This window comes from Pseudaquabacterium inlustre (genome assembly GCF_038066595.1).
In the GTDB taxonomy this organism is placed as follows: domain Bacteria; phylum Pseudomonadota; class Gammaproteobacteria; order Burkholderiales; family Burkholderiaceae_C; genus Pseudaquabacterium; species Pseudaquabacterium inlustre.
Genome location: NZ_JBBUTH010000004.1, coordinates 57,199 through 169,675 on the forward strand (window position 1 = coordinate 57,199; position 112,477 = coordinate 169,675).

94 protein-coding genes, 2 tRNA genes and 1 pseudogene (2 of these 97 running past the window's edge) are annotated in these 112,477 nt (G+C 72.3%); 37 read left to right on the forward strand and 60 right to left on the reverse strand.

What is annotated here, in order from left to right; genetic code table 11:
* From AACH10_RS08380 to AACH10_RS08395, 4 genes are all read left to right on the forward strand, one after another.
* Positions 1-1,022, forward strand: partial view of a TonB-dependent receptor family protein gene (locus AACH10_RS08380; protein ID WP_341409938.1) — the final stretch only. Its footprint begins 1,207 nt before the window's first position; only the last 1,022 of its 2,229 coding nucleotides appear in the window; its start codon lies beyond the left edge, outside the window; the stop codon is at positions 1,020-1,022.
* Positions 1,023-1,084: 62 nt separating this feature from the next.
* Positions 1,085-1,873 carry a quinoprotein dehydrogenase-associated SoxYZ-like carrier gene (locus AACH10_RS08385; protein WP_341409939.1) on the forward strand — a complete coding sequence of 263 codons (789 nt, stop codon included), beginning with the start codon at positions 1,085-1,087 and terminating at the stop codon, positions 1,871-1,873.
* A gap of 11 nt (positions 1,874-1,884) precedes the next feature.
* Complete coding sequence (locus AACH10_RS08390; protein WP_341409940.1) at positions 1,885-2,868, forward strand: quinoprotein relay system zinc metallohydrolase 1; 984 nt, start codon at positions 1,885-1,887, stop codon at positions 2,866-2,868.
* 169 nt (positions 2,869-3,037) lie between these two features.
* Positions 3,038-4,789, forward strand: a complete 1,752-nt coding sequence (locus AACH10_RS08395; RefSeq protein WP_341409942.1) for a PQQ-dependent methanol/ethanol family dehydrogenase — start codon at positions 3,038-3,040, stop codon at positions 4,787-4,789.
* 94 nt (positions 4,790-4,883) lie between these two features.
* On the opposite strand, the gene AACH10_RS08400 is transcribed toward AACH10_RS08395, so the two are convergent.
* From AACH10_RS08400 to AACH10_RS08440, 9 genes are read right to left on the reverse strand one after another with little or no spacing between them, the layout of a single operon-like run.
* Entirely contained in the window at positions 4,884-6,455 is a 1,572-nt protein-coding gene (locus tag AACH10_RS08400; RefSeq protein WP_423228578.1) for a cytochrome D1 domain-containing protein, read from the reverse strand.
* Complete coding sequence (nirJ, locus tag AACH10_RS08405) at positions 6,452-7,699, reverse strand: heme d1 biosynthesis radical SAM protein NirJ (protein ID WP_341409943.1); 1,248 nt, start codon at positions 7,697-7,699, stop codon at positions 6,452-6,454. Before nirJ ends, AACH10_RS08400 begins: the two co-directional genes overlap by 4 nt.
* Before the next feature lie 2 nt (positions 7,700-7,701).
* A complete protein-coding gene (ahbB, locus tag AACH10_RS08410) occupies positions 7,702-8,184 on the reverse strand; it encodes a siroheme decarboxylase subunit beta (RefSeq protein ID WP_341409944.1) in 483 nt (160 codons plus the stop codon).
* Positions 8,171-8,710 (reverse strand): Lrp/AsnC family transcriptional regulator, encoded by a 540-nt coding sequence (locus AACH10_RS08415; protein ID WP_341409945.1) that lies wholly within the window; start codon positions 8,708-8,710, stop codon positions 8,171-8,173. The genes ahbB (AACH10_RS08410) and AACH10_RS08415 overlap by 14 nt, the downstream gene beginning before the upstream one ends.
* The gene (ahbB, locus tag AACH10_RS08420) at positions 8,697-9,758 is read right to left on the reverse strand and encodes a siroheme decarboxylase subunit beta (protein WP_341409946.1); all 1,062 of its coding nucleotides are present in this window, start codon (positions 9,756-9,758) and stop codon (positions 8,697-8,699) included. The genes AACH10_RS08415 and ahbB (AACH10_RS08420) overlap by 14 nt, the downstream gene beginning before the upstream one ends.
* Before the next feature lie 2 nt (positions 9,759-9,760).
* Positions 9,761-11,071 (reverse strand): cytochrome D1 domain-containing protein, encoded by a 1,311-nt coding sequence (locus AACH10_RS08425; RefSeq protein ID WP_341409947.1) that lies wholly within the window; start codon positions 11,069-11,071, stop codon positions 9,761-9,763.
* Positions 11,068-11,427, reverse strand: coding sequence for a c-type cytochrome (locus tag AACH10_RS08430; protein ID WP_341409948.1), 360 nt, complete (start codon positions 11,425-11,427; stop codon positions 11,068-11,070). The genes AACH10_RS08425 and AACH10_RS08430 overlap by 4 nt, the downstream gene beginning before the upstream one ends.
* A 35-nt stretch (positions 11,428-11,462) precedes the next feature.
* Positions 11,463-11,783: a c-type cytochrome gene (locus tag AACH10_RS08435; protein ID WP_341409949.1), complete on the reverse strand. Its 321-nt coding sequence runs from the start codon at positions 11,781-11,783 to the stop codon at positions 11,463-11,465.
* 54 nt (positions 11,784-11,837) lie between these two features.
* Positions 11,838-13,607 (reverse strand): cytochrome D1 domain-containing protein, encoded by a 1,770-nt coding sequence (locus AACH10_RS08440; RefSeq protein ID WP_341409950.1) that lies wholly within the window; start codon positions 13,605-13,607, stop codon positions 11,838-11,840.
* A gap of 156 nt (positions 13,608-13,763) precedes the next feature.
* On the opposite strand from AACH10_RS08440, the gene cobA reads away from it, so the two are divergent.
* Positions 13,764-14,609 carry a uroporphyrinogen-III C-methyltransferase gene (gene cobA / locus AACH10_RS08445; RefSeq protein WP_341409951.1) on the forward strand — a complete coding sequence of 282 codons (846 nt, stop codon included), beginning with the start codon at positions 13,764-13,766 and terminating at the stop codon, positions 14,607-14,609.
* A 15-nt stretch (positions 14,610-14,624) separates the two neighbouring features.
* Here the strand turns inward: cobA and AACH10_RS08450 are convergent, their stop codons facing one another.
* Positions 14,625-17,678 (reverse strand): ATP-binding protein, encoded by a 3,054-nt coding sequence (locus tag AACH10_RS08450; RefSeq protein WP_341409952.1) that lies wholly within the window; start codon positions 17,676-17,678, stop codon positions 14,625-14,627.
* 65 nt (positions 17,679-17,743) lie between these two features.
* Between AACH10_RS08450 and AACH10_RS08455 the strand changes: the two genes are divergently transcribed.
* From AACH10_RS08455 to AACH10_RS08465, 3 genes are read left to right on the forward strand one after another with little or no spacing between them, the layout of a single operon-like run.
* Positions 17,744-18,694 (forward strand): DMT family transporter, encoded by a 951-nt coding sequence (locus AACH10_RS08455; RefSeq protein WP_341409953.1) that lies wholly within the window; start codon positions 17,744-17,746, stop codon positions 18,692-18,694.
* A gap of 20 nt (positions 18,695-18,714) precedes the next feature.
* On the forward strand, positions 18,715-19,503 hold the full coding sequence (locus AACH10_RS08460; RefSeq protein WP_341409954.1) for an SDR family oxidoreductase: 789 nt from the start codon (positions 18,715-18,717) through the stop codon (positions 19,501-19,503).
* Positions 19,504-19,505: 2 nt separating this feature from the next.
* Positions 19,506-20,126 (forward strand): glutathione S-transferase family protein, encoded by a 621-nt coding sequence (locus AACH10_RS08465; RefSeq protein ID WP_341409955.1) that lies wholly within the window; start codon positions 19,506-19,508, stop codon positions 20,124-20,126.
* 12 nt (positions 20,127-20,138) lie between these two features.
* Here AACH10_RS08465 and AACH10_RS08470 read toward each other — a convergent pair whose 3' ends face one another.
* From AACH10_RS08470 to tfpB, 5 genes are all read right to left on the reverse strand, one after another.
* Positions 20,139-21,797: a gamma-glutamyltransferase family protein gene (locus tag AACH10_RS08470; RefSeq protein ID WP_423228579.1), complete on the reverse strand. Its 1,659-nt coding sequence runs from the start codon at positions 21,795-21,797 to the stop codon at positions 20,139-20,141.
* 16 nt (positions 21,798-21,813) lie between these two features.
* Positions 21,814-23,442, reverse strand: coding sequence for an MFS transporter (locus AACH10_RS08475; protein WP_341409956.1), 1,629 nt, complete (start codon positions 23,440-23,442; stop codon positions 21,814-21,816).
* Positions 23,443-23,550: 108 nt separating this feature from the next.
* Positions 23,551-25,062, reverse strand: a complete 1,512-nt coding sequence (locus AACH10_RS08480) for a tripartite tricarboxylate transporter permease (RefSeq protein ID WP_341409957.1) — start codon at positions 25,060-25,062, stop codon at positions 23,551-23,553.
* 11 nt (positions 25,063-25,073) lie between these two features.
* Positions 25,074-25,538, reverse strand: coding sequence for a tripartite tricarboxylate transporter TctB family protein (locus AACH10_RS08485; RefSeq protein WP_341409958.1), 465 nt, complete (start codon positions 25,536-25,538; stop codon positions 25,074-25,076).
* A gap of 116 nt (positions 25,539-25,654) precedes the next feature.
* The gene (gene tfpB, locus AACH10_RS08490; RefSeq protein WP_341409959.1) at positions 25,655-27,487 is read right to left on the reverse strand and encodes a type IV pilus assembly ATPase TfpB; all 1,833 of its coding nucleotides are present in this window, start codon (positions 27,485-27,487) and stop codon (positions 25,655-25,657) included.
* A 97-nt stretch (positions 27,488-27,584) separates the two neighbouring features.
* On the opposite strand from tfpB, the gene AACH10_RS08495 reads away from it, so the two are divergent.
* Positions 27,585-29,240 carry an MFS transporter gene (locus tag AACH10_RS08495; RefSeq protein WP_341409960.1) on the forward strand — a complete coding sequence of 552 codons (1,656 nt, stop codon included), beginning with the start codon at positions 27,585-27,587 and terminating at the stop codon, positions 29,238-29,240.
* Between the two features lie 5 nt (positions 29,241-29,245).
* Here AACH10_RS08495 and AACH10_RS08500 read toward each other — a convergent pair whose 3' ends face one another.
* Genes AACH10_RS08500 through AACH10_RS08510 form a run of 3 tightly spaced genes read right to left on the reverse strand, consistent with a single transcriptional unit; the run spans position 29,246 to position 32,972 of the window.
* The gene (locus tag AACH10_RS08500; protein ID WP_341409961.1) at positions 29,246-30,235 is read right to left on the reverse strand and encodes a Bug family tripartite tricarboxylate transporter substrate binding protein; all 990 of its coding nucleotides are present in this window, start codon (positions 30,233-30,235) and stop codon (positions 29,246-29,248) included.
* Positions 30,236-30,266: 31 nt separating this feature from the next.
* A complete protein-coding gene (locus tag AACH10_RS08505; protein WP_341409962.1) occupies positions 30,267-31,877 on the reverse strand; it encodes an AMP-binding protein in 1,611 nt (536 codons plus the stop codon).
* Positions 31,878-31,928: 51 nt separating this feature from the next.
* Complete coding sequence (locus AACH10_RS08510; RefSeq protein ID WP_341409963.1) at positions 31,929-32,972, reverse strand: NAD(P)H-dependent flavin oxidoreductase; 1,044 nt, start codon at positions 32,970-32,972, stop codon at positions 31,929-31,931.
* Between the two features lie 275 nt (positions 32,973-33,247).
* Here AACH10_RS08510 and AACH10_RS08515 point away from each other — a divergent pair, with 275 nt between their 5' ends.
* Positions 33,248-34,450: an ammonium transporter gene (locus AACH10_RS08515; RefSeq protein ID WP_341409964.1), complete on the forward strand. Its 1,203-nt coding sequence runs from the start codon at positions 33,248-33,250 to the stop codon at positions 34,448-34,450.
* Between the two features lie 10 nt (positions 34,451-34,460).
* On the opposite strand, the gene AACH10_RS08520 is transcribed toward AACH10_RS08515, so the two are convergent.
* From AACH10_RS08520 to AACH10_RS08575, 12 genes are all read right to left on the reverse strand, one after another.
* Positions 34,461-35,732 carry a hypothetical protein gene (locus AACH10_RS08520; RefSeq protein WP_341409965.1) on the reverse strand — a complete coding sequence of 424 codons (1,272 nt, stop codon included), beginning with the start codon at positions 35,730-35,732 and terminating at the stop codon, positions 34,461-34,463.
* A gap of 24 nt (positions 35,733-35,756) precedes the next feature.
* On the reverse strand, positions 35,757-36,476 hold the full coding sequence (locus tag AACH10_RS08525; protein WP_341409966.1) for a nucleotidyltransferase family protein: 720 nt from the start codon (positions 36,474-36,476) through the stop codon (positions 35,757-35,759).
* A 2-nt stretch (positions 36,477-36,478) separates the two neighbouring features.
* Positions 36,479-37,381 (reverse strand): XdhC family protein, encoded by a 903-nt coding sequence (locus tag AACH10_RS08530; RefSeq protein WP_341409967.1) that lies wholly within the window; start codon positions 37,379-37,381, stop codon positions 36,479-36,481.
* 10 nt (positions 37,382-37,391) lie between these two features.
* On the reverse strand, positions 37,392-38,594 hold the full coding sequence (locus AACH10_RS08535) for a VWA domain-containing protein (protein WP_341409968.1): 1,203 nt from the start codon (positions 38,592-38,594) through the stop codon (positions 37,392-37,394).
* A 21-nt stretch (positions 38,595-38,615) separates the two neighbouring features.
* Entirely contained in the window at positions 38,616-39,527 is a 912-nt protein-coding gene (locus AACH10_RS08540; protein ID WP_341409969.1) for an AAA family ATPase, read from the reverse strand.
* Between the two features lie 5 nt (positions 39,528-39,532).
* Positions 39,533-40,321, reverse strand: coding sequence for an SRPBCC family protein (locus AACH10_RS08545; protein WP_341409970.1), 789 nt, complete (start codon positions 40,319-40,321; stop codon positions 39,533-39,535).
* Between the two features lie 4 nt (positions 40,322-40,325).
* Positions 40,326-42,743: an aerobic carbon-monoxide dehydrogenase large subunit gene (locus tag AACH10_RS08550; protein ID WP_341409971.1), complete on the reverse strand. Its 2,418-nt coding sequence runs from the start codon at positions 42,741-42,743 to the stop codon at positions 40,326-40,328.
* A 16-nt stretch (positions 42,744-42,759) separates the two neighbouring features.
* On the reverse strand, positions 42,760-43,263 hold the full coding sequence (locus tag AACH10_RS08555; RefSeq protein ID WP_341409972.1) for a (2Fe-2S)-binding protein: 504 nt from the start codon (positions 43,261-43,263) through the stop codon (positions 42,760-42,762).
* An 18-nt stretch (positions 43,264-43,281) separates the two neighbouring features.
* Positions 43,282-44,145 (reverse strand): FAD binding domain-containing protein, encoded by an 864-nt coding sequence (locus AACH10_RS08560; RefSeq protein ID WP_341409973.1) that lies wholly within the window; start codon positions 44,143-44,145, stop codon positions 43,282-43,284.
* Between the two features lie 191 nt (positions 44,146-44,336).
* Positions 44,337-45,164, reverse strand: coding sequence for a LytTR family transcriptional regulator (locus AACH10_RS08565; RefSeq protein WP_341409974.1), 828 nt, complete (start codon positions 45,162-45,164; stop codon positions 44,337-44,339).
* A gap of 112 nt (positions 45,165-45,276) precedes the next feature.
* On the reverse strand, positions 45,277-47,589 hold the full coding sequence (locus AACH10_RS08570; RefSeq protein ID WP_341409975.1) for a CHASE domain-containing protein: 2,313 nt from the start codon (positions 47,587-47,589) through the stop codon (positions 45,277-45,279).
* A 51-nt stretch (positions 47,590-47,640) separates the two neighbouring features.
* Complete coding sequence (locus AACH10_RS08575) at positions 47,641-48,012, reverse strand: response regulator transcription factor (protein ID WP_341409976.1); 372 nt, start codon at positions 48,010-48,012, stop codon at positions 47,641-47,643.
* Positions 48,013-48,236: 224 nt separating this feature from the next.
* On the opposite strand from AACH10_RS08575, the gene AACH10_RS08580 reads away from it, so the two are divergent.
* Positions 48,237-49,859 (forward strand): methyl-accepting chemotaxis protein, encoded by a 1,623-nt coding sequence (locus AACH10_RS08580; protein WP_341409977.1) that lies wholly within the window; start codon positions 48,237-48,239, stop codon positions 49,857-49,859.
* Between the two features lie 28 nt (positions 49,860-49,887).
* Here AACH10_RS08580 and AACH10_RS08585 read toward each other — a convergent pair whose 3' ends face one another.
* Together AACH10_RS08585 and AACH10_RS08590 are read right to left on the reverse strand one after the other, a co-directional pair.
* Positions 49,888-50,664, reverse strand: a complete 777-nt coding sequence (locus AACH10_RS08585) for a crotonase/enoyl-CoA hydratase family protein (protein WP_341409978.1) — start codon at positions 50,662-50,664, stop codon at positions 49,888-49,890.
* 35 nt (positions 50,665-50,699) lie between these two features.
* Positions 50,700-52,799 carry a sigma-54-dependent Fis family transcriptional regulator gene (locus AACH10_RS08590; RefSeq protein ID WP_341409979.1) on the reverse strand — a complete coding sequence of 700 codons (2,100 nt, stop codon included), beginning with the start codon at positions 52,797-52,799 and terminating at the stop codon, positions 50,700-50,702.
* Positions 52,800-53,114: 315 nt separating this feature from the next.
* Between AACH10_RS08590 and exaC the strand changes: the two genes are divergently transcribed.
* Together exaC and AACH10_RS08600 are read left to right on the forward strand one after the other, a co-directional pair.
* On the forward strand, positions 53,115-54,638 hold the full coding sequence (gene exaC / locus AACH10_RS08595; RefSeq protein WP_341409980.1) for an acetaldehyde dehydrogenase ExaC: 1,524 nt from the start codon (positions 53,115-53,117) through the stop codon (positions 54,636-54,638).
* Positions 54,639-54,710: 72 nt separating this feature from the next.
* Positions 54,711-55,109 (forward strand): DUF779 domain-containing protein, encoded by a 399-nt coding sequence (locus AACH10_RS08600; protein WP_341409981.1) that lies wholly within the window; start codon positions 54,711-54,713, stop codon positions 55,107-55,109.
* On the opposite strand, the gene AACH10_RS08605 is transcribed toward AACH10_RS08600, so the two are convergent.
* On the reverse strand, positions 55,075-55,854 hold the full coding sequence (locus AACH10_RS08605; protein ID WP_341409982.1) for a PEP-CTERM sorting domain-containing protein: 780 nt from the start codon (positions 55,852-55,854) through the stop codon (positions 55,075-55,077). The two genes, AACH10_RS08600 and AACH10_RS08605, sit on opposite strands and share 35 nt — an antisense overlap.
* Before the next feature lie 345 nt (positions 55,855-56,199).
* Between AACH10_RS08605 and fdxA the strand changes: the two genes are divergently transcribed.
* The 4 genes from fdxA to AACH10_RS08625 all read left to right on the forward strand — a co-directional run bounded on the left by fdxA (position 56,200) and on the right by AACH10_RS08625 (position 58,388).
* Positions 56,200-56,556 (forward strand): ferredoxin FdxA, encoded by a 357-nt coding sequence (fdxA, locus tag AACH10_RS08610; protein WP_341409983.1) that lies wholly within the window; start codon positions 56,200-56,202, stop codon positions 56,554-56,556.
* 76 nt (positions 56,557-56,632) lie between these two features.
* Positions 56,633-57,244 (forward strand): pyridoxamine 5'-phosphate oxidase family protein, encoded by a 612-nt coding sequence (locus AACH10_RS08615; protein ID WP_341409984.1) that lies wholly within the window; start codon positions 56,633-56,635, stop codon positions 57,242-57,244.
* A gap of 76 nt (positions 57,245-57,320) precedes the next feature.
* Positions 57,321-57,860, forward strand: a complete 540-nt coding sequence (locus AACH10_RS08620) for a GNAT family N-acetyltransferase (RefSeq protein WP_341409985.1) — start codon at positions 57,321-57,323, stop codon at positions 57,858-57,860.
* Between the two features lie 30 nt (positions 57,861-57,890).
* Complete coding sequence (locus AACH10_RS08625; RefSeq protein ID WP_341409986.1) at positions 57,891-58,388, forward strand: DinB family protein; 498 nt, start codon at positions 57,891-57,893, stop codon at positions 58,386-58,388.
* A 4-nt stretch (positions 58,389-58,392) separates the two neighbouring features.
* Here AACH10_RS08625 and phaZ7 read toward each other — a convergent pair whose 3' ends face one another.
* Positions 58,393-59,502, reverse strand: a complete 1,110-nt coding sequence (phaZ7, locus tag AACH10_RS08630) for an extracellular native short-chain-length polyhydroxyalkanoate depolymerase PhaZ7 (protein WP_341409987.1) — start codon at positions 59,500-59,502, stop codon at positions 58,393-58,395.
* Between the two features lie 150 nt (positions 59,503-59,652).
* Here phaZ7 and AACH10_RS08635 point away from each other — a divergent pair, with 150 nt between their 5' ends.
* Positions 59,653-60,378, forward strand: a complete 726-nt coding sequence (locus tag AACH10_RS08635; protein WP_341409988.1) for a riboflavin synthase subunit alpha — start codon at positions 59,653-59,655, stop codon at positions 60,376-60,378.
* Positions 60,375-60,794 (forward strand): hypothetical protein, encoded by a 420-nt coding sequence (locus tag AACH10_RS08640; protein WP_341409989.1) that lies wholly within the window; start codon positions 60,375-60,377, stop codon positions 60,792-60,794. The genes AACH10_RS08635 and AACH10_RS08640 overlap by 4 nt, the downstream gene beginning before the upstream one ends.
* 38 nt (positions 60,795-60,832) lie before the next feature.
* Here the strand turns inward: AACH10_RS08640 and AACH10_RS08645 are convergent, their stop codons facing one another.
* Both AACH10_RS08645 and AACH10_RS08650 read right to left on the reverse strand, forming a co-directional pair.
* Positions 60,833-62,023 (reverse strand): NAD(P)/FAD-dependent oxidoreductase, encoded by a 1,191-nt coding sequence (locus AACH10_RS08645; protein ID WP_341409990.1) that lies wholly within the window; start codon positions 62,021-62,023, stop codon positions 60,833-60,835.
* A gap of 13 nt (positions 62,024-62,036) precedes the next feature.
* Positions 62,037-62,540 carry a cupin domain-containing protein gene (locus tag AACH10_RS08650; RefSeq protein ID WP_341409991.1) on the reverse strand — a complete coding sequence of 168 codons (504 nt, stop codon included), beginning with the start codon at positions 62,538-62,540 and terminating at the stop codon, positions 62,037-62,039.
* A gap of 121 nt (positions 62,541-62,661) precedes the next feature.
* Here AACH10_RS08650 and AACH10_RS08655 point away from each other — a divergent pair, with 121 nt between their 5' ends.
* On the forward strand, positions 62,662-63,177 hold the full coding sequence (locus tag AACH10_RS08655; protein ID WP_341409992.1) for a hypothetical protein: 516 nt from the start codon (positions 62,662-62,664) through the stop codon (positions 63,175-63,177).
* 52 nt (positions 63,178-63,229) lie between these two features.
* Here the strand turns inward: AACH10_RS08655 and AACH10_RS08660 are convergent, their stop codons facing one another.
* Complete coding sequence (locus AACH10_RS08660) at positions 63,230-64,501, reverse strand: serine hydrolase domain-containing protein (RefSeq protein ID WP_341409993.1); 1,272 nt, start codon at positions 64,499-64,501, stop codon at positions 63,230-63,232.
* A 280-nt stretch (positions 64,502-64,781) separates the two neighbouring features.
* Between AACH10_RS08660 and AACH10_RS08665 the strand changes: the two genes are divergently transcribed.
* Positions 64,782-68,330 carry an ATP-binding protein gene (locus tag AACH10_RS08665; protein WP_341409994.1) on the forward strand — a complete coding sequence of 1,183 codons (3,549 nt, stop codon included), beginning with the start codon at positions 64,782-64,784 and terminating at the stop codon, positions 68,328-68,330.
* Between the two features lie 32 nt (positions 68,331-68,362).
* Here AACH10_RS08665 and AACH10_RS08670 read toward each other — a convergent pair whose 3' ends face one another.
* Positions 68,363-69,172, reverse strand: coding sequence for an enoyl-CoA hydratase/isomerase family protein (locus tag AACH10_RS08670; RefSeq protein ID WP_341409995.1), 810 nt, complete (start codon positions 69,170-69,172; stop codon positions 68,363-68,365).
* A gap of 148 nt (positions 69,173-69,320) precedes the next feature.
* On the opposite strand from AACH10_RS08670, the gene AACH10_RS08675 reads away from it, so the two are divergent.
* The gene (locus AACH10_RS08675; protein ID WP_341409996.1) at positions 69,321-70,598 is read left to right on the forward strand and encodes an MFS transporter; all 1,278 of its coding nucleotides are present in this window, start codon (positions 69,321-69,323) and stop codon (positions 70,596-70,598) included.
* Between the two features lie 4 nt (positions 70,599-70,602).
* Here AACH10_RS08675 and AACH10_RS08680 read toward each other — a convergent pair whose 3' ends face one another.
* Positions 70,603-71,316, reverse strand: a complete 714-nt coding sequence (locus AACH10_RS08680; protein WP_341410436.1) for an SDR family oxidoreductase — start codon at positions 71,314-71,316, stop codon at positions 70,603-70,605.
* Positions 71,317-71,397: 81 nt separating this feature from the next.
* On the reverse strand, positions 71,398-72,021 hold the full coding sequence (locus AACH10_RS08685; protein ID WP_341409997.1) for a TetR/AcrR family transcriptional regulator: 624 nt from the start codon (positions 72,019-72,021) through the stop codon (positions 71,398-71,400).
* Between the two features lie 120 nt (positions 72,022-72,141).
* Between AACH10_RS08685 and AACH10_RS08690 the strand changes: the two genes are divergently transcribed.
* Positions 72,142-72,735, forward strand: a complete 594-nt coding sequence (locus AACH10_RS08690; protein WP_341409998.1) for a 2-hydroxychromene-2-carboxylate isomerase — start codon at positions 72,142-72,144, stop codon at positions 72,733-72,735.
* Here AACH10_RS08690 and grrM read toward each other — a convergent pair.
* The 9 genes from grrM to AACH10_RS08735 all read right to left on the reverse strand — a co-directional run bounded on the left by grrM (position 72,716) and on the right by AACH10_RS08735 (position 90,460).
* A complete protein-coding gene (gene grrM / locus AACH10_RS08695; RefSeq protein ID WP_341409999.1) occupies positions 72,716-73,921 on the reverse strand; it encodes a cyclophane-forming radical SAM/SPASM peptide maturase GrrM/OscB in 1,206 nt (401 codons plus the stop codon). The genes AACH10_RS08690 and grrM overlap by 20 nt on opposite strands.
* Positions 73,918-74,262, reverse strand: coding sequence for a hypothetical protein (locus tag AACH10_RS08700; RefSeq protein ID WP_341410000.1), 345 nt, complete (start codon positions 74,260-74,262; stop codon positions 73,918-73,920). Before AACH10_RS08700 ends, grrM begins: the two co-directional genes overlap by 4 nt.
* 3 nt (positions 74,263-74,265) lie before the next feature.
* Positions 74,266-77,913 carry an nSTAND1 domain-containing NTPase gene (locus AACH10_RS08705; protein ID WP_341410001.1) on the reverse strand — a complete coding sequence of 1,216 codons (3,648 nt, stop codon included), beginning with the start codon at positions 77,911-77,913 and terminating at the stop codon, positions 74,266-74,268.
* A 21-nt stretch (positions 77,914-77,934) separates the two neighbouring features.
* A complete protein-coding gene (locus tag AACH10_RS08710; protein WP_341410002.1) occupies positions 77,935-79,464 on the reverse strand; it encodes a toll/interleukin-1 receptor domain-containing protein in 1,530 nt (509 codons plus the stop codon).
* A gap of 109 nt (positions 79,465-79,573) precedes the next feature.
* On the reverse strand, positions 79,574-83,515 hold the full coding sequence (locus AACH10_RS08715; protein ID WP_341410003.1) for an NACHT and WD repeat domain-containing protein: 3,942 nt from the start codon (positions 83,513-83,515) through the stop codon (positions 79,574-79,576).
* Positions 83,515-84,924: a toll/interleukin-1 receptor domain-containing protein gene (locus AACH10_RS08720; RefSeq protein WP_341410004.1), complete on the reverse strand. Its 1,410-nt coding sequence runs from the start codon at positions 84,922-84,924 to the stop codon at positions 83,515-83,517. Before AACH10_RS08720 ends, AACH10_RS08715 begins: the two co-directional genes overlap by 1 nt.
* 2 nt (positions 84,925-84,926) lie before the next feature.
* Complete coding sequence (locus AACH10_RS08725) at positions 84,927-85,925, reverse strand: DUF4231 domain-containing protein (protein WP_341410005.1); 999 nt, start codon at positions 85,923-85,925, stop codon at positions 84,927-84,929.
* Between the two features lie 222 nt (positions 85,926-86,147).
* The gene (locus tag AACH10_RS08730) at positions 86,148-88,541 is read right to left on the reverse strand and encodes a hypothetical protein (protein WP_341410006.1); all 2,394 of its coding nucleotides are present in this window, start codon (positions 88,539-88,541) and stop codon (positions 86,148-86,150) included.
* 236 nt (positions 88,542-88,777) lie between these two features.
* A complete protein-coding gene (locus AACH10_RS08735) occupies positions 88,778-90,460 on the reverse strand; it encodes an electron transfer flavoprotein-ubiquinone oxidoreductase (RefSeq protein WP_341410007.1) in 1,683 nt (560 codons plus the stop codon).
* A 238-nt stretch (positions 90,461-90,698) separates the two neighbouring features.
* Between AACH10_RS08735 and AACH10_RS08740 the strand changes: the two genes are divergently transcribed.
* Positions 90,699-91,481, forward strand: coding sequence for an SDR family oxidoreductase (locus tag AACH10_RS08740; protein ID WP_341410008.1), 783 nt, complete (start codon positions 90,699-90,701; stop codon positions 91,479-91,481).
* Positions 91,482-91,491: 10 nt separating this feature from the next.
* Entirely contained in the window at positions 91,492-92,193 is a 702-nt protein-coding gene (locus AACH10_RS08745; RefSeq protein ID WP_341410009.1) for a YceH family protein, read from the forward strand.
* 18 nt (positions 92,194-92,211) lie between these two features.
* On the opposite strand, the gene AACH10_RS08750 is transcribed toward AACH10_RS08745, so the two are convergent.
* Genes AACH10_RS08750 through AACH10_RS08760 form a run of 3 tightly spaced genes read right to left on the reverse strand, consistent with a single transcriptional unit; the run spans position 92,212 to position 94,117 of the window.
* Positions 92,212-93,048, reverse strand: a complete 837-nt coding sequence (locus tag AACH10_RS08750) for a beta/gamma crystallin-related protein (RefSeq protein ID WP_341410010.1) — start codon at positions 93,046-93,048, stop codon at positions 92,212-92,214.
* A 47-nt stretch (positions 93,049-93,095) separates the two neighbouring features.
* Positions 93,096-93,650 carry a LuxR C-terminal-related transcriptional regulator gene (locus AACH10_RS08755; RefSeq protein WP_341410437.1) on the reverse strand — a complete coding sequence of 185 codons (555 nt, stop codon included), beginning with the start codon at positions 93,648-93,650 and terminating at the stop codon, positions 93,096-93,098.
* 17 nt (positions 93,651-93,667) lie between these two features.
* Complete coding sequence (locus AACH10_RS08760; protein WP_341410011.1) at positions 93,668-94,117, reverse strand: PaaI family thioesterase; 450 nt, start codon at positions 94,115-94,117, stop codon at positions 93,668-93,670.
* Between the two features lie 158 nt (positions 94,118-94,275).
* Between AACH10_RS08760 and AACH10_RS08765 the strand changes: the two genes are divergently transcribed.
* From AACH10_RS08765 to AACH10_RS08775, 3 genes are all read left to right on the forward strand, one after another.
* Positions 94,276-94,986, forward strand: coding sequence for a CoA transferase subunit A (locus tag AACH10_RS08765; protein ID WP_341410012.1), 711 nt, complete (start codon positions 94,276-94,278; stop codon positions 94,984-94,986).
* 1 nt (position 94,987) lies between these two features.
* Entirely contained in the window at positions 94,988-95,626 is a 639-nt protein-coding gene (locus AACH10_RS08770; RefSeq protein ID WP_341410013.1) for a 3-oxoacid CoA-transferase subunit B, read from the forward strand.
* A 71-nt stretch (positions 95,627-95,697) separates the two neighbouring features.
* Entirely contained in the window at positions 95,698-97,476 is a 1,779-nt protein-coding gene (locus AACH10_RS08775) for a gamma-glutamyltransferase family protein (protein WP_423228580.1), read from the forward strand.
* Here AACH10_RS08775 and AACH10_RS08780 read toward each other — a convergent pair whose 3' ends face one another.
* From AACH10_RS08780 to AACH10_RS08790, 3 genes are all read right to left on the reverse strand, one after another.
* Positions 97,477-97,953: a type II toxin-antitoxin system VapC family toxin gene (locus AACH10_RS08780; RefSeq protein WP_341410015.1), complete on the reverse strand. Its 477-nt coding sequence runs from the start codon at positions 97,951-97,953 to the stop codon at positions 97,477-97,479.
* A 6-nt stretch (positions 97,954-97,959) separates the two neighbouring features.
* Complete coding sequence (locus AACH10_RS08785; protein ID WP_341410016.1) at positions 97,960-98,256, reverse strand: hypothetical protein; 297 nt, start codon at positions 98,254-98,256, stop codon at positions 97,960-97,962.
* An 89-nt stretch (positions 98,257-98,345) separates the two neighbouring features.
* Positions 98,346-99,383 carry a quinone-dependent dihydroorotate dehydrogenase gene (locus tag AACH10_RS08790; protein WP_341410017.1) on the reverse strand — a complete coding sequence of 346 codons (1,038 nt, stop codon included), beginning with the start codon at positions 99,381-99,383 and terminating at the stop codon, positions 98,346-98,348.
* A gap of 74 nt (positions 99,384-99,457) precedes the next feature.
* On the opposite strand from AACH10_RS08790, the gene rpiA reads away from it, so the two are divergent.
* Positions 99,458-100,135 carry a ribose-5-phosphate isomerase RpiA gene (gene rpiA / locus AACH10_RS08795; protein WP_341410018.1) on the forward strand — a complete coding sequence of 226 codons (678 nt, stop codon included), beginning with the start codon at positions 99,458-99,460 and terminating at the stop codon, positions 100,133-100,135.
* 6 nt (positions 100,136-100,141) lie between these two features.
* On the opposite strand, the gene mnmC is transcribed toward rpiA, so the two are convergent.
* From mnmC to earP, 4 genes are all read right to left on the reverse strand, one after another.
* Positions 100,142-102,142: a bifunctional tRNA (5-methylaminomethyl-2-thiouridine)(34)-methyltransferase MnmC2/FAD-dependent 5-carboxymethylaminomethyl-2-thiouridine(34) oxidoreductase MnmC1 gene (gene mnmC / locus AACH10_RS08800; RefSeq protein ID WP_341410019.1), complete on the reverse strand. Its 2,001-nt coding sequence runs from the start codon at positions 102,140-102,142 to the stop codon at positions 100,142-100,144.
* Positions 102,143-102,152: 10 nt separating this feature from the next.
* Complete coding sequence (locus AACH10_RS08805) at positions 102,153-103,157, reverse strand: heme-dependent oxidative N-demethylase subunit alpha family protein (protein ID WP_341410020.1); 1,005 nt, start codon at positions 103,155-103,157, stop codon at positions 102,153-102,155.
* A gap of 100 nt (positions 103,158-103,257) precedes the next feature.
* A complete protein-coding gene (efp, locus tag AACH10_RS08810) occupies positions 103,258-103,812 on the reverse strand; it encodes an elongation factor P (protein ID WP_341410021.1) in 555 nt (184 codons plus the stop codon).
* 92 nt (positions 103,813-103,904) lie between these two features.
* Entirely contained in the window at positions 103,905-105,035 is a 1,131-nt protein-coding gene (gene earP / locus AACH10_RS08815) for an elongation factor P maturation arginine rhamnosyltransferase EarP (RefSeq protein WP_341410022.1), read from the reverse strand.
* 49 nt (positions 105,036-105,084) lie between these two features.
* Here earP and uvrC point away from each other — a divergent pair, with 49 nt between their 5' ends.
* From uvrC to AACH10_RS08855, 8 genes and pseudogenes are all read left to right on the forward strand, one after another.
* The gene (gene uvrC, locus AACH10_RS08820) at positions 105,085-107,109 is read left to right on the forward strand and encodes an excinuclease ABC subunit UvrC (protein WP_341410023.1); all 2,025 of its coding nucleotides are present in this window, start codon (positions 105,085-105,087) and stop codon (positions 107,107-107,109) included.
* The gene (locus AACH10_RS08825; RefSeq protein WP_341410024.1) at positions 107,096-107,668 is read left to right on the forward strand and encodes a hypothetical protein; all 573 of its coding nucleotides are present in this window, start codon (positions 107,096-107,098) and stop codon (positions 107,666-107,668) included. Before uvrC ends, AACH10_RS08825 begins: the two co-directional genes overlap by 14 nt.
* A gap of 26 nt (positions 107,669-107,694) precedes the next feature.
* Positions 107,695-108,261: a CDP-diacylglycerol--glycerol-3-phosphate 3-phosphatidyltransferase gene (gene pgsA / locus AACH10_RS08830; protein ID WP_341410025.1), complete on the forward strand. Its 567-nt coding sequence runs from the start codon at positions 107,695-107,697 to the stop codon at positions 108,259-108,261.
* 41 nt (positions 108,262-108,302) lie between these two features.
* Positions 108,303-109,148, forward strand: coding sequence for a DMT family transporter (locus AACH10_RS08835; RefSeq protein ID WP_341410438.1), 846 nt, complete (start codon positions 108,303-108,305; stop codon positions 109,146-109,148).
* A gap of 144 nt (positions 109,149-109,292) precedes the next feature.
* A pseudogene (locus AACH10_RS08840) lies at positions 109,293-109,616 on the forward strand (HU family DNA-binding protein); the annotation flags it as partial.
* Positions 109,617-109,646: 30 nt separating this feature from the next.
* Positions 109,647-109,722: transfer RNA gene (locus AACH10_RS08845), tRNA-Val, on the forward strand.
* 182 nt (positions 109,723-109,904) lie between these two features.
* Positions 109,905-111,821, forward strand: coding sequence for a SurA N-terminal domain-containing protein (locus AACH10_RS08850; RefSeq protein ID WP_341410026.1), 1,917 nt, complete (start codon positions 109,905-109,907; stop codon positions 111,819-111,821).
* A gap of 28 nt (positions 111,822-111,849) precedes the next feature.
* A tRNA-His gene (locus AACH10_RS08855) sits at positions 111,850-111,925 on the forward strand.
* Between the two features lie 89 nt (positions 111,926-112,014).
* Here the strand turns inward: AACH10_RS08855 and AACH10_RS08860 are convergent.
* A protein-coding gene (locus AACH10_RS08860) for a response regulator transcription factor (RefSeq protein WP_341410027.1) crosses the window boundary here: on the reverse strand, positions 112,015-112,477 show its 3' portion. Its footprint extends 101 nt past the window's final position; 463 of the gene's 564 nt are visible here — the last part of the coding sequence; the start codon falls outside the window, past its right edge; its stop codon occupies positions 112,015-112,017.

Sequence of the window (112,477 nt, forward strand, 5' to 3'; positions counted from 1 at the left end):
GGGCCACCACCACCGAGGGCTTCGTGCAGGCGCAATGGCCGCTGGCCGCCGGCGTCGCGCTCACCGGCGGCCTGCGCGGTGGCCGCGTGGAGTTGAGCACGCACGACCGCTACCAGTCGTGCGCCGACCGCACTCGCGTCGACAGCGTGGCCACCTGCACCAGCCAGACCGGCGTCAACGGCGACGACAGCGGTGCGCTGAGCTACAGCTATGTCAACCCGGCGCTCGGTCTGCGCTGGTCGCTGGCGCCCACCTGGACGGTGTATGCCAGCGCGGCGCGCGGATTCGAGTCGCCCACGCTGACCGAACTGGCCTACCGGCCCGATGGCGCCGGCGGTTTCAACGGCGACCTGAAGGGCCAGCGCAGCCAGCAGCTGGAGCTGGGCACCAAGTGGCGTGGCGGCGGCATCGAGGCCGAGTTCGCGCTGTTCGACGCCCGCACCAGCGACGAGATCGGCGTGTTCACCAACAGCGGCGGGCGCAGCACCTTCCGCAACGTCGGCCGCACCCACCGCAGCGGCGCCGAGCTGTCGGCCGCCTGGCGGCCGGTGAGCGGCCTGCGCCTGCAGGCCACCGTCAGCGTGCTGGACGCCACCTACCTCGACAGCTTCGAGACCTGCACCGCGGCCCCGTGCACGCTGACCTCGGCCACCAACAAGGTGACGGTGAGCGCCGGCAACCGCATCGCCGGCACCCAGCGCGCCAGCGCCTACGCCCAGGCCGCCTGGCGTGCCGGCTGGCTGCCCGGCGAACTGGCGCTGGAGTGGCGCGCCCTGTCGCGCGCGATGGCCAACGACACCAACACCGCGTCGGCCGGTGGCTATGCGCTGGCCAATCTGCGCTGGAGCGGCACGCTGCCGCTGGGCGCGGCCGATGCCATCGAGCTGCTGGCGCGCGTGGACAACGTGTTCGACCGCGTGCACGCCGGCAGCGTGATCGTCAACGATGCCAACCAGCGCTTCTTCGAGACCGGCGTGCCGCGTGCGCTGCTGCTGTCGGCGCGCTGGCAGCACCGCTGGTGAGCGCCGGCGTCCGCCCGCCGGCCTGAACCCCTGAACCTCGGCCCATGCTCCGGAGGCAACCGATGCGACGACGCACCCTGCTCTGGATGGCGGCAGCCGGCTGCGCCGCGGCGCAGGCGGCACCGCCGCCCGACGACGCCTTCGGCGGCGACCCGTTCCGCAGCCACCAGTGGCCCGAGCTGAAGAAGGAGTTCCTCGGTGCCAAGGCGCGCGTGGTGTTCGACGAGCGGGTCAAGGTGCTGGGCCCGGCCTTCGCCGAGGACTCGATGAACGTGCCGATCACGGTCAGCGCGGCGCTGCCGGGTGTGCAGCGCATCGTGGTGCTGGTCGACCGCAACCCGATCCGCAAGGTGCTCGAGCTGCAGCCGCTGAGCGCGCAGCCCACGGTGGGCTTCCGTTTCAAGCTGGAGCAGGCGTCGCCGGTGCGCGCCGCGGCGCTGCTGGCCGATGGCGTGTGGCATGTGGGCGGCACGCTGGTGGACGCGGCCGGTGGCGGCTGCACCGTGCCCGGCGGCACGCGGGCCGATGGCAGCTGGACGCAGACGCTGGGCCAGGTAAGCGGCCGCCTGTTCACCAGCAGCGCGCCGGCCGGTGGCGATGCCGCAGCACGCCTGCGCGTGCGCATCATGCACCCGATGGACACCGGCCTGGTCAATGGCATCCCGGCCTTCTTCGTCAGCCGCCTGACGGTGCGCGATGGCCGCGAGCGCGAGCTGCTGCGCATCCAGACCTTCGAGCCGGTCAGTGAAAACCCCGTGTTCACCTTCGACTTCGCCGAGCGCCCGCCCGGGCCGCTGCGCATCGTGGGCGTGGACAACAACGGCAACCGCATCGACAGCAAGGTGGAGTGATGGCGACGAGGATGCGACGACGCTCCGGCCGCTCGGTGATGCTGGCGCTGGCCGCCGCAGCGCTGCTGGCCACGCCGCCCATCGAGGCCCAGGCACCCGGACCGCAGGTCAACCTGGCCCGGCTGGACTACGGCCTGAAGGCCCGTGCGCTGGCCGAGGGCGTGTGGGTGGTGGAGGGCGCCAACGACGACTTCAGCCCGGCCAACGGCTGCAACGTCATCAACACCGGCTTCATCGCCACCGGCGGCGGCGTGCTGGTCATCAACACCGGGCCCAGCCGGCGCTATGGCGAGCAGCTGCGCGCGCTGATCGAGCGCACGACGCGCGAGCCCATCGTGCAGGTGCTGCACCTGAACCTGCACCCCGACTACTTCCTGGGCAACCAGGCGTTCGCCGACGTGCCGATCACCGCCACCGCCATCACCCGCGCCGGCATGGCGCGCGAGGCCAAGGCCTACGAGGACAACCTCTACCGCCTCTGCGGCGACTGGATGAAGGGCACCGAGGCGCGCCTGCCGACGCAGACCATCGGCCCCGGCCCGCTGCGCATCGGCAAGCGCGAGTTCGAGCTGCGCGAGTGGAAGGGCCACACCGACAGCGACCTGGTGCTGATCGATCGCGCCAGCCATGTGGCCTTCGTCGGCGGCCTGGTGTTCGCCGACCGCGTGCCCACCACGCCGCATGCCGAGCCGCGGGCCTGGCTGGCCTCGCTGGAGCAGTTGGCCACGCTGAAACTGGGCACCGTGGTGCCCAGCCACGGCCCGGTGCATGCCGAGGGCCTGGGGCTCAACCAGACGCGCAGCTACCTGCAATGGCTGGACGGCCAGTTCGGCCGCTGGGCCGAGGCCGGCTGGGACATGAACGAGGTGCTGCGCGGCCCGGTGCCGGTGGCCTTCCGCCAGTGGGCCGCCTGGCCGGCCGAGTACACCCGCAACGTGGCACACCTGTACCCGCGCTATGAGCGCGCCGCGTTGCAGCGGCCGAAGTCGCCATGAGCGAAAAAGGTCGCGCTGTGCGAGCCTGGAGCACTGCGCCTCGGGTAAGCCCTCAAAAAAGCACCTCCAGACCGGGGGTGAAAGATGGCACGCTAGTTGCCGGGAAATCTTCCCGAAGCATCGGGTCTGGTTCCCGGTGTGACACCCCTTCCCTGGAGGAGACCCTCGAATGCGAATCAAACTGTTGAGCTTCCTGGTTGCGGCGGGCTGCGCTGCAATGGCCGGCCAGTCGGCGATGGCCGCCGGCGTCACCGATCAGATGATCGAGAACGACGCCAAGTCCACCGGTGACGTGCTGAGCTGGGGCGTCGGCCCGCAGGGCCAGCGCTACTCGCCGCTGAAGACGGTGAACACGGGCAATGTGAACAAGCTCGTGCCGGTGTGGTCGTTCTCCTTCGGCGGCGAGAAGCAGCGCGGCCAGGAGAGCCAGCCGATCGTGCACGAAGGCAAGATGTACGTCACGGCCTCGTACTCGCGCATCTTCGCGCTGGACGCCAAGACCGGTGCCAAGCTGTGGAAGTACGAGCACCGCCTGCCCGACGGCATCATGCCCTGCTGCGACGTGATCAACCGCGGCGCTGCCATCTATGACAACCTGGTGATCTTCGCCACGCTGGACGCCCAGCTGGTGGCCCTGAACAAGGACACCGGTGACGTCGTCTGGAAGGAGAAGATCGACGACTACGCCGCCGGCTACTCGGCCAGCGCGGCACCGCTGATCGCGGGCGGCCTGCTGCTGACCGGCGTGTCGGGCGGCGAGTTCGGCGTGATCGGCCGCGTCGAGGCGCGCAACCCCAAGACCGGCGCGCTGGTCTGGGTGCGTCCGGTGGTCGAAGGCCACATGGGCAAGAAGTACGACGCCAACGGCAACGCCAGCGACAACGGCGTCTCGGGCACCACCGGCAAGACCTGGCCGGGCGACCTGTGGAAGACCGGCGGCGCGGCCACCTGGCTGGGCGGCACCTACAACCCGAAGACGGGCCTGGCCTACTTCGGCACCGGCAACCCGGCGCCCTGGAACAGCCACCTGCGCAAGGGTGACAACCTGTACAGCTGCTCGACCGTCGCCATCGACGTGAAGACCGGCCAGATCGTGTGGCACTACCAGAACACGCCCAACGACGGCTGGGACTTCGATGGCGTGAACGAGTTCGTCACCTATGACGATGGCGGCCAGGTGCTGGGTGGCAAGGCCGACCGCAACGGCTTCTTCTACGTCAACGACGCCAAGACCGGCAAGCTGGTCAACGCCTTCCCCTTCGTCAAGAAGGTGACCTGGGCCACCGGCATCGACCTGAAGACCGGCCGCCCGAACTTCGTGCCCGAGAACCGCCCCGGTGATCCCACCGCCGGCGCCGATGGCAAGAAGGGCAACACGGTCTTCGCCGCCCCGTCGTTCCTGGGTGGCAAGAACCAGATGCCGATGGCCTACTCGCCCGACACCAAGCTGTTCTACGTGCCGGCCAACGAGTGGGGCATGGAGATCTGGAACGAGCCCATCACCTACAAGAAGGGTGCGGCCTACCTGGGCGCCGGCTTCACGATCAAGACGCTGAACGACGGCCCGATCGGCGCGCTGCGCGCCATCGACCCGAAGAGCGGCAAGATCGTCTGGGAAGCGCCGAACAACGCCCCGCTGTGGGGTGGTGTGCTGACCACCGGCGGCAACCTGGTGTTCTGGGGCACGCCGGAAGGCTACCTGCAGGCCGCCGATGCCAAGACCGGCAAGATCCTCTGGAAGTTCCAGACGGGTTCCGGCGTGGTGGCCCCCCCGATCACCTGGGAAGACAAGGGCGAGCAGTACGTCGCCGTGGCTTCGGGCTGGGGTGGTGCCGTGCCGCTGTGGGGCGGCGACGTGGCCAAGAAGGTCAACTACCTCGAGCAGGGTGGCTCGATGTGGGTGTTCAAGCTCGCGAAGTGAGCGACATCGGCTGGCACCGCCAGCCGATGACCCGAACGAACGAAAGGGGCCGCGAGGCCCCTTTTTTCATGCCCGGCGCCCGGTGTCCGATGGGTCAATGCGAGGTGCCTTCCGAGCGCGTGATCTTGTTGAACACGTTGTACTTGCCCACCGGCTTGCTCATCGGCAGGCGCTTGACCTCCTTGAACGTGGCGGCGTCGTAGACGATCAGCGCGCCGTCCATCTCCCACACGCTGGCCAGGGCGTAGCGGCCGTCCTTGGTGAACTCGATGTGCGCCAGCGTCTTGCCGGGCTCCTTCACCTGGGCCACCACGGCCAGCGTGCGCTTGTCGACGATGCTGAGTGTGTCGCGGGCCTTGGGGCTCATCATCGAATCGGTCCAGGCATAGGGCGTGGCCTCGTGGCTGCGCACGAAGAAGCCGGGGCCCGGCGTGGTCAGGGTGGTCACGCGCTGCCAGGTCTGCATGTCGATGACGTCCAGCGCCCCGTCCTTCAGGTTGGGGCTGAGCAGCAGCGTGCGGCCCTCGCGCTGGAAGGTGATGCCCGAGCCCAGGTGTGGCATGCCGGCAATCGGCAGTTCGGCGATCTTGCGGCGCACGTCCAGGTTCACCACCTGGGCCGAGGGCTTGCCGTCGTCGCGCGGGCGCGTGGCGCCCAGCGCGTGGCGGTAGCCCTGGTCGAAGAAGAAGTCGTCCAGCGGCTCGTCCAGCGGCGTGCGGCGCACGCCCAGGTAGCCCGGCTTGGCAATGGCTTCACCCATCTTGTAGTCGTGCACCAGGCCGTCGTGGATGGGCTCGGCCTTCGGGTCGTAGCTGATCTCCCAGAGTTCCGGGATGTCTTTCAGCGCCACGACGAAGCTGCGGCGCGGCGCCGCGTCGTACACCGCCGAGACGCGCGACGTGGCCTTGCCGTCCAGCGTGGCGGCGGCATAGGTCTTCACCAGGTTCAGCTGTGCATCGAACAGCGCCAGCGTGTGCGGAAAGTAGTTGGCCGCCATCACCCAGCGCCCGTCGCCCGAGACGGCCACGTTGCGCATGTTCAGACCGGCCCGCACCTCGGCCACCACCTGCAGGCTGTATAGGTCGAACTTGGTGATCCAGCCATCGCGCGAGCCGAAGAACACATGACGTCCATCGGGCGTGAACTTGGGGCCACCGTGCAGCGCATAGCGGCTGGCGAAGCGGTGCATCACCGTGAAGCGGTCGCCGTCCAGGATGCTGACATGGTGGTCGCCACCTTCGACCACGACGAACAGGTTCATCGGGTCGGCGGTCCACTGCGGCTGGGCCGGCAGCCTGGCGGGATCGACGCTGGCGATGCGGCTGGCGCGGATGTCGTCCTCGCCCCAGCGCGGCGCCGGCAGCACCGGTGTGCGGATGTAGGCCGACAGCGCGGCGATCTCGTCGGCCGCCAGCGTCGTCTGGAAGCCGGGCATCTGCGTGGCCTGGCGCCCCGCGGTGATGGTCTTCAGGGCCTCGGCCGGGCGCAGGCGCTCCAGGCTCTCGGGCAGCAGGGCCGGGCCCATGCCACCGGTGCGCTGGGTGCCGTGGCAGCTGGCGCAGTGCTGCTGGTACAGCGCGGCGGCATCGGGGGCGGCCTGGGCGTTGGCGGTCAGCAGCGCCGCGGCCGCCAGGGCCAGTGCGCCACGCAAAAATGGGGCGATCACGAGGCCTCCACCACTGGAATCTGCGCCAGCGTCTGCCGCGCGCTGAATGGTGTGGTCACCACGCGCATGTCACCGCCGGCCACGCCGATCTCTTCATCCGTCAGGTAGCAGCCCGGGTCTTCGGCCCAGGGGTTGCCGGTGACCTGCTGCGCCCGCACGCGGGTGTTGCCATTGCAGATGGCCAGATGCCGGCAGCCGGCGCAGCGGCCCTGCACCGGGCGCGGGTGCTGCTTCAGCCCGGCCAGCAGCGGATCGCTCAGGTCCGTCCACAGGGCCGAGAACGGCCGCTCGCGCACATTGCCCAGCGTGTGGTGCCACCACATGGTGTCAGGGTGGACGTTGCCGAGGTTGTCGATGTTGGCCACGTTCACGCCGCTGGCGTTGCCGCCCCAGGCGCGCAGGTGCTCGGCCATCGCGTCGCCGAAGCGCGCATGCAGCGCCGGCAGGTGCGTGGCCACCCATTGCAGCAGGTAGGGGCCGTCGGCATCGTTGTTGCCGGTCACGTAGTCTTCGTCGCGGCCTTCCTGGGCGGCGGCCCAGGCGCGGGCGTAGAGCATGTCCAGCGCGTCGCGTGTGGCCAGGTGCTGGGCGTCCTTGCCGCGGTGGATGTTGCCGCGGCCGGCGTAGTTCAGGTGCGAGAAGTAGAACTTGTCCACCTGCTCGTCGCGCATCAGTTGCAGCAGGGCCGGCAGGTCGTGCGCGTTCAGCGCCGTCATCGTGAAGCGCAGGCCCACCTTCACGCCGCGCGCATGCAGCAGGCGCACGGCGGCCAGGCTGCGGTCGAAGGCGCCGTCCAGCCGGCGGAACTTGTCGTGCGTGTCGCGCAGACCGTCAAGGCTGATGCCCACGTAGTCCAGTCCCAGCGCGGCGATGCGGTCGGCTTCCGCGTCGTCAACCAGCGTGCCGTTGGTCGACAGGCCGACATAGAAGCGCATGGCCTTGGCACGCTCGGCGATGGCGTGGATGTCGGGCCGCATCAGCGGCTCGCCGCCTGAGAGGATCAGCACCGGCACGTGGAAGGCCTTCAGGTCGTCCATCACCGTGAACACCTCGTCGGTGCTCAGTTCTCCTGCGTAGTCGTGGTCGGCCGACAGCGCGTAGCAGTGCTTGCAGGTCAGGTTGCAGCGGCGGATCAGGTTCCAGATCACCACCGGGCCGGGCGGCTTCCTGTGGCTGGCCGCAGGGTAGGCGCCGGTGCGCTCGGCATTGGCCAGATCGCGCATGAACTGCGAGATGCGGAACATGTTCAGTGGTCCTTCAACCGGAGTCCGGTCTTCTTCAAGATCGCGCTGGAGTAGAGGATGTCGTGGCTGCGGCAGGCCGGGCCCAGCAGGCAGTGGATGGCCAGGGCCTGGCGCTCCACCTCGTTGCGGCTGCGGCCATGCACCATGGCGAACAGGTTGTAGGGCCAGTCGGGCCGATGGCGCGGGCGGCGGTAGCAGTGGCTCACGCCGGGCAGGGCGCCGACGCGGTCGCCCAGCTCATCGACCAGGGCGTCGTCCACGTCCCACACGGTCATGCCGTTGGCGGTGTAGCCCAGGCGGTAGTGGTTGGGCACGGCGCCGATGCGGCGGATCAGGCCCTCGTCCAGCATCTGCGACAGGCGCTCGCGCACCTGCTCGCCTGGCACGCCCAGCATGGCGCCCACGGCCTCGTAGGGGCGCGGCACCAGCGGCAGGCCGCCCTGGGTGGCGCCGATCAGCGCGCGGTCGAAGTCAGACAAGGCCATGGGCCAGAGCTCCTGGGTGGGCGCCGGTGTCGCCGGCCGGGGCTGAGGTCAGCGGCAGGCGCAGTTCGACGAAGTACTCGCGTTCCTTGGGGAAGGCCAGCACGGGCAGGCCGGTCTCGGCCTCGATGGCGGCGATCACCGCATCGGCTGCCTGCGTGCTGTCGGTGCCCACGACGAACCACATGTTCAGCGCATGCTCACGGCGGTAGTTGTGGGCGATCTCGTCGTGGGCGTTGACCTGGGCGGCCACTGCGTCGAAGCGGTCCTCGGGCACTGCCATCGCGCACAGCACGAAGCGGCCTCCGGCGCGCTCGATCTGGAACAGCGGGCCGAAGCGGGTGAGCACGCCCTGCGCCAGCAGGCGGCGCAGGCGCTCGATCAGCGCGTCTTCGCCGATGCCCAGGTCCTGCGCCACATCGGCAAAGGGCCGGTCGCTGAGCGGCAGGCCGCCATGCAGGCGCTCGATCAGCAGCAGATCGGCCGGGTCGAGGGCGTCGGCGGTGCCGCGGTGGTCAGATGGGCGCATGGGCGATGTCCTCCAGGGGCAGGTCGGCGGCGACGGCGCCAGGCACCGCCGGCGTGGGCAGGTCGCGGAAGCGCCGCGCACCGGTCTGCTTGAAGCGGCGGCGCGAGAACAGCACGGCCTGCGGCCAGGCGGCCAGGCCGCAGGCCGGCACCACGCGCGCCAGCACCTGCCGCACGGCCTCGCGGTCACGGCCATGCACCATGCAGAACAGGTTGTAGCGCCAGCCGGGCGCACGCTCGCGGCGGTACGCCAGCGTCACACCGGCCTGCTGCGCCAGGGCTTCACCGCAGGCGTCCACGCACTCATCGGGCACGTCGAACACGGTCATGGCATTGGCGCCGAAGCCCAGCTCGTGGTGGCGCACCACAGCGCCGAAGCGACGCAGCGTGCCGCGCGCCAGCCACCCGGCCAGCGTGGCCAGCACGGCCTCGGGCGTGCGGCCCAAAGCCTGGGCCCAGGCGTCGTAGGGGCAGGGCAGCAGCGGCAGGCCTTCCTCGACCAGTGCGGCCAGCGCGCGGTCGCCGTCGCTGACGGCCGCCAGCGCCGGGGCCGAGGCAGCGCGGTGCGCTGCGGGCGCCGCCTGGTCGGGTGCCAGCTTGGCTGTGCGGTGGCGCAGGTCGAAGCCCAGGTCGATGCGGTAGGCGCGGCGCATGCGCAGCGCCACGGCCGGCAGGCCGGTGTCGCGCGCGATCTGCGCCATGGACGCATCCACGGCCTCGGCGTCGCGGCCGGTCATCACGAACCACAGGTTGAAAGCGTGCTCGCGTTCGTAGTTGTGGTTCACGCCCGGATGGGCGGAGACGATGGCGGCCACCGCCTCCAGCCGTTCGGCCGGTACCTGCATGCCGGCCAGCAGCGCGGCGCCGCCGGCACCCTGGCCGAACACGCCGCCGATGCGGCTAAGCTTTCCGTTCGCGTTCATTGCACGATAGGTCGCGATGACCGAGGCCTCGTCACGGCAGGCTGCGGCGGCCACCGTGGCAAAAGGTCGGCGATCCAGCGGAAAGCGCTGCTGCCATGGGTTCAGCAGGGCCAGGGTGTCGTCCATGCTCAGAACCCCATGCGCGCGGCGCGCGCGGTGAAGAAGATGCCACTGGGTGCATCCAGCGCCAGCGTGGCCAGCGGTGCGCGGCGTTGGGTGTCGTAGACCACCACGCGCTGGTCGTCGCGGCAGCTGATCCACACCTGCTCGCCACGCGGCGAGAACTCCAGGTGCAGCACGGCCTTGCCGGGCTCCAGCGTGTCGATGACGCGCTGGCTGGGCGTGTCGATGACCTGCACGCGGTGGTAGTCGGGCACGGCGAAGTTCACCCACACCTGGCGGCCATCGGGCCGCGCGATCACGAACACCGGCTGGCCGGCCACGGGGATGCGGCCCACCTCCTGCCAGGTGCTGGTGTCAACCACCAGCACCTCGTGGCGGCCGATGGCCGGCAGGTAGGCATGGCGGCCGGCCACGGCCCAGCCGCGCAGGTGCGGCATCTTGTACACGGGCAGCGGCTGCTGGCCGCGGCCGTAGCCGTTCAGGATGCGGCGCACGCGGGGCTGCGGCTCCCACAGGTCCACCAGCGCCAGGCCGTCCTCGCCGAACAGGCCGGCGATGTAGTGGCGGCCATCGGGCGTGACCAGCGCGTCGTAGGGCTGGCGACCGATGCCGGGCAGCTGGGTGAGTTGCGGGCGCGTCGGGTCCTGCGACAGGTCGGCGATCCAGATCGCGTCGGCATCGAACAGGCTGAAGGCGAAGCGCCGGCCCGGCAGGTCGACCAGGCCGACGACGCGAGAACGTTTGAGCCCCCCGTCGCCTGCGGCTCCCGCCCCCCCGAGGGTGGACTCGCCCGAGCTTGGGGCGGCCCGGCGCTCGGGCGAGTCCTCCGACCCAGGCCCGTACCAGGCCGGGATGTCGGCCACCAGCGCCAGCGTGCGCGCGTCGAACACCTTCACGCCACCGGGCGTGTAGTTCTGCGCCGCCACCAGCGTGCCATCGGCGCTGATGGCGCCGCCGATGGCATTGCCGGCCTGCATCACCCGCGCCACGATGCGCTGGGTGAGCAGGTTGACCTGGGTGAGGCCGCCATCGCGGCCGAAGACGTAGGCGAAGCGGCCATCGCGCGAGAACACCACCGAGGCGTGCGACAGGTCGCCCAGGCCCGGCACCTCGGCCAGCACGCGGCGCTGCGTGGTGTCCACGATGGCCAGCGTGCCGCGGGCACGCTCGATCACCACGCCCAGGTCGCCGGTGCCGATGGGCTCGGCAGGGCTCGCCACCTTTGGGTCAGGCACCGTGGCGCAGGCGCCCAGGCTGCCCAGCAAGGGGAAGGCAGGCAGCGCAGCGGCCAGCGTGAACAGCGAACGGCGCTTCACCGCGGCGCCTCCTCGGGAAAGCCGGCCACCAGGCGTTGCGCGATCCAGTCGGCCTCGGCCTCGGTGAGCATGGCGCGCCAGCCGGGCATGGGGGTGCCCGGCCGGCCATGGAAGATGGTGCTGGCCAGGAAGACCAGCGGCTTGTCGGCCAGGGCCTCGCGCGTCAGCGCAGGCCCCAGGCCACCGGTCAGGCGCATGCCGTGGCACGAGCCGCAGTCCTGCCGCACCATGCGCACCAGCTGCTGCTGGCGCGGTGCGGCGGGCGCGGCGGCATCGGGTGCCAGGCCCGTGCCCTGCGCGGCCAGCGGGAGGCCCAGGGCCAGAACGGCCGCCGCGCAGGCGTTGGGGTGGGGCATGGCCAGGAACCTGCGCATGACCGGCAAGCGGCGCATCAGGACTTCAGGATGGCCTCGACGGCCGTCTTCAGGTCGGCGTCGCCGATCTTGTCGGCGCCATGCGGCGGCATCGGCACCGGGCCGAACACGCCGGCACCGCCTTTGCGCACCTTCTCGCCCAGTTTGGCCACCACGTCCTGGCCCTTGTACTTGGCGGCGATGTCCTTGAACGACGGGCCGACCAGCTTCTTGTCCTTGGCATGGCAGGCCATGCAGCCGGCCTTGGTGAGCACTTCGTCGGGGTTGGCCCAGGCGTCGGCAGCGGCCAGCGGCAGCGCCACGGCCACCAGCAGGCCCAGCAGGGGACGAACATTCATCGCAGTCTCCTCGGTGCGTGGCGGCGCGTGGACGCGCCGCCGCCGGGTTGGGGATCAGTAGACGTCGTGCTGCGTGTTGTGCACGTTGAAGTGGCCCGTCGGCGTGATCAGGCGCTTGTCCTTGATCACCGCCTTGAGCTTGAGCGTCTTGTCGTCCACGACGACCATGGCGCTCTCCTTGTTCTTGGCGCTCCACACCGCGAACCACACCTCGTCACCGGCCTTGTTGTACTCAGGCTGCACCACGCGCTTGGCACCGTCGTCGGTCAGGCCGGCCCATTCGCCGATCGGCAGCACGGTGTAGCCCTTGGCCAGGTTCTTCACGTCGAACACCGCCACCGACTGCGACAGCTTCGGGTCGGGGTTCAGCGGCGTGTCCACGTACAGGTGCTGGCTCTTCGGGTGGCTCTTGATGAACAGGTTGCCGCCGCCCTGGCCCTTGATCGTCTCCACCACCTTGAAGGCCGAGTCCTTGTGCTTGACCGGGTCGGTGCCGATCAGCGAGATGGTCTCGTCGCCCAGGTGGCCGGTGGCCCACACCGGGCCGAACTTCGGGTGCACGAAGTTGGCGCCGCGTCCCGGGTGCGGGATCTTGCCCACCTCGATCAGCTTGGTGAGCTTGCCTTCCTTCAGGTCGACCGCGGCGATCTTGTTGCTCTGGTTGGCCGCCACCATGAAGTAGCGGCCGGTGGAGTCTACGCCGCCATCGTGCAGGAAGCGCGCGGTGCCGATGGTGGTGACCTTCAGCGCGTCGATGTTGCTGTAGTCCACCAGCAGGGTCTGGCCGGTCTCCTTGACGTTGACCACGAACTCGGGCTTGTAGTGGCTGGCGATGATGCTGGCCACGCGCGGCTCGGGGTGGTATTCCTGCTTGTCGACCGTCATGCCGCGGGTGGCCACGATCTTCAGCGGCTCCAGCGTGTCGCCCTTCATGATCGTGTACTGCGGCGGCCAGTAGCTGCCGGCGATGGCGTACTTGTCCTCGAAGCCCTTGAACTTGCTGGTGTCCACCGAGCGCGCTTCCAGGCCCACGCGGATCTCGGCCACGTTGTCGGGCTTCTCCATCCACAGGTCGATCATGTTGATCTTGGCGTCGCGACCGATCACGAACAGGTAGCGGCCCGAGGCCGACAGTCGGCTGATGTGCACCGCGTAGCCGGTCTTGACGATGTTGATGATCTGCTTGGTGTCGCCGTCGATCAGCGCCACCTCGCCGCTGTCGCGCAGCGTGGTGCTGAAGATGTTGGCGATGTTGTAGTTGTTCATCTTCTTCGTCGGCCGCTTCTCCGGCGGGACGATGACCTTCCAGGTCTTCTTCATGTCGTCCATGCCGAACTCGGGCGGCGTGGGCGCGTCGTGCTGGATGTAGCGGGCCATCAGGTCGACGGTCTTCTCGTCGAAGTCACCACTGGTCAGCCAGTTGGGCATGCCGGCCGGCGAGCCGTAGGCGATGAAGACCTTCAGGTAGTCGCTGCCCTTGGCCTGGGTGATGTCGGGCGTCAGCGGCTTGCCGGTGGCGCCCTTGCGCAGCACGCCGTGGCAGCCCGCGCAGCGCTCGAAATAGATCTGGCGCGCGCGGTCGAACTCGGCCTGCGTCATCGGCGGGGCCTTGGGGTTCGTGCTCTGGTACATCGGCTCGCCGGCCAGCGGCGAGCCACCGGCCTGGTAGTTCATCTCGGCCGGGGTGACGGCCTTCTTGCCGTCGGCGGGCGCGGCCGTCTGGGCCAGGGCGCTCAGGCTGGCCGACAGGGCCAGGGTGGTTGCCAGCACGCAGGCCAGCGGGTTCAGGCGGGGGAGCAGGGTGCGGGAAAGGTGTTGGCTCATGTCCACTCCTTGGGTTGAAACCTCGTCGTGGGGCGCATGGTCTGCGTCTGCCGGCGGCCTGTCCTTGAACTGGTTCAAGGACGCCCGGCGAGCCGCTTCGAACAATGCGCCAACGCAAACACGACGCGGCCGCGGCCGCCGCGAGAGAGGTGCCCCATGAGCGTGATCGGCGAGCCGCTGAAGTTCGACCGGATGCAGGCCCGGCCCGGCAAGGTGACCCTGGTGGGCGCCGGTCCCGGCGATCCGGAACTGCTGACGCTGAAGGCGCTGCGCGCGCTGCAGGCGGCCAGCCTGGTGCTGTACGACGCGCTGGTGGGCGAGGAGGTGCTGGCGCTGATCCCGCCGGGCGCCGACCGCATCGACGTGGGCAAGCGCGCCGGCCACCATTCGCTCAGCCAGACCGCCATCTGCGCGCTGATGCTGCGCCTGGCCGGCAGCGGCCGGCCGCTGCTGCGGCTGAAGGGCGGCGACCCGTACATCTTCGGCCGTGGCGGCGAGGAGGTGCAGGCTCTGGCGAGGGCCGGCATCCCCTTCGAGGTGGTCCCTGGCATCAGTGCGGCCCAGGGGGCGGCCGCCATGGCCGGCATGCCCCTGACCCACCGTGACCATGCCAGCGCCGTGGTGCTGGCCACGGGCCACCTGCGCAGCGAGCGCTGCGGCAGCGATGGCGAGGCTGCCGTCGATCTGGACTGGGACCGGCTGGCCCGTCCGCAGCAGACGGTGGTGATCTACATGGGCATCGGCGCGCTGCCGGTCATCTGCCGCGAACTCGTCGCGCACGGCCTGCCGGCGGACACGCCGGCCGCCACGGTGGAGCGCGCCACGCGGGCCGACCAGCGCACGGTGAGCGGCACGCTGGCCACGCTGCCCGGCCTGGCCCGCGCCCACGCCGTGCAGGCGCCAGCCTTGATCATCGTCGGTGGCGTGGTGTCGCTGCGCGCCGAATTGGCCACCGAGGCGACGCTGGTGAGCGGCCGGCCGGCGTTGCGCCGGGTGGGTTGAGTCGCGACGACGGGGTCAGCCGCCCTTCAGCGCGCCTTCCACCGCCCGCAGCAGCAGGCCGGCGTCGATGGGCTTGGCCAGGAACTGGGCGGCGCCGGCGTCGATGCAGTCGTCGATGCGTTGCGGGCGCGTCTCGGCCGAGACCACGATCACCGGCACGTCGCGCATGCGCGCGTCGGCACGCAGCTGGCGCAGCACCTCGATGCCCGGGCGGTCGGGCAGGTCGAGGTCCAGCAGCACCAGGTCGGCCATCGGCGCCTGCCGCAATCCCTCGGCGGCCGTGCCCACGCACACCAGGCTGACGCCCGGCAGGCGGCCCAGCAGGCCCTGCACCTCGGCCTGGTCGCGCGGGTCGTCCTCGATGTAGAGCACGCTGCCGATGGCCACCTGCGAGGCCAGCGGTGTCATCAGGCTGTTCACCTCGCTGTGCTGGCCGTGGGCCGCGTCGCCCTCGGCGCGCGGCAGGCGCACGCCGAAGACCGAGCCCTCGCCCAGCCGGCTGCTGACCTCCAGCTCGCCGGCCATCAGTTCCAGCAGCTTGCGGCAGATCACCAGGCCGATGCCGGTGCCTTGGTCCTGCAGGCGGCCGGGCGTGGCGCCGCGCTCGCGGCCCAGGCGGTGGAAGGGCGTGAACAGTTCGCCCAGCTTGTCCTCGGGGATGCCCACGCCGGTGTCCTCGACCTCGATGCGCAGCTCGCCCACGCCGGCCGGGCGGGCGCGCAGTTCCACGCGGCCGCCGCGGCGGTTGTACTTGATGGCGTTGGACAGCAGGTTCACCAGCACCTGGCGCAGGCGCATCGGGTCGGCCTGCACCCACTCGGCCTGGGGCGACAGCGACAGGGCCAGTTCCACGCCGGCCTGCTGCGCCGCCGGCTCGACCATGCCCATGGCCTCCTGCGCCAGATCGGGCAGCGACACGGGTTCGAGGTGCAGGCGCAGGCTGCCGGCCTCCATGCGCGACAGGTCGAGCACGTCGTTGATCATGTCCAGCAGGTGCCAGCCGGCCTGGCGGATCTGCGACAGGCCACGCTGGCGGCCACCACCGGTGACCGGGCCACCGTCGCTGCCGGCATCGTCGAGCATCTGCGCGAAGCCCAGGATGGCGTTCAGCGGCGCGCGTAATTCGTGGCTCAGCCGCGCCAGGAAGTCGCTCTTGGTGCGGATGGCGACGGCCGCCTCGTCGCGCTCGCGCTCGGCCTCGCGCAGGCGCAGCACCTGGGTCAGGTCCTGCAGCGCACCCACGGTGGCCACCGGCGCGCCCGTGGCGTCGTTCAGGGTGCGCAGGCTGGCGGCCACCTGCAGCACGCGGCCATCGGCGGTCAGGTAGCGCTGGCGGGTGGCGCCGCCGCCGCCCAGGGCCTCGGCGGTGCCGTCGTCCTCGCTCACGTCGGGCAGGCGGATCTCGGTCAGCGGCCGGTTCAGCAGGGCGTCGGCCTCACAGCCCATCATGCGGCAGAAGGCCGGGTTGACCATCGTCAGCCGGCCCTCGCGGTCGACCAGCGTGACGCCGATGGGCACGCTGTCGAAGATGGCGCGAAAGCGCTGTTCGCTCTCGGCGGCCACGCGCTCGGCGCGGCGGCGCTCTTCCACCTCGGTCTGCAGCGCGGCGGTGCGCTCGCGCACGCGGTCCTCGATGCGGCGCAGCCGGCCGGTCAGCGCCAGCAGCAGCACGGCCAGCATCGCCATGCCGGTCAGCGTGGGCAGGGCCAGCAGCCAGGCCGCGGTGAACAGGCGGTTGTCGGCCGTGGGGGGCTCGATCACCAGCAGGTCCAGCCGCCGGTCGGCCAGTTGCAGGCGGCCGGCCTGGGTGCGCGTGGCGCCTTCGGTGGCGCGGGTGTTGCACGCCTCGGGTCCGGCCAGGCGCTGCAGGCCGCTGGTGGCCTCGGTGCGGCCGTCGTACACGCACAGGCGCAGGTTGGGATCGTCGGCGTCGGGCAGCGCGGGCTCCAGCTGGCGCTGCAGGTCCAGCAGGGCCACGACCACGCGGCGCGGGGCCTTGGCCTCGGCCGGCAGGGCCTGGGCCAGCAGCATCGCCGCGGCACCGGGGGCGGCGGGTTCGGCGTGCGGCGCCTCGTCGGCCAGTGCGCGGCGCGCCAGGCGGACCAGCACCGGCGAACCCTGCAGCGCCTGGGCGGCGGCGGGCTGGGGCGCATGCAGGTGCCCGGGGGCCACCGGTGCGTCGGCGGCGCCGTCGGCGGGCAGTTCCACCCAGCCGGCCGCACGCAGCCCGGGTGAGCGCTGCATCCAGCTGGCGGCCAGCGTGTCGAAACTGGCTGCGGTCAGCTGGCTGCCGCCCACCACCAGAACGCTGCGCAAGGCCAGCACGACATCCAGCGGATCGGCGGCCAGCTGCTGCAGGCGCTGCTGGCGCGAGGCCGCGTCATGGTCGAAGCGCACCTGCAGGCGCGTCTCATCGCGGCGGGCCACCTGGTGGATGCCGGGCAGCATCACCGCCATCAGCAGCAGCAGGGGCATGGCCACCGGCCGGCGGCGCAGGCGCCAGGCCTCCAGCGGGCGCGCCAGCCAGCACAGCAGCACCGGTGCGACGATGACGATGGCGGCCCAGTCGGCCACCCAGCGGCCAGCCGCAGCGGCCGCCACCGGGCGCGAGAACAGGGCCTGGCCGTCACTTGCTGCGGCCAGCGCGGCGGTGGCCAGCGCGCCCAGCGTGGCCGCCGCCGGGGCGGCCACCACGGCGAAGCGGCGCAGGCGCGGTCCGTCGTCGAGCTGCAGCAGGTGGGCATCGGCCGCATGGCGCAGCAGCCAGCCGGTGAGCGCGGTCTGCAGCGCCAGCACCGCAGCCTCGGCGATCAGCACCGGCCAGGCCTGGGCGGCCAGCGCACCGCCCAGCAGCACGCCCAGCAGGCCGGCGGGCACCGTCCAGCGCCCGCGCGACAGGCCGGCGGCCACCATCACGCCCAGCACCAGGCTCAGCGGGGCCAGCGCCGCGGCACCCAGGGGGATGCGTGGCAGCCAGGCTTGCAAGGCGCTGCACAGCAGGGCCAGCAGCACCGTGCGCAAGGCGGCACGACCGGCATGGGCGGAGGCGGGTACGGCGGTGTCGATCATGGTCAGCGGCCGAGTATCACCCAGGCGCCGCGCCGGCCCGGGCGGGCTTTCTACAATGGGCTCCCATGTCGTCCGCACCGCCTCTTGCCCCGGCAGCACCTTCGGCCGCCGGCGCCTCGCGGGCTTGGGTGGGGCCGCTGCTGGCCGTGACCGGAGCCATCGCCTTCTCGGGCAAGGCCATCATCGTGAAGCTGGGCTACCGCCACACGCTGGCGGGCGGCGCCGAGCCGGTGGATGCATTGACGCTGGTGATGCTGCGCATGCTGGTGGCGCTGCCCTTTTTCATGCTGCTGGCCTGGTGGGGCGGGCGGGGCCGGCCGGGGCTGACCCGCCGTGAGCTGGCCGCGGTGGCGGCGCTGGGTTTCTCGGGCTACTACCTGGCCAGCACGCTGGACTTCCTGGGCCTGCAGTACATCAGCGCCAGCCTGGAGCGCTTGATCCTCTACATCACGCCCACGGTGGTGGTGCTGCTGTCGCAATGGCTGTTCGGCCGCCGCGCCACGCGCGGGCAGTGGCTGGCCATGGGCCTGGCCTATGTGGGCCTGCTGCTGGTGTTCGGCCGCGAACTGCATTTCGAGGGACCGCGCGTGGCGCTGGGCGCCGGCCTGGTGCTGGCCAGCACGCTGAGCTATGCGCTGTACATGATCTACAGCGGCGAGTGGGTGCGCCGCATCGGCGCGCAGCGCCTGGCCGGCTGGGCCAGTGCCGTGGCCTGTGCGCTGTGCCTGGCGCAGTTCGTGGCCCTGCGGCCGCTGGCCACGCTGGCGGCGGTGCCGGCGCCGGTGTGGTGGCTGTCGATCGTCAACGGCACGCTGTGCACCGTGGCGCCGGTGCTGATGGTGATGATGGCCATCGAGCGCATCGGCTCGGCGCGGGCCTCGCAACTGGGCATGATCGGTCCCATCGCCACCATCCTGATGGGCGTGGTGTGGCTGGACGAGCCGCTGACCGGCTGGCTGGTGGCCGGCACGCTGTGCGTGCTGGGCAGCGTGGCCTGGCTCGCGCGTCTGAAATAGCTTTCTCTCTGGAGCACAACATGGATCTGGGACTGCAAGGCAAATGGGCGCTGGTGTGCGCCGCCAGCAAGGGGCTGGGCAAGGGCTGTGCGCAGGCCCTGGCGCGCGAGGGCGTGAACCTGGTGGTCACCGCCCGCGGTGCCGAGGCGCTGCAGGCCACGGCGGCCGAACTGCGCACGCTGCACCCGGGCATCACCGTGCACGCGGTGGCCGGCGACATCACCACGCCCGAAGGCCGCGCTGCCGCGCTGGCGGCCTGCCCGCAGGTGGACATCCTGATCAACAACGCCGGCGGCCCGCCGCCGGGCGACTTCCGCGACTGGGAGCGCGAGGCCTGGATCAAGGCGCTGGACGCCAACATGCTGACGCCGATCGAGCTGATCAAGGCCACGGTGGACGCGATGGCCTCGCGCGGCTTCGGCCGCGTGGTCAACATCACCTCGGGCGCGGTGAAGGCGCCGATCGACATCCTGGGCCTGTCGAACGGCGCGCGCAGCGGGCTCACCGGCTTCGTGGCCGGGCTGGCGCGCCAGCCGCGGCTGGCCGGCGCCAACGTCACCATCAACAACCTGCTGCCCGGCGCCTTCGACACCGACCGGCTGCAGACCACCCTGAAGGGCGCGGCGGCGAAGGAGGGTGTGCCGGTGCAGGAGATCGCCGCCCGCCGGGCCCGCGGCGTGCCGGCCGGCCGCTTCGGCACGGCCGAGGAATTCGGCGCCTATTGCGCCTTCATCTGCAGCGCCCATGCCGGCTACCTGACCGGCCAGAACCTGCTGATGGACGGCGGCGCCTACCCCGGTACCTATTGAGCATGTTGCGCGTCCTCGGCCAGCCGGCCTCGATCAATGTGCGCAAGGTGCTGTGGACCTGCGCCGAGATCGGCCTGGCGGTCGAGCGCGAGGACTGGGGCGGCAGCACGCGCTCGCCCCAGACGCCCGGCTTCCTGGCGCTGAACCCCAACGGCATGGTGCCGGTGATCGTGGATGGCGAGCAGGTGCTGTGGGAATCGAACACCATCTGCCGCTACCTGGCCGCGCGGCACGGCCGCACCGATCTGCTGCCGCTCGGGGCCGGTGAGCGCGCCCGCGTGGAGCAGTGGATGGACTGGCAGATCGCCGAGCTGAACCCGGCCTGGTCGCCGGCCTTCGTGCACCTGGTGCGCGGACGCGAGATGCCGGCCGACCGCGTGGCGGCCAGCACCGCGGCCTGGCACCGGCTGATGGCGCTGCTCGACCGCCACCTGGCCGATGGCCGCGCGCACGTTTGTGGCGAGACGTTCACGCTGGCCGACGTGGTGCTGGGCCTGTCGGCCAACCGCTGGCGCGAGACGCCGCTGGCGGACCGGCCGGCGCTGCCCGCGGTGCAGCGCTGGATGGCGCGGCTGGCGCAGCGCGACGGCTGCCGCCAGTTCGGGATCAATGGGCTGGTTTGACGCCGCCGCCGCTCACCAGCCCGCCACCAGGCCGTCGCGCCGCGGATCGCTGGCGGCCACATAGCCCTCGACCGCCGGATCGCCCAGGCGCCAGATGAACTGGCCGGCGCCGAAGTCCTGGTAGCTGTCCTGGATCACTTCGGTGCGGTGGCCCAGGTCGCGCAGGCCCTGCACCACGGCCGGGTCCATCGCGGCCTCCACGTTGATCTCCAGCCCGGCATTGAAGCGCCAGCGCGGCGCGTCGCAGGCGGCCTGCGGGTTCTGGCCGAAGTCGAGCATGCGCACCAGGGTTTGCATGTGGCCCTGCGGCTGCATGTTGGCGCCCATCACGCCGTAGCTCATCACCGGCTGGCCGTCCTTCGTCAGGAAGGCCGGGATGATGGTGTGGAAGGGCCGCTTGCCCGGCGCCACCCCATTGGCGTTGCCGGCCTGCAGGCTGAAGGCATGGCCGCGGTTCTGCAGGTGCACACCGTACTCGGGCACCACCACGCCCGAGCCGAAGCCCATGTAGTTGCTCTGGATGAAGCTGACCATCATGCCGCGCTCGTCGGCCGCGGTCAGGTAGATGGTGCCGCCCTTGACCGGGTTGCCGGCGCCGAAGTCCTGTGCGCGCTTCGGGTCGATCAGCCGGGCGCGCTGGGCCAGGTAGGCCGGGTCCAGCATCTGCTCGGCCGTGACCTCCATGCTCGCGGGCTCGGCCACGTAGCGGTAGACGTCGGCGAAGGCCAGCTTCATGGCCTCGATCTGCAGGTGCTGGGCGGCCAGGCTGTCGGCGCCCAGGCCGGCCAGGTCGAAGTGCTGCAGGATGCCGAGTGCGATCAGCGCCGCGATGCCCTGGCCATTGGGCGGGATCTCGTGCAGGCGGTGGCCGCGGTAGTCCTGGCCGATCGGTGTGACCCATTCGGGCCGGTACGCGGCCAGGTCGGCCACGGTCATCGCACCGCCCTGCGCGGCGGCCTGGCGTGCCAGGGCTTCAGCGATCTCGCCGCCGTAGAAGGCGGCGCCGCGCGTGGCGGCGATGGCCTTCAGCGCCTTGGCGGCACCGGTGAAGCGGAACAGCTCGCCCACCGCCGGGGCGCGGCCGCGCGGCAGAAAGGTCTCGGCAAAGCCCGGCTGCGAGGCCAGGGCCTGCACCTGGGCGGCGGCGGCCCACTTCTCCTGCACCACCACCGGCACGGCATAGCCACGCTCGGCGATCTCGATGGCCGGGGCCATCAGGTCGGCAAACGGCAGCTTGCCGTAGCGCTCGCTCAGGGCCACCCAGGCCGACACGGCGCCCGGCACGGTGACGGCGTCCCAGCCGCGCACCGGCGGGTTCACCGCAGCGTCGCCATGCTTGCGGCGGAAGTACTCGGGCGTCCAGGCCGCCGGTGCACGGCCCGAGGCATTCAGCCCGTGCAGCTGGCCGGTGGCGGGATCCCACAGGATGCAGAAGGCGTCGGAGCCCAGGCCGTTGCTGCAAGGCTCGACGATGGTCATCACGGCGGCGGTGGCCACGGCCGCGTCCACGGCATTGCCGCCCTGGCCCAGGATGCGCAGGCCGGCCTGCGCGGCCAGCGGGTGCGAGGTGGCCACCACGTTGCGGGCGAACACCGGCAGGCGGGTGGAGCGGTAGGGGCTGCGGTAGTCGAAATCGTGGGTCATGGTCCGTGGCTCCGGAACGTGGGTCATGGTGAGGATGTGGGCGTCAGCGCATCGCGCGGTCGGCCAGGTAGCGCTGCACGCGTGGCACCTCGGGGCGCAGGTGGAAGGCCAGGCGCTGCTCGCGCAGGTCGCGGTCGGCGGCGGTGAACCGCTCCTGCCGGCGCAGGTGCTCGGTCCAGCTCTCGTCGACGAAGTATTCCAGGTAGCGGCCCGGCACCGCGGTGTCGCGGAACAGGCCCCAGCTCAGCACGCCCTGGCGGCGGCGCGCGGCGCGGGTGTCCTGCATCACGCGCGCGAAGTCGTCGGCACGCGCGGGGTCGATGAAGTACTCCACGGTCACCATCACCGGGCCCTCGTCATGCTCGATCGGGATCACCGGCGCTTCGGCCACGCCGGCCACGGCGGCCGGCGTGTGGTCCATCTCGGCGCCGCCTTCCACGCTCAGGCGACGGGTGGCCAGCAGGAACAGCGGGCCGGCGATCGCGGCGGCCACCACGGCGGTGTTCACGCTGCTGTGGCTGGCCACCCAGCCCCAGATCATCGAGCCGGCGGCCGATCCGCCCATCAGCGCCATCTGGTAGGTGGACATGCCGCGCGCGCGCACCCAGTCGGGCAGGGCCATCTGCGCGGCCACGCTCAGCGTGTTGGCGGTGGAGATCCAGGCCATGCCCAGCAGCATCATCGCCGGCAGCGCCAGCCACAGGTTGGGCGCGAAGACCACGGCCACCGACAGTGCCGCATGCATCACCGTGCCGGCGCGCACGAAGGCGTCGCGGCCGAAGCGTGCACGCAGCGCCGGAAAGCACAGCGCCGCCACGATGGCGCCGCCGCCCAAGGCGGCCAGCAGCACGGTGAAGGTGGCCGGCCCCGCGCCGGGCAGGCGCAGCGCCACCAGCGGCAGCAGGGCGCTGAGCGAGGCCACCTGCAGGAAGAACGTGAAGATGCGCAGCAGCACGATGCGCATGCGCGGGTTCTGCGCCACATGCTGCACGCCCACGCGCATGGCGCCTACGAAGCGCTCGCCGGGCAGGGCGCTGGTCTGTGGCTGCGATTTCCAGCGCAGGATCAGCCACGAGGCGGCCACGGCCAGCACGGCATTGAGCACGAACACCGCCGCGCCGCCGGCCATCACCGTGAGCAGCGCGCCGGCGATCATCGGCCCGACCACGCGGGCCAGGTTCATCGAGATGCCGTTGAGCGCCAGCGCCGACGGCAGTTCCTGGCGCGTGACCACCGAGGGCACGATGGCCGAGAACACCGGCCAGCGCAGCGCCAGGCCGATGCCGTTGGCGAAGGTGAGCGCCAGCAGCAGCGCCGGCGTCATGCCCCCGAGCAGCGACAGCGTCGCCAGCACCAGGGCCACGGCCGCCACCCACATCTGCGTGGCGGCGTAGTAGCGGCGCCGGTCCAGGATGTCGGCCAGCGCGCCGCTGGGCAGACCCAGCACGAACACCGGCAGCGTGGACGCGGTCTGCACCAGGGCCACCATCACCGGGCTGGTGGTCAGCGAGGTCATCAGCCAGGCGGCCGCGACGTCGTTCATCCACATCGTGAGGTTGGCCGCCGCCCAGGTGAACCACAGGCTGCGGAACACCGGCCCGCCCAGCGGCGCCAGCGCACCGGGCAGTTCACGGCGGGGCGGCGGGCTGGGATCGGGGGCAGAGGTACTCATGGACGAATGTGCGAGGGTAGCCCGGAATGAACAACGGCCCCGCATGCGGGGCCGTTGGAATCAGGTCGTGGGCAGCGATGCCAGGATCAGCACGCTGCGGTCACGTTCTCAATCTTCAACGAAGGCTTCCTCGCGCTTGGCCTTGATCGACGGCAGCATCACCACCACGATCATCAGGAAGGCGGCGATCAGCAGGCCGGCCGACAGCGGGCGCGTGGCGAAGGTGGACCAGTCACCGCGCGACAGCAGCAGCGCGCGGCGCAGGTTCTCTTCCATCATCGGGCCCAGGATGAAGCCCAGCAGCAGCGGCGCCGGCTCGCAACCCAGCTTGTAGAACAGGTAGCCTGCCACCGCGAAGCCGCCGGTCATGAACACGTCGAAGCTGCTGTTGTTCAGCGTGTAGGTGCCGATGCAGCAGAACACCACGATGGCCGGGAACAGGAAGCGGTAGGGCACGGTCAGCAACTTGATCCAGATGCCGATCAGCGGCAGGTTCAGGATCACCAGCATCAGGTTGCCCACCCACATCGAGGCGATCAGGCCCCAGAACAGCTGCGGGTTGCTGGTCATCACCTGCGGGCCGGGCTGGATGCCCTTGATGGTCATCGCGCCCACCATCAGCGCCATCACGGCGTTGGGCGGGATGCCCAGCGTCAGCATCGGGATGAAGCTGGTCTGCGCGCCGGCGTTGTTGGCCGACTCGGGACCGGCCACGCCGCGGATGTTGCCCTTGCCGAACGGCACTTCGTCCTTGCGGCCGCGGGTTTTTTTCTCGACCGTGTAGGCCGCGAACGAGGCCAGCAGCGCACCGCCACCGGGCAGCACGCCCAGCAGCGAGCCCAGCGTGGTGCCGCGCAGCACGGCCGGGAAGGCGTCCTTGAAGTCCTGCGCCGTGGGCCACAGGCCCTTGACGTCCTTGGTGAAGACCTCGCGGTGCTCGGCCGGTTGGCCCAGGTTGGCGATGATTTCACCGAAGCCGAACACGCCCATGGCGATGGCCACGAAGCCGATGCCGTCGGTCAGTTCGGGGATGTCGAAGCTGTAGCGCGGCACGCCCGAGATCACGTCGGTGTTGATCTGGCCCAGCAGCAGGCCCAGCAGGATCATCGCGATGGCCTTGACCAGCGAGCCCGAGGCCAGCACCACGGCGCCGATCAGGCCCAGCACCATCAGGCTGAAGTACTCGGCCGGGCCGAACTTGAAGGCCAGTTCGGTCAGCGGCGGCGCGAAGGCGGCGATGATGATCGTGCCCACGCAGCCGGCGAAGAACGAGCCCAGGCCGGCCGCGGCCAGCGCGGCACCGGCGCGGCCCTTGCGGGCCATCTGGTAGCCGTCGATGGCCGTGACCACCGAGCTGGATTCACCCGGCACGTTGATCAGGATGGCGGTGGTGGAGCCACCGTATTGCGCGCCGTAGTAGATGCCGGCCAGCATGATGAGGGCGGGCGTGGCGTCCAGCGCGTAGATGCTGGGCAGCAGCATCGCGATGGTGGCCACCGGGCCCAGGCCGGGCAGCACGCCGATCAGCGTGCCCAGGATGGCGCCGAAGAAGGCGTAGGCCAGGTTCTGCAGCGTGAAGGCGACGCCGAAGCCCAGCGCCAGATTGTTCAGAAGTTCCATGGTTCAGTGCCTCACGCGCCCAGGAAGGTGGGCCACAGCGGGATGGTGAGGTTCAGGCCCTTGATGAAGATGAGCCAGGAACCGGCGGTCAGGATCACGGCGTTGATGACCGCGTCCTTCCAGTGGAACTCGTCGCCGGCGGTCGACGCCATCAGCACCAGGATCGGCAGCGTGGCGATCATGCCCAGCTTGGGCAGCAGCACGCCGAACACCATGACCGAGGCCACGATGATGACCAGCGGCTTCCAGGCCCAGGCGCCGATCTTGTCGCCGTCTTCGGTTTCCACCGTCAGCGAGCCGAACAGCACCATGGCGCCCAGCACGGCCATCAGCAGGCCCAGGCCGAAGGGAAAGTAACCGGGGCCGGGACGGGCCGACGAGCCGAAGCTGTAGTTCGTGGCGCCCCAGGCAAAGCCCAGGCCCACGGCAATGAACATGAGCCCCGACCAGAAATTCTTCTGGCTCTTGATCTTCACGGATTGGTCTCCTCAGACAGCGGATTAGCTGCGGGAGATTCTAGGCAGCGCCCCCCAGGCCTCCGCTGTGGTTTCCACGTAACGGGGCGGGCGTCGCCTGGGTGACAGTCAGGGTGTCAGTGCTCGTCCCAGCTGGGCGTGGCGCGCAGGATCTCGTCGACCGTGGTCACGCCTTCGGCCACCTTCATCATGCCGGCCATGCGCAGCGGGCGCATGCCGTTCTTCACCGCGCGCCGGCGCAGCGACGCGATGTCGTGCGCCGGGTGGATGGCCTGGCGTGCGGCCTCGTCCACCTCCAGCAGCTCGTACAGGCCCACGCGGCCGCGGTAGCCGGTGTTGCGGCAGGCCTGGCAGCCCACCGGCCTGTAGGGCCGCACCGCGCCGGTCAGGCGCCAGGGTTTGCCCAACTCGTCCAGCGCCTCGCGGGTCAGCGCGTCGTCGCGCTGCTTGCAGGCCGGGCACAGCGTGCGGGCCAGGCGCTGGGCCAGCACGCCGATCACGGTGGCCGAGATCAGGTAGGGCGGCACGCCCAGGTCGGCCAGGCGGGTGATGGCCGAGGCCGCGTCGTTGGTGTGCAGGGTGCTGAACACCAGGTGGCCGGTCAGCGCGGCCTGGATGGCCATCTCGGCGGTGGGCAGGTCGCGGATCTCGCCGACCATGATGATGTCCGGGTCCTGGCGCATCAGCGCGCGCAGGCCGTCGGCAAAGCCCAGGTCGAGGGCGGCCTGCACCTGGGTCTGGTTGAAGGCCGGCTCGATCATTTCGATCGGGTCTTCGACGGTGCACACGTTCACCGTGTCGTTGGCCAGGGCCTTCAGCGTGGAGTACAGCGTGGTGGTCTTGCCGCTGCCGGTGGGGCCGGTGACCAGCACGATGCCGTGCGGCCGCGCAATCAGCCGCTGCCAGCGCTCGGCGTCGTGGCTGGAGAAGCCCAGCTCGGCGATGCCCTTGACCACGGTGTCGGGGTCGAACACGCGCATCACCAGCTTCTCGCCGAAGGCAGTGGGCAGCGTGGACAGGCGCATTTCCACCTCGCCGCCGGGGCCGTCGGGCGTGTCGGGCCGGCGGGTCTTGATGCGGCCGTCCTGCGGGCGGCGGCGCTCCACCACGTCCATGCGGCCCAGCAGCTTGATGCGCGCGGTCATCGCATTCATCACCGGCGTGGGCACCTGGTAGACGGTGTGCAGCACGCCGTCGATGCGGAAGCGGATCGCGCCCATGTCGCGCCGCGGCTCGAGGTGGATGTCGCTGGCGCGCTGGTCGAAGGCGTACTGCCACAGCCAGTCGACCACCTGCACCACGCCCTGGTCGTTGGCGTCGAGCTGCTTGTTGGCCTGGCCCAGCTCCACCAGCTGTTCGAAGCTGGCGGTGGCCGCGGTCTCGCCGGTCTTCTGCGCCTGGCGCACGCTGCGCGCCAAGCTGTAGAACTCGGCCGTGTAGCGGGCGATGTCCTCGGGGTTGGCCAGCACCAGGCGCACGCGGCGCCGGCCGGCCGATTCGATCTCGGCCACCCAGGCGGTGTCGAAGGGCTCACTGGTGGCCACGGTGACGGCATCGGCTGCCACGTTGACCGGCAGCACCTTGCGCATCTCGGCGTACTGCAGGCTCATCACCTCGGCCACGCGGCCCACGTCCACCTTCAGCGGGTCGATGCGCAGGTAGGGCAGCTGGGTGCGGCGCGCCAGCCATTCGGTCAGCGCCTCGGCATCGAGGGCGCGGCCGGCGTGCTGCAGGCCGGCGCCGCCCAGGCGCACCAGCGCGTGCAGGCTGGAGTCGCCGGCGCCAAAGCGCTGTGCCACGCGGTCGGCGTCGGCCGGGCTGATCAGGCCGTCCTCGCGCAGCCACTCCAGCAGTTCGCGCCATTCCAGCCGGTTGCGGCGCGGGCGTGTTGCCGGGGCGGCCGGGGAAGGCGCGGCCGGACTGCGGCTGCGGGGCGGGGCGCTGGTCATGGCGGGCATGTTAGCCGCCGTGCCTGCCGACCAGCCGTTGAAGAACAGGGCTTTACCGCGCCGACACCGGGCGTCCAGCCACTACCATCGCGCACCGATGACCGACAGCACCGCCGCGCCTCACCCGTCCATCTGGCGCACGCTGCGCCACCCGGCCTTCCGCGGCCTGTGGTGGGCCAGCGGGCTGTACTTCATCGCCAATGCCATGCACACCATGGCCGCGGCCTGGATGATGGTGGAGCTGTCAGGCTCATCCTTCCTGGCGGCGCTGGTGCAGACGGCGGTGTTCCTGCCGATGTTCATGCTGGCGCTGCCCTCGGGCGTGCTGGCCGACACCACCGACCGGCAGCGGCTGATCCTGTCGGCGCTGGCGGTACAGGCGCTGGCCGTGCTGCTGCTGGCGGGCCTGCTGCTGGCGGGCTGGGCGGGGCCGGCCAGCATCCTGGCGCTGACCTTCGTGGCCGGCTGCTGCACGGCGGTGCTGTCACCAGCCTGGAACTCGGCGGTGGGCGAGATCCTGCCGCGCGACGAGCTGCCGCAGGCCATCGTGGCCATGAGCATCGCCTACAACGCCGCGCGCGCTCTCGGGCCGACGATTGCCGGCGCCGTGTATGGCCTGGCCAAGGCCTGGGCCGGCGGCGATGACGCGCCCCCGGCGCCCGCCGCGGCCACCGCCGGCCTGGTGGGCGGTGGCGCGGTGATGGCGCTGGCGCTGGCCGGCACCTTGGTGCTGGCCTGGGCCATGCTGCGCTGGCCGCCGCGCCCGCACCCGCCCAGCCGCCTGCCGCCCGAGCGGCTGTGGGGCGGCACGCTGGCCGGGCTGCGCTACTCCTGGCACAGCGAGGTGATCCTGGCCCAGCTGGTGCGCACCGCCGCCTATGGCGCGGCCGGCTCGGCGCTGTGGGCGCTGCTGCCGGCCATCGGCGCGCAACGGCTTGGCCTGGGCGCGGCCGGCTATGGCCTCTTGATGGGCTGCCTGGGCACCGGCGCGGTGGGCGCCGGCCTGGTGCTGGGCCGCGTGCGCCAGCAGTTGGGCATGGAGCGCCTGGTGGCGCTGGCCGGCGTGGTCTTCGCCGCGGCCATGCTGATCGCGGCACTGAGCCGCTGGGCGCTGCCGGTCTACCTGGCCCTGGTGCTGGCGGGTGCGGCCTGGATGAGCGTGATGTCCACCTTCAACACCGCCACGCAGACCAGCGCGCCGGCCTGGGTGCGGGCACGTGCCACAGCCATGCATGTGCTCAGTGCGCTGGGCTCGTTCGCGCTCGGCGCCGCCTTCTGGGGCGCGGTGGCCGGCATGCTGGGCCTGCCGGCGGCGCTGTGCATCGCCGCCGCGCTGATGCTGGCTGGCCTGTTGCTGGCGCGGCGCTTTCCGCTGCGCATTGGCGCGGCCACCGAGGTGACGCAGGCGCCGTTCACCGACCTGCTGGTGGCCGACGAGCCCGACCCCGAGGCCGGCCCGGTGGCGGTGGAGGTGATCTACCGCATCCGCGAGGCCGAGGCCGAGGCCTTTCTGGCCGCGGCGCAGCAACTGCGCGCCCCCCGCCACCGCGACGGCGCCACCTTCTGGCGCCTGTACCGCGACCTGGACGACCGCAGCCGGTACGTGGAGCGCTTCATCGTGCAGCGCTGGGCCGACTACCTGCACCAGCGCGCCCGCGCCACGCTGGCCGACCAGGCGCTGGAGGAAGATCTGCGCCGCTTCCTGGCCGATGGGCAGGAGGTGGAGATGCGCCACTACCTCGCCGAGCGCTGATCAGCTCACTCAGCCTTCGCGCCAGAATCTTTCACCACCTTCGCCCACTTGGCGATCTCGGCGGCCTGGAACCTGGCCAGTTCCTCGGGGCTGGAGATCCAGGGCTCCAGGCCCAGGCCCTTGAGCTTGTCGGCCACCTCGGGCAGCTTGAACACGCGCTGCATCTCGGCGTTGACGCGGGCCACCACGTCCTTGGGCGTGGCGGCGGGCGCGAACATCGCGAACCAGGTGGTGGCCTCGAAGCCGGGCACGCTCTCGGCCACGGTCGGAATTTCGGGCGCGGCGGCCGAGCGCTTGGCGGTGGTGACGGCCAGCGCGCGGATCTTGCCCTCGCGCGCCATCGGCAGCGCCGAGGGCATGTTGTCGAACATCAGCTGGATCTGCCCGCCCACCAAGTCGGGAATGGCGAACTGCCGGCCCTTGTACGGCACATGGGTCATCTGCGTGCCGGTCAGGCTCTTGAACAGCTCGCCCGACACATGCACCGACGAGCCCACGCCCGGCGAGCCGAAGCTGGCGGCGTTGGGGTTGGCCTTGAGCCAGGCGATCAGCTCGGGCACGGTCTTGGCCGGCACGTTGTTGGTGACCACCAGCAGGTTGGGCGCCGAGGCCACATGCGCCACCGGCGCGAAGTCGCGCACCATGTCGTAGGGCATTCTGGCGTACAGCGCGCCGTTGATGGCGTGCGTGCCCACCGTGCCCATCACCAGCGTGTGGCCGTCCGGCGCGGCCTTGGCCACCTTGTCGGCGCCGATGTTGCCGCCGGCGCCGGGCACGTTGTCGATCACCACCGGCTGGCCCAGCTGGGCCTTCTCGGCGAACAGCCGCGCCAGGATGTCGGGCGCGCCGCCGGGCGGGAAGGTGACCACCAGGCGGATCGGCTGCTTTGGCCAGGCGCTGGTCTGCGCGGCGGCGGGCGCGGCCAGACCGGCCATCGAGGCGGCCACGGCGGCCGCCGCGGCCAGCACCTGGCGGCGTGGGAGGGATGGGTTCATGCGGGGCGTGTCTCCGGGGCCGGGCGGTGTTTCAGTTGACGTGCCGCGCCTGCCCGGCCCAGTAGGGCGCGCGCAGCACTTTCTTGTCGATCTTGCCCACGGCGGTGCGCGGCAACTCGGCCACGAAGTCGATCTGTTTGGGCACCTGCACGCTGCCCTTCTTCTGGCGCACCAGCTCGGTCAGCTGGGCGGCCAGCTCGGTGTCGGGCACGGTCACGCCGGGGCGGCGCTGCACCACGGCCGTCACGGCCTCGCCCCACTTGCTGTCGGGCACGCCGATCACCGCCACCATGGCCACCGCCGGGTGGCTGGAGATCACGTCCTCCACGTCGCGCGGGTACACGTTGAAGCCACCCGAGACGATCATGTCCTTCTTGCGGTCGACGATGAAGTAATGGCCTTCGGGCGTGGCACGCGCCATGTCGCCGGTGTGCAACCAGCCATTCCTCAGCGTGGCGGCGCTCAGCTCGGGCTGGTTCAGGTAGTGCTTCATCACCTGCGGGCCGCGCACGCACAACTCGCCCACGTCGCCCGGGGCCACGGCGTTGTCGTGGTCGTCCAGCAGGGCCACGGTGCTGTGCGTGGTGGCGTTGCCGCAGCTGGCAAACAGCTCGGGCCGCTTCGGGTCGTGGTCGGCGCGCTTCAGGAAGGTGATCGGGTAGCCCTCGGTCTGTCCGTACAGCTGCGCGAACTTCGGGCCGATGCGCTCCAGGCCTTCCATCAGCCGGGTGGGCGACATCGGGCTGGCGCCGTAGATCAGCGATTCCAGGCTGCTGAGATCGGTGCGGTCCAGCTCGGGCTGGTCGAGCAGCACGTAGATCATCGTCGGCACCAGCAGCGCCAGGTTGATGCGCTCGCGCTGCACGATGTCCAGCAGCTGGCCGGGGTGGAAGCCCTTCATCAGTCGCACCGTGCCGCCGCGCATCAGCGTGGGCTGCACCAGCGTGCCGGCCACATGGGTGATGGGCGCGGCCGCCAGGTAGTGCGGGCAGGCCGGCAGCTCGAAATCGGTGAGCACGTCCAGCAGCATGGCCGCGCAGCCGGCCTGGTCGCGCACCGCGCCCTTGCTGCGGCCGGTGGTGCCGCCGGTGTAGTTGATGGTGGCGATGTCGTTGGCCAGCGAGATGTCGCGCATGCTGCCGTGGCCGACGCGGTGCGCGGCGGCCGCCAGATCGCTGCCGCGGTCGAGGCCGGCCGGATCGCCCAGCGTGTACACCTGCTGCAGCTGCGGGCAGCCGGCCACCAGGGCCGCGGCGCGCTCGCCGAAGGCCTGGGCATCGACCACCAGCACCTCGGCCTCGAAGTCCTGCAGCTGGAACAGGTGGTCGTCCAGGCTGCCCAGCTGGTGCAGCCAGGTGGTGCACATGCCGCTGGCCTGGGCCGCGGCGCCGGCGCACCAGGCCTCCATGCGGTTGCCGGCCAGCAGGGCCACGCGCGTGGCGTGCGGCAGGGCCGCGCCGGAATACACGGTCTGCATGCGGCCGATCAGCTCCGACAAGCCGCGGTAGCTGATCTGGCCACCATCCCACACGAAGGCGGTGCGGTCGGCGTAGCGGTTCAATGCACGCTGCAGCAGGGCGCTGACCGTGGGGCCGGTCTGGATGGCGACTTCGGGCGGAATGCCGACGAGGGCGGGTTTCATGCTGTGTCTCCCTGGTGAATGGCGGGCCGGGTGCGGGGCCGCGGACGACGGTCAGCCGCCGGCATCGTGGAACGCGGCTTCGAGTTCGGCTATCAGGTCTGCCACCGAGGGCACGCCCTGCACGCCCGAGACGCTGTGGCCGGCGCTCCACACGTCGCGCCAGCGGCGCGGGCCGGGGGCGGCGGCGGTTTCGGGGGCGGTCCCGGGGGCGGTGGCGTCGTCGTCACCGCGGTGGCTGCGGCCGCCGAACATCTGCGCGGCGGTCTCGGGCGTGACGCTCTCGTCCAGCCGCGCCGGGTCCAGCCCGGCCTGGCGGATCGACGGCGCCAGCATGCTGGTGGGCAGGCCGGTGAAGGCCTTGGTGAGCACGATGTCGTCGATGCTGGCCTCCACCAGCATCTGCTTGTAGGCGGCTTCGGCCAGGCTTTCGCGCGTGGCGATGAAGCGCGTGCCCATGTACCCAAGGTCGCAGCCCAGCACCTGGGCGGCGCGCAGCGATGTGCCGTCGCTCTGCCCGCCGGCCAGCACCAGCAGGCCGCGGTAGCCCTCGCGCCGCAGCGCGCGCACGAAGGCGAAGGGGTTCAGCCAGCCGGTCTGGCCGCCGGCGCCGGCGCTCAGCAGCACCAGGCCGTCGGCCCCGGCGGCGATGGCCTTGTGCGCATGGGCCAGCGTGGCCACATCGGCCAGCACGGTGCAGCCGATGCCGTGCAGCGCCGGCAGGATGGGCGCGGGCGAGCCCACGCTGGTGATCACCACCTCGGGCCGGTGGCGCAGCACGCAGGCCAGGTCATCGGCCAGGCGGGGCGAGCGCATGATCAGGTTGGGGCACCAGGGCGCGGCGCCGGGCTGGCCGGTCAGCCGGTCGGTGATCGTGCGCAGCCAGGCGTCGAGTTCATCGGCGCTGCGCGCATTGGCCGTGGGAAAGGCGCCCACCACGCCGGCGGCGCAGGCCGCGCTGACCAGGTCGACGCCCGACACGCGCAGCATCGGCGCGGCGATCAAGGGCAGACGCAGGCGCTTCAGCCAGGCGGGCCGGGCCGGGTCGGTCGCTGGCGGCGCATCACCGGGCGAGGCATGTGGCGGGGCAAGGGGCACGGCAATCGCTCCGTCGGGGCAGTGCGCGGCATGCTAGGCAGGGCAAGAGTGGCTGGCGATCGTCGGAACGGACGGATCGCCAAGTCGTCTTTCGTGCACAACAGTGGTGCAAAGATTCGCCCCAAACCTGCGCAAAGGCCTTGCGCCGCGCCGAGATGGTGCGCGATCGATGCACCAAACAAGGCATGCGAATTGCTTGTATCTGGTGCATCGTCAGACCGCCGTGGTGCATGAGGCCCCGAGGCGGCGCAGATACCCGTTTAGGAGCCTTTCCCATGGAGCAACTCAAGCAGGGCAGCGATGCCCTGTTCATTCTTTTGGGCGCCATCATGGTGCTCGCCATGCACGCCGGTTTCGCGTTCCTCGAGCTGGGCACCGTGCGCAAGAAGAACCAGGTGAACGCGCTGGTGAAGATCCTGGTCGACTTTGCGATCAGCACCATCGCCTACTTCTTCGTCGGCTATGCCGTGGCCTACGGCACCAGCTTCATGGTGGGCGCCGACGTGCTGGCGGCCAAGAACGGCTACGAGCTGGTGAAGTTCTTCTTCCTGCTGACCTTTGCCGCGGCCATTCCGGCCATCGTGTCGGGCGGCATCGCCGAGCGCGCGCGCTTCGGCCCGCAGCTGATCGCCACCGCGGTGCTGGTGGGCGTGGTGTACCCGCTGTTCGAGGGCGTGGCGTGGAACCAGCGATTCGGCATCCAGGCCTGGCTGAAGGCCGCCACCGGCGCCGAGTTCCATGACTTCGCCGGCAGCGTGGTGGTGCATGCCGTGGGCGGCTGGATCGGCCTGGCGGCCGTGCTGCTGCTGGGCGCGCGCCAGAACCGCTACCGCAAAGATGGTGCGATGAGCGCCCACCCGCCCAGCAACATCCCGTTCCTGGCACTCGGCGCCTGGATCCTGGCGGTGGGCTGGTTCGGCTTCAACGTGATGAGCGCGCAGACCATCGACAAGATCAGCGGTCTGGTGGCCGTGAACTCGCTGATGGCCATGGTGGGCGGCACGCTGGTGGCCGTGCTGATGGGCAAGAACGACCCCGGCTTTGCCTACAACGGCCCGCTGGCCGGCCTGGTGGCCGTGTGCGCGGGTTCCGATGTGATGCACCCGGCTGGCGCGCTGGTGGTGGGCGGCGTGGCCGGCGCCATCTTCGTCACGCTGTTCACGCTGACGCAGAACAAGTGGAAGATCGACGACGTGCTGGGCGTGTGGCCGCTGCACGGCCTGTGCGGCGCCTGGGGCGGCATCGCCTGCGGCATCTTCGGTTTGCCGACCTTCGGCGGCCTGGGCGGCGTGAGCTTCGGCGCGCAACTGGCCGGCACCCTGATGGGCGTGGTGTGGGCCTTTGCCGGCGGCCTGACGGTCTACGGCGTGCTGAAGGTGGCCGTGGGCCTGCGCCTGTCGGCCGAAGAGGAATACGAGGGTGCCGACCTGTCGATCCACCGCATCGGCGCCACGCCCGACCGCGAGGTGAGCTGGTAAGCCGATGGCCTCAGCGCACGCCGGACGACGGTGTGCGCCAGCGGTGAAGGGCGGCCTGCGGGCCGCCTTCTTCTTGGGCCGTGCGCGTCCACAGCGCGGCAGCACCGGCCAGCGCCAGCGCGCCATGCAGGGCCACCAAGGTGTGCGAGCCGAAGGTCTCCAGCGCCCAGCCAAAGCCCAGCAGCGCCAGGGCCGACAGGGCCAGGGTGCGCGCGGCCGACGGCGCCTTGGAGGGCGCGGCGCCAGCATCGCCGGCCAGCCGCAGACGCCAGGCCAGGCCCCAGGCCAGCCCGTGCAGCAGTGCGGCGCCAGCCAGGCCCTCGCGTCCCGGCCAGGCCAGCGCCAGGCCGCCCAGCAGCAGCAAGGCGGCCACGGCCTGGCGCAGCCGTGCTGCGGGCAGCGGGCGCAACCCCGGCCAGGGCAGGGCGGGCAGCAGCATGGCAGCCAGGTGCTGGGCCGCGGTGCTGGCGGCCTGTTCGGCCGGCGTGCCGTTGCCGGTGCTGCACCAGGCGGCCATCCAGGGCAGGGCGGCCATCATCGGCAGCATCGCGAACGCGGCGGCCTGCGACGCCCATTGCGCCGGATCGCGCAGGGCCGCCAGCCGCAGCACCGGCCACGCGCAATCGAACAGGCCGCTGCGGCAGGGCGTGGCGGCGCGACCAGCCAGCGCGGCCAGCCCGGCCAGCGCCACACCGGCCAACGGAAGTGACCAGGCGATGCGGGCCAGCGTGACGGCGGGATCGGCCCCCGCGGCGTCGGCCAGCAGCGCGGCGGCCAGCAGGGTGCCGCCGGCGGCAGCCAGCGGGGGCGGCGCGGGCCGGTGACCGGCTGCACCGCCGGCTTGAGCGCCCGCCTCGGCGCGGGCCTGCCGCAAGCCATGCACCGTGGTGGCGGCCAGGGCCAGCAGGGCGCTCCAGGCCAGGGCCAGCAGGCTGGCCGCTGCCCAGTGGGGCAGCGCGGTGAGTGCGATCGGGGCAGCCAGACCGACCGGGTGCGCGCCCGTGCTCGCCGCAGCCCACGACGCAGCCGCGCTCACCGCACCCACCAGCACCAGCGCCAGCGCCTGGCCGCGGCGCGTCAGGCGCCACCGGCCCAGGCCGGCCAGCGCCACGGCCGTGCCCAGCAACCACAGCGCCGGCAGCAGCAGGCCGCCAGCCTGCAAGGGCAGCCAGTGCCGGCCCAGCGCGGCCAGCGCCAGCCAGCCGCCGATCAGCAGCGCCCAGGCCAGCACGCGGCCGGCGGCCAGCGCGGCATCGGCGCGGCGAAGGGCTGGACTGGACATGCGATGAGACGCGCCGTTTGAGAACTAGGCTGGCAACTGCGCCGCCACCGCAGGTGCATCCGACCCCGCGGCCTGCGCCCACTCCGCCGGCCACTTCAGCTGGTGCCCGGTCTTGGCCTGCAGCCGGGCGATGTCGTCGTCGCAATCCACATCGGTGCGGTAGCGGCGGTTGTCGCTGTCGAACCAGTGCACGGCCTGGGGGTGAGCGGCGCGCCACTGCTTGCAGCCCACGTTGGCATCGCCGGCCAGGATCTGCTGGCGCACGCTGGCCGAGAAGGCCACCGGGTTGCCGGGCTCGCCGTTCACCCGCGGCACCACCACCTCGGTGCCTGGGTTGCGCTTCTTGTAGGCGCCGATCACGGCATGGATGTCGGCCGAGCCGATCAGCGGCTGGTCGGCCAGCGCGACCACCACCACGTCGATCTTGTCGGACAGCGCGGCCAGCCCGGCGCGCAATGACGACACCTGGCCGTCCTGCGGGCGCGGGTTGCGGATCAGCGTCACCGGAAAGCTCTGCACCGCCGGCTCGATGGCGTCGGCATGGTGGCCGAGCACCACCACCAGTTCATCCACGCCTGCGCCTGAGAGCGCCACCACCTGGCGCGTGATCAGCGGCACGCCGCCCAGCTGCAGCAGGCTCTTGGGCCGGCGGCCGAAGCGTGCGCCTTCACCCGCGGCCAGCAGCACCGCGCCCACCACCAGCCGGCTGTACAGGCCGCCGCCGCCTTTGAGGATGCAGCCCATGCTCAGTCGCCTCCGCAGCAGGAGGAGATTGCGGCCACCGGGCGCTCCAACGATGGCGTGGGCATCTCCACGGGATCAGCGGCTTCGCCGGCCGCGACCGCTGCAGGCGCCGCCGTTCCCTGCCGCCGCGCCGCCACCACCGCGGCCAGCACCGACAAGGCCACTTCCTCCGGCGTGCGTGCGCCGATCGGCGTGCCGGCCGGTGCCACGATGGCGGCCACGGCCTCGGCGTCCGAGCCGGCCGTCACCAGTGATTGCTTCAGCACCCCGGCCTTGCGTGCGCTGGCCACCAGCCACACGCCGCGCCCACCCAAGGCCAGTGCGCAGCGCAGGCCCTGCACATCGCGCTTGCCCTGCGTGGCCACCACCACGAAGCTGCCGGGGGCGATCTTCTTGGGCGTGGCGTGCGGGCAATCCCCGGCCAGCACCTGCTGCGCATCGGGCCAGGCTTCCGGCAGCGCACCTTGTGCCACCACGCTGACCGCAAAGCCCACGCGCGGCGCCAGGCCGGCCAGGGCCTGCGCCACGGGCGAATCGCCGATCACCGTGAGCCGTGCACGTGGCAGCACCGGGTCGACAAACAGCTCCAGCGTGCCGCCCGAGGGGCAGCTCATGCCGAACTGCAGCACATCGTCCAGCGGCTTGGCATCGCCATCGGGCGCCACGCGCAGCAGACGCGCCTGGCCATCCTCCAGCGCCTGCTGCACGGTGCGCAGCACGGCCGGCTGGGCGCAGCCGCCGCCGATCCAGCCGTCCACAAAACCGTCGCGCGTGACGATGGCCTTGTCACCGGGCTTGGCGGCGGCCGGCGGCTGCACGCGCAGCACGCTGACCAGCGCATAGGCTTCGTCCTGCTCGCCAAGCCGGCGCGCGGTGGCCAGCAGATCCTGGGCGTGGGTGGACATGCTTGTTCTCCTAGTGGATGAGTGACGCGGCCGCTTCCAGATCGGCCAGGCTGGCCAGGCGGATGAAGCGTTCGATCTGCGGCCGCGCGGCTTGCACCGCGGCCGAGGCCGGCGCGGCGGGCGTGGGGTGGAACCAGGTGATGCGCGCGCCGCGGCTGCGCACGCGCGCCAGCGCCTCGGCCAGCGCATCGGGCGCATCGGCATCGAAGCCGTCGGACAGCAACCACACCTGGGCGCGCCGGCCCAACTGGGCGCGGGCATGCACGCGCACGAAGTCGTCTACGCTGGTGGCGATGCGCGTGCCGCCGCCAAAACCCGAGGCCACGGCGTTGACCTTTTCCTGCACGGTGGCGCTGTCACGCTGCAGCAGCGGCGTGACCTCGGCCAGCCGGGTGTGGAACACGAACACGCGCGCCTGGCCCGGCTGCGAAGCCGTGACGAAGGCGCGTGCGATGCGCAGGAACAGCTGCGCATGGATCTCCATCGAGCGGCTCACGTCCACCAGGATGAACAGCCTGGGCCGCTCGCGCCGCGGCTGGCGCCATGCGGGCGCCAGCGGCAAGCCACCGGTGGCCAGGCTGGCGCGCAGCGTGCGGCGCAGATCCAGCCGGCGGCCGGTGCTTCGGGCTTGCCAGCAGCGCGTGAGGCGCTGGCGCAGGCGCTCGGCGATGCGTTCGGCCAACTGGTTCAGCCGCGCGAGATCCTGCGGCAGCCATTGCGAGAAGCTGCGCTCGTGCAGCGGATCGGTGCGGCTGGCGCCGCCCAATGTGTGGGCGCGGCCGGGGTCGTCGCTGGCGGCTTGCAGCGTGTCTTCCAGCGCGGCGTCGCTGGCGCCGGTGTCGCGCGTCGGCGCGCCGGCCGCGGCGTCCATGCCGGCGTGCATCTGCTCGACGGCCTGGCGCAGGTCACGCGACGGTCGCGTCATGCCGCTGACGCGCGTGCTGCCGCGCACACGCCGCGGATGCCAGTAGCGCTGGAACAGGTCGGGCCAGCGTGCCCAATCGCGCCGGTTCTGGCAGGCGATGGCGCGCCAGGCGGCGTCGAGCAGGCGCGACTGCGTGACCGGCAGCGCCATCGCCGCCTGCACGAAGGCCTGCTGCTCGGCGATGCCGATGCGAAAGCCGTGCTCGCGCAGCGTGGCGGCAAAGCCGGCGATGGCGCCCAGCGGGTCGGCCAGTGCGCCTGGGGTGCCTGCAACGGTGGCGTCGGTCACGGCAAGTTCCGGCAGGCGGGCTCAGGCGCCGTGGCGCGCGGCCACGCCGTCGCCGGTTTCCACGCGGTTGCGGCCTTCCAGCAGGCGGCGCAGGCGTTCGGGCGTGAGCTGGAAGCGGTCGTCACGGGTCTTCAGCAGGCAGCCCAAGGTGGCCTGCAGTGCGGCCGCGTCGTCGGGCAGCGCGGTGTGCTGCAGGCGGTGCAGCGCGCGCACCCAGTCCAGCGTCTCGGCCACGCCGGGGGTCTTGCCCAGGTCTTCGCGGCGCAGGCGCTGCACGAAGGCCACGGCCTCGTTCACCAACTGCGGCTCGGCCTCGGGGCAGGTGCTGCGCACGATGGCGATCTCGCGCGCCAGCGTGGGGTAGTCGAGCCAGTGGTACAGGCAGCGGCGGCGCAGCGCGTCGCTCAGCTCGCGCGTGCCGTTGCTGGTCAGGATGGCCAGCGGCGCCTGGCGCGCGCGCAGCGTGCCCAACTCGGGCACGGTGATCTGCCAGTCGGCCAGCACTTCGAGCAGAAAGGCCTCGAAGGCTTCATCGGCACGGTCGATCTCGTCGATCAGCAGCACCGCGGGCTGTTCGCTGGTGAGTGCGGCCAGCAGCGGGCGCTCCAGCAGGTAGTCGCGGCCGAACAGGTCGGCCTCGCGCACGCTGCCGGGCTGGGCCTCGTGCAGGCGGATGGCCATCAGCTGCCGCCCGTAGTTCCATTCGTACGCGGCCTGGCTCAGGTCCAGGCCCTCGTGGCACTGCAGGCGCACCAGGCGCCGGCCCTGCGCTTGGGCCAGGGCCGTGGCCAGCGCCGTCTTCCCCACGCCGGCATCGCCTTCCAGCAGCAGCGGGCGCTGCAGCTCGGCGGCCAGCCACAAGGTGGTGGCCAGCGCCTCGTCGGCGATGTAGCCGGCCTGGTGCAGGCTCTCGCGCAGGGCAGATGCGTCCATCGCGTTCAGGCGCGCTTGCCGAACAGGCCGGCGAACCAGTTCTTGATCAGCATCCACGCGATGGCCAGGGCGTTGAGCTCCTTGGCTGGCGCGGTGACGACGACCGGTGCGACGGGGCGCGGTGCGGGTGCGGGTGTGGGCTGGGCGACGGGGGCGGCTGCAGCGACAGCGGGAGCTGCCGCCTCAACCTGCGGCGCGGCTGGCATCACGGCCGGCGTTGTGACCGCTTCGGGTGCAGGCTGTTGTGCAGCCGCCTTCGGTTCAGTCACAGGCTGTGCCGCCACCGTCTCGGCTTCAGGCAGCGGCTGCGCCGCCGCAACCTCGGCTTCAGGCACCGGCTGCGCCGCTGCCGTGGCGCTGAAGTTGTCGGCGAACTGCTGCAGGATCATGTCCGACACCTGCACCATCATGCGGCCGCCGAACTGCGCGAACTTGCCGTTCACCGTCACCTTGGCCTGGCCCACCAGCACGCTGGTGCCCGGCGTCTCACCGGGCTCCACGGTGGCCACCAGGTCCATGGCCGCGGTGCTGCCGGCGCGGTCGGCGCCCTTGCCCAGCAGGTTCAGGCGCTGTGTGGCTTCGTCCAGCGACAGCACCTCGATGTCGCCGGCAAAGGCGGCCGTGGCCGGGCCCACCTTGACCTTGACGTTGCCCTTGTAGTGCGTGTCGTCCAGCTGCTCGGTGATGGCCGCGCCCGGCATGCAGCCGGCCACGGCGCGCACGTCGCGCAGCACGGTCCAGGCTTGCGCCGGGCTGGCGGCGACCGGGTAGCGCTTATCCAGAGAGACTTCCATCGCGTCAGACCTCCAGCGCCAGGCCGTGGGCCTTGAGCTGCTGCCACACGCGGTAGCTGGTGAAGGGCATGGTCAGGTCGGTCACGCCGGTGTGCGAGAACGCGTCGATCACCGCATTGGCGAAGCAGGGGATCGAGCCCACGTGCGGCGACTCGGCCACGCCCTTGGCGCCGATCGGGTGGTGCGGGCTGGGCGTCACGGTGTGGTCGGTCTCCCACTTCGGCGTCTCCACGGCCGTGGGCAGGAAGTAATCCATCAGCGTGTTGCCCAGCAGGTTGCCTTGCGCATCAAACGGCATCTGCTGGCCCATGGCCACGGCAAAGCCCTCGGTCAGGCCGCCATGGATCTGGCCCTCGATGATCATCGGGTTGATGCGCGTGCCGCAGTCGTCGAGTGCGATGAAGCGGCGCACCTGGGTTTCACCGGTGGCGCGGTCGATGTCCAGCACGCACAGGTAGATGCCGAACGGGTAGGTGAAGTTGGGCGGGTCGTAGTAGTGCACCGCCTCCAGCCCGGGCTCCATGCCGGCGGGCAGGTTGTTGTAGGCCGCCCAGGCGATGTCCTTCATGGTCTTGAAGCGGCTGGCGTCGCCCTTGACGTTGAAGCGGTCGATCTCCCAATCGAGATCGGCCTCGCCCACTTCCAGCAGGTGGGCGGCGATCTTGCGCGCCTTCGCGTGGATCTTGCGCGCGGCCAGCGCGATGGCCGCGCCTGCCACGGGCGTGGAGCGGCTGCCATAGGTGCCCAGGCCATAGGGCGCGGTGGAGGTGTCGCCTTCTTCCACCTGGATCACCTCGCTGCCGATGCCGAGCTCGGTGGCGATGATCTGGGCGTAGGTGGTCTGGTGGCCCTGGCCCTGCGTGATGGTGCCCATGCGGGCGATGGCCGAGCCGGTGGGGTGGATGCGGATCTCGCAGCTGTCGAACATGCCCACGCCCAGGATGTCGCACATCTTGCTGGGGCCGGCACCCACCACCTCGGTGAAGGTGCACAGGCCGATGCCCATCAGGTGCGTGGCGTTCGGGTCAGCCCGGCGTGCGGCCTGCTCGGCGCGCAGCGCGGGGTAGCCGGCCTTGTCCAGCACCTGCTTCATGGCCGTGTGGTAGTCGCCCGAGTCGTACTCGAAGCCGAAGGCGCTGGTGTACGGGAACTGCTCCTTGCGGATGAAGTTCTTCTCGCGGATCACCGCCTTGTCTAGCCCCAACTTTTGCGCCAGCACGTCGATCATGCGCTCGATCAGGTACACCGCCTCGGTCACGCGGAAGCTGCAGCGGTAGGCCACGCCGCCGGGCGCCTTGTTGGTGTAGACGCCCTTCACCTCGCAGTGCGCAGCCGCGATGTCGTAGCTGCCGGTGCAGATGTGGAACAGGCCGGCCGGGAACTTGGTGGGGTCGGCGCAGGCGTCGAAAGCGCCGTGGTCGGCCACCACCTTGACGCGCAGCGCGGTGATCTTGCCGTCGGGCGTGGCGGCCAGTTCGCCGTCCATGTGGTAGTCCCGCGCAAAGGCCGTGGTGCTGATGTTCTCGATGCGGTCTTCCACCCACTTCACCGGCTTGCCCAGCACGATGCTGGCCACGATGGCGCAGACATAGCCGGGGTACACGCCCACCTTGTTGCCGAAGCCGCCACCGATGTCGGGGCTGATGATGCGCACCTTGCTCTCGGGAATGCCCGACAGCATCGACACCACCGTGCGCACCACGTGCGGCGCCTGGCTGGTGATGTACGTGGTGAGCTCGCCGCGGATCGGGTCGAAGCTGGCCACGCAGCCGCAGGTCTCCAGCGGGCAGGGGTGCACGCGCGGGTAGAACATGTGCTGGCTCACCGTCACCGGCGCCGTGGCAAAGGCCTGGGCGGTGGCGTCGGCGTCGCCGGCGGTCCAGGTGAAGATGTGGTTGTGGTGCTCGCGGGCGCCGTGCGCGCCGCTGGTCTTGCCGGCCAGGTCTTCGCGCAGCACCGGGGCCTCGGGCTTCAGCGCCTCGTAGGGGTCGATGACCACCGGCAGCTCTTCGTAGTCGACGATCACCGCCTCGGCCGCGTCGGCGGCGATGTAGCGGTCGTCGGCGATCACGATGGCCACTTCCTGCATCTGGAAGTGCACCTTCTCGTCGGCCAGCACGGCGGCCACGTCGCCGGCCAGCGTGGGCATCCAGTGCAGCTTCAGCGGCTTCAGGTCATTGGCGGTCAGCACGGCGTGCACGCCGGGCATGGCCAGCGCGGCGCTCTTGTCGATGGACTTGATGCGCGCATGGGCCAGCGGGCTGCGCACGATGTCCATGTGCAGCTGGCCGGGCAGCTGGATGTCATCGACGTAGTGGCCCTTGCCCTGGATGAAGCGGGCGTCTTCCTTGCGCAGGCGGCTTTCGCCCATGCCCTGCAGCGCGGCCAGGCGTTCCACGCCCTTGTCGGTGGGTGCGTTCATTGGGTGCTTCTCCTGCTCAGGCGGTGACGGCGGCAGTGGTGGCCGGCTCACGCAGCTTGGCGGCCGCGTACAGCACGGCCTTGACGATGTTCTGGTAGCCCGTGCAGCGGCACAGGTTGCCGCTCATGCCCGTGCGCACTTCCTCTTCCGTCGGGTTGGGGTTCTCCTGCAGCAGGCGGTAGGCGCGCATCAGCATGCCGGGGGTGCAGAAGCCGCATTGCAGGCCGTGCTGGGTGTAGAAACCCTCCTGCACGGCGTGCAGCACGGGGCCTTGCGCCAGGCCTTCCACGGTCTTGATGTCCGAGCCTTCGCACTGCACCGCCAGGTGGGTGCAGCTCTTGACCGAGCGGCCATCGATGTCGACGGTGCAGGCGCCGCAGTGGCTGGTCTCGCAGCCGATGTGCGCGCCGGTCAGGCGGCAGTCCTCGCGCAGGAAATGGATCAGCAGGGTGCGCGGCTCGACGGCTTTCTCCACCGCCTTGCCGTTGATCGTCATCTCGACGAGTTGCTTCTTGGCCATGTTCGTGTCCTTTGGCGGTTAGCGGCAGCGCGAGGCGGCCTTGGCAATGGCGCGCTTGACCATCTGGCCGGCCATCGCGGTCTTGTAGGCAATGTCGCCACGCAGGTCTTCGGCGGGCTCGGCGGCGGCCATGGCCGCACGGGCGGCGGCGGCGATGCTGGCCTCGCTGACCGGCTGGCCCAGCAGCGCGGCCTCGGCATCGGCCACGCGGATGGCCATCGGCGCCACGTTGGTCAGCGACACGCGGGCATGGCTGACCACGCCGCCGTCCAGGCGCAGCACCACGGCGGCGCCGGCCGTGGCCCAGTCGCCGGTCTTGCGCTTCAGCTTCTCGTAGGCCCAGCCGGTGCCCTGGGCGAAGGCCGGCACGCGGATGGCGGTGAGGATCTCGTCCTCGGCCAGTGCCGTCATGTAGGTGCCGAAGAAGAAGGCGTTGGCCGCCACGGTGCGCAGGCCGTTCGGGCCTTGCAGCGTGAACTGGGCATCCAGCGCCAGGCTGATGGCCGGGTGGTCGTTGCCGGGGTCGCCGTGGGCGATGTCGCCGCCGATGGTGCCGCGGTTGCGCACCTGCGGGTCGGCGATCAGCTTGGCGGCTTCAGGCAGCAGCGGCACGCGGCGCTGCAGCAGCTCGCTGGCGATGAGGTCGTTCTCCACCGTCATCGCGCCGATGACGATGCTGTCGCCGTCGTCATGGATGCCGCGCAGCTCGGCGATGCGGTTCAGGTCGATCAGGTGTGCCGGCTGCGCGAAGCGCAGCTTCATCATCGGCAGCAGGCTGTGGCCGCCGGCCAGCAGCTTGGCATCGGGGCCCAGGCTGCCGAGCAGGCCGATGGCCTCGCCCACCGAACGGGGGGCGTGGTACTCGAAGGCGGGTGGAATCATGCGCGTCTCCGGGGTGCTTTGTTGGACGCGTCGATTCTTGGGAAGCCCCGTGCCGGTGTCGAACACGGGGCTGTTGCCCGCGGCATTGCACGAACGGTGGCGCGGACTGCACGAAATGCCGCCGGCTTGCACGAAGTGCAGCCGACCCCGCCTTGCGGCAGGTCAAGCCCGGGAAAGTCCGGGGAGGGTGATTACCCTCGATTCGGGAGCGCCAGCGAGCCCGACGGCACGCCCAGGCGCTCCAGCAGTTCGCCGGCGCTGCTGCGCGAGACCGGCACGGTCTGCGCCACGCCCTTGAGCTGCACGGCCAGCCGGCCGTCGTCGCGCTGCAGCTGGCGCACCGCGCGCAGGTTGATCACATGGCTGCGGTGCACGCGCATGAAGGTCTCGGGGTCCAGCCGCGAGGCCAGGTCGCCGATCGACAGGTTGCAGAACTGGCTGCCGCCCGAGGCCGTGGCCACGCGGGTGTAGTGGCCGTCGGAATCGATGGCCACGATGTCCTCGGCATCGACGAACACGATGCGCTGCTGGCTGACGGTGGGCACCTTCAGCAGCCGGCGGCGCTGGGCGGGTGGCGTCTCGGGCAGCATGCCGGGCGCTGCCGGTGGCGTCGCCGGCGCCGGGGCGGTGGCGCGCGCGGCCGGGTCGTCCTTGGCCGCCACCAGTTCGGTGATGTCGTAGAACACCAGCGTGTAGCCGCCGGGGCGCAGATCGCCACCCGACAGGCGCGACACCTTGATCAGCAGCACCCGCTCGGGGATGTTGATGATCATCGTCATCGGCGGCGGTGCGGCCACCGGGCACTGCGCCGCCTGGTCCAGCAGGAACTCGACCTTGGGCCGCGAGCGCTGGGGGTGGAAGTTCAGCACCATCTGGTCGAAGGGCAGCATGCGGTCGACCGGCAGCACGCGCCGCGCGAAGTCGTTCATGCCCACCACGCGACGGTCGGCGTCGAGATGGACGATGCCCACGTCGAAGCGTTCGAGCAGGTACAGCGGCGAGGCGGCGCGAGGGTCCATGCGGCGGGGCGGGTACAGCGGCAGACGAGGCCGGATTGAACCACGCGGTCGGCGCGTCTGCCGTGCTGCACTGCGGCACCGAAACGCCCGCGTCGGGCGCGCCGGCCGGGTGTCAGCCGGCGGTGGCCGGAGCGGGCGATGCGGCTTGGTTGGCGCCGTCGCCGGGGCTGGCCTCGGCCGGCGGCTCGGGAGCCGGGCCGGCCACTGGCGCGGCTGCGCGCGGCAGCCAGATCGTCACCTGCGTGCCGGCGCCGGGCGTGCTGTCCAGCGTCACGCGGCCCTGGTGCAGCGAGACGATCTCCTTGACGATCGCCAGGCCCAGGCCGGCGCCCAGGATGTGGCCCGAGGGGTCGGCACGGTAGAAGCGGTCGAAGGCCTGCGCGCACTGCTCGGGGCTCATGCCGATGCCGGTGTCCACGATGCGCAGCAGCGCCCAGTCGCGCGCCTCGTGGGTGGCGCTCAGCACGCTCAGCGTCACCGGGGCCGGTGGCTGCGAGTACTTCAGACCGTTGGCCAGCACATTGACCACCGCCTGCTGCAGCTTGCCGGCATCGCCCAGGGTCCACACCGGCGCGCCGCCGGGCAGCACCTGCACGCGCGGTGTTTCGCCGGGGCGCAGCAGGCACTCGCAGGCGGACAGCGCCACGGCCTGCAGGTCCACCGGCTCGTGGCTGAAGTCCTGGCCCTGGCGCGAGTCGATGCGCGCCAGGTCCAGCAGTTCGTCGACCAGGTGCTTGAGCACACCGGCCTGGCGGAACACCACCTCGGCCGCGCGCTTGCGCTGGCGCTCGTCGATGGGCGCGTTGGCCAGCAGTTCCGAGAAGCCGTACACGCTGGCCAGCGGCGTGCGCAGCTCGTGCGCCGCGGTGGTCAGGAACTCGTTCTTCAGCCGGTCCACCTCGGACTCGTGGGTCACGTCGCGGAAGTAGTACACGCGCTGGTGCTCACCCTCGCGCATGCCGCGCTGCAACTGGCGCGGTGGCGGCCCGGCCAGGGCCACACGGGCCTCGCCCCGGGCCAGCGGTGCCATCGGTTCGGCGCCGTCGGGCGCCAGGCCCGACAGCCATTCGTCCACCGCGTCCTCGGTCAGGCCCAGCAGGTCTTCGGGGCGCAGGCCGAACCACTGGCTGAAGGCCGGGTTGGTGAAGACCAGGCGGTGGGCGCCGTCGCTGGCGTCGCGCTCGAACACCAGCACCGCGTCGGGCGACAGCGCGCTGACCGCGGTCAGCCAGGCCAGCCGGGCACGCGATTCGGCACTGCGCGCCACCACCTCGTGTTCGAACTGGTTCTTGCGCCGGGCCAGCGAGGCCAGGCTCCAGAACAGCAGCAGGTCGATCGACAGGCCGCACAGTGCCACCAGGTTGGACTGCCAGGTGTCGACCATGCCGGCCACGTCGCGGCCTTCGTAATGCACCACCCAGCGCCGGCCGCCGAAGTCGAGCGGGCGCTGCAGTTCGAACTGTGCCGGGCCGCGCGCCGCCACCGAGGCGGCCGATGCCGCCATCGTGCCCGCCGACCACGAGGCGTAGAAGGCCTCGGCCGGCGCCGTGGGCGTGTCGTCGTGGATGCGGAAGGCGAGGGCGCCGGTGTCGTTGCCCAGGATGCCGGTCATCAGGTCGCGCACGCGGAACGGGGCGTACACCCAGCCCCACAGCGCGGGGCGGACGGCACCGCGCGGGCCGGCATCGGCCGCCGCCGTCAGCGCCGCGCCGGGCGTGCCGGACGGCGCCTGGCGCAGCACCGGCAGGTACAGCAGAAAGCCCTTCTGCACGTCGCGCCCGTCTTCCTGCACCAGCGTGACGATGCCCGACATGGCCACGCTGCCGGTGTCACGGGCGCGCAGCATGGCGGCGCGGCGCGTGGGCTCGCTGAGCATGTCGAAGCCGAACGCGCGCTGGTTGCGGGCGTTGAAGGGCTCCAGGTAGACGATGGCCGACATCAGCTCGCGCGCGCCCGCCGGGCGGACGGTGAACGACGGGAAGCCCTCCGCGCGCACGCCTTGCTCGAACCCGGCCACCTCGCCGGGCGCCAGCAGGCGGGTCACGCCGAAGCCCTGCAGGCCGGGGTAGTGCCGCTCGGGCTCCACCGTGTCGACATAGCGCTTCCACTCCGCGCGCGACACGTCGACCGAGGCCGCGAACAGCGCGGCGCCGCCACGCAGCATGGTCTCGTAGGACACCATGCGGCGCTCGATGCGGTGGTGCACCTCGTCGGCGCGGCGCTCGAACTGCTGGCGCGCATCCTCGATGGCGAAGTGCCGCGTCACGGCCCAGGCCAGCGCGGTGAGCAGCAGCGATCCCAGCAGGATGGCCAGCGCCACGCCAGGGCGGTGCAGGCCGTCCTCCAGGCGCAGCAGCCAGCGCTGCCAGGCGCTTGCGCGCGGCGCGCCGGTGTTCTCCGACGGCCGGTGCTCGATGACCTCCATGGTGGGGCGGCGTTCGCGGTGGCGTGCGGGGCAGCGTTTGCGCGCCGCGCCTCAGACCATGCGCGCCACCACCGCGAGCAGTTCGCGGGGGCTGAACGGCTTGGTCAGGTAGCCATCGGCGCCGGCGGCCAGGCCGTTGCGCTGGTCGGCCTTCATGCCGAGGGCCGACAGCATCACCACCTTCATGTGCGCCGGCGTGCCGGCACTGGCCTGCTGCTTGATGCGTCGGCACACCTCCAGCCCGTCGATGCCGCCCGGCATCATCACGTCCAGCAGCATCAGGTCGGGACCCAGCTGGCCGGCCAGCTTCAGCGCCGCCTGGCCGTTGTCGGCTTCGTGGACTTCATGGCCGTCGATCTCCAGCGTCATGCGCACGAGTTCGCGGATGTCCTGCTGATCGTCGACGACCAGGATGCGCTTCATGGGACGGGCTTTCGTGCGGCGGGTTGACGGGGCGACGACTGCAACGGCGGGGGCGGTGGGGCCGGCGGCACGCAGGGCGCGGCGCCGGCACTTTGATACGGCCCACCGATCTTGCGCGGTGGCCGGGCGCGCCGATGCGCGGATTTCCCTGCCCGGCGTGGCGTATTTCCGTGGATCGGTCCGGGCATCGGCGATTAAGGTGGCCGGCTGGGAGAACCCGTCCGATGCCACGCCCATCCCTTCCCCTGAACAAGCCGAGCGGCGACCACGACCGCCGCGCCGACCCCTTGCTGCTGATGGCGCTGGCGGCCAACGCGGTGCTGGTGCTGGCCATGGCCGCGCTGGCCGACGCCGCGCGCCTGGGCCTGGGGGCCACCGGGGTGGCCACCGCAGCCGCGCTGGGCCTGCTGGGCGCGGCGCTGGGCCTGTGGTGCAGCCTGCGGCCGATCGACCAGCGCCTGGCCACGCTGGGCGTGGGCGCCGGCCTGCAGTTGCTGATGGTGGCCCAGCTGGCGCTGGCGGCCGACACCACGCCGGTGATGTTCAACCTGCTGATCAGTGTGAGCCTGCTGACCTGGCTGCGCAGCCCGCTGGTGGTGCTGCAGGCCGGCGCCGTGCTGCTGGCCGCGCCCTGGCTGCTGCAGTCGCTGCTGGGCCGGGCGATGGCGCCGGCCGGGGCCACCGGCTGGGGCCTGGCCGGCGCGTTGCTGGCGCAGACGCTGGCGATGGCCTGGCAGGCCAAGGTGCTGGCGCGCCGCGCCAGCGAGCGCTTCGACATCCAGTTCCTGGTGCGTGCGATGGGCGAGCGCGGTGCCATCCGCCTGGGCCTGGACGCGGTGCGGGCCGAATCGTCGCTGGGCGTGCGCCTGAAGGACGTGCAGCAGCGCATGGCCGCCGCGCTGCGCCAGGTGCAGGCCGCCGCGCTGGGCGTGCGCGCCGCGTCGATCGAACTGGGCCAGAGCGGTGACACGCTGCGCCAGCGCACCGAGAGCAGCGCCACCGGCCTGCGCGAGGCCGCGATGACGCTGGAGCAGATCAACCTGATCGTGCAGGGCAGCGCCCAGGCCGCGCAGGAGGCACGCACCGTGGCGCTGCAGGCCACCGAGCAGGCCAGCCAGGGCGGCGAGCTGTTCGCCCAGGTGACCCAGCGCATGCAGGACATCGACCAGGCCTCGCGCCGCATGGCCGAGGTGATCGGCGTGATCGACGGCATCGCCTTCCAGACCAACCTGCTGGCGCTGAATGCCGCGGTGGAGGCCGCGCGCGCCGGCGAATCGGGCCGCGGCTTCGCGGTGGTGGCCGGCGAGGTGCGCCAGCTGGCCACGCGCACGGCCAGCGCGGCCGGCGAGATCAAGCAGCTGATCGCCAGCTCGGGCCAGACGGTGCAGGCCGGTCACCAGCTGGTGGCGGCCGCCAACCAGGCCATGGCCGGCATCGTGGACTCGTCGCGCCGGGTGGCCGAGGTGTTCGCGCACCTGTCGGCCGACACCAATGAACATGCCGGCAGCATCGACGCCGTGACCGCCGCCGTGCGCGACCTGGACGAGACCACGCGCCAGAACGTGGTGGTGGCCGAGACCGCGCGCCGCGTGGCCGGCGCGCTGCTGGCGCAGGGCGAACAGCTCGACGAGGTGCTGGGCGCGTTCAAGCTCGGCGGCAGCATGGCGGCGCAGGCCGGTGGCGCGGCGCAGGCATCGCCCACACCGGCATCGGCGGCATCGCCGGCCATGCCGGCGGGAGCCACTTCCGCGCCGGTCCAGGCCCCCGCATCGGCCAGCGCGCCAGCGAAGGATCCCGCCAAGGCGCCGGCCGCCGCGGGCGCCGACGACAACGTCACCTTCTTCTGAACGGCGCGGCCGGCGCGGCGCCTGGCGTTCAGGCCGGGCGGCCGTGGCGTCCGGCCCCCGCGGCAAAGCGCGCCGCCCCGGCCACCCCCTCGGCCAGCACCATGCCGGCGCCGCCGGCCCCCTCCTGTGCCAGTGCGGCGGGCAGGTCCAGATCCCACTGCGTCAGGGCGCTGGCCCGGTCGGCACGCAGGCATTGCTGGGGAAAGCCGGCGATCTGCCGCGCCAGCGCCTGCGCCTCGGCCAGCGCATGGCCATCGGGCACCACGCGGTTGGCCAGGCCCATTGCCAGGGCCTCGGCAGCATCCACCGCGCGGCCGGTGAGGATCATGTCCAGCGCCCGGCCCTGGCCCACGATGCGCGGCAGCCGCACCGTGCCGCCGTCGATCAGCGGCACGCCCCAGCGCCGGCAGAACACGCCGAACACCGCACCCTGCGCGGCCACGCGCAGGTCGCACATCAGCGCCAGCTCCAGCCCGCCGGCCACCGCATGGCCCTCGATGGCGGCGATCACCGGTTTGCCGAAGGCCATGCGCGTGGGCCCCATCGGCCCGGGGCCGCTGCCGTCGGGCGTGACGCGGTTGCGCCGCGCCGGATCGGCCACTGCCTTCAGGTCGGCGCCGGCGCAGAACTGGCCGCCGCCGCCGGTGAGCACGGCCACGGCCAGCGCGTCGTCGGCCTCGAAGCGCTCGAAGGCCTGGCGCAGCAGCGCAGCCGTGGGGCCATCCACGGCATTGCGGCAGTCGGGCCGGTACAGGGTGAGGGTGGCCACCGGGCCATCGGTGCTGAAGGTGACGGGTTCGGTCATCCAACCATCTTCACCCGGCCGCCCGCCCGTGTGGCTCAGCGCAAACCCAGCTCCGACAGCTTGCGGTACAGCGTGTTGCGGCTGATGCCCAGGCGGCGTGCGGCCTCGCTCAGGTTGCCGGCGCATTCACCCACCACGCGGGCCACGGTGCGTTCGCTCTGCGCGCGCAGGTCGCTGGCGTGGGCCGGGTCGGCGTCGTCGGCCGCCGTGCTGTCGTCGGCCAGCCCGTGCGGTCGGGCGGCCAGCGCCCGCAGGTCTTCGGCCAGGTCATCGGGCAGGTGGGCCCAGCCCAGCTCGCCCTCGTCGTCGGCGGCCAGCGCGCAGGCGGTGCGCAGTGCATTGGCCAGCTGGCGCAGGTTGCCGGGCCAGCGGTAGGCGTCGAAGGCCTGCTGCAGATCGGGCGCCACCGCCAGCGTGCGGCCGGGGGCGATGTCGGCCAGCAGGCGCTGCACCAGCCGGTGCAGGTCGCTGCGCTGGCGCAGGGGCGGCAGGTGCAGCGTGAGGCCGTTCAGGCGGTAGTACAGGTCCTCGCGGAAGCGGCCGGCGTCCATCTCGGTGCGCAGCGTGCGGTGCGTGGCGCACACCAGCGCAAAGTCCACCGGCACGGCACGGCCGCCGCCCAGCGGCACCACGGCGCGCTCCTGCAGCACGCGCAGCAGCCGCGCCTGCATGGCCAGCGGCATGTCGCCGATCTCGTCGAGGAACAGCGTGCCGCCTTCGGCCTCGCGGATGCGGCCCGGCGCGCCGTCCTTGCGCGCGCCGGTGAAGGCGCCGCCCTGGTAGCCGAACAGCTCGGCCTCGATCAGCGACTCGGGCAGCGCGGCGCAGTTCACCGCCACGAAGGGGCCGTCACGCCGCGGGCCGCTGGCATGAGCCGCGCGGGCGAACACCTCCTTGCCCACGCCCGATTCGCCTTGCAGCAGCAGCGCGATGGGCTTGCCGATGACGCGGCGCACGCGCTGCACCGCGGCGGCCAGCGCGTCGTCGCCGGTGTCCAGGCTGGCCAGGGCGTCGGTTGGGTCCGCGGCCACAGCAGGGGTCGGGGCCGAGGTGGGCGGTGCGTGGGCGGGCGTGGCGTCGGCCCCAGGCCCGGTGCCCATGGCCGTGCGGCGCAGGCTCATTGCCGCGCCGCCCTCGGCGCGCACCCACAGCACGCCACCGCCGGCGGCGGTCAGGCGCGGCACGGCATGCGGGGCCAGGGCGCCCCGCGCATGGGCCAGGGCCCAGTCGAGCAGCGTGGCCACGTCCAGCGGCAGCCAGAAGGTGATGCGGTCGCGGCCGATGGCCTCGCGCGGCATGCCCAGCAGGTCGAGCGCGGCGCTGTTGGCACCGATCAGCAGGCCGTCGTCGCGCAGCGCCAGCAGGCCCTCGCCCAGCTGGCCCAGCCCGGCCGTCTGGGCATGCAGGCGCAGCCGCAGGCTGGCGGCATGCCAGGTGTCGAACAGGCGGTGCTCCACCATGCCGGCCGCCGCGCGCGCCAGCGCCAGCGTGTGCGGCAGCGTGTCGGGGTGGTAGGCGCGGTGGTCGCCCGAGATGTCGAACGCCCCCATCAGCTTGCCCGAGGGGTCGAGGATGGGCGCGGCCGCGCAGGTGAGGAAGCCGTTGCGCTCCAGGTAGTGCTCGCCGCCGTGCACCACCACCGGCGCCCCCTCGGCCAGCGCGGTGCCGATGGCGTTGGTGCCGCGGTGCTGCTCGGACCAGCTGGCGCCGGGGCGCAGGGCCACGCGCTGGGCCCGGTCGGCGAAGGTATCGGCCCCTTGCGCGCGCAGCACCATGCCCTGCGCATCGGCCAGGATGATCATGCTGCGCGTGCTGCGCACATGCGGGTCGAAGTAGTCCATCACCGGCTGGGCATGCGACAGCAGCTCGTACTGCCGCTGCATGGCGCGCGCCAGCTGCGCGGCCGATGCATGCGGCGCGCCCGGCGTGCGCCCGCGGGGCGCCAGCCCGGCCTGGCGGCTGCGCTGCCACGAGCGCGCCAGCGTGTCGCCCAGCAGCGGGGCCAGTGCCTCGGCGGGCGGTGCACCGTCTTCACACAGCTGGCGCGCGGCGCGCTGGCGGGCGGCCGGTGAGGCGCCGGCCGCGGGCGTGGCCGGGCTGGCCCCGGACTCGGCAGCAGGTGCGGACAAGGTCATGACAGGTGTCCTCAGGCTCAACAGACCGGCAAGCTATGCACGGCCGTTCATGGGGGTGAACCCGCGAGCAGCGCGGCTTCAGCGTGAATCGGTGGTGCGCCTGCGTCGTTGCGTGACAGGGTGACAGTCGATTTCGGGCGCATGAACACCCACAGCGCAGGAATCGGGCCAGCTTTCAGCGCCGATCGGCCCGATCCGCGCTCGACCTGGCGTGGCATGGCGGCTGCACACCGTGCCACCCGAGCCGGCGTGGCAAGCGCTTCACCGGCCCCACCGCGAAGAGTGCTTTGTTCCAACCCCTGTCAGGAGACAGCCATGACCGTGTACGCAGCCCCAGGCAACCCCGGCGCCAAGATCGCCTTCAAGGCCAGGTACGACAACTTCATCAACGGCCAGTTCGTGCCGCCGGTGGAAGGCCAGTACTTCGACGTCATCACCCCGATCAACGGCAAGGTGTACACGCAGGCCGCCCGCAGCAGCGCCGCCGACATCGAGCGCGCACTCGACGCCGCCCATGCCGCATCGGCCAAGTGGGGCGCCACGCCGCCGGCCGAGCGCGCCAACATCCTGCTGAAGATCGCCGACCGCCTGGAGCAGAACCTCGAGCTGCTGGCCTACGCCGAGAGCGTGGACAACGGCAAGCCGATGCGCGAGACGCTGAACGCCGACATCCCGCTGGCCGTGGACCACTTCCGTTACTTCGCCGGTTGCGTGCGGGCCCAGGAAGGCTCGATCAGCGAGATCGACCACCACACCATCGCCTACCACTTCCATGAGCCGCTGGGCGTCGTGGGCCAGATCATTCCCTGGAACTTCCCGATCCTGATGGCCGCGTGGAAGCTGGCCCCCGCGCTGGGCGCCGGCAACGTGGTGGTGCTCAAGCCCGCCGAAAGCACCCCGATCAGCCTGCTGGTGCTGACCGAACTGATCGCCGACCTGCTGCCCCCTGGCGTGCTGAACATCGTCAACGGCTTCGGCCGCGAGGCCGGCATGCCGCTGGCCAGCAGCAAGCGCATCGCCAAGATCGCCTTCACCGGCAGCACCGCCACCGGCAAGGTGATCGCCCAGGCCGCCGCCGGCAACCTGATCCCCGCCACGCTGGAGCTGGGCGGCAAGAGCCCCAACATCTTCTTCGAGGATGTGATGGCCCAGGACGATGCCTTCCTCGACAAGGCCATCGAAGGTCTGGTGCTGTTCGCGTTCAACCAGGGCGAGGTGTGCACCTGCCCGAGCCGCGCGCTGATCCAGGAATCGATCTACGACCGCTTCATCGAGCGCGCGCTCAAGCGCGTGGCCGCCATCAAGCAGGGCAACCCGCTGGACACCGACACCATGATCGGCGCCCAGGCCAGCGCGCTGCAGATGGACAAGATCATGAGCTACCTGGAACTGGGCAAGCAGGAAGGCGCGCAGGTGCTGGCCGGCGGCAGCCGTGCCGAACTGGGTGGCGACCTGGCCGGCGGCTACTACATCCAGCCCACGCTGTTCAAGGGCCACAACAACATGCGCGTGTTCCGCGAGGAGATCTTCGGCCCGGTGCTGGCCGTGACCACCTTCAAGGACGAGGCCGAAGCCCTGCAGATCGCCAACGACACCCCGTACGGCCTGGGCGCCGGCGTGTGGAGCCGTGACGGCAGCCGGGCCTACCGCCTGGGCCGCGGCATCCAGGCCGGCCGCGTGTGGACCAACTGCTACCACGCCTACCCGGCGCACGCCGCCTTCGGTGGCTACAAGGAATCGGGCATCGGCCGCGAGACCCACAAGGCCATGCTGGACCACTACCAGCAGACCAAGAACCTGCTGGTCAGCTACAGCCCCAACGCGCTGGGCTTCTTCTGATCAAGGCGCGTTCTCGCGCATCCCGACCAGGGGCGGCATGGGCCGCCCCTTTTTTGCATGGAACGTTCCGTCATGACCGAGCCCATCCCCCGCGTGCTGGCCACGCCGGCCGCGCTGGCCCTGATCGAGCGCCTGCGCCAGCAGCATGGCGAGATCCTGTTCTACCAGTCGCACGGCTGCTGCGCCGGCAGTGCGCCGATGTGCTTCACCGTGCAGGAGCTGGCGCTGAACCAGGACGACCGGCAACTGGGCGAGGTGGCCGGTGTGCCGGTGTATGCCAGCGCCGCACAGTGCGACTACCTGGCCGGGCTGCAGATGACGCTGGACGTGGCGCCGGGCGACAGCGGCAGCTTCGGGCTGGAGGACGGCAGCGGCCAGCACTTCACCGCGCGCTTTCGCCTGTGGGCGGACGACGAACTGCCGCGGCGGATGCCGATCACGCCCGCACGGCCAGCCCCCGGCGGCGGGTGAGCAGGCCCAGCCCGGCCACGCCGCCCAGCATCAGCGCCAGGCTGGCGGGTTCGGGCACGGGCGACGGTGCCGGCGCGAAGTGGCCCGAGGCCGAGGTGTAGGTCCAGCCCTGCGGCAGGGTCATGTGGAAGGCCATGGTGTGGCTGTAGTCGGCCACCGCGCCGCTGCGTGCCGACACCGACAGGCCGCCCATCAGGTACAGCGTGAGGTTCTGGCCGGGCTGCGCCATGAACGCGCCCTTGATCTCCGTGACGCCGCTGGGCAAGGTGACCGACTTCGGCTGGAACCAGGCATTGCCGTCGGTGCTGAACGAATAGAACGCGGTGGCCGTGGTGCCCTGGCCATAGGCCCAGGGGCCGCGCTTGCGCGTGCCGTCGATGGTGAAGTCGTACTCGAAGCGCTCGGCCTGGCCGTTGGCGGGCGCCACCAGCGTGATGCTGTCCCACACGGTGACGCTGGCGAAGGTCTGCCAGCTGCAGGTGTAGACCGTGCAGTACGCCGGCAGCTTCGGGTTCTCGCTGGTCCAGGCCAGCGCATGCAGCATGAAGCCGTCGGTCGACGCGCTGCCGAAGGCCGAGGTGTTGAAGTCGCTCGCGGTGTGCGTGGCCGAGGCCCAGGACTGGAACTCGCCGCCGACCTTCATGCCGCCGACGTCGAGGCTGGTGCCGAAGCTGGCGCCGCGCGTGACCGCGGCCTGGGCACCCGCGGCGGGCAGCAGCAGGGCGCAGGCCAGGGTGCAGGTCAACGCGCAGGACAGCACAGGGCGAGCCTGGGTGGAATGAGGCAGACGCGTGGGTGCGACGGGCGGGCGAGGGGCAGACTTCATGGTGACGGTGGGGTTGGGATGCAGGATGCGGGTTTCGGGGCGGGGCGGGGCGGGGCGGGGCGCCTGCGGCCAGGAGGCCCGGTGCCGGCGCGGTGGGACCCGTGGTTCGGGACGCCGCCAGTGTTCTGCGTCCGCCCGGCGCGCGCATCGCCCGTTGGAGCCATCGGCGCGGCCCAGGCCATGGCTCCTCCCGCCGTGGCCGGCCTCGGGCGGTGTCGCGTACGATCGGCGTCGGCCTGCGGGCTGCCGTTGCCACCGTTCACCATGCCCTTCATCGTCACCGAGCCCTGCATCCGCTGCCAGTACACCGATTGCGTCGACGTCTGTCCGATGGACTGCTTCGTCGAAGGCCCCAACTTCCTGGTGATCGATCCCGACGGCTGCATTGACTGCTCGGTGTGCGTGGGCGAGTGCCCGGTGCAGGCCATCGTCAACGCCCGCGAGGCCGATGCGGCGCAGGCCCCGTTCATCGCGCTGAACGCGCAGCTGGCCCGGCAGCCCGGCTGGCGGCCGATCACCCGCAGCAAGGCGCCGCCACCCGACCATGCCGACTGGGTGGGCGTGGCCGGCAAGCGCGCGCTGCTGCAGGTGACGGCCGACCCGGATCCGGCTGCTTGCTGAACACGAGGCCCTGCCGCCACCACCACGACCACCACCACGACCACCACCACCCAGCCCCGCCCCTGCGACGACCGCCATGACCCACCTCACCGATCCCCGCGCGCTGGATGCGCTGTTCGGCGCGCCGGCCGAAACCTCGCTGCGCAAGGAGGCCGCGCACCTGCACCCGGTCTACCGCGACTGGATCGCGCGTTCGCCGTTCGCGGTGCTGGCCACCAGCGGCCCGGCGGGGCTGGACACCTCGCCGCGCGGCGACCCGGCGCCGCTGGTGCGCATGCCCGATGCGCACACGCTGCTGCTGCCCGAGCGCCGCGGCAATAACCGCGTGGACAGCCTGCGCAACATCCTGGCCGACCCGCGCGTGTCGCTGATCTTCTTCGTGCCCGGCATCAGCGAGACGGTGCGCGTCAATGGCCTGGCACGCCTGAACATCGACCCGGCGCTGCTGGACTCGTTCGCGCTGCAGGGCCAGGCCCCCAAGTGCGTCATCGAGGTGGCGGTGCAGGCCGTGTTCTTCCAGTGCGCCAAGGCGCTGGTGCGCTCGCGGCTGTGGGCCGCGGGCCAGCCGGCCGAGCGCCCGCCGGTGCCCACGGCCGGGCAGATGCTGGGCGCGCTGACGCAGGGTGACATCGACGGCGCGGCCTACGACCAGGCCCTGCCGGCGCGGCAGGCCGGCACGCTGTACTGACCCGCGCTTCGTCTGCACCCCCAGGTGTGCGCACCATGAATCCCGTCGATACCGTGGCCGTGCGGCGGCCGGTGTGGTGAAGACCTTGCGCGCCGCATTCGGCACGCTGGAGCCCTTGCTGGCCAGCCATGCCGCCGAGATGTTCGCGGTGCTCAGCGATCCGGCGATCTACGAGTTCGAGAACGCGCCGCCGGCCAGTGTGGACGCGTTGCATGCGCGCTATGTGCGGCAGCAGCGGCGCGGCCCGGATGACGGCAGCGAGGTCTGGCTGAACTGGGTGATCCGCCTGAGCGCTGGCGCCGATGCCGGCCGCCTGGCCGGCTACGTGCAGGCCACCGTGCTGCCCGACGGCCACGCGCTGGTGGCCTATGAGCTGCACAGCCGGCACTGGCGCCAGGGCATCGGCAGCGCGGCCGTGCGGGCCATGCTGGCCGAGCTGGCGCAAAGCCACGGCGTGCAGCGCTTCGTGGCGGTGCTGAAGCGCCGCAACCACCGCTCGGCGGGGCTGTTGCACAAGCTGGGCTTCGAGCCGGCCGATGCCGCGCTCGACAAGCGCTTTCGTGACGCCGCCGATGAACGGGTGATGACGCGCCTGGCAGCGGGCCACCTGGGTTAAAACCTCGTCCTGCACCGCCAAGGAGAGCGCATGAGCCTGCTGATCCCCCTCTTCGCCCAGAAGGCCTGGGCCAACAACGAGCTGTTCAACGCGCTGGCCGATGTGCCGTTGGAGCCGCACGGCGCGGCACTGCACACGGCCATCCGCACGCTCAACCACATCCACGTGGTGGACTGCATCTTCCGCGCCCACCTGTCGGGCGAGCCGCACGCCTACACCGCCACCAACACCGAGGCCACGCCCGAGCTGGCGCAGCTGCACTTCGCGCAGGGCGAGGTGGACGCCTGGTTCCAGCAGTACGTGGCCCGCGTCACGCCCGAGCAGCTGGCCGAGCGCATCGACTTCCGCTTCACCGATGGCGACGCCGGCCGCATGAGCCGCGAGGAGATGCTGGCCCATGTGATCACCCACGGCGCCTACCACCGCGGCAATGTGGGCCAGGTGCTGAAGTCGATCTCGGTGGCACCGCCGCGCGATCTGCTGACCAAGTTCCTGCACGTCAGCGAGCCGGCACGGCGCCGGGGCTGACGCGTCAATAGGTCGCCACCGGCCCGGTGGTGTACTCGCTGGCACAGCCGGTGCCGGTGCAGGTGGTCAGCAGCATGCGCTGGATGATGGCGCCGGCGTTGTTCTTGGCGCGGAAGTGGCCCACGCCGTTGCTGCTGTCGCCGCCGCCGCGGTTGTAGGGCATGCCGTCGGCCCAGTTGTAGTCGGCTTGCGTGGCATTGCTGCCGGCGCCGATGTTCAGCTGCGACTTCACGTTGCTGGTGGTGACGAAGCGCGCCGTCTGGTCGCAGCCGGCCCAGAAGCTGGCCGTGGCGCAGGCCACCTGGTCCTTGAAGCCGGCGGCCAGTGTGTAGAACGCGATGGCCGAGTGGCCGCCCGGCATGTTGCGCAGCGAGTTGCTGCTGCCGGTGCCGGTCCAGCTGTTGGTGATCCACGCGCCGTAGTACCAGCCCTCGGGGAAGAAGCCGAACAGTGTGCTGTCCCACACATTCTGCGAGCCGCAGGTGGGCGCGTAGCTGTTGGCGTAGCCGGTGTAGTAGCAGCTGTACAGGCCGCGGATGCCGCCGGCGATGTTGACGAAGCGCCGCACGCTGGCCCAGCTGTTGTTGTATTGCAGCGTGGCCAGCGCCATCGACACGCCCATCGAGTGCGCGACGATGTCCACTTGGGCTTTGCCGGTGTAGGCCTTCACGCGGTCGATGAAGTACTGCAGCGTGGCGTAACGGCTGCTCGAATGGTAGTTGTACTGCGGCGCGGCCTGCTCGCTGGCGCTGAGGTAGGTCACGCCGAACAGTTCGCAGTCGTTGTAGCCGCGCGCCTTCAGCTCGGCATACACCGAGCGCGCCGGTGTGACGTAGCCGGTGACGTTGCCCGGCGGCGCGTCGAAGCTGATGGCGCTGTCGGCATTGCCGTGAACGAAAACCACCGGTGTCTTGGTCGCCGTGCAGCTGCCGCCGCCGAAGCCGCCGTGGCCGACGCCGGGGTTGAAGCCGCCCGCGTACTGCGTGGCCGTGCCCTGGCAGATGCGGCCGTCGCTGGGCCCGCAGGTCAGCGCCTGGGCCGCACCGGCCAGCAGCAGACCCGCCGCGGCGGCGCTGTGTCGCCAGGCCCGCGTCCATGTTCCGATCGATGCCATCGTGTCCTCCCGCGTGTCGTCGCCGCGGCGCGGCGCCCGCCGGGCATTGCACCAGCGGCGCGGCATGCTGGGCATTGGCGTTGTCCCTGGCGCGGGCTGGTAAGCTGGGCTGATCGTTTTCACCGCTCCGCGTCCCGCGCTTTCACCGACATGTTCACCGGCATCGTCCAGGCCGTCGCCACCGTCTCGCAGCTCGTTGATCGCCCCGGCCTGCGCTCGTTCACGCTGCAGTTCCCGCCCGGCTTCACGCAGGATCTGGCCATCGGCGCCAGCGTGGCCACCGACGGCACCTGCCTCACCGTCACCGAGGTGCTGCCGGGCGACGCCGCCCGCTTCGATGTGATGCAGCAGAGCCTGGCCCTCACCACGCTGGGCCGCCTGGTGGAGGGCAGCCGCGTCAATGTGGAGCGCGCCGCCAAGGAGGGCGCCGAGGTGGGCGGCCATGTGCTCAGCGGCCATGTCGACTGCCTGGGCCAGGTGTTGCAGATCCGCCGTCCCGAGAACAACCATGTGCTGCGCATCGGCGTGCCCGAGAGCCACCGCCGCTACGTGTTCGCCAAGGGCTACATCGCCGTCAACGGCGCCAGCCTCACCATGGCCGAGGTCAACCGCACCGAGGGCTGGTTCGAGGTCTGGCTGATCCCCGAGACGCTGCGCATGACCACCTTCGGCGAGAAGGCCGAGGGCGCGGCGCTGAACCTGGAGATCGACCGCGCCACCCAGGTGGTGGTGGACACCGTGCGCGAGGCGCTGGATGAACGCCTGGGCCCGTTGCTGCCCGCGTTGCAGAGCTTGCTGGCCCAGCAGGGCCTGAGCCTGGACGATCTGGGTGCGGCCGTGAGGCTGCCGGCCTCGGGCGGGAGCGCTCGCGCATGAACGCCGGCTTCAACCGCGCGGTGGTGCTGCTGGCCTGCAGCGCGATGCTCACGGTCACCACGGCCTGCACCACCGTCACCCGCCACAGCCCGCCTGCGGCCGGCCTGCAGCAGCTGCCGCTGGCGCCCAGCGACACGGTGACGGTGCTGCTGAAGTCGGGCGAGCAACGCGCGATCACGGTCACGCAACTGGCGCCCGACCGCCTGCTGGGGGTGGACGAAGGCAGCCGCCAGCCGGTGGAACTTGCCGCGGCCGACATCGCCAGCGTCGATCTGAAACGCGTGGACGGCGTGCGCACCGGCCTGCTGGTGCTGGCCGTGGTGCTGGTGGCCGCGCTGGCGGCCACGGCCTCGGCGGCCAAGTCGCTGGCCGATGGCATCGGCAAGGCGGGCTCGGCGGCGGCTGGCGGGCTGTGAGCGCGGGGCGCTGACGCTCCGCGAGTTCACCCGCCGGCTCAGATGATCGCCTGCTCCACGAAGCGCCGTCCGCTGCGCAGGCGCTCGGCCCCCAGTTCGGCCAGGTCGATCGACGTGTAGCGCCCGTCCAGCAACCACTCGGCCACGCCGCGCCCGGCCGCCGGTGCATGCTGCAGGCCGTGGCCCGAGAAGCCGCAGGCCAGCAGCAGGTTGGGGCAATCGGGGTGCGGGCCGATCAGCGCGTTGTGGTCGGCCGGGTGCACCTCGTAGTAGCCGTCCCAGGCGCGCTGCACGCGCAGCGCCTCGAAGGTCGGCACGCGGGCTGCCAGCGCCGGCCACACATGGGCCTCGAACTGTTCCATCGCCGGCTGGTCCAGCGGCAGGTCGTCGGGATCGGCATCGCCCTCGGCCGGTGACCAGCCGGCGATGAAGCCGGCGCCCTCGCTGCGCCACCACACGCCTGACGGATCCACCACCAGCGGCGTGGGCCCCGGGATGGCTGTGGGGCAGCGCAGCACGAACACCGTGCGCTTGCGCGCGTGCACCGGCACATCCAGGCCCAGCGCCCGGCCCACCGCGCCCGACCAGGCGCCGGCGGCCAGCACCACGGCATCGGCGGCCAGGCGCGTGCCGTCGGCCAGTTGCAGCGCACGCAGTCGGGCACCGTCGCGCCGGGCACCCACCACGCGGCCGCGCAGCCACTGCGCGCCCAGCGCGCGTGCCGTGGCGGCCAGCGCGCGGGCGAAGGCCTCGCCATCGAACCAGCCTTCGCCGTCCAGGCCCACGCAGGCGGCCTGCAGGTCGGCCGTGTGCAGCCAGGGCCAGCGCGCGGCCACCTCGGTGGGCGTCAGCGCCTGCACCTGGGCGCCGGCGGCGCGCTGCACGGCCTGGTTGTCGGCCAGCACCCGGGCGCCCGCGGCGCTGGTGGCCAGGAACAGGTAGCCCGAGCGCACCAGGCCCAGATCGGGCGCCTGCGCGCGGGTGCCGTCGTCGATGGCCAGCCACTCGGCCGGCCGGCTCAACAGCTCGAAGCCGAAGCGCGACATCGCCACGTTGACCGCATTGCTGAACTGCTGGCGCACCGATGCGGCCGAGCGCGCCGACGAGGCCAGCGTCAGGCCCGGATCGGGCTCCACCACCTGTACCTGCACGGCCGCGCCGCCCTGGCGCTTGAGGAACAGCGCGGTGGCCGCGCCCACCGCGCCGCCGCCGATCACCACCACCTTCATCGCGGCTGCCGCGTCAGCACAGCGCAGCCAGCGCCGGATGGTGCTCGGCCAGCCAGGCGCGCAGCGGCTCGTCGGGCGCCATCATCGTGAAGTCGGCGAAGTCGAAGCCCGGCGCCACCATGCAGGCCACCAGCGTGTACTCGCCCTCGCTCTGCGCGGCCTGCCACACGCCGGCCGGCACGGTGGCCTGCGGCGCGGTGTGCTCGGTCACCGGCGCCAGCAGCGTGCCGCTCACGCGCGGTGGCTGGCTGGCGTCGCGGTCGTCCAGCTGATGCAGCACCAGCGGGGCGCCCTCCAGGTGGCACCACACCTCGTCGGAGCGCACGCGGTGCCAGCGGCTGCTGCCGCGGTCAGCCAGCACGAAGTAGATCGAGGTCAGCGCGGCACGCGGCGGGCGGCCGTCGCACGGGTCCACGGTGGCGGTGGCGCGGTGCACCTCGGCGAAGAAGCCGCCTTCGGGATGCGGGGCGAGCGCCAGGCGCTCGATCAGTTGCTGGGCACGGGCAGACAGGGGCATGGCGGGCAAGGGCGGTGGGGCGGGCCATTGTGGCCCGCCGCGCGGTGGCGAGGCATCGTCCTGCACGATGGCGCGGACTTGTCGGCGGCCAAGGTCTTTGCGGCGTTGTACCCTCATGCCCATGAAACCGAAGCAGGGACTGCAGCGCCGGACGCCGGCCGCCGGCTGGCGCATGCTGCCGGTCCTGGCGCTGGTGCTGGCCATGCCGGTGGCGGCGGCCGATGGCGACGCCGCCGACCAGGCCTTCTACCGCCGGGCCGCCAGCTGCGCCGCGGTGATGAAGCCCGAGGTGGTGCGCCTGGCCGACCGCTGGCGCGCCGGCGAGCGCGGCGTGCGCGGCGACATCCAGCGCCTGACCGAGCTGAGCTTCACCTTCGTGGGCGTGGCCTACAAGCGCGGGCTGCGTGGCGAGGCGGCCGACCGCCTGCTGGCCGAGGCCGAACGCGCGCAGGCCGCTCAGCCGGCCGCGGCGCTGCGGCAGCTGTCGGCCGAGTGCCAGGCCGAGGCGCGACAGCTGCTGGACCGCTCGAACGTGATCGAACGCATGCTGGTGCGCAACCGCGCCAAGGCGCGTGTGGAGCACCTGCTGGACGACACGCCGGCCGCGCCCGCGGGCACGCAGCGCGCGGGCGCCTAGGCGGTCAGGCGCACGGGCGACCAGCCGGACGCCTGGCGCCGGCGGTCAGCCCTCAACCGCCTTCCGCCAGCCGCAAGCCCAGGGCCTGCCAGGCCCGCAGCGCCGTGGGGTCGCAGGCCAGGCTGGCCGGCAGCGGGTGCGAGGCATAGCGCGCCACCACCATCTCGGCCTTCGGGTCGATGTACAGCGCCTGGCCGTGCACGCCGCGGGCCATCCAGGCGCCATGCGGGTTGTGGCTCACCCACCACATGGCGCGGTAGCTCCAGCCGCGCATGCCGGTGATGCGCGCACGGGCAAAGGTCTCCGGGCAGCCGCCGGCGCGCAGCCGCGCCACCACGGCGGCGGGCACCAGCTGGCGGCCGTCGGCCCAGCCGTCGCAGCGCAGCATCTCGCCCAGGCGGGCCAGGTCGCGCAGCGTGGTGTTCAGGCCGCCGCCGGCAAAGGGCGTGCCTTCGCTGTCCACCGTGAAGTAGGCCGTGTGCTCGGCGCCCAGCCGGCCCCACAGGCGCTCGGCCAGGTGGGTGGCCAGGTCCTGCCCGGTCACGCGCTGCAGCGCCAGGGCCAGCGCGTCGCTGTTCACCGTGCGGTAGCAGAACGTCTGACCATGCGGCCCGGCAGCGCCCACCGTGCGCAGGAACTCGGCGATGCTGCGCGGGCCGGTGTCGCCCGGCGGGTGCGGCAGCACGCCGCAGGCGCGGGCATGGCGCCAGATGTGGGCCTGCGGGTCGGCGTAGTCCTCGCTGAAGTCCAGCGCGGTGGCCATGTCCAGCACCTGGCCCACGGTGGCGCCGGCAAAGCCGGTGCCGGCCAGCTCGGGCAGGTAATGCGTCAAGGGGGCGTGCTCGCGCAGCGCGCCCTCGTCGATCAGCATTGCGGCCAGCAGGCCCAGCACGCTCTTGGTGACCGACATTGCCGTGTGCCGCTGTGCCGGCCCCAGCGCGCCGTGGTAGCGCTCGTGCACGATGCGGCCGCGGTGCAGCACCAGCACGCCGTCGGTGTAGGCCTCGGCCATGGCCTGGTCCCAGGCGATCGGGCGCCGGCTGGCCGCGGGCAGGAAGGCCAGGCGGCCGATGTCGTCGCGCTCGGCGCGCGGCAGATCCCACACCGGCACCGGGCCGCGGGCCACCTCGGCCACCGGCATCAGGTGGTCCAGGTGGCAGAAGCTCCAGCGCAGCTGCGGGAAGCGGTAGGCGCTGCCGTCGTCCAGCCGGATGCGGCGGTGCGGCGGCGGCGGCGAGCCCTGCATCCAGCCCAGCGCCACCGGGCAGCTGGCCTGGGCGTCGGCAAAGGCCGGGGCGGACTGCAGGGTGGCGGGGGCGTTCATCGGCGGTGGCGGTCGGCATCGGCGCTGCGGCGGGGCGGCAGCGCATGGCGGGGGTGGTGCGCGGCTGCCGTGGCACCGCGCCCCGGCACCCGGCGCGCGGGTTCTGTCCTGTCTTGTCGGCCGCCGGGGGCGGGAATTGAGGGGCGCGGCAGCGGCGGCCCGTGGCGATGCTGTAATCCGTGCTGTCGATGACGGGTCGGCGGGGTGCCATCGCGCACCGTGCCGGCGGGCTGTCCGCCGTCGGCGCATGGCCCCCTTGCGTGAGGACACCCTGCCAGGCATGCCGCCGTCCGAAGCCGCCGCGCCGCCCATTCCCAGCCCGCCGGGCGCGGGCGATGGCCTGCCGCCGTCCGGCCGGCGGCGCTTCAGCCGCTGGCTGTGGGCCGGCTGGGCGGCGGTGCTGGCCGCGGCGGCGCTGGCCATCCAGATCGACCATGAGCACCGCGTGGCCGAGCGTGCCGCCCAGCTGGAGGCCGTGGCCGACCAGCGCGCTGCCCAGGTGGCGGGCTGGGTGACCGAGCGCGTGGCCCGGGCCCGCTATGCCCGCAACAGCGCCGAATGGGCCACGCTGTACCTGCGCTGGCAACAGTCCGGCGATGTCGACGCCCGGCTGCAGCTGCTCGACCGCATCGTCGAACTGCGCCGCGCCTGGGGCGACGTGGCCGCGCTGGTGCTCGATGCCCAGGGCGCCACCGCGATGCGCGAAGGCGGCGAGGCCGCCGTCAACGACGTGGCCGAGGCCCTGCGGGAGGTGGCGCGCCAGGCCATGGCCAGCGGCGAGGTGCGTCTGGGCGGTCTGCTGGCACCGGCCGACGGCGCCGCCACGCTGTGGCTGGACGTGGTGGCGCCGCTGGTGGCCACCGGCCTGCCCGCGCCGGCCGCCGTGGTGCTGCGCACCGACACCGAAGAGTTGATGCAGGCGGTGCGCGCACCGTGGCCCGGCGGCGGTGCCGGCACCTCCAGCCTGCTGCTGCGGCGCGAGGGCGATCAGGTGCAGCTGTCCGGCCAGGCCCGGCCGCTGGCCGTGTCGGCGCCCGGCCCGCTGATCGGCCAGGTGCTGCGCGGCGAGCTGCCGTTCAGCCGCGCCGCCGCGGGCCAGGATCTGGCCGGCCGGCCGGTGCTGGGCGTGGTGCGGCCGGTGCCGGGCACCGACTGGTACCTGATGGTGCAACTGGAGCAGCAGGTGCTGCAGGCCCAATCCCTGCGCAGCGCCAGCGGCATCCTGGCGCTGGCCGTGCTGGCCGTGCTGGGCCTGACCGTCGGCAGTGCGCGGCTGCAGGACCGGCGCGCGCTGGCCGAGGCGCGCATCCGCCAGGCCGAGCAGGCCGAGCGCCTGCGCGCGCTGGCGCTGCTGCAGGCCATTGCCGACAGCTCGGGCGATGCGGTCAGCGCCAAGGACCTGGATGGCCGCTACCTGCTGTGCAACCCCGAGGCGGCGCGCCTGCTGGGCCGCACGCCGGCCGAGGTGCTGGGCCGCGACGACGCCGCGCTGCGCGAACCGCCGGCCGCCGCCGAGGCCCGCGCCCAGGACGCCGCACTGCTGGCCGAGGCGGCACGCGGTGCTGACGCCGGCCAGCCCCGCTGCGACGAGCAGCGCCTGCAGGGCCCCGACGGGCCGCGCACGCTGCTGGCCACGCGCGGGGCGCTGCGCGACGCCGACGGCCGCCTGATCGGCAGCTTCTGCGTGGCACGCGACATCACCGAGCGCGAGCGCGATGCGGCGGCGCTGCGGCAGAGCGAGGGCACGCAGCGTGCGCTGCTGACGGCCATGACCGACGGCATGTTCGTCGCGCAGGACGACTGCTTCGCCTTTGCCAACCCGGCCCTGCACGCCATGCTGGGCTGGGCCGACGCCACGCTGCCGGGCCAGCCCTTCGAGGCCGTGGTGGCACCCGACGACCTGCCGGCCTGGCGCGACCGCTTCGCCCAGCGCGTGGGCGACGGGCCCGAGCCGCCGCCGCGCCACCAGGTGCGGCTGCTGCGGCGCGGCCTGGTGGCCCCGCTGTGGGTGGAGCTGCATGCCACGCGCTTCCTGCACCTGGGCCGCCCGGCCGTGCTGGGCCTGGTGCGCGACGTCACGCAGCAGCGCCAGGTGGCCGATGAGCTGGCGGCCCACCGCGACCGGCTGGAGGACCTGGTGGCCGCGCGCACCGCGGCGCTGCAGCAGGCCAACGACGAGCTGCGCCGCACCCGCGACGAGGCCGAGGCCGCCAACCGCGCCAAGAGCGTGTTCCTGGCCAACATGAGCCACGAGATCCGCACGCCGCTGAACGCCATCACCGGGCTCACCCACCTGCTGCGCCGCGAGACCCGCGATCCCGCGGCGCTGGCGCGCCTGGCCAAGGTGGCCGATTCGGCCCAGCACCTGCTGCAGGTGATCAGTGACGTGCTGGACCTGTCGAAGATCGAGGCCGACCGGCTCGAGCTGGACCAGACCGGCTTCTCGCTGGCCGCGGTGCTGGCGCACTGCGAGTCGCTGGTGGGCGAACGTGCCCGCGCCAAGGGCCTGGCGCTGCACCTGCATGCCGACGGCGTGCCCGATGCGCTGCACGGCGACCCGACGCGCCTGACCCAGGCGCTGCTGAACCTGCTGAGCAATGCGGTGAAGTTCACCGAGGCCGGCGAGGTGGCGCTGGGCGTCACGCTGCAGGCCGAGGACGGCGCGCGGCTGCTGCTGCGCTTTGCCGTGCGCGACACCGGCATCGGCATCGCGCCGGACAAGCTCGGCCAGGTGTTCGAACCCTTCGTGCAGGCCGATGCCTCGACCACGCGGCGCTACGGTGGCACTGGCCTGGGCCTGGCCATCACCCGGCGTCTGGCCGGGCTGATGGGCGGCGAGATGGGCGTGCACAGTCAGCCCGGCGTGGGCAGCGAGTTCTGGTTCACCGCCTGGCTGGTGCGCGGCACGGCCGACGCGCGGCCGCTGGCCGGGCCCGATGCCGAGGTCACGCAGGCCGAGGACCTGCTGCGCCGCCGCCATGCCGGGGCCCGTGTGCTGGTGGCCGAGGACAACGCGGTGAACCAGGAAGTGGTGGGCGAGCTGTTGCGCAGTGCCGGCCTGCAGGTCAGCCTGGCCGATGACGGTCAGGCCGCGCTGGACCTGGCGGCGCGCGAACACTTCGACCTGGTGCTGATGGACATGCAGATGCCGCGCCTGGACGGACTGGACGCCGCGCGTGGCCTGCGCGCGCTGCCGGCCATGGCCAGCGTGCCCATCCTGGCGATGACGGCCAATGCCTTTGCCGAGGACCGCGAGGCCTGCCTGGCCGCGGGCATGGACGGCCATGTGCCCAAGCCGCTGAACCCCGGCGCGTTGTACGCGGCCCTGCTGCACTGGCTGGCCCCGCGCGAGCCCGCGCAGGCGCCGCTCCCGGCCGCCCCGGTGCAGCCACCGCCGTCCGGGCCGGTGGCCGGGCCGAAACCCGGGGCGACACCCGGGCCGGTGGCCGCCGCGCCGCCAGCGTGCTTGCAGGCCCCGGCCGGCCTGCAGGCCGACGCGGTGGTGGCCCAGCTGGGCGGGCGCGTGGACCTGTACCGCCGGGTGCTGGGCCAGTTCGTCCGCACCTATGGCGACGGCGCCGCCAGCCTGGGCCAGGCGCTGCGCAGCGGCGATGCCGCTCAGCGCCTGGAGGCGGCCGAGGGCCTGCGCAGCGCGGCCACGGCCATTGGCGCACCGGCGCTGGCCGCCCTGGCCGAACAGCTGGCGCGCGAGCTGCGCGAGCGCGCCCAGCGCCCGGCCGCCATGCCGGGCCAGCCCGATGCGCTGGCGCCGCTGGAGGCTGCACTCGACGCGCTGCTGGCCGCGCTACGCCAGTGGCTGGGCGACTAGGTGCCCGTGGCTGGGCGACTGGGCGCCGCCGCTCAGCGTCCCTGGAAGCGCGGCGCGCGCTTCTCGGCCATCGCACGCTGGCCTTCGCGCAGGTCGTCGCTGTCGGCGCAGCGCGCCTCGCGTTCGCGCAGCGCCGAGAGGTGGAACTCGCCGCGCGCGATCTCGTTCAGCGAGGTCTTCATGCCGCGCAGCGCCAGCGGCGCGCCGGCCTCCAGGGCCGCCACCAGCTGCGCCAGCTCGGCGTCCAGCTGCGCGGCCGGCACCAGGCGGTCGAGGTAGCCCATGGCCAGCAGCTCGGTGGCCGGCACGTCCTCGGCCAGCAGGAACAGGCGCTTGGCCTGCTGCAGCCCCAGGCGCGCCACATAGCGGCGCAGGCCGCTGGCGTAGTAGTGCAGGCCGATGCGCGCGGCCGGCATGCGCAGCACCATGCCGTCCACGCCGATGCGGAAGTCGCAGGCCAGCGCCAGGTCGGTGGCGCCACCGTAGACGCCGCCCTGCAGCCGGCACACGGTGGGCACCGGCAGGGCCTCCAGCGCGTCCACGGTCTCCTCGAACAGCCGCGGCCCGGCGCTGGCTCCGGCGGTGTTGGCCCCGGCCATGCCGTCCGGCGTGGCGGCCAGCGCGCCGAGGTCGAAGCCCGAGCAGAAGCTGCGGCCCTCGGCCGCCAGCACCACCACGCGCAGGGCTGGCTCGGCGGCCAGCGTGGCGAAGTGCTGCTGCAGCGTCCGCAGGTCTTCCACCTGCAGCCGGTTGTGGTGCGCCGGGCGGTTCAGCGTCAGGGTGGCATGGCCGCCGTCGATGTGCAGCCGCGGCGGGCCGGGGGGCAGGGGATCGGAGTGCATGGCGCGATGGTAGCCAGCACGCCGGGGCGGCCCGTGGCTGACAACCCGCCATGCTTGCGCGCCGGCCCGCACCGAATGCAAAGCTGCATCGCGGTGAGCGCGCTTTCCCCGAGCCGGCCGGCCGCCGCCGCCGCCCACAATCGGCCGCATGAACAACCGTGCCAGCGATCTTCCCCAGGCCGACTCCCCGCAGGCCTGGCGCCGCCTGTGGATCACGCTGGCGCTGATGACCATCGGCTCAGCCGGCATGTACGTGGTGTCGGTGGTGCTGCCGGCGGTGCAGGCCGAGTTCGGTGCCACGCGGGCGCAGGCCGCGCTGCCCTACACGCTGCAGATGATCGGCTTCGGCCTGGGCTGCCTGCTGGCCGGGCGGCTGAGCGACCGCTTCGGCCTGGTGCCGGTGGTGCGCATGGGCGCGGTGTGCCTGGGCCTGGGCTTCATGCTCAGTGGCCTGGCGGGCAGCCTGTGGCTGTTCGCCATCGTGCAGGGTGTGCTGGTGGGCCTGCTGGGCGCGGCCACCAGCTTCGTGCCGCTGGTGGCCGACACGGCGCTGTGGTTCGTGCGCCGGCGCGGCATCGCGGTGGCGGTGTGCGCCAGCGGCAATTACGTGGCCGGCGCGCTGTGGCCGCCGGTGGTGCAGCATGCGGTGCAGGCCCTGGGCTGGCGCCACACCTACATGGCGCTGGGCGTGTTCTCGCTGCTGACGATGCTGGCGCTCTCGCGCGGGCTGCGCGGGGCGTCGCCGGCGGCGCAGGCCACGGCGGTGGGGGCGGGCAGCCCAGGGCAGGCCGGCGGGACCACCGGGCCGGTGCGGCCCTTCGGCCTGGCGCCCGGCGTGGCGCTGGCCCTGCTGTGCGTGGCCGGCACCGCCTGCTGCGTGGCCATGGCCATGCCCCAGGTGCACATCGTGGCCTACTGCGGCGACCTGGGCTACGGCGTGGCCCGCGGCGCCGAGATGCTGAGCCTGATGCTGGGCTGCGGCATCGTCAGCCGCCTGGTCTCGGGCGCCATCTGCGACCGCATCGGCGGCGTGCGCACGCTGCTGCTGGGCAGCTTTCTGCAGGGCGTGGCGCTGCTGCTGTTCCTGCCCTTCGACGGGCTGGTGTCGCTGTACCTGGTGTCGGCGCTGTTCGGGCTGTTCCAGGGTGGCATCGTGCCCAGCTACGCGATCATCGTGCGCGAGCATTTCCCGGTGGCCGGCGCGGCCACCACCACCGGCTGGATCATCATGTTCACGCTGTTCGGCATGGCGCTGGGCGGCTGGATGAGCGGCAAGGTGTTCGACCTGACCGGCAGCTACCACGCCGCCTTCCTGAACGGCATCGCCTGGAACGCGCTGAACTTCAGCGTGGCGCTGTTCCTGTACTGGCGCGCCAGCGGGCGGGCGGGCAGCGGCGGCGGCCGCGCGCTGCCCGCCGCGGCTTGAGCGCTCACCAACTCTCCATGTAGGGGCGCAGGTCCAGCTCGAAGGTCCAGGCATCGCGCGGCTGGCGGTGCAGCTGCCAGTAGCTTTCGGCGATGTGCTCGGGGTTCAGGATGCCGTCCTGCGCCTTCAGCGCATAGCGCTCGGGGAAGTTGCTGCGGATGAATTCGGTGTCGATGGCGCCATCGACCACCACATGCGCCACATGGATGCCCTGCGGCCCCAGCTCGCGCGCCATGCTCTGGGCCAGCGCGCGCAACGCATGCTTGGCGCCTGCAAAGGCGGCGAAGCGCGCCGCACCGCGCAGCGAGGCCGTGGCGCCGGTGAAGACGATGGTGCCGCGCCCGCGCGCCACCATGCGTTTGGCCACCTCGCGGCCATTCAGAAAGCCGCCGAAGCAGGCCATCTCCCAGATCTTGAAGTACTTGCGCGCCGTCTCGTCCAGGATGCTGCAGGGCACGTTGGCGCCGATGTTGAAGACCAGCACCTCGATCGGCCCGATGTCGCGCTCGATCTGCTCGACCAGGGCCACCACCTCGTCTTCCTTGCGCGCGTCCGAGCCGAAGCCGTGCGCGCGGCCGCCGGCGGCCTCGATGGCCTGCACCAGCGGCAGCAGCTTGTCGGCCTCGCGCCGGGTGACGCAGGCGGTGTAGCCGCCGGCGGCGAAGCGCCGCGCGATGGCGCCGCCGGTGGCGTCACCCGCGCCGATGACCAGGGCCACGCCGGGGCGGGTGTCGGGGGCGCCGGGGCTGCCGGTGGTGGTGGATGTCTCTGCGTTCACAGCGTGTCTCCCGTTCTTCAGTCAACGATCGTTCGATGAAGCGGCTGTCGCCGTGGCCAGAGCCGCGCGCCGGTTGGCGGCCAGGATCTCCTGGCGCGTGCGCTCGCTCTCCACCACGCGGGCCAGCATCAGCGCCCCCACGCATTGCGACAGCAACGCCCAGGCGGTGTCGGCATCGCCTTCGAGCGCGCCGGCCCATTGCCGTTGCAGGCGCTTGAGCGACTGCTCGACCGCGGCGCGCACCGGCGGCCCGGCGCGGGCGATCTCGGCGCCCAGCGCCGGCAGCGCGCAGCCGGCCTCGGGCTGCTGTGCATGGGCCGTGCTGAGGTAGCGCTTGAGGCTGCGCGCCAGCTGGGTGCGCCTCAGGTGGGCATCGCTGTCGGCATCACGCTCGGCGCCGTCCGGCGACGCGTCGCCGGTGATGCCCAGCATCTGCGCGCTGTGGTCCAGCTCGCGCGCCACCAGCGCGGCGAACAGCTCGGCCTTCGAGCCGAAATGGCTGTAGAACGCGCCGCCGCTCAGGCCGATGGCCTGCATCAGCGCGTCGACGCCGGTGCTGTCGAAGCCCTGGCGCTTGGCGATGGCGCGGCTGCTGTCGAGCAGCTTGTCGCGGGTGGCCTGCTTGTGGTGGGCGGCGTAGCGCATGGGCCCTGTGCTTTCCCTGGTTGACGGTGTCGGGCGTCCAGCATACGCTGGCTTCATCAAACGATCGTTCAGTCAAAACCCTTGAGCCCGCAGGGTTCGGGAACCAACCGGAGACAGCCGATGAGCGCCAAGCAGGTGGAGTTCTTTCTCGATGTGGGCAGCCCCGCCACCTACCTGGCCTGGACCCAGCTGCCGTCCCTGTGCGCCGCGGCCGGCGCCACGCTGGTGCTGCGGCCCATGCTGCTGGGCGGCGTGTTCCAGGCCACCGGCAACCAGAGCCCCGTCACCGTGCCGGCCAAGGGCCGCTACACCCGGGTCGACTTCGCGCGCTTCGCCCGGCGCTATGGCGTGCCGCTGAACTTCAACCCGTATTTCCCGATCAACACGCTGCTGCTGATGCGTGGCGCGGCCGGCCTGCAGCTGCGTCAGCCCGAGCGGCTGGATGCCTACCTGCGCTGCGTGTTCCAGGCCATCTGGGTGGATGGCGTGAACCTGAACGAGCCCGCCGAGGTGGCCCGCGTGCTGGCCGCGGGCGGCTTCGAGCCCGCGCAGCTGCTGGCGCTGGCCAACGACGACGCCACCAAGGCCGCGCTGCGCGCCACCACCGAGGAAGCCGTGGCCCGCGGCGTCTTCGGCGCGCCGACGATGTTCGTCGGTGACGAGATGTTCTTCGGCCAGGACCGGCTGGACTGGGTCAGCGAAGCGCTGCGCTGATCGGCAGCTGGCGCTCCAGCGCGGCCAGCACCGCGTCGATCACCACCTGCGTGCCCAGGCGGCAGGCCAGCGTCTCGGTGCCGGCCAGCGTGCCCAGCTCGGCCAGCTTGTTGGCCGGCGCGCCGCCCAGGCACAGGCGCCAGTGGGCGCAGCCGGCGCGGCAGGCGGCCAGGCCGGCGTCGATCTCGGCCTGCCAGCAGCGCAGTGCCGCCTGCTGGCCCAGGCCCCGCCAGTCGACCGCGTCGCCCGCCAGCTGGCCCAGCACCGCCGGGCCCAGGCGCGGGTGCACGCTGCCCAGCAGCTCGGGCGACCAGAACGTGAAGCCGCCGTCGTGGCCCACGCTGACGATGCGGCCGGCCTGGTTCTGCGCATTGCCGCCATGCTGGCCGAAGCCGGGGTCGCGCAGGCCCGCCAGCACCTGCGCCACCTCGCGGATGCGCAGCGCGCCGGGCGCCTCGGCCAGGCGCTGCAGCAGGCGGTCCCAGAAGGCGCGCGCGCCGGCCGTGATGGCCTGCGCCGCCGTGCCGTCGGTGCCCTGCAGCGTGGACTGGCGGTGCGCGGCCTCCACCTCCTCGACATTGAAGCCGGCCTCGCGCGTGCCCAGGCCGGCGAAGAAGTCGAAGACCGCATCGGGCTGCGCCAGCGCCGGCCGCGTGAGCACCGCGATGGTGTGGAAGCCGATGCCCGCAGCGCGCAGCTGGGCGATGCCCTGCATCACCCGCGCATGCGTGCCGCGGCCATCGCGGGTGCGGCGCTGGGCATCGTGCAGCGCGGCCGGGCCGTCGATGCTGACGCCCACCCGCACATCGTGGCGCTGGAAGAAGCGGCACCAGGCGTCGTCGATCAGCACGCCGTTGGTCTGCATGTGGTGGGTCACGGGACGGCCGGCCGCATGGCGTGCGATGACGTCGAAGGCGGCCTCGTACCAGCGCCGTGGCACGGCCATCGGCTCGCCGGCATGCCACACCACGCTGAGCGCCGGGCCCACCAGGCCGCTGGCCATCAGCTGGGCCATCACACGGTCCAGCACCGGCAGGGCCATGCGGGCGCGCTGCTGGCGGTCGGGCAGGTAGCAGTAGCGGCAGTCGAGGTTGCAGAACGGGCTGGGCTGCAGCACCAGCAGCTGCAGGCCGCCTGCGGGCAGTGCCACCGCGGCCGGCGCGGGCACCGCCCAGGTGGCGGTCACAGCTTGCCCCAGTTGTTCCAGTTGTTCCAGTTGGCCCACTTCGACCAGTTGGCCCAGTTCGGCCAGTTGAACCACTGGCCCACCTCCGCGTCGGCCTCGGCCGGTGCATCGGCCTGCGCATCGGTGGGCGCATCGGTGAGCGCGGCCTGACCGGTGGACGCATCCTGCGCCAGCAGCCGCTGGCGGATGCTGTCCAGGCGATCGATCACCGGCGCGTCGGCGGGCGGCTGGGCCTGGGCGCCGGCCGTCAGGCCGCAGGCCGTGAGCCAGGCCCTCAGTCCGGCCTGCAGCAGGCGCCGCCAGCGCGGGCGGACGGGGACGGGGGACGGGTGACGTGCCATGGTTCAGGACCCGGTGGGCGCGCTCGGCCGCTGGGCTGGCGCCTGGGCGGGTCGCTGGGCCGCAGGCCGCGCGCTGGACGACGCAGGGGCGGCCGTGGCGGCCGAAGTGGCCGAGGTGGCCGAAGTGGCCGAAGTGGCCGAGGTGGCCGAGGTGGCCGAGACGGCCTGTTGACGGTGCTCGGCCAGCACCTCGGTGCCCAGGCGCAGCAGGGCCCCGGTGCTCCAGGGCACGCCGAACAGGCGGGTGTCGGGGTTGCGGCGGTCGGGAGGGCGGGCCAGCACCAGCCAGCCCTCCCAGGGTGAGCCGGCCACGCCGACGCGGAAGTCGCTCAGCTGCGGCGGCACGCGGCCGAAGGGCAGGCTGGCCAGCGGCACCGGGGCATGGCGCAGGCCGGTGTCGCCGGCCGTTCGTTCGGCGTCCTGGGCGGCGTGCAGCGTGTAGGCGCGCAGCTGCACGGTGTCGCGCTGGGTGCTGCCCTGGCCCACCGGCTGGCCGCGCAGCACGGCCAGGCAGTGCTCGCGGTCGCGGTGCACGCTGGCGCGAAAGCCGTTGCCGCCGCCTTCGGCCAGCTCGCGCTGCAGGGCCGCGCGCAGCGGCGCGCAGCCGTCGCCGTCCTGCGGCGGTGCTAGCGGTGCCAGGGCCGTGGCGGGCGGCTGCGGCACCAGGCGCTGGGCGCCGTCGATCACGATGCGCCAGCCCTCGTTGCCGATGCGCAGCGCGCGTCCACCGGGCATGCGCCAGGTGGCGGCGGCCATGCCGATGGTCTCGGGGGCCTGGCGGCGCAGTGTCTCGGCCACCTGGTCGTTGAACACGATGGCCAGGGGCTGCGACAGCTCGGCGCCTTCGCCCAGCTCGGGGTTGTCCCATTGCAGACGCAGCAGCGTGACCGTGGCCGGCGACGCCGGCTGGCCGCTGGGGCCGGGCGGGTCGCCGTTGGCAGCCATCAGCACATGGCCCATCGAGGCGTCGAACACCAGGGCCGGCTCGCGCTCGCGCGGCAGGGCGGCGATCTGCTGGCCCAGCACGCAGCGCTGGTCGGCATGCAGCGTGGCGGTGAACATCAGGCCGTTGCGGGTGTCGGCGCGCGCGCGGCCCAGGTCGTCGCGGGTGACGAACACCGCCCGGCGCGGGTAGCTGTTCTCGCGCCCGCCTTCCACCGGCAGCAGCACGCCGGGCAGGCCGTCGCAGCCCTGGTGGTAGCGCGGGTCATCGCCATGGGCGTCCACCATGCGCAGCGTGTCGCCCACCGGCGGCGCGGCGTCGGTGCGCCACAGCGCGCGGGTGAGGACGGCGCGCAGCTTGCCGTTGACCGTGGGCTCCACCGCGCGCAGCGCCAGCGGCAGTACCTGGCCCAGCGCCAGGGCGCGGCCGGGCGACAGCGGGCCCTGCAGCACCGCATCGGACACACCGGCCAACGCCACGCCGTCGCCCTGGCGCGCGGCCTCCAGCTGTGCGGCGGCCTGCAGCAGGTCATGCAGCTCGTGGGCGCCGCCGCCGATCTCGGGCCAGGCATTGCGCAGCGTGGCCAGGTTGGCGGCGTCGGCGGCGCCGAAGTAGCGGGCCGAGCGCTCGATCACCGGCCCCTGCACGCCGTAGCTGAAGGCCAGCGCCAGGCCCAGCAAGGCCAGCGCACCGAGCCCGGCGGTGGCCAGCGCGGCCTGGTTCTTGACATGGTTGCGCGCCCGGTGGGCCTCGGCCTGCAGCCGCGCTTCCGAGCGGCGGAAGAACTGCGCCACGTCGTCGAACACCAGGCCCGACAGCTCGGGCCCGCGCGGCGTGCGCGGCAGCCAGGCCTGCCATTCGCGCCAGGCCTCGGCCGGGTCGCGCGGCGGCAGCGGCGAGGCGCCGGCCGGCGCCGGGCTGCCGGCCGCCACCCCCGGGTTGGCAGCCGGGTTGGCTGCCGGGTTGGCCGCCGGGTGGGCCACCGGGTGGGCCACCGCCGACGCTGCGGCGCCAGCGGCGGGCGGTGCGGGTTCGGCCGCGAACACCGCGGCCAGGCCGGCGTCCTTCATGCGCCGCAGCAGCCGGTCTTCCATCAGGTCGGCATCGGCCTGGCCCTTTTGCTGCCAGTCGCGGCAGGCGGCCAGCAGCTCGAGCACGCGGGCGAACTGCATGGCGCCGGCATCGGCCAGGGTACGCAGCCGCTGCCAGCCGCGGATGAAGGACTCGTGCGAGACCTTCAGCGTCACCCGCGTGGGGTTGTCGTCGTCCCAGTACAGGTAGTTGACCGAGTGGATCCAGCGCCCCTGCAGCAGGGCCGACAGCGCGTCGGCGCCGGCCGGGTGCGTGGCCACGTACAGGCGCTGCTGGTTGTAGGTGCCGCTGGCGGGGTCTTTGTAGGCCAGGCGGCGCAGCACATCGGCCAGCAGGGCCTGCTGCGCCGGCGGGTGCTGCGCGAACTCGCGCTCGGCCCAGCGTTCCAGCGCCAGCCGCAGCAGGTTCTCGTCCTGCCCCGGCGGGTGGGCCGGAACGTCGTCGGCCAGCGCGGCGCTGCACAGGTCGGCCCAGCCGAGCTCGGCCGGCACGTCGCCGATGGCGCGCTGCTCGCGACGCAGCGCACGCTGCCACAGCCGCGCCAGCAGGTGCTGCAGCAGCGGCAGGTGGTCGGGGTCGTGGGCGATGTCGCGCGTGTCCTTGACCAGGCGCTCGACCACCGACGGGTCGAAGCGCACGCTGGCCGGCAGCGCGGCGGCCTCGGGCCCGCGCCGCTCACGCTGGCGCAGGCGCAGGAAGCGCTGGGCGGGCTTCTCGATCACCTCGCGCACGGCGGCGTCGTCGAGCCGGCTGACCAGGAAGGCGCCGGCGTTGATGGCCTCGGGCAGGCCCAGGAAGGCGGCGCAGTCGTTCAGGTGCTCGCTGCGCATCGTGATGGCCAGGAAGCAGCGCGGCGAGCCGCTGCCGGCACGGGCCTGGTGGAAGTGGTCGATCACGCGCTCGATCAGCAGCCGGGCGTCGGTCACGTCGCGGTTGCTGTGGTGGAACAGCTCCTCGAACTGGTCGATAACCACCAGCACACAGGCCTTGGCCGCGTCCACGCCCTCGGGCAGGTCGATCTCGGGGCCGTAGGTGTCGATCGCGCGGCCCAGGCCACCGGGGCGGCGCAACAGCTCGGCGATGGCCTCGCGCCGCGCCGGATCGGGGTCGCCGCGCAGCGTGGCTTCAAGGCGCCAGGCCAGGCGGGTGATCGGTGTCTCGGGCGCCGCCGGGGCCCCGTGTTCGGGGTCGGCCGAGGCGAAGTTGGTGCCGGGCGTGAACACCACCGGCTCCCACAGGTCGCCGACCTCGGGGATGCCGAATTGGCGCAGGTGCGGCACCACGCCGGCGCGGATCAGCGAGCTCTTGCCTGAGCCTGAGCCGCCGATCACCGCCACAAAGCGCGTGAGCGGCATGGCCGGCGCGCCCACGGCCATCAACGAGGTCTGCGCCGACAGCGTCAGCGTGCGGCCCTCGCTGTCGTGGCCGGGCTCGGTGAACACGCGCGGCAGGCGCTCGTCATCGCCGGCGCCGCGGCCCAGGCGGCGCACGATCTCGGCCACCTGGGTGCGGCGGCCGTGCATCAGCATGTCCTCGTGGTCGAGGAAGGGCCGCAGGCCGGGATAGGGCGTGCGCGGCAGACGGCGCAGCAGGGCGTGTTGTTGCAGCGCGTCCATCGGGTGGCCTGGCGTGCCGGGTCAGGCCACGGCCAGCTTGTGCCGGCGCGCGGTGCGGTCGAGCACGTCGTTGAGGAAGCGGGTGAGCTCCGACGCGTCGTTCTGGTCGGGGCGCACGGCCTTGGGCGGTGGCGCCTCCTGCTGCTGGAAGCGCAGCACCTGCCAGCCCAGCGCGGGCACGGCCTGGTCGGCCTGGGGCTTGGGCGGGGTGAGGTAGGCCACGATGGCCGGCGCCAGCTCGCTCAGCCGGTCTTCCACCAGGTTGATCTGGCTGAGCAGCGAGCGCGCCTCCTTCTGGCCCCACAGCAGGATCAGGCCGTCGGCCTCGTCGAGGTTGAACAGGTCGATCTCGTCGATGTTCAGGCCGCTGGGGCGCAGGTTCAGCGGCACGTCGATGTGGCGCTCGGCCAGCAGCTGCTGCCACAGCGGGCGGATCTGCTCGCCCAGCAGCTTCCATTGCCAGGGCTCGTTGCGGTTGCTCTCGATGAACAGGCGCACCGGCCGCGGCGGCGCGGCGGCAGGTTCGGTCGCGGCGGGCGCGGCCGGCGGGAACAGCCGCGCCAGCAGGGCCTGCGGTGGCAGCTTGGGGCAGGCCAGCCGGGCCAGCCAGTCGATGTGCTCGGGCTCGGCCGGCTCGGCGGCCGGGACCGCCGACAGGTCGAGCGCGAACAGCTGCTCGTCGGGCTTGCCCAGCTTGCGCCAGCAGTCCAGCAGCACCGCCAGCTGCCCGCCCGGCACCACGCCCAGGCGCGGTGTGCCCTGGTGGAAGGGCAGCACCAGGCGCTCGGCATCGCGCAGGCGGGCGGCCAGCACGGCGCGCTGGTCCAGCGCGGCCAGTTCCAGCACCGACACGGTGGGCTCCAGCGCGCGGGCCTGCTGGGCGAAGTCGGCGATGGCCTCGTCGAGCTCGGGCGCGCCCACGCCCACCAGCAGCCGCGTGGCCTGGGGGTTGGGCTGCGGGCCGGCCAGGTCGGCCTTGATCTTGGCCACCAGGTCGTCGCGCAGGCGGTCGAAGCGGCGTGCGAAGGCCTGGGTGGGGGCCTTGCCGTCGTCGCGCAGCACGGCCACCGGGCGGCCCACCGCGTCGCTCTCGAAGTAGTCCTGCCACACCGGGTTGCGGCCGTCGAACACCTGGCGCCACACCGGCAGCTGGCGGGCGCGGGCGATCGGCTCCTGGGCCAGCGCCACGATGTAGAGCCGGCCGGCCAGGCCCTCGGCGCCGAAGGCCTGCTGCAGGTAGGCCAGTTCCTGGCCGCACCAGCTGGACTCGACATAGTGCCGGCCCACCACCACCACCATCGCGAACGAGCGCGCCACGCGGGCCTTGAGCTCGTCGGACAGCTCGCCGGCCACCGGGCCGTTGTCGCCACTGCGGTGCACCGGCGGCAGCGTGGGGCGCCCGGTGGGCACGCGGGCCAGTTCGGCGGCCAGGTCCTTGGTCAGCTCGCTGGCGAAGTCGCTGATCCAGTTGGCATAGACCTCGTCGTCGGCGTGCGCGTAGCTGATGAACACGCTGTGGTCGCAATCACGGAAGCGCACGAGCGAGGACATGGTGGGGTGCCAAGTGGTTGACAGGCGGCGCACCGGCTGGCACGCCACGGCGCATGGTGCGACCAATCGCCGGTGGCACGCATCCCTAGATGTGCCGAACGCGTTGCGCTCAGCGCGACGCGGGCGCTGCAGCGCCGGTGGAGGCGGCCGGCGGGGTTGACGGCGGTGATGGGGGCGGCGATGGGGGCGACGGTGCAGCCGGGGCCTGCGGCACGGCACGCGCCGCCTCGCGCACCTGTTCCAGCGGTGCCACGCAGGGCTGGCAGGGGGCCAGCAGCACGGTGCCGTCGTCGCTGGCCGAGGCAATGCGCCCGTCGGCATGCCAGGCCAGGGCCGGTACCGCATCGCCGTGGCGGTGCAGGGCCGAGATCTCCCAGCCTCGCCGCGCGTCCCACACGCGCACGCTGTTGTCGGCGCCGCCGGTGGCCACGAAGCGGCCATCGGGGCTGAACACGGCACTCATCACGGCCGCGCTGTGGCCGCCGGTCAGCAGCACCGAGGCCGGCGCCTGGCCGGGGGCCACGGCCTGCAGCGGCCACACCCGCGCATTGCGGTCGCTGCCGGCGCTGACCAGGGCCATGCCATCGGCGCTGAAGGCCAGGCTGCGCACCGTGCCCGCATGGCCGCGAAGGCGCTGGGGCTCGGCCTGCGGCGTCTTGCGGTCCCACAGCAGCACATCGTTGTGCTCGGCGCCGGCCACCCAGCGCCCGCTGCTGTCGATGACCGGCGGCAGTGTGCTCAGCGGCCCGCGCAGGCGCAGCAGCGGCTGGGGCTGGGCCTGGTCGAGCGCCGTGACGGCCCACACCGCCACCTCGCCGCCGGCCGCGGGGGCGGTGGCGGGGCGGCTGGTCGCCAGTTCGGGCCGCGCCGGGCTGAAGCTGGCGTCGGTCCATTGCTGCAGCCATTCGGGCGTGATGCGCCGGCGCGTGGCCACGTCCCACAGCACCGGGCGCCGGCTGGCGTAGATGTCGTGCGTGGCGGTGCGGCCCAGCACCTGGCGGCCATCATGGCGCCAGCTGACCGCGCCCACGGTGTCACCCGGCGCCGCCTCCAGGCGCTCGCTGTCGGGATCCTTGCGCTGGCCCATGTCGGCCAGCGGCGCGATGCGGCACTGGCGGTGGCGGGCGTCCTTCTGATCGGCCTCGCCGCACAGCAGCACCTGGTCGCCGCGCGGGCTGAAGGCCAGCGCTTCCTGCCAGTGCGCCGCGGCGTCCAGCACCGCCGGCGCGGCGATGCGCCAGCGGCGCAGGGTCTGGTCGGCGCTGACCGTGATGACGCTGCCGCCCGGCCCGAAGAAGGCGCGTTCCAGCTCGTTGCTGTGGCCGCGCAGCAGGGCCATGGGCGTGACGCTGCGCGTGGACCACACACGCGCCGTGCCGTCGGCCGAGGCCGAGACCAGCAGCTCGCCGTCGGCCGAGACATCGGCGTCGGTCACCCAGTCGTCGTGGCGGCGTGCGTCGCGGGTCTCGACGTCGGTCCAGAAGATCACGCGCTTGTCCGACACCGTCATCAGCTTGTAGGCGTCGTCGATGCGGCGCACCCAGTGCACGCGCAGCACCGGCCGGTCATGGCGCAGGCGTTCCTCGCCGCGCTGGTCGCCCACGGTGGGGGCCAGGCGGCCACCGTTCAGGTCGAGCCGCCAGACGCGGGCGCTGCGGTCGTCGCTGGCGCTGGCCAGCAGGCCGGGTTCGTCGGGGTGGAAGGCGATGTCGCGCACCGCGGCCTGGTGGCGCAGCGCTGCACCGCCGGCCGAGCCCTGGCCGATCCAGGGACGGGCGGGCTGCGCGCGCTGCCACACCCGCACCTGGCCGGTGTTGTCGCCGGCGGCCAGCCAGGCCCCGTCGGCCGAGAAGCCCAGCGCGGTGACCGACTGGTTGGGCGCGGCCGGTGGCAGCAGGGATTGCGCCGCGCCCAGGCGGCCATCGGCCACGGCGGCCAGCAGCAGGGCGCCGTCGCGGCAGCCCAGGGCCACCTGGGGCGTGGGCCCGTCGCTCACGGCCACGGCGCTGCCCGTCACGCCATCGGCCGGGCAGGCCAGGGTCTGCGTGTCGCCGCCCTTCAGCGGCAGCAGGTGCACGCGCCAGTCCTGGGTGAAGGCCAGCACGCGCTCGGCCCCGGCCGCGCCCACCACCCAGGCGCGGGACACCGGTTGCGACGCGGTGAGCGTGTGGCGAATGGCCAGCGTGGCGGGGTCGAGCAGCCACACCGTGCGGCCGCCGGCGGCCAGCAGCCAGCGCTGCCCGGCGCTGAAGCGGGCCTCCACCAATGGCTCGCCCAGCGCCAGGATGGCTTCGGGCTGGGCCACGGCCAGCGCCGTCATGGCCTGGCGCAGGGCGTAGTCGGCGCGGCGGTTGTCGGCGTCGCCATCCAGCGCGCGCAGGGCCAGGTGGGCGCTGGCGGCGGGGTCGCGCGGCAGCTCGAGCAGCGCGCGGTTGGTGAGCTCGCGCGCCTGGGCCAGGCGCTGCTCGCGCGCGCTGTAGAAGGCGAAGGCGAACACGCCCACGACCCCCAGGGCCATCACCGCCTGCCAGCTGCGGCGCTGCAGCCGGCTGCGGCGCAGCGCGCGCTGCTCGGTGGCCACGCTCTCGTCGACGAAGGCCAGCAGCGCGTCGCGCTGGGCGGTGCCGTCGCCGCCGGCCACCAGCTGCACCCAGCCCGGTGACGGCCGGTGGGCGGCCAGCCAGGCGCGCGTGCGTTCCAGGTCGCGGCCGCGCAGTGGCTCACCCTGGTGGCTGGCGCGCAGCCGGGTGGCTTCGAGCAGGCGCTCGAGCTCGCCGGCCGCGTCGGCCTCGGCCTTGACCCAGCCGCGCAGTTGCTGCCACAGCCGGATCAGGCTCTCGTGCGAGATGTCGATCACCGGGTTGGCATCGAGGCTGACCTCGGCACCGGGCAGCAGGAAGGCCGTGTCGGCGCGGCGGTAGCGTTCGACCACCTCGCGCACGGCCGCATCGCCGCCGGGCGTGCCGTCGCCGGCCACCGCCACCAGCTGGGCAAAGGGCAGCGGGCGGCGCACCTCGGCGCCATCGCCCACGCGCTCGGTGAGGGCGCGGAACACGCGCTCGACCGCACCGCCCGGCTGGCCCAGCGCGCCCAGCGAGGCGCGCGCCTCCTCGGCGTGGCGCGACAGCGCGTCGCTGGCCGTGCCCACGGCCTCGTAGTCGTCCAGGTCGATCGGCCGCTGGCCTTCGCAGGCCTCGGCCCAGCGCTGCCAGGTGCGCGACAGCGCGTGCTGCATCACCGGCAGGTCGTCGAAGTCGTCGCTGACATCGTTGAGCAGGCGCTGCACCAGGCGCGGGGCGATGCGCGCGCCGCGCCACTCCACCGGGCGCACGATGGCTTCCTTGCGCTGCTCGCGCTTCAGGCGTGGCACCAGGTAGCCGCCGCGGCTCACCGCCTCGGGCAGGTCGCGGAACTCGGCGCAGCTGCCCAGCGCATCGGAGCGCAGCGTGATGATCACGCTGACCGGCGACGCCGGGTCCTGCGCTGCGGCCAGCAGCAGCTTGACGAAGGCGGCGGCTTCGTCGGGATCGCTCATGCGCTTGAAGCGGAACACTTCCTCGAACTGGTCGACCACCACCAGCACGCGGGCGCGCGGCGAGCGCTGCGCCAGGCGCGAGTGGCGCACCGCCTCCACCAGGCCCAGGCCGCCCAGGCGCAGCTGGCCGAACAGGGCACCGGCGCGGGCCTCCTGCTCGTCGGCACCCGGCAGGTCCTCGTCGTCATCGGGGTCGTGCAGCACCTGGGCCAGCGGCGCGGCCAGGTGGGCGATCGGGCGGTTGCCGGGGCGCATCACCACCGCGCGCCAGTCGGTGCCGTCGCCATCGGCGTGGCGCTGGCGCAGCTCGGCCAGCAGGCCGGCCAGCACCAGCGAACTCTTGCCGCAGCCCGAGGCGCCCGACACGGCCACCAGCGGCACCTCGGCCAGGCGCGTCACCAACTCGGCGATCTGCTGGCCGCGGCCGAAGAAGCGGTCGGACTCGCCCGGCTTGAAGGCGCGCAGGCCCGGGAAGGGGTTGGCGGCGATCAGCGCCAGCGTCTGCGGGCTGGCCATCAGGCAGCCCCGGCCGGCAGCGCATCGGCGAAGGCGCGCAACTCGGCCTCGGCCTGGCTCACCTGGGCCTGGATGACGGCGGCGCGCGCCGAGGTGAAGTCGGCTTTCTCGTCGGTGGCCTCGCCCATGGCATAGACGGCCAGGCGCGTGGGGTCGGCATGGTGGCCCAGCTCGTCCAGGCGCATCAGGTCCTTGACCCAGTCCTCGTCCTGCCGGTGCCAGACGATCAGCGCCTGCGCACAGTCGGCCAGGCCCTTGGCCAGGCGCGCGGCGTCCTTGGGCGTGCTGCCGGTGAAGCGCAGCACGCGCGGCTCGATGCCCAGCTTGCCGGTCAGCAGGGCCTTCAGCGGGCCGAGGTCGGCGGCCTCGCCGTCCTCCACCAGCAGGGCCATCTCGCGCGGCTTGGGCGGGGCCTTGGGTGCCGGGCGCGGCAGCTTGTCGAGCATCACGCTCTTGAGCTCTTCCAGCGGGCCGGTGAGGTAGTCCAGGCCCTGGTTGGCCAGGTCGTGCTCGATGTAGTCGATCAGCGTCTTCTGGCTGTCGTCGGTGCGGTCGGCCGACTGGATCCACACCAGCGGCGCGGGCCGGCCACGCTGGGCCATCTCGGCCTGCGCCAGCTGCAGCTGCAGGCGGCTGCGCTCGGCCGACAGCGGCTCGGTGGACGCGGTGCGCGCCACCAGGTGCACGGCCAGCAGCGATTCGCCCAGGTCTTGCGCGATGCGGTCGCGGTGGTCGTCGGCATTCCACAGGTACTCGCGCTCGGGCACCACCACGAAGCCGCGCTGGCGCAGGTCGCTGCGCAGGCGCTCGCGGTCGTCGTTCAGCTCGGGCGGCACCGTGGCCACGAACACCTTGCCCAGGGCCTGCTTCTTCTGGCGGCCGTACAGGCCCTCGATGGCCTCCATCAGGTCGAACACCACGCGGCCCAGGCGCTCGTTGTAGGGCGCGTAGTCGCTGTCGAGCTTGGGGTCGAGCTCGCGCCAGGGCTTGGGCTCGCGCAGGTAGAACTCGTGGTGGCCGATCTCGGCCAGCTCGCGCGGCAGCTCCTGGTCGGGCTTGGGCGGGTGCTTGAAGATCGGCACCAGCTTGCGGCCGTCGTCGGGGCTGCTCTTCAGGCGGCCGAGGAAGCGGTCGAACTCCTTGCGGCATTCGGCACTGTCGAAGTAGGTGCGCGAGATCACCGCCAGGAACAGGCCCGCCGAATCCACCGCCTCGCCGATCTCGGGCCGCCAGGCATCACCGGCCTTCAGCTCGCCGGTGTCGCGCCAGATGCTGACATCGCCCACGCGGTCGCGCAGCGCCGACTGCACGCGGTGGCAGAAGGTGTCGATCCAGGCGTCGGGGCCTTCGTTGCTGGCGCGGCGGTAGCTGAGGAACAGGTCGTTCTTGAACTGCGGCAGGTAGCCCATGCTCACTCCTTCGTCCAGTCGGCCAGCCAGCTCTGGTTCTCGGCGGCGAAGGCGCGCTCGACCGCATCGACGAAGGCGGCCACGCGCTCGGGCGTGTCGCGTGCGGCGTCGGTGAGCCACTCGTCGCGCAGGCCCTGCACACGCTGGCCGGTGGCGAAGTACACGGCCGAGATCTCCTCCACCCGCGTGGCGGCCAGGTGCGCCGTGACGGCACCGCCGGCCGTCGTCACCACGCCCACCCACGGCGACAGGGTGCCCAGCAGCGGCCACTGCTGGGCCAGCTCGGCCCCGGCCCCGCCCGACTGGCCCGACAGCACGCCCATCACCACGGCCAGCAGGCCCAGCGCGAACTCGGCCTGGCGCAGCCGGCGCGCCTGGCCCGCCAACTGGTTGGCGCGGCGTCCGTACCAGCCGATCTGGTCGTTCACGCGGTCGGCCAGGTAGCCCTCGGTGTCCAGGCTGCTGGGGCGGGCGCTGCTGCCGCCGGGCGCGGCCTGTGCGGCCTGGCCCTGCAGGTCGGCCACGCGCTGCTTGATGGCCTGGCAGCGGCGCACCAGCGCCGCGGCGCTGGTGGGATCGGGCGCGGGCGTGCCGTTGCCCTCGGTGGCGCCGGGCGGATCGGCCGGCGGCACGCCCATCAGGAAGCGGTAGATGGCCTCCTTCAGCGCCTCGGACGCGCTGCGTGCACGCGTCCAGGCCTTGACCTGCGCCGGCGAGACGCGCGTCTTCTGCACATAGGGCACCACGGCCAGCAGCAAGGCGGCGGCGATGGCCGTGCCCTGGCGCACCGGTCCGTCGGCCAGGGTGCCGGCGGCCACGCTGGTGGCCGCCCCCAGCACGCCGCCCACCGCGGCGATGCGGCGCCAGCGGTCGAGCCCGGCCTTCAGCTGGTTGGCGGTGGCCGACCACAGCGCCTGGTCGAGCCAGGCCGACTGCACCACCATGGCGTGGTCGGTGGGAGGGGCGGCGCGGTTGCCGGTGCTGTCGGCGGGGGTGCTCATCGGGCGTCGGTCTCCATCAACGGCTGGAGGGCCGCGCGGCAGCCGACGGGACGGATGCACGCGGCCGGGATCACGGGCCAACGACGCCAGGCCCTGCATCTGCGGCAGGGTCGAAATCAGTATTGCATGGGCATGGCGGCCGCGAGCCGGTGGCGACCGGGCGCTGCTGCTTCAACGTGGGGATGGCCGCCGCGACTGGCGTGCGCCAGCCTCAACGCGCGGTCAGAACTCGATGACCTCGACGTGCATGCCGCGCGTCACCAGCATGACCTGGGCGCGTTCAGCCTCGGCCAGCGAGGTGAAGGGCCACCAGACGGCGCGCCAGCGGCCCTGGTGCTGCATCACCTCGCCCTGGTCGGGGGCGGTCTGCGGCAGGCGGGCGCGCACCGACATCATCTGCGCCAGGATGGCCTCGGCCGATGCGCGCTGGGGCATCGGCCGCGTGATGACGGCATACACCACGCCCGGCTTCTGCGCCACGCGCACCGGCGTTTCCAGCGGTGCGGCGGGAGCGCGACGCGGCGGCTTGGCCGGGCTGGGCGGCGGGGGCTCGCCCTGCACGGCAGCGCGCGCGGCGGCCACCTCGTCGCGGGCGGCCTGCTTGGCCTCCTCGGACAGGCGGAAGCGGATGGCGACGATGGGCCCGGACGCGCGCGTCACCGGGTAGGCGGGCGGCGGCACCTGCGTGACCGTGAAGCTGCTGGCCGGTGGTTCGGGCTCGGCCGGTGCAGGGGCGGGGGCGTGCGCATGAGTGGGCGCGGGCGCGGGCGGAGGGTGCGCCGCGGCGTGCGCATCGGCGGCTGGTGCGGTGGTGGCCTGGGTTGCAGGTGGCGCGTGGGCGACCTGCACGGCGGGGTTGGCGGGCGCTGCGGGTGCCGGATGCAGTGCGGCCGCCGGTGGTGCGGGCGGGGCCGGATGGGCGTCCGGCGCGGCGTGGGCGGCATGGGCGTGGGCGTCGGTCGCCGACGCGCCCGATGTGCCCGATGTGCCCGATGTGCCCGACGCGGCGGCGTGCGCTCCGTCGGCCACGGCAGCGTCCGAGGCCGCGGAGGCCGCGGCCATGGCCGCCGATGCCGCCTCGGCCTGCGAGGCGGCCGCCGCCGCTTCGGTGGCGCCCGCTGCGTGCGGGTCGGCCGGCGCGCTGGCATGTCGCCATGGGCCCAGCACGGCGGTCAGCAGCGCCGCGCCCAGCAGGCTGCCGGCGCCGGCCAGGCGGTTGATGCGGCGCCGGTCGAAGGCGCGCGGGCCGAGCACATGGCCGTCGGCGTCGATCAGCAAGCGGATGCGGCGATCGCCGACACCGATGGCGGCGGTGAGCACATGCCGCGTCACGGCATGCGGCCGGCCCTTGCGGCGGGCCGCATGCAGCAGCGCGGCGTCGGGCTGCAGCACGCGCTGCGGCCAGTCGGCCGGGGCCAGCGGCTGCTCGCTGCCATGGCGCTGCACCCAGCGCGCCACCTGGGCCGGCGTGCGCGGCCACATGAAGTCCTGCTGGAACAGGGCGGTCAGTGCGCCGCCGGCCGGCCGGCGGCGCGGGCGCAGGGCCGCCAGCCGTGCGGCCACACGCGCACCCCATGCGGCCAGGCGGGCGCGCCAGCCGCGGGGGTTGCCGGCGGGGGCTGCGTCGGCGCCAGGGGCGTCGGGCGATGCCGTCAGCGCGGTCGCGGCCGGCAGGGCAGCGGGCGCGGCGGTGGGGCCGTCGAGCCCGATGTCCAGGTCCAGCGGCGCAGGCGCGGCGGCCTGGGCGCGTTCGCGTGCGGCCCGCAGGCGTTCGGCCAGCGGGGTCTCGGCCGCATCGCTGGCGCTGGCCGGCTCGGCACTGGCGGTGGGTGGGTCCGCGTCCGCGGCGGCCGGGGGCTGCGCGGCGTGGCCATGGTCCGGCGCGGTGGCGTTCGGCGCGGTCAGCACCTCGGTGGCCGCATCGGTTGCGACGTCGGTGGCCGGCTCCGGGGCGGTGGCGGCGGGGTCGGGGGAACGCTCAGGCTCGCCGTCGGCGGGGGCTGCGGGCGCCGCGTCAGCATCGGCAGCAGCCTCGTCGGTGACGTCGCTGTCGATGTCCGGGGCGGGGGCCGGTGTGGAGGGCGCATCGGCGTCCGGGGCCGCAGGCGCCTCGTCCAGCGCCATGGCCAGTTCGATCGGTGCGTCGTCGCCCGCCGGGGCTTCGTGCCCGTCGGCATCCGGGGCTGCGGCGGTGTCGGCGGGCGGAATGTCGTCCTGCGGCAGCGCATCGCCGGGCGCGGCCTGGGTGGCCGGATCGACGGTGTCGATCGGCGGCAGTTCGGGCAGCGGCGGCAAGGGTGGCGCGTCGCCGTCCAGGTCGGTGCCGGCGTGCGCACCGGGCGGCTGCGGGGGCACCGCCACGGCCGGGAGCGTCTCGGCCGGGTCGGCCGCCTCGGGCGCCGCGGCCAGGAAGCTGGCCATCGGATCATCCGCCGGCGGATTCAGCACCTCGTCCAGCGCGGGGGGCGGCTCGGGCGGTCGTTGCGCGCTGGCGAAGGGCAGGGCCACGCCGCCGATGCTGTGCACCTGCTGGGGGGAGATGCGCAGCGCGAGCGGGTGGCGGTTGTGCCAGGCCACCACGCGAGCGAGCACCTCATGGAGCGGCTTGGCGGGCATGATCCCGGCCGATTCTGCGCAGCGCTCCGCAAAGCAAAACGCCGAACAGGTGGGCCTTGGCCGGCTTGTTCGGCGCTGCGGATCGGGTAGGACGGGAGCCGGCCGAGCGCCCCACGGTCAGCCCTGCAGGGCTGACCGCTTCGCCAGGCACAAGCCGTCCTCAGGACGCCTTGTGTCCGGGCTCAGCCCGCTCGGCGGGTGGACCCGCGTACCCGCGGGGCCGGGTGCCTCAGTTCCTACATGCCAGCGTAGTTCGGACCGCCGCCGCCCTCGGGCGTCACCCACACGATGTTCTGCGTCGGGTCCTTGATGTCGCAGGTCTTGCAGTGCACGCAGTTCTGTGCGTTGATCACCAGCTGGTCAGCGCCGTCCTTGCTGACGAACTCGTACACGCCGGCCGGGCAGTAGCGGCTCTCGGGGCCGGCGTACTTGGCCAGGTTGATCGCCACCGGCACCGAGGCGTCCTTCAGCGTCAGGTGCGCCGGCTGGTTCTCTTCATGGTTGGTGCTGCTGATGAACACCGAGCTCAGGCGGTCGAAGGTGAGCTTGCCGTCGGGCTTGGGGTAGTCGATCTTCGGGCACTCGGCCGCCGGCTTCAGCGCCACGTGGTCGGGGCTGTCGCGGTGCAGCGTCCACCAGGGCGTGAGGCCCAGCTTGGGGAACACCACCTGCTCCAGGCCGAAGCCGATCTTGCCGATCAGCGGGCCCTTCTTGAACCACTGCTTGAAGTTGTTGTCGCGCTTGAGCTCGGCATGCAGCCAGCTCTGCTCGAAGGCCTGCGGGTAGTCGGCCAGCTCGTCATGGCTGCGGCCGGCGGTGACGGCGGCATAGGCGGCCTCGGCGGCCAGCATGCCGGTCTTGATGGCGGCATGGCTGCCCTTGATGCGCGCAGCGTTCAGCATGCCGGCGTCGCAGCCGATCAGCGCGCCGCCCGGGAACACCAGCTTGGGCAGGCTCAGCAGGCCGCCGTTGTTGATGGCGCGCGCGCCGTAGCCGATGCGCTTGCCGCCCTCGATGTGCTTGCGGATCGACGGGTGCGTCTTCCAGCGCTGCATTTCCTCGAACGGGCTCAGCCAGGGGTTCTTGTAGTCCAGGCCGATGACGAAGCCGAGCGTGACCTTGTTGTCCTCCAGGTGGTAGAGGAAGCCGCCGCCGAAGGTCTCGTCGTCCATCGGCCAGCCGGCGGTGTGCACCACCAGGCCGGGCTGGGCCTTGTCGGCCGGGATCTCCCACAGTTCCTTGATGCCAATGGCGAAGCTCTGCGGCTCGCGGCCGGCATCCAGCTTGAACTTGGCGATCACCTGCTTGCCCAGGTGGCCGCGCGCGCCCTCGGCGAAGATGGTGTACTTGCCCAGCAGTTCCATGCCCAGCTGGAAGTTCTCGGTGGGCTCACCGTCCTTGCCCACGCCCATGTTGCCGGTGGCCACGCCCTTGACCCGGCCCTGATCGTCGTACAGCACCTCGGCGGCGGTGAAGCCGGGGAACACCTCGACGCCCAGCGCCTCGGCCTGCTCACCCAGCCACTTCACCACCGAGCCCAGGCGCACCACGTAGTTGCCGTGGTTGTCGAAGCAGCGCGGCATGGCCCACGGCGGGGTGTAGGCGGTGCCGCCGTCCTCGGCCAGGAACAGCACCTCGTCGTGCGTGACCGGCTGGTTCAGCGGCGCACCCAGCTCCTGCAAGTTCGGGAACAGCTCGTTGATGGCGATCGGGTCCATCACCGCACCGCTCAGCGTGTGGGCGCCGGGCTCGCTGCCCTTCTCGAGCACCACCACCGAGATGTCCTGGCCCTTCTCGGCAGCCAGCTGCTTCAGGCGGATGGCCGTGGCCATGCCGCCGGGGCCGCCACCGACGACGACGACGTCATACTCCATCGACTCTCGGGGGCCGAACTGGGCGAGGATCTCCTGCGGGGTCATGGCTAGCGTTCCTGTGGGGTGTTCATGGACATGCGGGCGGGTGCGCGCGCACCCAGATTCCTGTCATTCTACCCAGCGGGTCCGGAAAATCGAACGATCGTGCTTTTTTGTCGCGGGGGCGACAGAACCCAGGTCAAGCGCCGGCCGAATGCCGGGGTTTGGACCGCTGATTCCACGCCAACGGCGAGGGGGCTGCGTGCTATCGTGACCCGGTTCCCTGAACCGTGAATCGACGACCATGAGCTACAACATCGATCTGTCCGGCCGCGTGGCCTTCGTCACCGGCGCCTCCAGCGGCCTGGGCGCCCAGTTCGCCCGAACGCTCAGCCAGGCGGGTGCGGCCGTGGTGCTGGCCGCGCGCCGCGTCGAGCGGCTCAAGACCCTGCGCGCCGAGATCGAGGCCGCCGGCGGCGATGCCCATGTGGTGGCGCTCGACGTCACCGACCACGACAGCATCAAGTCGGCCGTGGCCCACGCCGAGACCGAGGTGGGCACCATCGACATCCTGGTCAACAACTCGGGCGTCAGCACCACGCAGAAGCTGGTGGACGTGAGCCCGGAAGACTTCGACTACACCTTCGACACCAACACCCGCGGCGCCTTCTTCGTGGCGCAAGAGGTGGCCAAGCGCATGATCGCCCGCAGCCGCGGCGCGGCGCCGGGCACCTTCACCGGCGGGCGCATCGTCAACGTGGCCTCGATGGCCGGCCTGCGCGTGCTGGGCCAGATCGGCGTGTACTGCATGAGCAAGGCCGCGGTGATCCACATGACCAAGGCCCAGGCGCTGGAGTGGGGCAAGTTCGGCATCAACGTCAACGCGCTGTGTCCGGGCTACATCGACACCGAGATCAACCACCACCACTGGCAGACCGACGCCGGCCGGAAGCTGATGGCCATGCTGCCGCGCAAGCGCGTGGGCCATCCGCAGGACCTGGACTCGGCGCTGATGATGCTGTGCGCCAACGAAAGCCACTTCATCAACGGCGCCATCCTCAGCGCCGACGACGGCTTCGGCGCCTGAGGCTGCAGCCATGCGAGAGCTGACCCCGCTGGAAGCCCGCGTGCTGGCGGTGCTGGTGGAAAAGGCCGCCACCGTGCCCGACAGCTACCCGCTGACGCTGAACTCGCTGCAGTCGGGCGTGAACCAGAAGACCGCGCGCGACCCGGTGATGAACGCCGGCGAGACCGAGATCCTGGAGGCCATCGACAGCCTCAAGCGCCAGAGCCTGGTGTTCGAGACCTCGGGCGGCCGCGTCAGCCGCTACGAGCACAACGCGCCGCGCGGCATCAACGTGCCGGGCGATGCTGCGGCGCTGCTGGCGGTGCTGGTGCTGCGCGGCCCGCAGACGGCGGCCGAGTTGCGCACCAACGCCGAACGCCTGCACCGCTTTGCCGACATCGCCGCGGTGGAGGCCTGCCTGCAGGCCCTGGCCGACCGCTACCCGCCGCGCGCGGTGCTGCTGCCGCGCCAGCCCGGCGCGCGCGAAAGCCGCTGGGCGCACCTGCTGTGCGGCGAGGTGGTGCCCGCCACGTTCGCGCCGCGCGAGACCGGTGGCAGCGACGACGACGCCATCACCGTGGGCGAGGCCGTGGCGCTGAAGGCCGAGGTCAAGCGCCAGGGCGAGGAACTGGCGCGCCTGCGCACGCTGGTCGAGCGCATGGCGGCCGAACTGGGCATGGCGGTGCCGCAGGACGAAGGCGCGCCGGCAGCGGTTCCCCCGGCCGGTACCTGAATCCGAGGCCGGCCCGATTCACCAGCCCTGTTCGCGGCGGCGTTCCGCCACCATGGCATCGGCGCGGCGCAGTTGCTCCGGGCTGCAGGCCGTCCACTGCCGCCAGCGGCGGCCATCGGCGGCGTAGTCGATCACGCACTGGTCGCGGTAGCTGACCTCGGCCTCGCGTTGGCGGTTGAAGCGGACCTCGGGCGCCCAGCGCTCATGGCCCGGCCGGCCCGCGCCCGGCTGGCCCGGCCACAGCGGTGGGCCCCCCACCGGCCGCAGCGACGAGATCTGGTCGTTCAGCCCCTGGTCGCGCAGATGCGGGTACTGGCCCGGCCGCAGGATCACGCAGCGGCCGCCGAAGCCGGCATCGCTGCACAGCTCCCACTGGCCGTGGCGCACGATGATCGACGACGCGCGGTCGTTGAAGTCGCGGCTGCTCAGGTTGTCGATGCCATCGGCCGTGCCGAAGCGCCGGCCCTGGAAGTCGTCGTGCTCGAACAGCTCGATCGCGTCGCCGCGTTCCCAGCCGCCGATCTGCCGCGCCGACGAGACCGCGTCGTTCAGCCCGATGTCGCGCAGCGAGGCGTAGCGGCCCGGCTGCAGCGTGACGCACTGGCCGCGGAAATCGGCGTCCGAGCACAGCTGCCAGGCCTCGCCGCGCACCATCACCGACGAGGCGCGGTCGTTGAAGCCGGCCTCGGACAGGTTGTCCACGCGGTCGCGCACCTGCATGCTGCGGCCGCCGAAGTTGTCGTGCTCGTACAGCAGCAGATCGGCCCGCGCCGCCACGGCCGCCGCGCCGATGGCGACCAGAACCAGACCTTGCCGAAGGGCCGAGCGGACACGGGCGACGGTGCGTTTGTGCATGCGTCTTCAACGGTGGCGGGCGCCCTGCGGATGACGCGCGCCGTCGCTCAGCCCGACAACAGCTTGTGCACCAGCTCGGGCGTGGTGGCGGCGCCGGCCTTGCGCATCAGCCGGGCGCGGTACACGTCCACGGTGCGCGGGCTGATGTCCAGGCGCTTGCCGATCTGCTTGCTGGTCAGGCCTTCGATCAGCAGCGCGGCGATCTCGCGCTCGCGCGGCGTGAAGTCGACCTTCAGCTTGCGACGTGCGCTCAGGTCCTCGAAGGCCCAGATGCCGGCCGCGTGCGGCGTGGCCGGGTCGAGCGCGCGGCCGCTCACATGGCACCAGAACAGCTCGCCTCGGCTGGCGCCATCCACGCGCTTCATCACCCGCTCATCGGCATACCAGCCCTGGGCATCCAGCGCCGCAACGATGCGCTGGCCGGTGCGCTCGAACTCGTCGTGCGTGGGGTACAGGATCTCGAAGCTCTGGCCGATCAGCTGCTCGCGCTCGGCGCCGAACATCGCCAGCACCTGGCGGTTGCAGTCGACGATCTGCCGCTGGCGGCTGAGCACCAGGCCGATGGGTGCCAGGTCGAAGGCGGTGCGGTAGTCGAGCGGCAGGTCAGGCACGTCGCGGCTTACAGCAGGGCATAGGTGGTGGTGGCGTGCGCGGCGACGCGACCCTGGGTGTCGAACACCTCGATCTCGCCGAACACCAGGCTCTTGCCCGCGCGCAGCACGCGGGCCACGACCTTGGCCTCGCCCACCGTCTCGGTCTGGCTGCCCGGGATGGGGCGCAGGAAGCTGGTCTGCAGCTGCACGGTCGTCATCGGCTTGAAGCCGCCGATCTGGCTGCTGGCGGCCAGCACCATGGCGGTGTCGGCGGCGGCCATCAGGGTCTGGCCGCACAGCACCTGGCCACCGTGCACATGGCGCGGCGCGATGGGCAGTGCCAGCGTCACCTCGCCGCGGTGGGTGTGCAGCACGCGCAGGTCGAGGTCCTTCACCCAGGGGGCGAACAGCTCGGCCAGCATGGCCTGCAGCGCAGGCACGTCGACGTCAGGCGGATGGGGGGTGTTCGAGCTCATGGTTCGCAGTGTCTCCAGTGGCGCCCGGCGTGGCGTCGGGCATGTTCCGTAAGCGATCTTACGTAACACCTACGTAATGGCATACGTAGTACGCTTCGCGCCGCGTTCGCATCCACCCATTGGCTTTCCTTTTTTGCCCTTCGCGGAGCATCCACCCCATGAACAAGATCTACCCCAGCGCGGCGGCGGCCCTGGCCGACATCGTGCGCGACGGCCAGTTGCTGGCCGTCGGCGGTTTCGGCCTGTGCGGCATTCCTGAGGCGCTGATCGACGCGCTGAAGGACAGCGGCAAGAAGGACCTGACCGTCATCTCCAACAACGCCGGTGTCGACGGCTTCGGCCTGGGCAAGCTGCTCGAGACGCGGCAGATCAAGAAGATGATCAGCAGCTACGTGGGCGAGAACAAGGAGTTCGAGCGCCAGTACCTGGCCAAGGAACTGGAGCTGGAGTTCACGCCGCAGGGCACGCTGGCCGAGCGCCTGCGCGCCGGCGGCGCCGGCATCCCGGCCTTCTTCACGCGCACCGGCGTGGGCACGCTGGTGGCCGAGGGCAAGGAGCAGCGCGAGTTCGATGGCCACACCTACGTGATGGAACGCGCCCTGGTGCCCGATGTGGCGCTGGGCAAGGCCTGGAAGGCCGACAAGAGCGGCAACCTGGTGTTCCGCCGCACCGCGCGCAACTTCAACCCGGCCGCCATCATGGCCGGCAAGATCAGCGTGGTGGAGGTGGAGGAGATCGTCGAGACCGGCAGCCTGGATCCCGACAGCATCCACCTGCCCGGCATCTACGTGCACCGCCTGGTGCTCAATGCCACGCCCGAGAAGCGCATCGAGAAGCGCACCACCAAGCAGAACCCCAAGGGAGTTTGAGATGGCCTGGACCCATGACGAGATGGCCGCCCGCGCGGCCAAGGAACTGCAGGACGGCTTCTACGTGAACCTGGGCATCGGCCTGCCCACGCTGGTGGCCAACTTCGTGTCGCCCGACATCGAGGTGTGGCTGCAAAGCGAGAACGGCATGCTGGGCATCGGCGCCTTCCCCGACGAGAGCGAGGTCGACCCCGACCTGATCAATGCCGGCAAGCAGACCGTGACCACGCTGCCCGGCAGCAGCATCTTCGGCAGCCACGACAGCTTCGCGATGATCCGCGGCGGCAAGATCAACCTGTCCATCCTGGGCGCGATGCAGGTGTCCGAGAAGGGCGACCTGGCCAACTGGATGATCCCCGGCAAGATGGTCAAGGGCATGGGCGGCGCCATGGACCTGGTGGCCGGCGTCAAGAGCGTGGTGGTGCTGATGGAGCACGTGGCGCGCCGCAAGGACGGCGGCTTCGACCTGAAGATCCTGCCCAGCTGCACGCTGCCGCTGACCGGCGTGGGCGTGGTCGACCGCATCATCACCGACCTGGCGGTGCTGGACGTGACCCCGCACGGCCTGAAGGTGGTGGAGATGGCGCCGGGCGTGACCCGCGAGGAACTGCAATCCAAGACGGGTGTGACGCTGCAGTGATGCGCTGATCCCGTGCCGCGCCGCAAGGCGTGGCGCCGGCCCCGGAACGCCGCCGGCGCTAGCATGCGCCGATGCGGCGTTTTTCATTTCTGGCGGCCTGCTTGGCCTGGGCACTGTCGGCCTGCGTGGCGCCGCTGCGCAACCTGCCGGGCGAGGCGGCGCCCACCCAGGCCCAGCCCGAGGCCGCCACCGGCCTGAGCGCCAAGCCCGGCTGGACTTTCAAGCACCACGCCGTGGCCGCCGCCAACCCGCTGGCCGCCGAGGCCGGTGCGCGCATGCTGGCCGCCGGCGGCAGCGCGGTGGACGCCGCGGTGGCCGTGCAGATGGTGCTGACCCTGGTGGAGCCGCAGAGCAGCGGCATCGGCGGTGGCGGCTTCCTGCTGCTGTGGGATGGCGAGCGCGTGAGCGCCTGGGACGGGCGCGAGACCGCACCGGCCGAGGCCGATGAACGCCTGTTCCTGAAGCCCGACGGCCAGCCGATGGGCCTGCAGCAGGCCCTGGTGGGCGGCCGCGCGGTGGGGGTGCCGGGCGTGCTGCGCCTGTTGCAGGCCGTGCACCAGCGCCATGGCCGCCTGCCTTGGGCGCAGCTGATGCAGCCGGCCATAACCCTGGCCGAGCAGGGCTTTGCCGTCAGCCCCCGGCTGCATGCGCTGATTGCCAGCCGTGCCGCCGCGCTGCGGCGCGATGCGCAGGCGGCAGCGTACTTTCTCGGCCCCCAAGGCCAAGCCTGGCCGGTGGGTCACCGCTTGCGCAACCCGGCGCTGGCCCAGGTGCTGCGCGCCATGGCCACGCAGGGCGCCGACGCGCTGTACCAGGGGCCGATCGCTGCCGACATCGTGGCCCGCGTGCGCGGCCATGCCGGCAACCCCGGCCGGCTGAGCCTGGCCGATCTGGCCGCCTACCGCGCCATCGAGCGCGAGCCGCTGTGCACCGCCTGGCACCAGGTGCGGGTGTGCGGCCATCCGCCGCCGTCGTCGGGCCACATCGCGGTGATGCAGACGCTGGGCCTGCTCGACCGCCTGCCGCCGGCCGTGACGCCGCAGGGCCCGGCGCTGACCGACGGCGTGCCTGGTGCCGAATGGCTGCACGTGTATGCCGAGGCAGCCAAGCTGGCCCAGGCCGACCGCGAGCGCTGGGTGGCCGATCCCGCCTTCGCCGCGCCGCCGGCCGGCGGATGGCTCGGCCTGCTGGGCGATGCCTATCTTTTGAAACGAGCGTCCAGCATCGGCCCGCGCGCCACGCCCAGCGTGGCGGCCGGCGAGCCCGAGCACGGCACCAGCCACATCAGCATCGTCGATGCCCGAGGCCAGGCGCTGGCCTTCACGACCAGCATCGAATACGCCTTTGGCGCCCACCTGATGAGCGACGGCGGCACGGGGCTGTCGGGCGGCTTTCTGCTGAACAACCAGCTCACCGACTTCACGTTCGCGCCGGCCGACACCCAGGGCCGGCCTTCGGCCAACCGCGTGCAGCCGGGCAAGCGCCCGCGCAGCAGCATGAGCCCGACGCTGGTCTTCGATGCCTCAGGCCGGCAGCTGCAGGCCACGCTGGGCTCGCCCGGCGGCGTGGCCATCCCGCACTACACGGTCAAGACGCTGCTGGGCCTGCAGGCCTGGGGACTGGACGCGCAGCAGGCCGTGGCTTTGCCCAATGTGGCGCAGTTCAGCGGCAGCCCGCTGCTGCTGGAAGCCGGGCGCTTTCCAGCCAGCACCGTGCAGGCGCTGCAGGCACGGGGTCACAAGGTGCTGGAGACCGACCTGACCAGCGGCCTGCAGGCCCTGCAGCGCGTGCCGGGTGGCTGGTTCGGCGGGGCCGATCCGCGGCGCGAGGGCGTGGTGGCTGGGGAGTAGTCAGCCGCGCAGCAGGTTGACCAATGGCCGACCCTGGCGGTCGCGGTAGACATCGAAGTCGCTGTCCAGGCTGAGGATGTGGCGCAGCTTCAGCCGCGCGGCGGCCTCGGCGATCGACGCATCGGCCAGGTCCAGCGGCAGATCGGCAAAACGCTCGGCGATGGCCAGCATCTGCGGCAGGCTGGTGGTGGCATCGGGAGAATCCAGCCGCACCGCACCACGCTGCACCCAGCGCAGGAAGTCCAGCGCCGCCGCATTGGCAATGCGCCGCGCCAGCAGCGCGCACACCTCGGTGGCCACCGGCCAGGTGCTGATCAGGCGCGTGGCCGGGTGGGCGCGCAGCCACTCGCGCACCGGCGTGTGCCAGTGGTCGGCGGCGTTGAACAGTGCGATCAGCGGGCCGCTGTCCACCAGCACCTGGGCCGGTGCGGCGGCATAGCCCGGTGAGGCTTCGCGGGCCTGGGCGCGTGTGGCCATCCGTGTTCAGCGCCGCGCTGCGCCGGGGGTGCCGGGCCGGCCGGTACGCGCAGGCCGTGCCGCCTTGTCAGCCCACACCTCGGCCAGCGCGGCCTTGCGTGTGCTGGCCAGATCGGCCGGGCCCGCGTGGCGGCCGAACAGGTCTTCACCCAGCGCATGCGCCGAGGGCGCCGGCTCGGGCGTGCTGTCCAGCCACTGCACCAGCGCCTCGCGGATCACCTGGCTGGCCGGCACGTCCAGCGCCGCGCAGCGCTGGCGCAGGCGCTGTTCCAGCGCTGCATCGAGCTTGACGGTCATGGTCATGGTGGCAGCCTCTGCAAGGGTGTAATACGCTAAATATTACGATCCGGCCGCGCCCGGTGTCAAACGGCTACCTGCTGCGATTCAGCGATTCAGCGCTTCAACGCCCGCGCCACCTCGCCCGCCAGCCCCGGCCCACGGTAGATCAGGCCGGTGTAGACCTGCACCAGGTCGGCCCCCGCCGCCAGCTTGGCGCGGGCATCGGCGCCGTTCATCACGCCGCCCACGCCGATGATCGGGTAGCCGCTGCCCAGCTCCGCGCGCAGCATCGCGATGACGCGGTTGCTGGCCTCGCGCACCGGCGTGCCGCTCAGCCCCCCGGCCTCCTCGGCATGCGGCAGGCCCTGCACGGCCTCGCGGCTGATGGTGGTGTTGGTGGCGATCACGCCGTCGATGCCGTTGGCGCGCAGCGTGGCAGCGATCACCTTGACCTGCGCGTCGTCCAGATCGGGCGCGATCTTCAGGAACACCGGCACGGTCTTGCCATGCTGCGTGGCCAGTTGCGCGCGGCGCTGCTGCAGCGCGCCCAGCAAGGCGTCGAGCGCCTCGTCGCTCTGCAGTGCGCGCAGGTTCTTGGTGTTGGGGCTGGAGATGTTGACGGTCACGTAGTCGGCATGCGGGTACACGCCGTCCAGGCCCTTCAGGTAATCGCTGGCGGCGTCCTCGATCGGCGTGGCGGCGTTCTTGCCGATGTTCAGGCCCAGGATGCCACCCTTGGCGCGGAAGCTGCGACTGTTGCGCACATTGGCGATGAAGGCGTCCAGGCCCTCGTTGTTGAAGCCCATGCGGTTGATCAGCGCCTCGCGTTCGGGCAGGCGGAACATGCGCGGCTTGGGGTTGCCCGGCTGGGCCTTGGGCGTGACCGTGCCCACCTCGATGAAGCCGAAGCCCATCGCGCCCAGGCCGTCGATGCAGCGCCCGTTCTTGTCCAGGCCGGCGGCCAGGCCCACGCGGTTGGGAAAGCGCAGCCCGGCCACGGTGACCGGGTCATCGACGCGCGCTGCGCTCCACAGGCATTGCAGCGGCGTGCCCTGCAGCGAGGCGATGGCGTCCAGCGTCAGCTCGTGGGCGCGCTCGGGGTCGAGACCGAAGAGAAAGGGGCGGGTGAGGGCGTAGGGGACAATCGGCATGATGCGCGCGATTGTCCCGCATGGTCATCGCGCCACCCCGCTCCCACCCACCCTCTGAACCGGAACCCCTTGCCATGTCCGCCCCGCTGACCCAGGATCAACTCAAGGCCCTCGTGGGCCGCGCCGCCCTCGACCACGTGGTCGACGGCCAGATCGTCGGCGTGGGCACCGGGTCGACGGTCAACCAGTTCATCGATGCGCTGGCCACGGTGAAGCACCGCATCACCGGCGCGGTGTCCAGTTCGATCGCCAGCACGCAGCGCCTGCAGGCGCACGGCATCCCGGTGCTGGACAGCAACACGGTCGCGCGCATCCCGGTCTACATCGACGGCGCCGACGAGATCGACGAGCACGGCTACATGGTCAAGGGCGGCGGTGCCGCGCTGACCCGCGAGAAGATCGTGGCCGACCTGGCCGACCGCTTCGTCTGCATCGCCGACGAGAGCAAGCTGGTGCCGGTGATGGGCAAATTCCCGCTGCCGGTGGAGGTGATCCCGATGGCCGCGGCCCAGGTGGCGCGGCGCTTCAAGGCCGCTTACGGCGGTGACGCAACGCTGCGTGCCAACTGCACCACCGACAACGGCAATGTCATCCTCGACGTGCGCGGCCTGCAGATCACCGACCCCGCGGGCATGGAAGCCGAGGTGAACCAATGGCCTGGCGTGGTGACCGTGGGTATCTTCGCCCGCCACCGTGCGCGCGTGTGCCTGCTGGGCACGGCGGCCGGCGTGAAGACGCTGACCTTCGAGTGACCTGATTCAACGCGGCCGATGCCGCTGCGCCCGCGCGAAGAAGCGCGCCGGGTCCACGGCATCCAGCAGCGCAGCGGGCGCCGGGATCGGCGCGCCGGTGATCCACGCCGCCAGCACCTCGCCGCCCAGCGCCGCCTGGCTCAGGCCGCGTGAACCCAAGGCGCTGAACAGCCACAGCCCCGGCTCGCGCGGGATCTGCCGCGGCTGCTCCAGCTTGTGGCCGGTGGGCTCGGCCACCGGCACCGGGCCCAGCAAGGGCAGTCGGTCGTCGGTGACGAAGCGCCAGCCGGTGCGGCCGGTCAGATGCGGCAGCAGCGCGGCGGGATCGGCCGGCGCCCAGCCGGTCAGGCGCTGCAGTGCGGCCAGGTTGGCGGCGTGGTCGGCCTCGCGCACGGCGGGGTCCGGGTCCCCCGGCTGCGAGGTGGCGCCGCACAGCAGGCGGCCGTCGGGCAGGCGCAGTGCATAGCCGCCGGCGGCGATCGGCTGGTTCAGGTCGGGCAGGCCGGGCATGCCGGCGGGCAGCAGCGTGGTCTGGCCGCGCTGGCGGCCGGTGGGCCAGGCGGCGGTGGTGCGTGTGTCCAGCAGGTGCAGCGCATCGGCGGCATTGGCCAGTACCACGGCGTCGGCTTCGGCGATCGCTTGACCGTCCTCGTTCAGCAGTTGCCAGATCGCGCCGTGGCGCTGCAGTCGGCTCACCGGCTGGCCGCAGCGCAGCGCGATGCCGGGCGTGCGCAGCCAAGCCCGCACCACCTCGGCCGGTGCCGCCCAGCCGGCGCCGGGGTAGCGCCAGGCAGGGCCGGCCAGCGGGCTGCCGGTGGGCCAGGCGGCGCCGTCCACCTGCAGGTAGTCGGGCGGCAGGCCCATCCGGTCGATCAGGGCCTGCATGGCCGCGGGCGTGCTGTCGTGCGCGCTGCGCAGCAGGCCGTTGGCCTGACCCTGCACCGTATGGCCTGCAAGCAGCGGCGCCAGCACGCGCTGCATGTGCAGGGCGCCGGCGCGCAGCCAGCGGGCGTGCGGGCCGTCCTGCGCATGCACGATGCCGTGGAACAGGCCGCCGGCATTGCCCGAGGTCTCCTGCGCCGGCGCGTCGCGGCGCTCGATCACCTGCACCGTGCAGCCCTGTTCGGCCAGCGCACGGGCCACGGCGGCACCGGCCAGGCCGGCGCCGATCACCGCCACACGTTGCGGTGCCACTGCGCCGGTGCCACCGGGCCGGCCCGGTGGGGGCGCCGGGTGCACGCGTGGCGCGAAGGTGCCAACGCTCATCTCGCGCTTGCCGCTGAAACCCTGCACCTTGCGCATCTGGAAGCCGGCCCGTTCCAGCGCCTCGCGCACGGCGCTGGCCACGCTCCAGGTGGCCACGGTGGCGCCCGGTGCGGCCAGGCGGGTCAGGCGCTGCAGCAGTGGCGCGTCCCACATGGCCGGGTTGCGGCTGGGCGCAAAGCCGTCCAGGTAGATCGCATCGGCCTGCAGCACCAGATCGGGCAGCACCTGGGCGATGTCGCCGAGTGCCAGCAGCAGGCGCACGCGGCCGGTGGGCGGGGTGGCCGCGCCGGCATCGCCCGGCAGCGCGGGCAGGTCGATCAGGTGCAGATCGGGCGTCAGCGGCGGCCAGTGGGCCAGCAGGGCCTGGGCCAGCGGTGCGATGCCGGCATCACCGTCGTGCACGGCCAGCGCGCGGGCCAGATCGTCACGCCGCGGCGGGTGCTTCTCGATCGACACGAACACCAGCTCGCGCGGGCGCTGCGCATCGGCGCGCCAGGCGGCCCAGGTGGCCAGGAAGCTGTGGCCCAGGCCGAAGCCGGTCTCCAACACTGTGAAGCGCGGCCGGCCGGCCCAGCGTGCCGGGCCGTCCTCGGTCAGCAGGCCGTTGCCGGCCAGGAAGACATGACGGGCCTGGGCCAGCGCGCCGCGGCGCGCGTGGTACACGTCGCCGAAAGCGGGCGCGCTGGGTGCGGCGGGGTCGGAGAAATCGATCGCCGCCGGCTGCAGCGGGCCCCAGCTCATCGCACGGCGCTCAGGTGGCCGGCGTGGCGCCGCTGGCCTGCGCCTGCAGCCAGGCCAGCAGCGGCGCGCGGGCGTCGGTCAGGCCGCGGTAGGCCAGCACCGCATCGCTCATCGAGGCCAGGGCCGCGTGCACGCGCTGCGCACGGGCCGGATCGGCCAGCGCGCGGCCGAGCGGCTGCACGTCGACGCCGATGCAGAACACGGCCTGCTGGGTGCCGGGCACCGGGATGAAGCTCTGCCGCTCGGTGCGCCACCAGCTCTGCGCCGCCAGCGTGGCGCCGCTGGCATCGGCCAGCAGGGCCGGTGCCGAGCGCTCGGGTGGATAACGTCGTGGATGGGCGTGCAGCCGCGGGTGCGGCGTGATCGTCCAGACGAAGCGCTCCCAGCGATCGGGGCCGGTCACCAGTTTCACCAGCGACTCGGCGGCGCCGGTGATCAGTCGGTTGTCGGCCACCGGGGCATGGATCTCGGCGAAGGGCCGGCCCACCTTCTCGGCCGGCGCCCACACCGAGGGCAGGGCCACGGCCAGCCAGGGGATGGTGCCGGGTGCCGGACCCGCGGCGTCGACGATGGCGAAGTCCTCGCAAAAGGCCAGCGACAGCAAGGCTGCGCGGCGCCAGGGCCGGGCGATCTGGCGCAGGAAGGGGCCGATCTCGGGCCAGCCGCTGTCGGCGTCGCCCACCGGCTCGTCGTCCGCATCCAGGCCCCAGCCCAGGCCGGCGCAGCGCCAGCGCGCGCCGTCCACCTGCCAGGCGGCGGGGTGCTCGGCCGCGGCATGGGCGGCCAGCGCGTTCAGCGCCGGGCGGGCATCGAAGCCGGGCACGGCGCACAGCGCGTCGTCGGCAAAGGCCCACAGCACGGCCAGCTTCTCGCGCAGATGGCGCGAGACACCGCGGTGCGGCAGCGCGGCCGGCGTGAGTTGCGGTGTGCCCGGCGCCAGGCGGCGCAGGCCGGGCTGCATGCGAAACGGTGCCTGAACCGCGAAGTCGAAATCGAAGCCGAGGGTGTCGCTCATGGTGGGACGCACGGTAGCACCGACGGGCCGCCCGGATGCAGGCCGGGCACCATGACAAAGGGGCACCGAAGTGCCCCTGTCGCATCGGGTCTGACCGAGATCAGACGCGCTTGCGGTACTCGTTGGTGCGGGTGTCGATTTCGATCTTGTCGCCCTGGGCAACGAAGATCGGCACCATCACTTCGTGGCCGGTGGCGATCTTGGCGGGCTTGAGCACCTTGCCCGAGGTGTCGCCCTTGACGGCCGGCTCGGTCCAGGTGATCTCGCGCACCACGCTGGTGGGCAGTTCCACCGAGATGGCCTTGCCGTCGTAGAACACCACTTCGGCCTGCATGCCGTCTTCCAGGTAGCTGACGGCGTCGCCCATGTTCTCGGCTTCCACCTCATACTGGTTGTACTCGGTGTCCATCCAGACGTACATCGGATCGGCGAAGTAGGAGTAGGTGCACTCCTTCTTGTCCAGCACGATCTGGTCCATCTTGTCGTCGGCCTTGAAGACGATTTCCGTGCCCTGGTTGTTCAGCAGGCTCTTGAGCTTCATGCGCACCGTGGCCGCATTGCGGCCGCCGCGCGAGTACTCGGTCTTCAGAACCACCCACGGGTTCTTGTCATGCATGATGACGTTGCCGGCGCGGATTTCCTGAGCGATTTTCATGGGGGTCCCCGTGTATCCAGAGAGTTGGATCTGTGTCGATGGAGCGGCCGGCGCGGACCCTGAAAAAGCAGGTGGCTCGGGCGCAAAGCCCGCTATTCTAGCGTTTTCCCCATGACGAATTGCTGGAGCTGGCTCACCAGGTCGGTGCGCGAGCGCAGCCCGTCACGCCAGCGGGTGTGCAGCGCCGCCCAGTCGGCGGCCGGCGGCAGGGCCTCGGGCCAGGGCGCCAGGCCATTGGCGGCGCGCTGCGCCTGGGCCACGGTGGCGGCCAGTGCCGGCGGGGCGCCGGCGGTGAGGCGCCGCACGAAGGCTTCCAGCTTGGCCGCATGCACGCCATCGTGCTGCGGGTAGATCTGCCACAGCATGGGCGCCGCGCTGGCCACCTGGGCGCGCACGAACGAGTCTTCGCCGCGCACCAGGTTCAGCGCGCAGCCGGCCAGCAGGCGGTCGTAGTCGGGCTGCGGCAGCCAGGGCAGGGCGGTGACGGCCGCGCCGGCCGGCAATGCGCCGGCATCGGCCAGCGCCTGCACCTGGCGCTGCGCGGCACCCGGTGCGGCCAGCAGGCGCACCGGCGCGCCACCGGCCCACGCAGGCAGGCGCTGGATCAGCCCCGGCAGCGCCGGGTTGTCGTAGCAGAACAGCGAGACCGGCCAATCGCCGGCCGCGCACCAGCCCTGCGCCTGCAGCCAGGCGCGGTGCTCGGCAGCGGCGCCGGCCGGCACGTCGTCGTGCATCAGCCCGCCGGTGGCGGCGGTGAAGCCGGGGTAGAAGAACCACTTGGTCAGGCCCTGGCCCGGCCCGCTGAACTGCGGCGAGGCCAGCCGGTGCGAGCGCTCCACATAGTCCTCGGCGCTGAGGTATTCGAGGTTGATCCACACCGGCGGCCGCGCCATCGCCGCCATGCGCGCGACGAAGGCCGGCGGCGGATCGCAGCCGAAGGTTTCCACCACCACGTCGCCGGGCTGCAGGCCGGGCACCGGGTCGGGGCTGTCGGTCCAGGCGATGACCTGCACGCCGGGCTCGCCCCCACCGCCGAGGTGGGGGGCCATCCAGGTCAGTGCTGAGGCGTCGTCCACCCACAGGCGCACGGCCACGCCGCGGCGCGCCAGCGCGCGGGCCAGGCGCCAGCTGACGCCCAGGTCGCCGTGGTTGTCGATGACGCGGCAGAACAGGTCCCAGGTGGCTGCGCGCGGGGTGAAGCGGGTGGCGGGTGGCAAGGGCATGGGGCGATTGTCCTGCGGTGACAATCACGCCCCGATCCGCCGACGCCCGATGACCGCGCCCGAAGCCCCCCAGACGCCCGACACCCCCGAGACGCCCGAGACGCCCAGCCCCGAGGCGCTGCAGCGCGAGCGCGTGCTGGCCGAGGTGGCGGCGCTGCCGGGCCTGCCGGGCGTCTACCGCTACTTCGATGCGCGCGGCGAGGTGCTGTACGTGGGCAAGGCGCGCAACCTGAAGAAGCGCGTCTCCAGCTATTTCCAGAAGGACCACGGCGGCACGCGCATCGGCGTGATGGTGGGCCGCATCGCGCGGCTCGAGACCACGGTGGTGCGCAGCGAGGCCGAGGCCCTGCTGCTGGAAAACAACCTGATCAAGGCGTTGAACCCACGGTTCAACATCCTGTTCCGCGACGACAAGAGCTATCCCTACCTGAAGCTGGAGCGTCACCCGTTCCCGCGCATGGCCTACTACCGCGGCGCGGTCGATCGCAAGCACACCTACTTCGGCCCGTACCCCGGCGCCTGGGCGGTGAAGGAGACCATCCAGCTGCTGCAGAAGGCCTTCCGCCTGCGCACCTGCGAGGACACGGTCTATGCCAACCGCTCGCGGCCCTGTCTGCTGTACCAGATCCGCCGCTGCTCGGGGCCCTGCGTGGGCCTGATCACGCCGGCCGACTATGCCCGCGACGTGGCCGATGCCGAGCGCTTTTTGCGTGGCGACACCGATGCCGTGCTGGGCGATCTGCAGCGCCAGATGATGGCGTTTTCCGACGGCCTGGAGTTCGAGCGCGCGGCCGAGGTGCGTGACCGCATCGGTGCCTTGTCGCGCGTGCTGCACCAGCAGAGCGTGGACGAGAGCAGCCTGTCGGCGCGCGACCGCGACGTGGACGTTCTGGCCGTGCGCGTGATGGGTGGGCGCGCCTGCGTCAACCTGGCCATGGTGCGCGGTGGCCGCCACCTGGGCGACCGTGCCTACTTCCCCACCCATGTGGAAGAGGCCGCCGCGCTGGGTGCCGAGGAGGTCGAGGCGCTGGAAGAGGCCGAGGCGGCGCTGCCGGTGGAGTGCCAGGTGCTGGAAGCCTTCATCGCCCAGCACTACCTGGGCGTGGCGCCGCCGCCCAGCCTGGTGGTGAGCCACCCGGTGCGGCGCGAACTGCTGCAGGCCCTGGCCGAGCAGACCGGCGTGAAGATCACCGCCCAGCCCAACCCGCGCGAGCAGCGCCGCGTGTGGCTGGAGATGGCCGACAAGGGCGCGCAGATCGCGCTGGCCCGCCTGCTGGCGGAAGAAGGCAGCCAGCGCGAGCGCACCCGCGCGCTGGCCGAGGCGCTGGAGCTGGATGCCGAGGATCTGGACGCGCTGCGCATCGAGTGCTTCGACATCAGCCACACGGCCGGCGAGGCCACGCAGGCCAGCTGTGTGGTCTACGAGGCCCATGGCATGCGCCCGGCCGAGTACCGCCGCTACAACATCGAGGGCATCACCGGCGGCGACGACTACGCCGCGATGCGCCAGGTGCTGCAACGCCGCTATGCCAAGGTGGCCGAGGCGCGCGCCGCCGCCGCGGCCAGCGGCGAGCTGGATGCCGAGGGCGGCACCGCCACCAACCAGCCGCTGCCGAAGGCGCTGCGCCTGCCGGGCCTGGTGCTGGTGGACGGCGGCCGCGGCCAGGTGGCCATGGCGCGCGAGGTGTTCACGCAGCTGGGCCTGCCGCTGCACATCATCGTCGGCGTCGAGAAGGGCGAGGGCCGCAAGGTGGGCCTGGAAGAACTGGTCTTCGCCGACGGCCGCGAGAAGGTCTACCTGGGCCACGACTCCGCCGCGCTGATGCTGGTGGCGCAGATCCGTGACGAGGCGCACCGCTTCGCCATCACCGGCATGCGTGCCAAGCGCGCCAGCGTGCGCACCGGCGGCAGCAAGCTGGAGGAGATTCCGGGCGTCGGTCCGAAGAAGCGCGCGCGCCTGCTGCAGCGCTTCGGCGGCATCCGCGGCGTCACGGCCGCCAGCGTCGACGAACTGGCCACCGTGGACGGCATCGGGGCCGACCTGGCCGAGGAGATCTACCGTGCACTGCACTGAACGACCCGCCACGGCGCAGGCCACCATGGCCGCCGGCTGGTGCACGCCGCTGGCCGGCGCCGCGCTGCTGATGCTGCTGTCGGGCTGCAGCCAGCCGCCCGCGGTGACGGCGCCGGCCGTGCCGGCCGAGGCACCGCCCGCGGCCGCACGCAGCGGTGCCGCGCCGGTTCCCCCGGCCGCGCCGGGCCCGGCCACCGCGCCGCCCAAGGCCGCAGCCCCGCGGCGTGCCGCGCCGGCGCGCGGCTGGGACGAGTGGCGCCGCCAGGCGGCGCAGCAGCTGGTGGCCGCCAATGCCGGCCGCACCTACGACGGCGTGCCGCCCGAGCCGCTGCTGGCCATTCCCGTGCTGGAGGTGGAGCTCAACGCCGACGGCAGCGTGCGCCGTGTGGGCGTGCTGCGCCGGCCGGGGCAGGCCCACGACACGGTGCAGCTGGCCATCGACGCCGTGCACCGCGCCGCGCCCTTTGCGCCGGTGTCGCACCTGCCGCGGCCCTGGAAGTACACCGAGACCTTCCTGTTCGCCGACGACCGCCGCTTCAAGCCACGCACCCTGGACTGAGCCATGGCTGCATGCACAATGCCGCCATGTTCCTCACGCTGCCGACTCTGCTGACCTGGGCGCGCATCGTCGCGATCCCGCTGATCGTCGGCGTGTTCTACCTGCCGCTGGATGCGGCCACGCGCAACCTGATCGCCACGGTGATGTTCGTGGTGTTCGCGCTGACCGACTGGCTGGACGGCTGGCTGGCGCGCAAGCTCAACCAGACCTCGTCCTTCGGCGCCTTCCTCGACCCGGTGGCCGACAAGTTCCTGGTCTGTGCCTCGCTGCTCATCCTGGTCAAGCTCGACCGGGTGGATGCGCTGGTGGCGCTGGTGATCATCGGCCGCGAGATCGCCATCTCGTCGCTGCGCGAGTGGATGGCGCAGATCGGCGCCTCGCGCAGCGTGGCGGTGCACATGCTGGGCAAGCTCAAGACCGCCACGCAGATGACGGCCATCCCCTTCCTGCTGTACGACGGCGCGCTGTTCGGCCTGGTCGACACACGGCTGTGGGGCACGGCGTTGATCCTCGTGGCCACCGTGCTCACCATCTGGTCGATGGTGTACTACCTGCAGCGCGCCCTGCCCGAAATCCGCGCCAAGGCCAAGTGAACGACGCTGCCGCGCAGCGGCAAGCCCGCCTGCTGGCGGCCATGCCCTGGGTCTTCGTCGCCATCTGGAGCACCGGCTTCGTGGTGGCGCGGCTGGCCATGCCGCACGTGCCGCCGCTGTCGTTCCTGAGCTGGCGCTATGCGCTGTCGGTGCTGGCCTTCGCGCTGTGGATGCGCGTGGCCGGCGTGGCCTGGCCGCTGGGCGTGCGGCAGTGGGCGCACCTGGGCGTCAGCGGCGTGCTGATGCATGCCGGCTACCTGGGCGGGGTGTGGGCCGCCGTGCGTGCCGGTGCGCCGGCCGGCACGGTGGCGCTGATCGTCGGGCTGCAGCCGCTGCTCACCGCGTTGTGGGAAAGCCAGCGCGGCCGGCATGCGGTGGCGCCGCTGCAGTGGGTGGGCCTGCTGCTGGGCCTGGCCGGTCTGGTGCTGGTGGTGTGGCCCAAGATGGGCGCGGGCGAGGTCACGCCCGCCAACCTGGGACTCACGCTGCTGGCGCTCGGTGCCATCACCAGCGGCACGCTGTACCAGAAGCGCTTCGTGCAGCCGCTGGATGTGCGCGCCGGCAATGCGGTGCAGCTGGCCGCGGCGCTGCTCGTCACCTTGCCCTTTGCCGCGCTGGAGACGGCGCCGATGGTGTGGCACCCCGATGTGCTGATCGCGCTGGCCTGGTCGGTGCTGGGGCTGTCGCTGGGCGGCAGCTCGCTGCTGATGATGCTGATCCAGCGCGGCGCGGCCACGCGCGTGACCAGCCTGCTGTACCTGGTGCCGCCGTGCACCGCGGTGATGGCCTGGTGGCTGTTCGACGAGCGCCTGGGCCTGCTGGCGCTGGCCGGCATGGGCCTGTGTGCGGCCGGTGTGGTGCTGGTGCGCCGGGGCGACGTGCGGTGAGTCACACAGCAGGTTTTCGGCCGGCGCGACACGGGCCTCGCGGACGCCTGACCCCGCGCATAGAATCCGCGCCTCACGCTTGACACTGCACGGCGCGTGCCGCTGTAATCGACGCGAACCACAGCGCCACCGAAGCAGGGCCGGCAGGGCCCGCAAGACCACCACGCCAGCGCCAATTCGAGAGGGGGTACCTTCGTGAACAAGACCGATCTGATCGAGCACATTGCCAAGCAGGCCGACATCTCCAAGGCCGCTGCCACGCGCGCCCTGGACGCCTTGATCGGCGGCGTGAAGACCACGCTGAAGAAGAACGGCAACGTGTCCATCGTCGGCTTCGGCACCTTCACGGTGACCAAGCGCGCGGCCCGCAGCGGCCGCAACCCCCGCACCGGTGACGTGATCAAGATCAAGGCTTCCAAGGTGCCGAAGTTCCGTCCGGGCAAGGCCCTGAAGGACGGCATCAAGTGAACCACGGCGCCACGCGCGCCTACGCATGACGGGTGCTTAGCTCAGCTGGTAGAGCGGCGCCCTTACAAGGCGTAGGTCGGGGGTTCGAGCCCCTCAGCACCCACCAATCCGGTCGCCCCAGGCGGCCCCCCGGAACCCGGCGCCAGGCGGCGCTGGCCGGGCCCTAGAATCCCAGGTTCCGGCGCTGCCGGCGCTCGGGCCCCAAGTGCAGCAAGGCGAACCCCGGTTCGCCTTTTTTGCGTCCATGGCCCGGGTGGTTTGTCCGCCGCTTCCGAAGGCTCATCACACATGTTCGAGTTCGTACGCACCCACAACCGGTGGCTGCAGCTGCTGCTGCTGATCCTGATCCTGCCGTCGTTCGTGGTGTTCGGCATCCAGGGCTATTCGCGCTTCACCGAGGGTGGCAACGCCACGGTGGCCAAGGTCGATGGCCAGACCATCACCCAGGCCGAGTGGGACAGCGCGCACCAGCGGCAGGTGGAGCGCATCCGCGCCCAGATGCCGGGTGTGGACGCCAAGATGTTCGACACGCCGGCCGCACGCGCCGAGACGCTGGAGATGCTGGTGCGCGAGCGCGTGCTGCAGACCGCGATGGTCAAGCAGCACCTCACCGTCACCGACGAGCGCCTGCAGCGCCTGTTCGTCACCGACCCGCAGTTCGCGCAGCTGCGCAATGCCGACGGCAGCGTCAACAAGGAACTGCTGAACGCACAGGGCATGACCTCCGAGATGTTCGCCGCCCGCCTGCGCCAGGACCTGGCGCTTCAGCAGGTGCTGGGCGGCATCACCGGCGCCGTGGTGGTGCCGGGCGCCGTGGTCAACACCGCGCTCGACGCGCTGCTGCAGCGCCGCGAGGTGCGGCTGGCGCGCTTCGAGGCCAAGGACTATGTGGCCAAGGTGGCGCCCACCGACGCCGACATCGAGGCCTGGTACAAGCAGCGCGAGAGCGAGTTCCGCGCGCCCGAGCAGGCGCAGATCGAGTACGTGCTGCTCGACATGGACGGCATCAAGCGCGGCATCACCGCGCCCGAGGACGACCTGCGCAAGTACTACGCCGAGAACGCCAGCCGCTACACCGCGGCCGAGGAGCGCCGCGCCCGCCACATCCTGATCAATGCCGACAAGGATGCGGCGCCCGACGTGAAGCAGAAGGCCAAGGCCAAGGCCGAGGCCCTGCTGGCCGAGGTGCGCAAGGCGCCGGCCAGCTTCGCCGAGGTGGCCAAGAAAAACTCGCAGGATCCGGGCTCGGCGGTCAAGGGCGGCGACCTCGACTTCTTCGGCCGTGGCGCGATGGTCAAGCCCTTCGAGGACGCTGTGTTCGCGATGAAGCCGGGCGAGATCAGCAACCTGGTCGAGACCGATTTCGGCTTCCACATCATCCAGCTCGAGGCGGTGCGTGGCGGCGACAAGAAGCCCTTCGAGGCCGTGCGCGGCCAGATCGAGGACGAGGTCAAGCAGCAGCTGGCCGTCAAGCGCTGGGCCGAGGCCGCCGAGCAGTTCACCAACACCGTGTACGAGCAGAGCGACAGCCTGCAGCCGGTGATCGACAAGCTCAAGCTCGAGAAGCGCACGGCCACCGTGCAGCGCACCCCGCAGCCCGATGCCAAGGGCCCGCTGGCCAGTGCCAAGCTTCTGGAGGCCCTGTTCGGCAACGACGCGATCAAGAACAAGCGCAACACCGACGCCGTGGAGGTGGGGGCCAACCAGCTGGCCGCCGCCCGCGTGGTGCAGTACCAGCCGGCGCGCACGCTGCCGCTGGCCGAGGTGAAGGAGGCCGTGCGCCAGCGCCTGGTGGCCGCCCAGGCCGAGGCCCTGGCCCGCAAGGATGGCGAGGCCCGCCTGGCGCAGCTGAAGGCCGATGCCGCCAGCGGTACGCTGGCCGACGCGATCACCGTCTCGCGCGCCAAGCCCGAGGGCCTGTCGCGCCAGGTGCTCGACGCCGTGCTGGCCGCCGACGCCACCAAGCTGCCGGCCACCGTGGGCGTGGCCCTGCCGGGCCAGGGGTACGTGGTGGCGCGCATCGACAAGGTGCTGCCGCGCGAGGTGAAGCCCGAGGATGCCCAGGCCCTGCGCGGCCAGTACGGCCAGGCCTGGGGCCGCGCCGAGGCCGAGGCCTACTACCAGGCCCTGAAGGCGCGCTTCAAGACCGAGAAGCGCGCCGACCCGGTGAACGCTGCAAACGCTGCATCGGCGCCCAAGTCCTGATTTCCGCGCTATACTGCGCGGCTCTGCGGTGGCTGTAGCTCAGTTGGTAGAGTCCCAGATTGTGATTCTGGTCGTCGTGGGTTCGAGTCCCATCAGCCACCCCACCCGATGAGTCAAAAGGCCGCGTGCAAAAGCACGCGGCCTTTTGCATTTCAGGGGCCGCTTCAGCGCACCGGGTGCCGCCAGCGGCGGCTCATTTCACGCGCTGCTTTTCCAGCTTGCGCGCCAGCGTGCGGCGGTGCATGCCCAGGCGGCGTGCGGTCTCGCTGATGTTGAAGCCGGTGTCGGCCAGCGTCTCGTGGATGCGCTCCCACTCCAGCGTCTTGATGGACGTGGCGCGGTTGGTCATGTCCACGTCGGTCTCGCCCTCGGTGCGGGCGAAGGCGGCCTCGATGTCGTCGGTGTTGGCCGGCTTGGCCAGGTAGTGCCTTGCGCCCAGCTTGATGGCCTCCACCGCGGTGGCGATGCTGGCGTAGCCGGTCAGCACCACGATGGCCATGTCGGGGTCGTGCGCGTGCAGGGCCTGCACGCAGGCCAGGCCCGAGTGGCCGTTGGCCAGTTTCAGGTCGACCACGGCGTGGCTGGGCTGCTGCGTGGCCAACTGGGCCTGCACGCTGTCCAGGTCCTGCGCGCGCAGCACGGTCCAGCCGCGGCGC

Bases quoted from the DNA above. Each gene is read 5' to 3' on its own strand.
- AACH10_RS08385 (WP_341409939.1), top strand. From the start codon at position 1,085: ATGCGACGACGCACCCTGCTCTGGATGGCGGCAGCCGGCTGCGCCGCG.
- AACH10_RS08390 (WP_341409940.1), top strand. From the start codon at position 1,885: ATGCGACGACGCTCCGGCCGCTCGGTGATGCTGGCGCTGGCCGCCGCA.
- AACH10_RS08395 (WP_341409942.1), top strand. From the start codon at position 3,038: ATGCGAATCAAACTGTTGAGCTTCCTGGTTGCGGCGGGCTGCGCTGCA.
- nirJ (WP_341409943.1), bottom strand. From the start codon at position 7,699: ATGTTCCGCATCTCGCAGTTCATGCGCGATCTGGCCAATGCCGAGCGC.
- ahbB (WP_341409944.1), bottom strand. From the start codon at position 8,184: ATGGCCTTGTCTGACTTCGACCGCGCGCTGATCGGCGCCACCCAGGGC.
- AACH10_RS08415 (WP_341409945.1), bottom strand. From the start codon at position 8,710: ATGCGCCCATCTGACCACCGCGGCACCGCCGACGCCCTCGACCCGGCC.
- ahbB (WP_341409946.1), bottom strand. From the start codon at position 9,758: ATGGACGACACCCTGGCCCTGCTGAACCCATGGCAGCAGCGCTTTCCG.
- AACH10_RS08430 (WP_341409948.1), bottom strand. From the start codon at position 11,427: ATGCCCCACCCCAACGCCTGCGCGGCGGCCGTTCTGGCCCTGGGCCTC.
- AACH10_RS08435 (WP_341409949.1), bottom strand. From the start codon at position 11,783: ATGAATGTTCGTCCCCTGCTGGGCCTGCTGGTGGCCGTGGCGCTGCCG.
- AACH10_RS08440 (WP_341409950.1), bottom strand. From the start codon at position 13,607: ATGAGCCAACACCTTTCCCGCACCCTGCTCCCCCGCCTGAACCCGCTG.
- cobA (WP_341409951.1), top strand. From the start codon at position 13,764: ATGAGCGTGATCGGCGAGCCGCTGAAGTTCGACCGGATGCAGGCCCGG.
- AACH10_RS08450 (WP_341409952.1), bottom strand. From the start codon at position 17,678: ATGATCGACACCGCCGTACCCGCCTCCGCCCATGCCGGTCGTGCCGCC.
- AACH10_RS08455 (WP_341409953.1), top strand. From the start codon at position 17,744: ATGTCGTCCGCACCGCCTCTTGCCCCGGCAGCACCTTCGGCCGCCGGC.
- AACH10_RS08460 (WP_341409954.1), top strand. From the start codon at position 18,715: ATGGATCTGGGACTGCAAGGCAAATGGGCGCTGGTGTGCGCCGCCAGC.
- AACH10_RS08465 (WP_341409955.1), top strand. From the start codon at position 19,506: ATGTTGCGCGTCCTCGGCCAGCCGGCCTCGATCAATGTGCGCAAGGTG.
- AACH10_RS08470 (WP_423228579.1), bottom strand. From the start codon at position 21,797: ATGACCCACGTTCCGGAGCCACGGACCATGACCCACGATTTCGACTAC.
- AACH10_RS08475 (WP_341409956.1), bottom strand. From the start codon at position 23,442: ATGAGTACCTCTGCCCCCGATCCCAGCCCGCCGCCCCGCCGTGAACTG.
- AACH10_RS08480 (WP_341409957.1), bottom strand. From the start codon at position 25,062: ATGGAACTTCTGAACAATCTGGCGCTGGGCTTCGGCGTCGCCTTCACG.
- tfpB (WP_341409959.1), bottom strand. From the start codon at position 27,487: ATGACCAGCGCCCCGCCCCGCAGCCGCAGTCCGGCCGCGCCTTCCCCG.
- AACH10_RS08495 (WP_341409960.1), top strand. From the start codon at position 27,585: ATGACCGACAGCACCGCCGCGCCTCACCCGTCCATCTGGCGCACGCTG.
- AACH10_RS08500 (WP_341409961.1), bottom strand. From the start codon at position 30,235: ATGAACCCATCCCTCCCACGCCGCCAGGTGCTGGCCGCGGCGGCCGCC.
- AACH10_RS08505 (WP_341409962.1), bottom strand. From the start codon at position 31,877: ATGAAACCCGCCCTCGTCGGCATTCCGCCCGAAGTCGCCATCCAGACC.
- AACH10_RS08515 (WP_341409964.1), top strand. From the start codon at position 33,248: ATGGAGCAACTCAAGCAGGGCAGCGATGCCCTGTTCATTCTTTTGGGC.
- AACH10_RS08520 (WP_341409965.1), bottom strand. From the start codon at position 35,732: ATGTCCAGTCCAGCCCTTCGCCGCGCCGATGCCGCGCTGGCCGCCGGC.
- AACH10_RS08525 (WP_341409966.1), bottom strand. From the start codon at position 36,476: ATGGGCTGCATCCTCAAAGGCGGCGGCGGCCTGTACAGCCGGCTGGTG.
- AACH10_RS08530 (WP_341409967.1), bottom strand. From the start codon at position 37,381: ATGTCCACCCACGCCCAGGATCTGCTGGCCACCGCGCGCCGGCTTGGC.
- AACH10_RS08540 (WP_341409969.1), bottom strand. From the start codon at position 39,527: ATGGACGCATCTGCCCTGCGCGAGAGCCTGCACCAGGCCGGCTACATC.
- AACH10_RS08545 (WP_341409970.1), bottom strand. From the start codon at position 40,321: ATGGAAGTCTCTCTGGATAAGCGCTACCCGGTCGCCGCCAGCCCGGCG.
- AACH10_RS08550 (WP_341409971.1), bottom strand. From the start codon at position 42,743: ATGAACGCACCCACCGACAAGGGCGTGGAACGCCTGGCCGCGCTGCAG.
- AACH10_RS08555 (WP_341409972.1), bottom strand. From the start codon at position 43,263: ATGGCCAAGAAGCAACTCGTCGAGATGACGATCAACGGCAAGGCGGTG.
- AACH10_RS08560 (WP_341409973.1), bottom strand. From the start codon at position 44,145: ATGATTCCACCCGCCTTCGAGTACCACGCCCCCCGTTCGGTGGGCGAG.
- AACH10_RS08565 (WP_341409974.1), bottom strand. From the start codon at position 45,164: ATGGACCCTCGCGCCGCCTCGCCGCTGTACCTGCTCGAACGCTTCGAC.
- AACH10_RS08570 (WP_341409975.1), bottom strand. From the start codon at position 47,589: ATGGAGGTCATCGAGCACCGGCCGTCGGAGAACACCGGCGCGCCGCGC.
- AACH10_RS08575 (WP_341409976.1), bottom strand. From the start codon at position 48,012: ATGAAGCGCATCCTGGTCGTCGACGATCAGCAGGACATCCGCGAACTC.
- AACH10_RS08580 (WP_341409977.1), top strand. From the start codon at position 48,237: ATGCCACGCCCATCCCTTCCCCTGAACAAGCCGAGCGGCGACCACGAC.
- AACH10_RS08585 (WP_341409978.1), bottom strand. From the start codon at position 50,664: ATGACCGAACCCGTCACCTTCAGCACCGATGGCCCGGTGGCCACCCTC.
- AACH10_RS08590 (WP_341409979.1), bottom strand. From the start codon at position 52,799: ATGACCTTGTCCGCACCTGCTGCCGAGTCCGGGGCCAGCCCGGCCACG.
- exaC (WP_341409980.1), top strand. From the start codon at position 53,115: ATGACCGTGTACGCAGCCCCAGGCAACCCCGGCGCCAAGATCGCCTTC.
- AACH10_RS08600 (WP_341409981.1), top strand. From the start codon at position 54,711: ATGACCGAGCCCATCCCCCGCGTGCTGGCCACGCCGGCCGCGCTGGCC.
- fdxA (WP_341409983.1), top strand. From the start codon at position 56,200: ATGCCCTTCATCGTCACCGAGCCCTGCATCCGCTGCCAGTACACCGAT.
- AACH10_RS08615 (WP_341409984.1), top strand. From the start codon at position 56,633: ATGACCCACCTCACCGATCCCCGCGCGCTGGATGCGCTGTTCGGCGCG.
- AACH10_RS08625 (WP_341409986.1), top strand. From the start codon at position 57,891: ATGAGCCTGCTGATCCCCCTCTTCGCCCAGAAGGCCTGGGCCAACAAC.
- phaZ7 (WP_341409987.1), bottom strand. From the start codon at position 59,502: ATGGCATCGATCGGAACATGGACGCGGGCCTGGCGACACAGCGCCGCC.
- AACH10_RS08635 (WP_341409988.1), top strand. From the start codon at position 59,653: ATGTTCACCGGCATCGTCCAGGCCGTCGCCACCGTCTCGCAGCTCGTT.
- AACH10_RS08640 (WP_341409989.1), top strand. From the start codon at position 60,375: ATGAACGCCGGCTTCAACCGCGCGGTGGTGCTGCTGGCCTGCAGCGCG.
- AACH10_RS08645 (WP_341409990.1), bottom strand. From the start codon at position 62,023: ATGAAGGTGGTGGTGATCGGCGGCGGCGCGGTGGGCGCGGCCACCGCG.
- AACH10_RS08650 (WP_341409991.1), bottom strand. From the start codon at position 62,540: ATGCCCCTGTCTGCCCGTGCCCAGCAACTGATCGAGCGCCTGGCGCTC.
- AACH10_RS08655 (WP_341409992.1), top strand. From the start codon at position 62,662: ATGAAACCGAAGCAGGGACTGCAGCGCCGGACGCCGGCCGCCGGCTGG.
- AACH10_RS08660 (WP_341409993.1), bottom strand. From the start codon at position 64,501: ATGAACGCCCCCGCCACCCTGCAGTCCGCCCCGGCCTTTGCCGACGCC.
- AACH10_RS08665 (WP_341409994.1), top strand. From the start codon at position 64,782: ATGCCGCCGTCCGAAGCCGCCGCGCCGCCCATTCCCAGCCCGCCGGGC.
- AACH10_RS08670 (WP_341409995.1), bottom strand. From the start codon at position 69,172: ATGCACTCCGATCCCCTGCCCCCCGGCCCGCCGCGGCTGCACATCGAC.
- AACH10_RS08675 (WP_341409996.1), top strand. From the start codon at position 69,321: ATGAACAACCGTGCCAGCGATCTTCCCCAGGCCGACTCCCCGCAGGCC.
- AACH10_RS08685 (WP_341409997.1), bottom strand. From the start codon at position 72,021: ATGCGCTACGCCGCCCACCACAAGCAGGCCACCCGCGACAAGCTGCTC.
- AACH10_RS08690 (WP_341409998.1), top strand. From the start codon at position 72,142: ATGAGCGCCAAGCAGGTGGAGTTCTTTCTCGATGTGGGCAGCCCCGCC.
- AACH10_RS08700 (WP_341410000.1), bottom strand. From the start codon at position 74,262: ATGGCACGTCACCCGTCCCCCGTCCCCGTCCGCCCGCGCTGGCGGCGC.
- AACH10_RS08705 (WP_341410001.1), bottom strand. From the start codon at position 77,913: ATGGACGCGCTGCAACAACACGCCCTGCTGCGCCGTCTGCCGCGCACG.
- AACH10_RS08710 (WP_341410002.1), bottom strand. From the start codon at position 79,464: ATGTCCTCGCTCGTGCGCTTCCGTGATTGCGACCACAGCGTGTTCATC.
- AACH10_RS08715 (WP_341410003.1), bottom strand. From the start codon at position 83,515: ATGGCCAGCCCGCAGACGCTGGCGCTGATCGCCGCCAACCCCTTCCCG.
- AACH10_RS08720 (WP_341410004.1), bottom strand. From the start codon at position 84,924: ATGGGCTACCTGCCGCAGTTCAAGAACGACCTGTTCCTCAGCTACCGC.
- AACH10_RS08725 (WP_341410005.1), bottom strand. From the start codon at position 85,925: ATGAGCACCCCCGCCGACAGCACCGGCAACCGCGCCGCCCCTCCCACC.
- AACH10_RS08730 (WP_341410006.1), bottom strand. From the start codon at position 88,541: ATGCCCGCCAAGCCGCTCCATGAGGTGCTCGCTCGCGTGGTGGCCTGG.
- AACH10_RS08735 (WP_341410007.1), bottom strand. From the start codon at position 90,460: ATGACCCCGCAGGAGATCCTCGCCCAGTTCGGCCCCCGAGAGTCGATG.
- AACH10_RS08740 (WP_341410008.1), top strand. From the start codon at position 90,699: ATGAGCTACAACATCGATCTGTCCGGCCGCGTGGCCTTCGTCACCGGC.
- AACH10_RS08745 (WP_341410009.1), top strand. From the start codon at position 91,492: ATGCGAGAGCTGACCCCGCTGGAAGCCCGCGTGCTGGCGGTGCTGGTG.
- AACH10_RS08750 (WP_341410010.1), bottom strand. From the start codon at position 93,048: ATGCACAAACGCACCGTCGCCCGTGTCCGCTCGGCCCTTCGGCAAGGT.
- AACH10_RS08760 (WP_341410011.1), bottom strand. From the start codon at position 94,117: ATGAGCTCGAACACCCCCCATCCGCCTGACGTCGACGTGCCTGCGCTG.
- AACH10_RS08765 (WP_341410012.1), top strand. From the start codon at position 94,276: ATGAACAAGATCTACCCCAGCGCGGCGGCGGCCCTGGCCGACATCGTG.
- AACH10_RS08770 (WP_341410013.1), top strand. From the start codon at position 94,988: ATGGCCTGGACCCATGACGAGATGGCCGCCCGCGCGGCCAAGGAACTG.
- AACH10_RS08775 (WP_423228580.1), top strand. From the start codon at position 95,698: ATGCGGCGTTTTTCATTTCTGGCGGCCTGCTTGGCCTGGGCACTGTCG.
- AACH10_RS08780 (WP_341410015.1), bottom strand. From the start codon at position 97,953: ATGGCCACACGCGCCCAGGCCCGCGAAGCCTCACCGGGCTATGCCGCC.
- AACH10_RS08785 (WP_341410016.1), bottom strand. From the start codon at position 98,256: ATGACCATGACCGTCAAGCTCGATGCAGCGCTGGAACAGCGCCTGCGC.
- AACH10_RS08790 (WP_341410017.1), bottom strand. From the start codon at position 99,383: ATGCCGATTGTCCCCTACGCCCTCACCCGCCCCTTTCTCTTCGGTCTC.
- rpiA (WP_341410018.1), top strand. From the start codon at position 99,458: ATGTCCGCCCCGCTGACCCAGGATCAACTCAAGGCCCTCGTGGGCCGC.
- mnmC (WP_341410019.1), bottom strand. From the start codon at position 102,142: ATGAGCTGGGGCCCGCTGCAGCCGGCGGCGATCGATTTCTCCGACCCC.
- AACH10_RS08805 (WP_341410020.1), bottom strand. From the start codon at position 103,157: ATGAGCGACACCCTCGGCTTCGATTTCGACTTCGCGGTTCAGGCACCG.
- efp (WP_341410021.1), bottom strand. From the start codon at position 103,812: ATGAAAATCGCTCAGGAAATCCGCGCCGGCAACGTCATCATGCATGAC.
- earP (WP_341410022.1), bottom strand. From the start codon at position 105,035: ATGCCCTTGCCACCCGCCACCCGCTTCACCCCGCGCGCAGCCACCTGG.
- uvrC (WP_341410023.1), top strand. From the start codon at position 105,085: ATGACCGCGCCCGAAGCCCCCCAGACGCCCGACACCCCCGAGACGCCC.
- pgsA (WP_341410025.1), top strand. From the start codon at position 107,695: ATGTTCCTCACGCTGCCGACTCTGCTGACCTGGGCGCGCATCGTCGCG.
- AACH10_RS08835 (WP_341410438.1), top strand. From the start codon at position 108,303: ATGCCCTGGGTCTTCGTCGCCATCTGGAGCACCGGCTTCGTGGTGGCG.
- AACH10_RS08850 (WP_341410026.1), top strand. From the start codon at position 109,905: ATGTTCGAGTTCGTACGCACCCACAACCGGTGGCTGCAGCTGCTGCTG.